Below are 84617 nucleotides of genomic sequence, written 5' to 3' on the forward strand. Positions count from 1 at the left end.
AGACACTCAGCTCGCCCAACTCATCGAGGCACATCAACACCGCCCCGACGCCGCCCACGCTCTGACTCGCGAGCAAGGCAGGCAGTTGTACCTGCTGCCCATGGCGGGGAGCGGATTCGTCATTCTGGTGCGCATAGGGACTCCGCTCGAGAGCAGGCTGCTGACGGCACTCGCGCCCATTCTCGCGCGCCTGGACACAGCTTGTCGGGCCTGCCTGGAGTTCGAGCGTACAGAGCAGTTGCGCGCGCACGCCGAGGAGGCACGCCTCGCCGCCGAGGCGGCCAACCGGGCCAAGAGCGAGTTCCTCGCGGTCATGAGCCACGAGATTCGCACCCCGCTCAACGGCATCCTCGGGATGGCGCAGCTGCTCGAACTGAGCCCGCTCGCCGCGGGCCAGCGCGAGTGCGTGAGCACCATCCAGCAAAGTGGCACAACCTTGCTGAGCCTGATCAACGACATCCTCGATTTCGCCAAGATCGAGGCTGGCCGGCTCGAACTCGAGGCGCGCCACTTCGCACTGCGCGACGAGATCGACGCCCTGCTCGGCCTGATACGACCCCTCGCCCAAGGCAAAGGCCTGGCGCTGACGCTGCACTATGACAACCAGCTGCCGCCGAACGTCATCGGCGACAGCACCCGTCTGCGCCAGGTGCTCTGGAACCTGCTCGGCAATGCAATCAAGTTCACCGCTCACGGCCAGGTCGCACTCGAGGTGCGCCAACTGTCGTGCGACGCACAGTGCACACAGGTGCATTTCGTGGTCCGCGATACAGGCATCGGCATCTCGCCCGAGCAGAGCCAGCACCTGTTCAAGGCCTTCTCCCAGGCCGACAGCTCGACAACCCGACAGTACGGGGGGACCGGCCTTGGCCTGGCAATCAGCGCCAGCCTGGTCGAAGCGATGGGGGGTGCGATCAAGCTCGAAAGCGAACCCGGCAAGGGTGCGTGCTTCGACTTCGCGCTCGAGCTGCGGGTATCTGATACACCCGCCAGCCCCCAAGTTTCGGGCAAACCCTCGGCAGCCCGGCTGGCATTGGAGCGCAGCACCCAGTCGAAGCTGAAGGTCCTGATCGCCGAGGACAATGCGATCAACCGCTTGCTCGCCATCCGCCTGCTACAGCAGGGCGGCCATACCCTGGAGACGGCCGAAAACGGCCGCATTGCCGTCGACAAGGCGCAGCAGGGCGACTTCGACCTGATCCTGATGGACATGCAGATGCCCGAACTCGACGGCGTGGACGCGACACGGGCCATCCGCACGCTACCCCTCAGACGCCAGCCTCACATCGTCGCGATGACCGCCAACGCCTACGACGCCGACCGCAAACGCTGCCTCGAAGCCGGTATGAACGACTTCATCGCCAAGCCCTTCAGTGCCGAACAGCTATTCCTCGCCCTCGACAAGGTGCCGCGCAATTGAGCGCAGCGCCGCAGGCAGCGTCAAATACCTTGCGGCAGCTGTTGCAGTACGCCGAATCTTGCGTATAATCGCGGTCTCTTGATCGACGGAAACGCCGATCTGCCGCAAGGCACCGGGGGTATAGCTCAGTTGGTAGAGCAGTTGACTCTTAATCAATTGGTCCTAGGTTCGAGTCCTAGTGCCCCCACCAACAAATTCAAGCAAAAAGGCCAGTTCTCGCGAGCTGGCCTTTTTGCTTTTGGTCTTGCAGATCAAGACCCAACTCCTGACTGGTCAAAGCCCTATTTCGTGCGACTGACCTGGGTGTGCCAACCGTTCAGACGCCGCCCCTCCCGCGTCAGGACGGTCGACTCGCCATTGACCGTGACCACGATGCGGCCGTCCTTTTCCTCGGTGTAGGTACCGGCGGCGGTATGTCCGGGTTCATGCACGAACACCCGGGTGCGATCAACAAACTCGAAACGGTGCGCCTTGTCACCTGTTTCATAGACCCGGCCTCGCATCGCCCCTGCCTCGGCCTTATCGACCGCCGCAAGGATCTCTGCCCGACGTTTCCTGGCCCCTTCCTCGAACCGAGGCTTGAACGGCGCTGCGCTCGCTGGCCAAGCCGCAATCGATCTCAAGGCGGCGTCGACCGAATCGAGCGCGGCATCGGTCGCGGGCAAGGCGCCCAGTTTCGTCGTCATGTCACTGAACAGCGCATCGGCAACCACCTGGCGGCGCGCCTGAGCCGCATCATGGACACGCGCGGCCTGCGCCTGGGGCAGCTGTCGCAGCAGGTTGCCGTCCGCAGCCTGATCGATCTGCGCAAAGGCATCGAAGTCCCGGGACGATTCACCGATCTGCGCCACCAGCACATCCGCGATCTCGGTCGCGATGTGCGCCCGCCGTTCGGTCACGGCGCGCAGCAGGCTCTCCGTTGCCTCCTTCCCCAGCGCCGGCGCGTAGTCACGCGGCAGCGCCTGCGCCATGCGGTCCAGTAACCCCAGGCCTGGCAGGCTGACCGGCACCGCTCGCACTTCCGTAAGCAGGGCCTCGACCACCCCATCACGCATGGCAAGCGCCGTCCGCGCTGCAGGCTCTGCCACCCGCGTCGCGATCTCGGCTTCCGGCAGGTCCCGCAGCGCGGCAATCAATTCACGCGCAGCATTCGACGCCGCGGGCGCCAAGCCGTTGGCGGCCGCCGGCAGGCGTGCATACCCTTGCGCCGTTGCGGCCTGCTCGAGCGCGGAGTGAAAGCTCAGCAAGGGCAAGGAAGGCGGCGCACTCTGCAGCGCGTTCATCGCTGTGCCGGCCCTGCCCCGAGCATCGGCCAAGGCCTTGGAGAAGTTGGCGACGCGACTGACCAAGGCGCTCTGCATCGCGTTGTAGGCGCCGGACAACTCGCGATCCTTGGTTGCCTGGCGACAGGCCAGCACCACCTCCCGAACGCTCATGGCATCCGCTTCGGTCCAGGACAGCATCGGCTTGCCGAACAGCGCCTCCGTCTCCTGCGATACGAAGAGCCTGGGCAGGCGGTGACGACTGCCCAAGGCATTCGGCTGCCATTCGTCATTGCGATCGAAGCCGGCAGCCCAAGGCGCAACGGCCTCGCAGTCCGGCCTCGCGACCTGAGCCTGGGCACTTGCGGCCATCCCCATTGCACCGACAAGCACGGCAGCCACCCCCAGCATCCTGCGAACATGCCCGGTCCGGGGGCGCATCATGTAGCTCACGGATATGGCAGTCACTTCTGGTCTCCTGCTGATCGACGCACGTCGCACCAAACCGGTCAGTCCGTGAACTTACCCAGCCCCTTGAAAACCTCCCCCAGGCGGATGCATGAAGGCAACTTCATTCATCCACAGTGCAATTCGCGCACAGTGTCGCTAATACACATCAGACTCAATATAGACAGCTCTTCGATACCTTGCCCAGGAAACTGAAGGCCCACCACAGGCTCCCGCCTGGGCTCCCCGAAAGCAAAAAAGCCAGTCCAAGAGGAACTGGCTTTTTCTTCATTGGGCCCACATCCGGGCCCGTCCATGCAGACCCTGCGCTGCTTACGCCGCGCTCTTGAACAAGGACACCGTAGCACTGGTGGTCTTGCTCACGGCATCGACCGCAACAGCGGCAGCCTGGTCGGCATTGGCCTGGGCGACCTCGGAGACCTGCTTGACCACCTCGCTCGCGCCCTCGTAGGCCGACGAGGCGTTGGCGACTGCAGTCTTGAGGACCTTGACCGCCAACTCGGAACCGGGCGCTGCGCGATTGAGCGTTTCGAGCGTGACGATGACGCCCTGCAGCCATTGCGACATGCCGGCCTCGACGAGCTTGAAGAGCTCGACCTGTGCCAGGCTGGCAATGCCACTGGCGCTTTTGCCGTAGTCAAAGCCGCGCTTGAGCGCGGGGGTGATGCTGCCGACCTGGATGGCGAGCAGGTCGCGCGGCTCGCGCGCGGCACAGATCGACTGCTGGAGCACGATGGTGTCGTCGAGCGCCGCGCGCGCGGTGTTGAGATTGAGCGCGGTCAGGTGTTCGACCATCGACAGCAGGCTGCCGCTGGCCAGGGCGACATCGTTGACACGCCCCTCGGCGACGGCACGGGCGGAGGCGAGCATTTTCTCGGGCGAAGCGTTCATGGTGTTCTCCTGACGGATAGGTGACACCGTGGGTTGAATCGGTGTGGCTTTATGTTGCACTGCAACATAATAAATCGCAAGTGTTTTCTTGCACGGCTTGCGCGCCCTGACGCCCTCTGCGCTGGCGCTCAGGCCTCGCTGCTGCGGGCAACGCTGGCCGTCACCACCTCGATGCGGGACGCTGCCGCATCCTCGCCGGGCCAGCGCGACCAATCGGGGTCGGGCAGGGCCTCGAACACCTTGCGCAGGTTCGCACCCCACTCCTTGTGGATCATGTCGAAATAGGGATTGTCCCAATCCACGTTCAGATGACGGGCGACGCGCAACTCGTCGCGGCGATAGATGAGGAGGTCGAGCGGCAGGCCCACCGACAGGTTGGAGCGGATCGTCGAATCCATCGAGATCAGCGCGCACTTGGCGGCCTCGTCGAGCGAGGTCCGGGCGCTCACCACGCGATCGATGATCGGCTTGCCGTACTTCGACTCGCCGATCTGGAAATAGGGCGTATCGACCGAGGCCTCGATGAAGTTACCCGCGGCATAGATGTTGAACAGGCGCGGCGGCTCGTCGCCGATCTGGCCGCACAGGATGAAGCTGGCATTGAAGTCCACGCCGAACTGCTTGAGCGCCTCGGCGTCCTGGCGATAGACGCCGCGGATGGTCTCGCCGACCAGGCGGGCGCACTCGAACAGGGTGGGCGCGTTCCACAGGCTGTCGCGGTCCTGCACCGCGGCATGTTCGCGCAGGATGTTGATCACCGCCTGAGTGATGGCGAGATTGCCCGCGCTCATCAGCACCAGCACGCGATCGCCGGCGCGTTCGAACACGGTCATCTTGCGGAAGGTATTGATGTGGTCCACACCCGCGTTGGTACGCGAATCGGACAGGCAGACCAGGCCTTCGTCGAGGCACATGGCGACACAGTAGGTCATCGGTTCATCCCGATTGGGTCATTGATCGAAGGAGCCGCCGCGCGGGCGGCTGCGCTCAGGCGGCGACAGGAACGAGAAAGTTATCGCCGATGCTGTCGCCGAGGCGGTTGATGCGCACCAGGAAGCGCTCCAGCCAGGCATGCAGCCCGGTGGCGAAGATATCGTCCATGCGCCCGTAGTGCAGTGTGGCATGAAGCTCGCCGGCCTGCCGGGCGGCCTCGGCCGAGTGCAGGTTGGCGATCTCGCCGAGGATGTCGTTGATCTCGTCGAGACAGGCATGCAGCGAGCGCGGCATGGCGGCGTTGAGGATCAGCAGCTCGGCGACCTTGTGCGGCGTGATGACGTCGCGGTACACGTGGCGGTAGGTCTCGAACGCGGACACCGAACGCAGCAGCGCGCCCCACTGGTAGAAGTCGGTTGAGCTGCCCAGCCCTTCGGCCCTGGGCAACAGGCTGTGGTACTTCACGTCGAGCAGGCGGGCGGTGTTGTCGGCGCGCTCGAGGAAGGTGCCCAGGCGCACGAACTTGAAGGCGTCATCGTGCAGCATGGTGCCGAAGGTCACCCCGCGCAGCAGGTGGGAGCGAAACTTCACCCACTCGAAGAACTCGCCCAGATCGGTGGCCTGCAGCTTCTCCGGCGTCATGTCGCGGATCTCGAGCCAGGTGGCGTTGGTGGTCTCCCACATCTCCGCCGTCAGCGTGCCGCGCACGGCGTGGGCATTCTCGCGCGCCGCACGCAGGCAGTTCCATACGCTCGACGGGTTGTCGCGGTCGAGCACGACGAACTCGATCACGTCGCGCGGCGTCAGCGGCCGGCCGGTGCGGGCGAAGGCGTCCGACAACTCGCTGATGGCCAGGATGGCCGACCAGCCATCGGTGTCGCAGCCATTGGTGCCCGGCAGCAGCGACATGCGGTAGGACACGTCCAGCATGCGCACCGTGTTCTCGGCACGCTCGGTATAGCGGGCCATCCAGTAGAGGTGGTCGGCGGTTCTGCTCAGCATGATCGTTCTCCGTGATGCGCGCGGCGTGAAGGCTTCAATTGACGACCCAGGTGTCCTTGGTACCCCCGCCCTGCGAGGAATTGACCACCAGCGAGCCCGCCTTGAGGGCCACGCGGGTCAGCCCGCCGGGGACCATGCGGATCTCCTTTCCGCCCGACAGCACGAAGGGGCGCAGGTCGATGTGGCGAGGGGCGATGCCCGCATCGACGAAGGTGGGACAGGTCGATAGCGACAGGGTGGGCTGGGCGATGTACTTCTCGGGCGCGGCCAGAATGCGGGCGCGGAACTCCTCGATCTCCGCGCGCGTTGCCGCCGGCCCGACCAGCATGCCGTAGCCGCCGGCGCCATGGACCTCCTTGACCACCAGCTCGGACAGGTGGGCAAGCGTGTAGGCCAGGTCCTCGGGCTCGCGCAGCATGTAGGTCGGCACGTTGTTGAGGATGGGCTCCTCACCGAGGTAGAAGCGCACCATCTCCGGCACATACGGGTAGATCGACTTGTCGTCGGCCACGCCGGTGCCGACGGCATTGGCAAGGGTCACTCGCCCGGCGCGGTAGGCCGACATCAGGCCGGGCACGCCGAGCATGGAATCGGGGCGGAACACCTCGGGGTCGAGGAAGTCGTCGTCGAGCCGGCGGTAGATCACATCCACCCGCCGCGGCCCCTGGGTGGTACGCATGAATACGGTGTCGTCCTTGACGAACAGGTCCTGGCCCTCGACCAGTTCCACCCCCATTTGCTGGGCGAGGAAGCTGTGCTCGAAATAAGCGCTGTTGAAGGCACCCGGCGTCAGCAGCACGGCCGTGGGGTCGAGCACACCCGCGGGCGCCACCGCGCGCAGGGTCTCGAGCAACAGATCGGGGTAGTGCTCGACCGGCTGCACGTTGTAGCGCGAGAACAGGTCGGGGAAGAGCCGCATCATCATCTTGCGGTTCTCGAGCAGGTAGCTCACCCCCGAGGGCACGCGCAGGTTGTCCTCGAGCACGTAGTACTCGCCCTTGCCGTCCGCCCCCGCTGCACGCACCAGGTCGATGCCGGCGATCATCGCGTACAGCCCTCCGGGCACTTCCACCCCCTTCATCTCGGGGCGGAACTGGGCATTGTTGAGCACCTGCTCGGCCGGCAAGCGGCCCGCGCGCAGGATTTCCTGGCTATGGTAGATGTCGGCGAGGAAGGCATTGAGTGCGCGCACGCGCTGGCGCAGGCCGGTCTCGAGGGCGCTCCACTCGTCGCCGGGGATGATGCGCGGCAACAGATCGAAGGGGATCAGCCGCTCCTTGCCACCGCCCTCGCCATAGACGTTGAAGGTGATGCCGACACGGTGAAAGGCGATGTCGGCTTCCTTGCGCTTGCGCGCAATGTTCTCGCGTGGCATCTGCTCCAGCCAATCGGCGTACGGGCCGTAATGCGCCCGCACCGTACCGTCGGCAGCATGCATTTCGTCAAAAGGTCTGGCGGCTGTCATTGTGCTGTCTGCGCTCATGATTGGACTCCCTTGAGCGAGCATTCAGCATGAAGCGTGCCATGCACTCCAGGCGCGCAGTTGCGCGCTCTGCGGGCTCACGAGCGGGAGTGCACCGGCTTGGTGCGCACCAGGATGCGCTGAGCGTGCATCAATTTGGTGCGCACACACCCTCATCGGTCGGTGTCACCGTCACCGCAACCTCGACACTGTGCCCCCCCCCGCCCAGGATCACCCCCCGCAGCGGCGCCACGTCGCCATAGTCGCGCCCCCAGGCCAGGGTGATGTGATCCGCACCCGGCTGCAGGTCATTGGTCGGGTCGACCTCGATCCAGCCCAGGCCGGGACACCACACGGCCACCCAGGCATGCGAGGCGTCGGCGCCCACCAGTCGCGGCTGCCCCGGCGGCGGCTGGGTCAGCAGGTAGCCCGAGACATAGCGCGCCGCCAGGCCGAGCGCCCGCAGGCAGGCGATCATCAGATGGGAGAAGTCCTGGCATACCCCGCGCCGCTTGGCGAAGACCTCTGCCACCGGCGTGGCCACGCTGGTGGCAGAGGCGTCGAAGCGGAAATCGGCATGGATGCGCGCGCACAAGGCCAGCAGCGCGTCCACCAGCGCGCGCCCCGGCGTGAAGCAGCGCGTCGCATAGCCTGCATAGGCAGCAGCCTCGTCGCCCAGCGCCACATAGGGCGAAGCGAAGCGATACTGCCCGGCGTCGCGCGCCTCGGGCTGGAGGGGTGCATGGCCGGACAGCCCATCGCGAAGGTGGTCGCGTGCGTCCTCCCAGCTCGGTCCGCTGCCCGCGGCCGGCCAGTCGCGAACGCCGACGCGGACGCGGCTGTGAGCCCGCACAAGCAGCCGGTCGTGCGGCGTGTCGAGCGCGAAACGCGTTACCGGATTGCCGAAGAAATCGACGGCAGCGCTGCGCTGGGCGGGGGCGGGAGACAGCTCCAGCGTGTGCGCCAGGCAGCGCTGGTAGGTGAGCTCGCGTGGATGCAGGTGGGCAATGTGCTGCGACAGCGTGACCAGACTGTCGTAGCGGTAGATGGTGTCGTGGCGGATCTCGAACTCGGGCATCGCAGGCCACCGCTTCAGGACGAGGCCGTCGCCCGGCTACGGGCGTCGAGATGGGTGAAATAGCGGTGCGACAGCGCATCCGCCAGACGATTGCCACATGCCCAGGTCTGGGAGAGGAAGTCGTGCAGGTCGGCACAGCGCGCGTGTTCGGCAGCGCCGCCCGCGGCACGCCCGGCCGCGTCGACGATCAGGCAATCGCACAGCGACAAGGCCTGCAGCGTTTCCAGCTGCTGCGTCAGCGGCTCGGCCAGCACATCGCCCTCGGGCAGCAGGCGCAGGTGCTCGACCAGCGACTCGAGCTGGTAGCGCAACGCACGCGGGTTGTCCGCATCGAGCATCACCAGTTCGGCCACCGGCAGCGGCGCCAGCCCGCGCGCATGGCGGCTGCGGTAGCGCAAGTCGCCGTCGGTCACCGCGAGCAGCGCCTGCAGGGCCTCGGCACTGGGTGCCGTCAGCAGCGCCGACAAGGCGGCGGCCAGAAACTGCAGGCGCTCGATACGCCGGCCGATCGACAGGAAGCGCCAGCCGGCGTCGCGCGGCATGCTCTCGATGACGAAGCCCGACAGCGTCACCAGCGACAGCAGCGACTCATCCAGGCGATGCAGCGCGTCACCCAGGGCGAGCGCCTGCACGGGCGCGGCAGCAAAGTCCGACAGACGGTTGTAGATGCGCCAGCTGTCGGGCGAGAGCCGGTCGCGCACCTGCGCCGCCAGTCCCAGCACAACGCGCAGGTTGGCCACCACGCTGCCGCTGCAGTCCGGGTCGAAGAGCGCGCCTGCGAGCGTCCCCGCAGCAATCGGCACGGGTGCGCGCGCCGCACCGGCCTCGACCGGCGCCTCGGCAGGCAGGATCGCCAGCCGGCGGCACAGCCCCAGCAGCGCGGCCAGCGCCGGGTCGGCCGCCGCCGCGGCCTGCGAGACGCGCTCCGGCCGACCACCCTGCAGCACAGGCGCCGCAGCCGCGCCGCCCGCGAGTCCGCCCAGGCGGGCCAGGGTCTCGCGGCCGAGGCGCGCAGCGGCATCGGCCCGCTCGCTGTAGCGCCCGAGCCAGAAGAAGTTCTCCGCCACCCGGCTCGACAGCCCCAGCCTGCGCAGCCCGCCCGGAGGGGGCGCAAGCTGGCCGGGCACGATGTGCTGCGGTGGCCGCTCCACCGCGGTCGGGCTCAGCACCCAGGCGTCCTTGCTGCTGCCGCCCTGCTGCATGGACACGATACGCATGTCGGAGCCCGAAGCCACGCGCGTCAGCCCGCCGGGCAGCACCCGGAAGCCGTCGGCCCCGGCCGCCACGAAGACGCGCAAGGCCACGTTGCGGGCCACCATGCTGCAGCCCGGGAAGTCCGCCGAACGCCGTCCGTCGGCGCTGCGCTCGCCGGGCGCCTCGCCATCGACCGCAAGCACCGGGGCCTGCGAGATGTTCACCATCTCCTGGGCGACGAAGTCGAAGGGGCGGGCGGCAATGCGGGCGGCCAGCGCCGCCAGCTCGGCTTCCGGCAAGTCGCGGCAGAACACCGGTCCCGCGCCCAGCTTCGGGTAGGCCGGCTTCACCACCAGCTCACGCAGATGCTGCAGGGCGTAGTCGCGTGCTGCGGGCTCGCCGCACCACCAGGTCGCCACCGAAGGCATGCGCAGCTTCTGCCCCAGCATCGCCTCGCACAGGTGCGGCAGATAGCCGAGCAGGGCGCCGGTCTCGAGGATGCCGCTGCCGAGCGCATTGGCCACCGTCACCTTGCCCGCACGCACCGCGGCCACCAGCCCGGCAACCCCCAGTGCCGAATCTTCGCGCAGCTCGAGCGGATCGCACCAGATGTCGTCCACCCGGCGCAGGATCACGTGCACCCGCTGCAGGCCGTCGAGCGTGCGCAGGAAGACGGCCTCGTCGCGCACGGTCAGGTCCTGGCCCTCGACGAGCGGGAAACCCATCTCGCGCGCCAGGAAGGCGTGCTCGAAGTAGGTCTCGTTGTAGGGGCCGGGCGTCAACACGACGATGAGGGGATCCTCGTCATCTCCCAGAGCACCAGCCGGCGCCAGCGCCGCCAGGTTGTCGCGGAAGCGCTCGAAGAAGGGCACCAGCGGCTGCACCCCGGTCGCGCGGTAGAGCTCGGGCAGGGCACGCGCCAGCACGCTGCGGTTCTCCAGCGCGTAGCCGGCCCCGGACGGCGCCTGGGTGCGGTCGGCCACCACCCACCAACGCCCGTCAGGCGAGCGCGCAAGGTCGGCGGCGTACAGGTGCAGGAACAGGTCGCCCGGCTGCTTCGCCCCCACCAGCGGACGCAGAAAGCCACTGTGGCCGTAGATCAGCGCCGGCGGGATCAGCCCTTCCTGCAGCAGGCGCTGCTCGCCGTAGAGGTCGGCGAGAATGTGGTTGAACAAGGTGGCACGCTGGATGACGGCAGCCTCGATCTGCGCCCACTCCGAGGCCGGCAGCATGAAGGGCAGCAGATCCAGCTCCCACGGGCGCTGGAAGCCACGCGGATCGGCATAGACGTTGTAGGTGATGCCGTTCTCATGGACCTGGCGGCGCAAGGCGGCACGGCGCGCCGACAGCTCCTCGGGCGGCATCGCCGCCACGCCGTGGAAGAAGTCGCGCCAATGCGGCCGCACCACCACCACGCTGCCGATGCGCTGGCACAACTCGTCGTAGCGGTCGGGCCGTGCCGTGTAGCCGGCGAGCAGTTCGGGCGGGCGCTGTAGCTGGACCTGCATGGACGCGCTCAGCCGCCCCTGCGGCGCAGATCAAGGGTGAAGGGGAAGTCGGCGTTGCTCTGCGCAGGCACGGGCTCGATCGCCCCCGGGGTGTGCCCCGTGGTGGTGAAGCGCGCCAGCCGCCGGCCTTCGGCCTCGTAGGGGTTGACCGGGTAGGTCTCGTGGTTGCGCCCGCCCGGGTGCGCGACGTGATAGACGCAGCCCCCCATCGAGCGCCGCATCCAGCCATCGACCAGGTCGAACACCAGCGGCGCATGCACGCCGATGGTCGGGTGCAGGCAGGACGGCGGCTGCCACGCCCGGTAGCGCACGCCGGCGACGAACTCGCCGACCACACCGGTGGGCTTCAGCGGCACGGCGCGGCCGTTGCAGGTGAGCACATGGCGATCGTCATTGAGGCCGGACACCTTCACCTGCACACGCTCCACCGAAGAATCGACATAGCGCACGGTACCACCGGGCGCGCCCTCCTCGCCCATCACATGCCAGGGCTCGAGCGCCATGCGCAACTCGACATGCACACCACGCGCGGCGAACTCGCCGTACTTGGGGAAGCGGAACTCGAAGTGCGGCGCGAACCAGTCGAACTCGATCGGGTAGCCGAACTCGCGCAGCTCGGTGACGACGTCACGGAAGTCCTCCGCCACCCAGTGCGGCAGCAGGAAGCGGTCGTGCAGTTCGGTGCCCCAGCGCCGCAGCCGGCCGGGCGCATAGGGCTGCTGCCAGAAGCGTGCGATCAGCGCGCGCAGCAGCAACTGCTGGGCGAGGCTCATGCGCGCGTGCGGCGGCATCTCGAAGGCGCGCAATTCCAGCAGGCCGAGGCGGCCGGTGGCAGTGTCCGGGCTGTAGAGCTTGTCGATGCAGAACTCGGCGCGATGGGTGTTGCCGCTGGCATCGATCAGCAGGTTGCGCAGCAGACGGTCGATGAGCCAGGGCGGTACCGCCGCGCCGGGTGCGGGGAACTGCTGGAAAGCCACCTCCAGCTCGTGCACCGAGTCGTGGCGAGCCTCGTCCACCCGCGGCGCTTGCGAGGTGGGGCCGATGAACAAGCCGGAGAACAGGTAAGACAGACTGGGGTGGTTGTGCCAGTAGCTCACCAGGCTGCGCAGCAGGTCGGGCCGGCGCAGGAAAGGCGAATCGGCCGGCGTGGCGCCGCCGAGCACGAAGTGGTTTCCACCGCCGGTGCCGGTGTGGCGGCCGTCGAGCATGAACTTCTCGGTCGACAGGCGCGACTGGTGGGCCTCCTCGTAGAGCGTGGTGGTGCGCTCCACGAGCTCGTCCCAGCTCGCCGCGGGGTGGATGTTGACCTCGATCACGCCCGGGTCGGGGGTGATGCGGAAGTTCGCCAGGCGCGGGTCTGCGGGCGGCTCGTAGCCCTCGAGCACCACCGGCAGCTCGAACTCGGCCGCGGTGTCCTCAATGGCGGTGACGATCTCGAGGTAGTCCTCCAGCGCCACCGTAGGCGGCATGAACAGGTAGAGCAGGCCGCCACGCGGTTCGGCACACAGCGCGCTGCGTGTGATCCAGGCGGCGGATTCGTGCGGGTTCGGGCGACGGGCGGGATCGATGCGTTCGTCACGCGTCGCCAGCTCGGCCTCGGCTGCGCCGGGCAGCGGCATGGCAGCCCCGCCGTGCGCGCCCTCGGCCTCATGAAAGCCGGCATGCTCGACGCGGCCGGGCGTCCAGCCGCCACCGTGGGCAGTGAAGCCAAGGCCGCTGTCGGCGCCGATGGTGGCGCTGGCCGCACCGCCGGACGGGCGCAACTGCTGGCGCAGTTCGGCATGGGCGGGCAGCACCGGGAAGGCCTGGTTGGGGTCGGCGGCGTGAACCCACGGGTAGTCGCCCTTGGCCGCCCACGGCTGCGAATCCAGCGGCAGGCGGTAGCCGATCGGCGAGTCGCCGGGAACCAGGTACAGACGCTCGGCACGCAGGAACCACGGCCCGCTCTGCCAGCGCGGACTGCGCCCCGCGATGCCGATGTGCTGGCGCACGATCGGCAGCACATGGCCGATGACCTGCTTGAGCCCCTGGTCGAAGACCTTGGCCAGGCGCGCGCGCTCGAGCGGATCATCCATGCGCGCGTCGTGCGGATCGACATTGGCCGGCAGCCGGCGCTCGCGCCACAGGTAGTACCAGGCGTCCTCGAAGGCCGGCATCATCCATTGCGCATCCACGCCCAGGCGCTCGCCGACGCGAGCGAGGAAGCGCGCCGCCATGGCCTCGTCCACCGCGGTGCCGGAGAGTTCGCGCGCAAACAGCGCCGGGTTGCGCCAGATCGGTTCGCCGTCACGGCGCCAGTAGCAGTTCAGCGACCAGCGCGGCAGCTGCTCGCCGGGGTACCACTTGCCCTGGCCGAAATGCAGCAGGCCTTGCGGCGCGTAGTGGTCCTTGAGGCGGAACATCAGGTTCTCGGCCAGCGTGCGCTTGCTCGGCTTGCTCGTGTCGCGCTGCTGCGGATCGAGCGCATCACTGTTCCAGGCCGCGCCGTCGCGGTCGTCGAGCGACACGAAGGTGGGCTCGCCGCCCTGGGTGAGGCGCACGTCGTTGACGTTCAGGTCGCCGTCGATGCGCTGTCCCAGGACCTCGATTGCCGCCCACTGTTCGTCGGTGTAGGGCTTGGTGACGCGTGGCGCCTCCCACACGCGCTCGACCCGCATGTGGTGTTCGAACTCGCACTCGCACTCGTCGGTGAAGCCCGTGATCGGCGCAGCGGACGAAGGCTCTGGGGTGCACGCCACCGGGATGTGGCCCTCGCCGGCAAACAGCCCCGATGTCGGGTCGAGCCCGACCCAGCCCGCACCGGGCAGGTACACCTCGCACCAGGCGTGCAGGTCGGTGAAATCGACCTCGGTGCCCGAAGGACCGTCGAGCGATTTCACATCGGGCGTGAGCTGGATCAGGTAGCCGGACACGAAGCGCGCCGCCAGCCCGAGGTGGCGCAGCAGCTGCACCAGCAGCCAGGCCGAGTCACGGCACGAGCCGCTGGCCAGGGTGAGCGTCTCTTCCGGCGTCTGCACGCCGGGCTCGAGGCGCACCAGGTAGCGGATGTCCTGCTGCAGGCGCTGGTTGAGAGCGACCAGGAAGTCGACGCTGGCCCGGGGCGTGCGCGGTATCGCGGCCAGATAGTCGTCGAACCTCGGGCCCAGCGCATCCGCCGGCGCATGCAGGCGGTAGGGCGCCAGCTCCACGCCAAGCCCCTCGTCGTAGGCGAATGGGATCTTTTCCGCTTCAGGCTCGAGAAAGAAGTCGAAGGGGTTGATGACCGACATCTCGGCCACCAGGTCCACCTCGATGCGCAACTCGGTCGTCTTCTCCGGGAACACCAGTCGCGCCAGGTAGTTCGACTGCGGGTCCTGCTGCCAGTTGATGAAGTGCTCGGCCGGCTCGACCTTGAGCGAGTAGGCATGGATCGGCGTCCGGCAATGCGGCGCCGGGCGCAGGCGCACGACCTGTGGCGACAGGGCCACGGGACGGTCGTAGCGGTAGTGGGTGACGTGGTTCAGTTTGACGTGGATGGACACGGAGCCCTCGCGGCGTGCAGGTGGTCGATACAAGCTCGACAGCAAGATTCGTGCAACCGACAAACCAGCCGCAGCACAAGGCATCGCCAGCAGCAGGGGGCGGTTTTTCGCGGACTGGCGCACCACGCCCGCCCGCACGCGCACCAGCTTGGTGCCTGGCACCATCGCGCGGCGCCAACGGCGAGCCTTGCATCGTCCGAGCGCCCTGCGCCGATGCAGCAAGTCGTGTCATTGCCCGGCAACCCTCACCTACCCTGCCTTGTCCACCCTCCGTTGCCGTTACACTCGTGGGCTCGTCTGCCCTCTAACGATGCCCGCCAGCACATCATCATCCCTGCCGCGCGCCCTGGCGCTCGCCTACGCCCTGCTCGTCGCCTATGCCTGCCTGCATCCGCTGACCGGATGGCGCGACAGCGGGCTGCCGGCGTTCGACTGGTTGTGGGCGCCATGGCCGCGCTACTTCATCGTCGAGGACTTCCTGTTCAACATCCTCGGCTACCTGCCGCTCGGCTTCCTGTTCGCCGCCGCGCTGCCGCAAGGCTGGGGCATGGCGCGCACGCTGGCGGTGGCAACGGTACTCGCAGGCCTGCTCAGCTTCGGCCTGGAGGCGGCGCAGAACTACCTGCCCACCCGCGTCGCCAGCAACCTCGACCTGGGCGGCAACATCGCGGGCGCCCTGGTGGGCGCAATGCTTGGCGCACGCTGGGGCGGCGCCTTGTTCGGCCCGCAAGGCCGGCTGCAACGCTGGCGGGCGCAATACGTCATCGGCGGACGCAGCGGCGAGGCCGGGCTGGTGCTGCTGGGCCTGTGGCTGCTCGGCCAACTCACCGCCAACGACTTGCTGTTCTCCAGTGGAGACCTGCGCAGCCTGCTCGGCATCCCTGCCCCCCTGCCCTTCAGTCCGGAACGCTTCATCGCCTTCGACACCGCGCTCACCGCCAGCGCACTGCTCGCCGTGGGCCTGTTCGCGCGCTGCATGACACGCAGCGCCAACCCGGCCCCCGTGCTGCTGGTGCTCGGCCTGGGCGTGCTCGCCAAGACGCTAGCCACGTGGACCTTCTTCGAACCCGCCGCGCCGCTGGCCTGGCTCACCCCCGGCGCCGAACGCGGCATGATGATCGGCGCTGCCCTGCTGCTGCCCTGCCTGCTGCTGCCGCGCTATGCACAGCACGCGCTGGCCGGCGCCGGCCTGTTGCTGGCCACCGCGCTGGTCAACCTGATCCCGGAGAACCCTTACCTGCCCTACAACCAGCAGCTCACCAGCTACAGCAACTTCCTCAACTTCCACGGCCTCACCCAGCTGGTCGACAGCCTGTGGCCCTACCTGGCACTGGCCTATCTGTCCGCGCTCGGGCTGTGGCGCGGCGAACGCCTCGCCAGCCCGGCACACCCGCGCCGGCGCCACCTATAATGGCCGCCAGCGCAGCGCCCCCGCCGCTGCCCCGCCCAAGAGAGATGGCATGAGCTACTTCAAACACCACGTTTTCTTCTGCTGCAACCAGCGTCCGGCAGGTGAGTCCTGTTGCAACGACCATCGCGCCAGCGAGTTGCAGACCTACGCCAAGGAACGCACCGCAGCGCTCGGCCTCAAGGGCCAGGGCAGCGTGCGCGTCAACAAGGCGGGTTGCCTGGGACGCTGCGACGACGGCCCGGTGATCGTCGTGTACCCGGACAACGTCTGGTACACCTACGTCGACAAGGAAGACATCGACGAGATCATCGACAGCCACCTGCGCGAAGGCCGCATCGTCGACCACCTGCGCCTGCCCGAGGGCGCGGCATGAGCCGGCCGCTGCCCACCGAGCCCGCCCTGCTGCGCGGCCCCGCCGGCCACATCGAAGCACTCATCGACGCCCCCGAGGCGGTCAAGGGCATCGCCCTGGTATGCCACCCGCACCCGCTCTTTGGCGGCGCCAACACCAACAAGGTGGCGCACACCCTGGCGCGCGCCTACCGCGACCTCGGCTACGCCGTGATCCGCCCCAACTTCCGCGGTGTGGGCAAGAGCGAGGGCACGCACGACCATGGCGAGGGCGAGACCGAGGACATGCTGGCGGTGATCAGCTGGGCCGAGTCGCGCTGGGGGGCGAAGCCGCTGGCGCTGGGCGGCTTCTCTTTTGGCGGCTACGTGCAGGTACGCGTCGCCAAGCGCCTGGCCGACGGCATCGCACCGCCGCGCCAGCTCGTCCTCGTCGGCATGGCCGCGGGCGACACCACCGGCAGCGGACGCAGCTACGACACCCCCGCGCTGCCCAAGAATATCCCCGCCCTGGTCATCCACGGCGAGCACGACGAAACCGTGGCGCTGGCCAACGTGCTCGACTGGGCGCGACCGCAGGAGCAGCCCATCGTGGTCGTCCCGGGGGCGGACCACTTCTTCCACGGCAAGCTGCATCTCATCCGCGAGCTGATCGCACGCAACGTCGATCCCGCCTGAGCGGCGCACCGCCAGGCAGGGCGCGCGCCCTGCCGCCGGGCGTTCGCCCACAAGCTCTCCGGTTTCCCTAATGTCGGCGGCCTGCAGCGTGGCGTATCGTGCTCTTCACCCCTAGGGAGACACGCCGCCATGAAACTGCTCGCCTCGCTCACCAGCCCCTACGCCCGCAAGATCCGCATCATCCTCGCCGAAAAGGCACTGCCTTTCGAGCTGGTGGTGGATTCGCCCTGGGAGGTCAACACCCGCATCCCCACGCTCAACCCGCTGGGCAAGGTGCCGGTGCTGATCACCGCCACCGGAGAAACCTTCTTCGACTCCCCGGTCATCGCCGGCTACCTGGAAACCCTCGCCGCGCCGCCTGCCCTGCTGCCGGCCGACGCGCTCGACGCCGTGCGCGTGCGCCAGACCGAGGCCCTCGCCGACGGCGTAACCGACGCCGCGGTCGCCGCCTTGCTCGAATCGCGCCGCCCCGACGGCGAGCGCAGCGCACGCGAGATCGAACGCCAGAAAGACAAGATCGACCGCGGCCTGGCCGAGCTCGAGCGCCGCCTCGACGACCGCCACTGGTTCAACGGCAGCGCCATGCAGCTCGGCGACATCGCCGTGGGTGTCGCCCTCGCCTACCTCGACCTACGCTTTCCCGACCTCGACTGGCGCAGCCGCCACCCCGGGCTGGTCCCCTTCGCCGACCGCCTGTTTGCGCGGCCCAGCTTCGCCAACACCCAGCCGCCGGCGGGGTGACGCAGGCAGGCACGGACAGAGGGCGCAACCGGGGACAGGGGGCGTGCGGGTGTAGCTGTAGGTCAGGGCTTCCATCGTGGGCAGCAGCGCGATCGCATCGTGAGCACGGCGGATACGCTGTACCGGCAGTTCGACAACGACGCCTGGCGACGGCTGCAAACCAGGCCCGACCTTGGCCGGCGAGTCGCGCACCTTCGTACTCGCCCAGACTCCGCAAGCCCGTACGGCAGCGGACGACACGCTGGCGCGGGCGGCAGACAAGGTCGGCTTGGCCGTGCAGCGGGCGGGGTGAGCAGATGAAAGACCTGATCCCCAGTTTTCACACAGGCTTTCAGGGTTCGGGCACCCATGCCAGACGCGCCGAGCCGCACGCCCCTTTGTCACATGTTGACAGCCCGCCTCGGGGTGTTTGTCACATTCCGCCCTGTATTCGTGTCACATCGGCGGCAGTGCGTCACGAAAACCAGGGTTTTCTGGGCTGGCACGGGGGTTGCTAAAGAGTACGCAAGCGGACTTACCGTGGTTTCCCTCTCAAGGAGCACTGACATGAAAAAGGCACAACAAGGTTTCACCCTGATCGAACTGATGATCGTGGTGGCGATCATTGGTATTTTGGCCGCAGTGGCGCTGCCGGCGTATCAGGATTACGTGAAGAAGTCGTCTGACAATTCGTGCCTTGCAGAGGCAAACGCCTACGTCAAGTCACGCGCTGCGGCAGTGACTGCCGGCATGACCCTCAATGCTCCTGTGTGGAAAGCATGCGAGAGCCCCGGTGGCACACTAACACCGGCGACGGTCGCAGACCTGACTGGCAACTTGACCGCCAAAGGCGCGAAAGGTAACACCGACGTCACCATCACGTGTGACTGGACAACCACCTCCTGCGCACTTGGTAGCTAAGCCCAAGGCTGTGGATGCGTAACATCACGCGCCTGATTAAGCGCAGTGAAAGAAAGCCGCCGAGATGCAAACTCGGCGGCTTTTTTCTAGATTCAACCCACCTTCAAGCATGTGCTTTACTTGAAAAAACGGCAATTGAAGATCCAGAGAAATCGACCAAGCGACGAAAGCATAAATGCACATTGGATCATCTAAATTAAATAGCGCCGTGACGATCGAGAATTCAGCATTGTCGATCGCTCTCGCACTGGCGCTCAATGCCGGATTTCTGATAGCTGCAAACTTGACCGGCACGGATCGCGCATGGATCAACCTAGATTATGCGATCGCAGTCGTCCTCATCGCCTTTGGTTTGCCAAGCCTTGGCTTGACTCTGGCCGCGCTGTTTCTCTTGACTGACGCATTGGTTCTGCTCGGCCAGCTTTACCCGTTTCCTAGGCTCTCCGATCTTCTCTATCTACTGAAATTCACGGCGCTGGCATCAACAGATCACCTTCTGCTCATGATGGCAGTCATGGTGATATTCGCCGGCAAGCTGGTGACTCTCTCCATCGCAGGAAAACGCATCACACCGTTGACCGCTCTGATTACGCTGAACATTCTTGCAGCATCAGCGTGGCTGTTAATGAGCACTAGCGGCGATGGCGACCGCATGGCGACCTATAGGAAACTGGAAGCCCCGGCGATTGCGAGTCAAACATCCACCCTCATCTCAATGCGATCGTCCGCCTTCCTGGATCAACTGAACGGCGACGGCAGTGCGCTGAACCCAGGGCCCGATGGAGCATCACAGCCGTGGTTCAATCAACTGGGCAACGAGGACCGACTGCTGCTTATCGTTGTTGAATCCTGGGGCTCGACGAATAGCCCCAGAGTCAACGAGGCTCTATTAGCGCCGCTAATCTCGCTATCAGAGGGGAAGTATCAAAGCGGGGAAATGCTTTTCCATGGGTTCACTATCGCGGGCGAGTTGCGAGAACTGTGCAAACTTACCCTTCTGCACTTTGATCTTCGTAAGACACAGGTCGGCTTTGAGAACTGCCTACCAAACAAGCTTCAAGACGCAGGCTACACCACGGGTGCAATGCACGGTGCAACCAGCCTCATGTACGACAGGCGGCATTGGTACCCTCGAGTTGGCTTTCAGGAAACGACGTTTTTCGAAGACCGGATCTGGCCGCGTCGCTGCTACTCGTTCCCCGGCGCATGCGACCTTGACATGCTGCCCGTCCTGGAGGATTTCTTCAGTAAACCTGGCAAGCGCTTCATGTACTGGCTCACCTTGAACACGCATGCCCCTTATGACCTTCGGGATCTCCGCGGCCCCGCCGCCGACTGCACTGCACTGAACCTCCCGGAAGAAACGGAAACTTGCAGGCTGATACGCCTGCAGGCTGACTTTTTCGCCGGGCTCGCAGAACAACTGAGGCATGAGTCGCTAAGGGACGTTGATGTAATCATCGTTGGTGACCACGCACCCAACATGCTCAATCTGAAGGAGCGCGAGGAGAATTTCCGCTCGGGCTCAGTTCCGTGGGTACGCTTCAAGACGCCGGCACAGTGATTCCAGGCAAGACCAGGACCTCGGTCCATTTAGAGGCATGGATACGGTCACGATGAAGCTATTCGACCAACGCAGTCAAGCGCCTGGAGATATGCGCACGACAGAGCTTCTACTATTGTTCGCATGCTTTTTTGGCCTTGGACTGTTCAACTCCAGTACGATCCAGGAAAACAACATCACTATTGCAACCCTGCAGATCACCTTCTCGACAGCATCAATCTACTATCTTCGCGGCAGCCTATCCAGACTTGCCTCCTATGCATCGGTGGCCGCACTCACAGCACTGTCGTTGATCATCTCGAACGGGCTCGCGCAATACGACGCGATAGAGACGTCGGACTGGAGCCGCGTGATCGGTGCATGCGCCCACATGGCATTTGGCGCGTTCTGTGCGGCCTGGTTCATGTCGAGAAGATGGGCAATCAACTGTTTTGTAAACGCGATTCTTGCAGCGACAATCTTCTACCTCGTGGCCCTGGCCGTGCGCTGGATATCGACCGAGGATCCGTATGCGTACCCATGGTTTCATGCTCCCCCGTTGTTCAATCACATACGCCATGCCGGGTATTTCCTCTGCGTCGGCGTCATCGTCTCAAGCTGGGGGGCGCTCCAGTATCGAGGCGTGCAAGGAAGATTGGCTTTAGCTGCATACGTAGTCGCGCTTTCGATACTCCTTTGGAGTGGCGGTCGCGGTGCCTTCCTTGCCGCGCTTGTGGGACTTTTTGCGCTGTCTCTGCACTTTTCTCCGAGACGGCACGCAAGAGGGTGGGGCACGCTGCTCGTCGGCACAGTGCTCGCGCTGGCACTATCCGCGCACTTTGACATCGGCCAGCGGTCGATGGGCTGGCTGGGAGCTTTCGAGCGCTCTGCGACAGCGGCGTCCCTTGATCAGCTCAGTACCAGTCGACTCACGATCTGGTCTCATTTGCTGCCTTATATTGCCGAGCGCCCACTCTTGGGCTGGGGTGGCGAAGGCTTCCTCGCCGTCTGGACCAAGGGAGGAGCCGTGCAGGCGCACAACGGCCTCCTGCAACTATTGATTGAGTGGGGAGCAATCGGCGCACTGTTGGTTCTGTTGTCTCTCGGATGGCTCACTACCAAGGGGCTGCGCATGTATTGCGCTCAGCTCGGACATGGCAAGATGCCGGCTGAACTCGTACTTGGCGTTGCGCTGACAATGGGTCTATGGGCGCTTTCAATCGTGGATGGCGTCTTCTACCATGGCACACCAATGGCCTTCATGATGGCAGGCTTCGGCATGATATTCGCGGCGATTGAACGCTCCGAGAGCGTTGGCGAGTAGTCGGGCGAAAGAGCTCGGACCCTTCATTTACTCCTTCGTGCATCAGATGCTGCAGCGTAACCTGCATCGCCTGCACGGACGGCACGCTGCGGTCATGATCCAGCGCTGCGCACCACTTCCAGCGCGAATCCGTGCGTACCGCGAGTTCGTCGTGGCGTCGAGCGGTGACAACTCCAGATCCAGCCCACCTTCCTTCAGCAGGTCCGAAAAGCATCAGCCGCAGAATGCGCTGTGCCCCGCACCAGGCGGACAGGCCCAAGACTGAGGCGGACAAACCCGCCGCTCAGCCCACCGGCGCGTACAGCGGGTAGAGAACCTCCTCCTCGCGCTTGATGCGGTCGGCCAGCACTTTGCCGACGACGTCGAACTCGGCCACGAAGGCTTCGGCGAGCGCCGGGCTGCTGCCGATCTGCGCGTATCGCGCAAGGAATGCGACCACGCTTCGGCCGATCTCATCCATGTCGTGACGGAACTCGCGAATCAGGGCATGGCTGACCGGGTCATTGGCGAGCGCATGTTCGAGATAGACGTAGAGCCGGACGTTCTCCACCAGCAGGTGATCGTGCAGATCGGCCCGGAACCGGTCCAGCAAGGCCTCCGCCTCTTTCAACCGCCCTGCGCGCGCGGCGCTGCGGATCGCGCCAAAGCGATCGAACAGGCTGCGGTGGTCGCGTACGAGGCGGTCGATCAGTTCCGGGCTGTAGCGGATCGACGTCCCTGGCGCGCACCCTCCGGCCTGTGCCGCCGCCGACAGATCCTCACGCCCTGCCGGCGCGGCCGCTGCCGACCGCGCCTGACGCTTGCCAAACAGCCAATCGAGAAAAAACATGAGCATCTCCGCAACAAGCATCCGATTCCGATCGCCCTGAGGCGGACGCAACGTAATACAAATGCATGACCAGCGTCTTTGCTGAAGATCAAGTATCGAGGGGCACTTTCGCCCCCTTGCCATGGTCCATCGAGCGTTGCCACTCCCCGGCACTCACCCGCACTCACCCGTCTACGCTGACCACCCATGAGACCACTCCTGCTGATCCTGGCGCTGTTCGCCCCTCTGCTGCCGACGACTGCTCATGCCGATGCCGCCACGGACGAAGACGCACTGTGGGCGGCGCTGCGTACGGGCGGGCACGTCGCGCTGATGCGCCATGCGCTGGCCCCCGGCACTGGCGACCCGGCGGGCTTCCGTGTGAATGACTGCAGCACGCAGCGCAACCTGTCGGCGGCGGGCCACACCCAGGCGCGGGCGATCGGCGAGCGCTTCCGCGCCAACGGCATCGCAGCGGCGACCGTGTTCTCGAGCCAATGGTGCAGGGCCCTGGATACGGCGCGTGGGCTGGCGCTGGGCGAGGTCACGCCAGACGCCGCGCTCAACTCCTTCTTTGCCGACCGCGGCGAGGAGGCTGCGCACACCCGTGCCGCCCGCGCGCTCATCGCCGCACAGGCGAGCGCAGACAAGCCGCTGGTGCTGGTGACGCATCAGGTAAACATCACCACGCTGTCGGGGGTGTTCCCGGCCTCGGGCGAAATCATCGTGATGCGGGTGGAAGGGGATGCGCTGAGCCTGGCCGGGCGAATCCGGACAGCGCCTTGAGACAAGGCGATTGCAACCCGCCCGGTCGCCCTCAAGAGCTCGCGGCTGGCGGCGCGCCCTGCGGGAACGCAACGCCAGGGCATGATCGGCGGCGTATTAGGAAGGGGCCGGGCGATTCGCCCTGCAGGCTTGATCCTGCGCAGGTCGCCCGCGCACATTTTCTGGAACAATGCCGGCGTTCTCCTTGCTGACCAACGTCGATGACTGCAAGCCCACCCCTGCCGCCGGGTGACGATGCGCGCGTACTGCTCGTCCTCACCAACCTGCCCGACCATGGCGCGGCAGCCGCGCTGGCTGCGGAACTGGTCGAAGCCCGCCTGGCCGCGTGCGCGAACATTCTCGCGCCCTGCACCTCGGTGTATCGCTGGCAGGGCGCACTCGAGACCGCGAACGAGGTGCCGGTGCTGCTCAAGACCACAGCCGCACGCTACGCAGCGCTGGAGGCAGCCATCCGCGCCCGTCACCCCTACGAACTTCCCGAGATCGTGGCGGTCCCTGTGGAGCAAGGCCTGGACGCCTACCTCGGCTGGGTCGCCACCGAAACCGCCCTTCCGGATACGTGACGGGCGAATCGTGGTGAATCGTGTCCCGGGCCCGAGCTCAAGCACCACCGTCGGGCGCTGCTGCCCACCGCCTGCCTCGAGCACGAACTCGATCACAGCCTGCCCCGAGATTATTCCCTGACGCCCCACTCATGCCTTCCACCACACGCTCATCGCTCAGCCTGCGCCGCCTGCTCTGGCTCCTGACCCTGGTCGCGAGCCTGTTCGCGCTCGCCCCCGCCGCCCAGGCCAACCCGATCGCTCCCGAGAAGGCCTTTGTGCCGCGGGCACAGGCGCTCGACGGGCAGACGGTGGAAGTGGTGTTCACCATCGCCAAGGACTACTACCTCTACGGCGACAAGTTCCGCTTCGAGGCCGAGCCCGAAGGCATCAGCTTCGGCCCGGTGGACAAGCCTGCAGGCAAGTGGAAGAAGGACGACTTCTTCGGCAACGTCGAGACCCATCGCGGCGAGCTCCGCCTGCTGTTGCCGGTGCAGGTGCCGGAGGGCGTGCGCCGCTTCGAGCTCTTCGCCACCAGCCAGGGCTGCTGGGATGGCGGCATCTGCTACCCGCCGACCACGCAGCAGGTGTCGATCGACCTCGATGCGCCCCCGATCCAGCCCAGCGGCGGCTTCCTGGACAAGCTGCGCAGCGGCGGCTTCGGCAACCAGACCGCACAGCCGGGTGCCGAAGCCGCCGCCAGCGGTGCCGTCTCCAGCGACGAGACCGGCGACATCGCACGCATGCTGTCGGGCGCCAGCGTGCCGCTGATCCTGCTCAGCTTCTTCGGCTTCGGCCTGCTGCTCGCCTTCACCCCGTGCACCTTTCCGATGATCCCCATCCTGTCGGGCATCATCGTCGGCCAGGGCCACACGGTGTCGCACATGCGCGCCTTCGTGCTGTCGCTGGCCTACGTGCTGGGCATGGCGGTCACCTATGCGCTGGCGGGCGTCGCCGCGGGCCTGTCGGGCACCATGCTGAGCGCCGCGCTGCAGAACGTGTGGGTGCTGTCGGTGTTCGCGCTCGTCTTCGTGCTGCTGTCGCTGTCGATGTTCGGCTTCTACGAGCTGCAACTGCCCTCGGCGCTGCAGAGCAAGCTCGCCGACACCGCCAGCCACAACAAGGGCGGCAGCCTGGGCGGGGTGACGGTGATGGGCGTGCTGTCGGCGCTCATCGTCGGCCCGTGCGTGGCCGCGCCGCTGGCCGGCGCCCTGCTCTACATCGCGCAAACTGGCGACGCCGTGCTGGGCGGCTGGGCACTGTTCGTGATGGCACTCGGCATGGGCGCGCCGCTGCTGGCGGTGGGGGTGGCCTCGCGCAGCCTGCTGCCCAAGGTCGGACCGTGGATGGAAGGCGTCAAGAAGGCTTTCGGCGTGATGCTGCTGGCAGTGGCGCTGTGGATGATCACGCCGGTGATCCCCGCGCTGGCGATGATGCTGGGCTGGGCGGCGCTGCTGCTGTTCTCAGGCATCTTCCTGCACGCCATCGACCCGCTGCCGCACAACGCAAAGGGCTGGCAGCGCTTCTGGAAGGGCGTGGGCGTGGTGCTGCTGCTGTCCGGCGCGGCGATCCTGGTGGGTGCGCTCGCCGGCTCGCGCGACCCGCTGCAGCCGCTGTCGGTGCTGCGCGCGCAGGCTGCGGCACCGGTCAATGTGCCGCAGTTCGAGAAGGTGAACTCCATCGCCGAACTCGACGCCCGCCTGGCCGCCGCCGACCGCCCGGTGATGCTCGACTTCTATGCCGACTGGTGCGTGTCGTGCAAGGAGATGGAGCGCTTCACCTTCAGCGACGCGGGCGTCGCCGAACGCATGGGCCGCATGCTGCTGCTCAAGGCCGACGTCACCGCCAATACCGACGAACACAAGGCGCTGCTCAAGCGCTTCGGCCTCTTCGGCCCGCCGGGCATCATCTTCTTCGACGCCGCCGGCCAGGAGCGCGAGGGCATGCGCGTGGTGGGCTTCATGAAGGCCGAGCCGTTCGCGACCGTGCTGGATCGGGCGCTCTGAGCGAGGGCGGGATTTTTCCCCTACAATCCCGCCTTTCCCCTTTCGGTTCAAACCTTTCATGTTCTCCGGCATCGTCGCGGCCGTCGGCCGCATCGAACACATCGAGCCGCTCGCGGACGGCATTCGCCTCAGCGTCGACACCAACGGCCTGGACCTGGCTGACGTCATCGTCGGCGACAGCATCGCCCACAGCGGGGTGTGCCTGACCGTAGTCGAGATGAACGGCGCCCTGTGCAAGTACGACGTCTCGCGCGAGACGCTGAACTGCACGGTGGGCCTGGACGCCGTCGGCAACGAGGTCAATCTGGAAAAGGCGCTGCGCCTGGCCGACCGCCTCGGCGGCCACCTGGTCACCGGCCATGTGGACGGCGTGGGCGAGGTGGTGAAGTTCGCCCCCATCGGCGAGAGCCACGAACTGGTGATCCGCGCCCCGGCGGCGATCGCCGGCTACATCGCCAGGAAGGGCTCGATCACGGTCAATGGCGTCAGCCTCACCGTCAATCGTGTCGAAGGCCGCGACTTCTGGATCAACCTGATCCCGCACACGGTGGCGATGACCAACCTCAAGCACCTCGCGCCGGGCAGCCGCGTGAACCTCGAGATCGACCTCATCGCCCGCTACGTCGAGCGCATGCTCGAGTGGAAGCGGGAAGAAGCGGCGCAGGGCTGAAAGCCCTCCCGCCCCGCCCCATGCCACACGGCAAGGCCCGCAAGAACGCACACAAAGGACACAGCATGAGCGCACTCGCGCCGATTACCGAGATCATCGCCGACATCAAGGCCGGCAAGATGGTCATCCTGGTGGACGAAGAAGACCGCGAGAACGAGGGCGACCTCGTGATGGCGGCCGAGTTCGTCACCCCCGAGGCGATCAACTTCATGGCCAAGTTCGGCCGTGGCCTGATCTGCCTGACGCTCACCGACGAGCGCTGCCGCCAGCTCGGCCTGCAGCAGATGGTGCGCGACAACCGCACCCCGCACGGCACTGCGTTTACCGTGTCGATCGAGGCCGCCACCGGCGTCACCACCGGCATCTCGGCTCACGACCGTGCCCGCACCGTGCAGGTGGCGGTGGGCCGCCACGCCAGGCCGGAAGACATCGTCACCCCCGGCCACATCTTCCCGCTCACCGCGCAGAAGGGCGGCGTGCTGATCCGCGCCGGCCACACCGAGGCCGGCTGCGACCTCGCTCAACTCGCCGGCCTGGAGCCCGCCTCGGTAATCTGCGAGATCCTCAAGGACGACGGCACCATGGCGCGCCTGCCCGACCTCATCGAGTTCGGCAAGGCGCACGGGCTCAAGATCGGCGCCATCCGCGACCTCATCGAGTACCGCGCCGCCACCGAGCACCTGGTGGAAAAGGTGATCGACAAGGAAGTGGACACGCCGCACGGCCGCTTCCGCCTGTCCGCCTTCGAGGACAAGACCTCGGGCGACGTGCACTTCGCGCTGTCGCGCGGCGACATCACGCCCGAACGCGAGACCCTGGTGCGGGTGCACGAGCCGATCTCGGTGGTCGATTTTCTCGACCCCGCAAGCGGCCGCCACAGCTTCCCGGTCAATGACGCGCTCGCAAGCCTGGCGGCGGCGGAGGCCGGCGTCATCGTCATGCTCTACCGCCCGCAGTCGGGCCGCGAGTTGCTCGCCAGCCTGGACAACGCCCAGGACCGCGCGCCGGTGAAGTGGGACGCACGCCTGTTCGGCGTCGGCGCCCAGATCCTGCGCGCGCTCAACGTCGGCAAGATGCGCCTGCTCGCCAGCCCGCGCAAGATCCCCAGCATGACCGGCTTCGGGCTGGAGATCACCGGCTTCGTCGACAAGAACTGATCGAATTACAGGGAACAGCATGCAACGCAACCAACCCGAAAACGCCCGCCAGGGCACCCGCTACGACGGCATCGACGAGATCGACCCCAATTTCGACGGCACGGGCGTGCGCGTCGGCATCGTCATGGCGCGCTTCAACCTCGACATCTGCGAGGGCCTGCTGTCGGCGTGCACCGACGAGCTGCTGCGCCTCGGCGTCGCCAAGGGCGACGTCCGCATCGTCACCGTGCCCGGCGCACTCGAGATCCCGCTGGTGCTGCAGACCATGGCCAGGAGTGGCAAGTACGACTCCCTGGTGGCGCTCGGCGCGGTGATCCGCGGCGAGACCTACCACTTCGAGCTGGTGTCGAACGAAATGGGCGCGGGCGTGACCCGCGTCGGCCTGGACACCGGCCTGCCGATCGCCAATGGCGTGCTGACGACCGAAGACGACGACCAGGCCATCGCGCGCATGCGCGAGAAGGGTGCGGACTGCGCCCGCGCGGCGGTCGAAATGGCCAATCTGCTGAAGGTGGTGCGATGAGCGAGATCGACAACGGCGGCCCCGCCGCAGAGGGTACGGGCGCAGGCGCAGGCAACCCGACGAGCAAGATGGCGCGCCGCCGCGCGCGCGAGATGGCCCTGCAGGGCGTGTACCAGTGGCTGCTGTCGGGCAACTCCAGCGCCACCGTGCAGCGCCACCTCGAATCCGAGAGCGAAAGCCTGGACCGCACCGATCGCGAACTCTTCGTCACGCTGTTGCGCGGCGCAATCGGTGACGCCGATGAGCTGCGCGGCTGCTTCGAGCCGTTGCTGTCGCGCCCGCTCGCCGAACTGTCGCCGATCGAGCACGCCATCCTGCTGCTCGGCACCTACGAGTTGCGCCACAACATCGACACCCCTTATCGGGTGGCGATCAACGAATCGATCGAGCTCGCCAAGGGCTACGGCGGCACGGACGGCCACAAGTTCGTCAACGGCGTGATGGACAAGCTCGCCGCACGCCTGCGCCCGGAAGAGGTCGAGGCCGCACGCGCCGCCAAGCGCTGAGACAAGGCCGGGACGCCGCATCCACGCGGATGCGTACAAGATCGAGGCGCCGCCCTGGCAACAGGTGCGGCGCTTTTTTTGCACGGGCGCGTTGCGCTCGCCTATTGGCTGGTGCGCAAGGTGCCGCGTACCAGGCGGGCGTGGGTATAGTCGGTGTGCGTACCCACACCGGTCGCGCCGCTGCCGAAGGCCACGCCCCAGGACGCGTAGCCATAGCGGTCGTGCGGCGTCGATGTCCAGAAGTTGCCCGCGGGCGTGTCTGGGAAGGCTGCGGTGAGCAAGGTGGGCTTGCTGTAGTCGCCCGCACAGCTGCCACCATAGCCTTCTGCGTTCACCGCGTTGCGCCTGCCGGTGCTGCAATACACCAGGGTGAGCAGCTCGGGCTGGGTCGGCAGACGCCAGTCGGCGTGGCCGGCAAACTCGAAGCCCTCGGCCGCACGCAGCGCATGCGTCCAGCTGAAGAGCTTGGCCTCGCCCAGACAGCGCCCCTCGCTCCAGCTCTGGCCCAGGCTGCACTGCATCCAGGTGAGGCCCGTTTCGGTATCGGTCACGGTGCCATCGCCGGCGATCTGATAGCGTGCCAGCAAGGCCTGCTCGCGCACCTGCTGCGCCTCCAGCGCCGCCTGGCGCGCGGCCTCCTGCTCGGGGCTCAGCACCGCGGCAGGCGGCGCCTCGCTTGCAGGCGGCTTGAATTCGCAGCCGCCGAGCATGCCAGCGGCAAGCACGCACAAGGCAAGACGGGACAGCGGAAAGGGTTGCGGCACGGTGTTGCGCAAGGGCATCGTTGCTCCAGCTCGGGTTCTCGGGTCAAGACGCGCCAACTTGGCTGACGCGCACTGCAGGCAGTCAATCGCGCGAGGCGCGCATCACGACGTCGTCACCGGCATACAGCAGCAGCCAGCCCTGCTCATCCACACCGAAACGGGTGACGCGTCCGATCGCTGCATGGAAGCGCGTCTCCTCGTCCATGACGGCAGGCGGGCAGGCCATCCTGGTGCCGGCAAACGGCCCCAGGCGCAGGCCCTCGCCCGACAGCACGTAGGCGCCAGTGTAGCGGTTGCAGGCCGCCAGCCCGGCAACGCGGCCATCCTCGGCAAAGTCCAGGGTGACACGCTGCGGGTCGCCGGTGCTGCGGCCGTCGATATCGAGCACACGCCAGGTGCCACCCACCAGCAGGCTTGCCGGCTCGCCACCGCAGCCGCGCAGCACACGGTCCTGCCAGCGCACCTCGACGGTGTTGGGGTGCGGCATCGCACTCATGCTGTCAACGCAGACGCGGTCGAACACCAGCACCCCCAGTTCGCCGCCCGCCGACATCGCCTGGTAGCTGCGCGCACCGGCGGCATCGATGACCAGCGGGCCGGGAGCGAACACGTGGGTCGCGCCATGATCCATGCGCAAGTCAAGGCCTGCCTCGATCACATCCAGCCGCCAGCCCGGTTCATTGCCGACAGCACGGAACAAGGGCTTGTCGGCAATGAGCCGGCATTCGGGCTGAGCCACGCCCGCGAGTTCGAGCATCGCCGCATCGCCCTTGCTCCAGAAGCTGGTGGTTTCGTCATCGACCGCGACCAGCTTGGCGCCCGAAGCAGTACGCACCGGACGCAGGGTGAAGTTGCGCTGACCGGTACTGAGCGTGCTCAGTTCGCCGAAACTGCGCACGCTCACCGCCAGTTCGCCACAGCGGTAGTGCAGGGGCGGCTGGGGGTCGAGTTCGAGGACGGCCGCGGCACGCCCTTCATCCGGCGCACCATTGCCCGCGGGCGTCCCGCCGAACAGCGCACAACCACCAAGCAGGGATGCCGTCAGCGCAAGCTGAAGATAAGTTCGGACCATGGGATAAACTCCGGTCTATGAGGCGCGCGCAGGCTCGAAACCGCTCACGGCCACAGGATCACCAACCGCAACGGCTCGCACGCGCCAGCGCGTCGCTTGCCGTGAAACCCGCCGACTTTAGCATGACCGGGCATCGCCACCACCATGCATGAACTCTCGCTCGCCGAAGGCATTCGTGACATCGTCGAAGAGACGGCCACCATGGAAGCTGCGACACGGGTGCGTCGCATCGTGCTCGAGATCGGCGCACTGGCGGCGGTAGACGCCGACGCCCTTCGCTTCTGCCTCGATGAGGTGCTGAGCGACTCGATTGCCGAGGGCGCCGAGGTCGATGTCATCGATATTCCCGGCCGGGGCCGCTGCCGGCAGTGCGGCACGCTGGCGCCGATCGACGAGCGCCACACGCCCTGCCCCAGCTGCGGCGCGTACGGGCTTGAGGTGCTAGAAGGGGACCGCATGCGGGTGCAGGCGGTCGAGCTCGAGTAGGACGGCGCAAGAGACGGAACGAACAGCGGGAGGCAGATCATGTGTGGCGTCTGCGGATGCGGTGGCAGCGAGGCGCGTATCGGGTCGGTATTCGGCGGTGACCGCAACAAGCGCGTGCAACGGGCGGACACCGGGACTACGCAGGCCTGGCGAGCGATCGATACTCGGCGGCCGGCCGCCTCGCCGGCGGGCCTCGACCACGAAAGCACCGATCGCGCCTCGGTCGCCAGGCTGCAGCGCGTCGAGCGCGACATCCTGGGCAAGAACGCGCGCATTGCAGCGGCCAACCGCAGCTGGTTGGCCGAACGCCGCATCCTTGCCCTCAACCTGATGTCCAGCCCGGGCTCGGGCAAGACCTCCCTGCTGGTGCGTGCGCTCGAGACGCTTGGCGGGCGCCTGCCGGCAGCGGTGATCGAAGGCGACCAGCAGACCGAGTTCGACGCCGAGCGCATCCGTGCCACCGGCGTACCCGCACTGCAGATCAACACCGGCAAGGGCTGCCACCTCGACGCCGACATGGTGGCACGCGCCCTGCCCCGCCTGCCGCTCGCCGAGCGCGGGCTGCTGCTGATCGAGAACGTCGGCAACCTCGTTTGCCCGGCAGCCTTCGACCTCGGCGAGGCGCACAAGGTGGTGATCCTGTCGGTGACCGAAGGCGAGGACAAGCCGCTCAAGTACCCGGACATGTTCGCCGCGGCCGACCTCATGCTGCTCAACAAGGCCGACCTGCTGCCCTACCTGAGCTTCGACGTCGAGCGCGCGATCGAATACGCCCGTCGTGTCAATCCGCAGCTCGAGGTGATCCTGACTTCCGCCACCCGGGGCGACGGCATCGACGCCTGGCTGGCGTGGATCGAGCGTGAGCGGGCCTCGGCATGAGGCCGCCCCGGCGCGCGCAGCGACCAGACGAGGCGCATCGGCAGGGCCGGACGGCGCTCGCGCACACGGGCGACGCCACGCTGCAATCGCTGCGCTGCACTGGCGACGGCGCCGCGCTCGCAGGCCCGATCCTGGCATTGGGTGCCTGGTTCAACAACACGCCCTGCCTGCTCGAGCGCGAGCGCGCGTTGTTCAGCCCCAACCTCGGCGATCTGGACACGCCCGATGCCTGCCGCCGCGTCGAGCCCGCGGTCGCCGCCCTGCTCGCCGCCACGCCCGTGCCGCCGCTCGTCGTGGCCCACGATCTGCACCCCGACTTCCACTCCACCCGCGTCGCGCTCGCCACCGCCCACCGCCTGGGCGTGCCGGCGCTCGCCGTGCAGCACCACCACGCCCACATCGGCGCCGTGCTCGCCGAGCATGGCCGCTTCGACACGCGCCCCGTACTGGGCCTGGCTGTCGACGGCGTCGGCCTGGGCAGCGACGGCGAGGCCTGGGGCGGCGAACTGCTGCGTGTGCGCGGAGCACGTTGCGAGCGCATCGGCCACCTGCGTCCACTGCGCCTGCCCGGCGGCGACCGTGCCGCACGCGAACCCTGGCGCATGGCCTCGGCGCTGCTCTATGCCTGCGGCCGTGGCAGCGAGATCGCCCACCGCTTCTCGCACCAGCCGGCAGCGGCGTTGCTGGCCCAAGTGCTGTCACGCCCGACGCTGAGTCCGCCCACCACTAGCCTTGGCCGCCATTTCGACGCCGCCGCCGGGCTGCTGGGCGTGTGCGAAGTCATGCACACCGATGCAGAGGCCGCAGTCGCGCTCGAGAGCCTTGCCCGCGCGTACGGCGAGCTGCCCGCACTGGCTGACGGCTGGCGCATCTCACCCGACCTGGAGCTGGACCTCCACCCGCTGCTGCTGCAGCTGGCCGACGAGGCCGATGCCGCGCGCGGCGCCGCTCGCTTCCACGTCACCCTGGCCGCGGCGCTGACCGACTGGATCGAGCACGCGCTCGCACTGGAGCACTGCGACACCGTCGTGCTGGGCGGCGGTTGCATGCACAATCGCTTGCTGTCGGCCATGCTCGACACCGCTCTGAGCACACGCGGACTTACTGTGCTCGGTGCGCGCCGACTGTCGCCCGGCGATGCCGGCATCGCGCTCGGACAAGCCTGGGTGGCCCGGCATCGACTCACCCACAAGGAAACCTGAACATGTGCCTCGCCATCCCCGCGCGGGTCGTCGAACTGGTCGCCGGCGGCAACTGCCGCGTCGAACTCGGCGGCATCCGCAAGGAAATCTCGCTGGCATTGGTGGATGACGTGGCGGTCGGCGACTACGTGATCGTGCACGTCGGCTACGCGCTCAACCGCCTCGACCCGGAGGAAGCCGCGCAAACACTCGCGCTGCTCGCCGCTGCCGGACAGCTACCCGAGGCAGACAAGGAGCCGGAGACCGCAAGGAGCACGCACCGCACGCCGCAGGGCGGTCAGCCATGAGCACTACCGGCATGAGATACGTCGACGAGTTTCGCAACCCGCAGCTGGCGGCCGGACTGGCGCGTGCGATCGCGCACGCCGCCCGCCCCGGGCGCAACTACGCTTTCATGGAATTCTGCGGCGGCCACACCCATGCAATCTCGCGCTATGGCATCACCGACCTGCTGCCGGCCAATGTGCACATGATCCACGGTCCTGGCTGCCCCGTGTGCGTGCTGCCGATCGGCCGTATCGACATGGCGATCGGACTGGCGCTGGCACGCCCCGACGTGATCCTGTGCAGTTACGGCGACTGCCTGCGCGTGCCGGCCTCGGCCGGACTGTCGCTGCACAAGGCACGGGCACGGGGCGCGGACGTGCGCATGGTGTACTCGGCCGCGGATGCACTCTCCCTGGCGCAGCGCGAACCGCGGCGCGAAGTGGTGTTCTTCGCCATCGGCTTCGAGACCACCACGCCCCCGACCGCAGTGGTGATCGAACAGGCCCGCGCCCTTGGGGTCGACAACTTCAGCGTCATCTGCAACCACGTGCTGACGCCGCCAGCAATAGACGCCCTGCTGAGCGCGGCCGCGACAGGCCGGGACGACGCCCCGCACCTGGACGGCATCCTCGGTCCCGCGCATGTATCCACCGTGATCGGCCGTGCGCCCTACGACTTTGTCGCAGAGCACCATCACACGCCGGTCGTGATCGCCGGCTTCGAGCCACTCGACGTCATGCAGGCCATCCTGATGCTGCTACGCCAGGTCAATGAAGGGCGCGTGGCGGTCGAGAACGAATTCACCCGCGCGGTCAGCCTTACGGGCAACCGCAAGGCGCAAGCGCTGGTCGAGGGTGTGTTCGAAAGCCGCGAAGCCTTTGCCTGGCGCGGACTCGGCAGCCTGCCGCATTCGGCGCTGCGCATCCGCCCCGCCTTCGCGCGCTGGGACGCGGAGCTCAAGTTCGCCCTCGAGGACCGCCCGGTACCCGACCACAAGGCCTGTGAGTGCGCAGCTATCCTGCGTGGCGCTAAGCGCCCGAGCGACTGCGCTCTGTTCGCCACCGTCTGCACGCCGCAAACCCCGCTCGGCGCCTGCATGGTCTCTGCCGAGGGCGCCTGCGCCGCGCACTTCAGCTATGGCCGCTTCCGCGACCGGGAGCGAGCCGCCACGACTGGAACACAGCCATGAGCACACCCGATCCGGCCTATCGCCGGCCCATCGACCTCAAGCACGGCCGCGTCGACCTCGCCTTCGGCGCGGGCGGCCAGGCCATGGCCCAGCTCATAGCCGAACTGTTCGCACGCGCCTTCGCCAACGACTACCTTGCACGCGGTGACGACGCTGCAGTACTGCCTGCCCTCACCGCGGGCGAGCGCCTGGTACTGGCGACCGACGCCCATGTGGTCAGCCCGCTGTTCTTCCCCGGCGGCGACATCGGCAGCCTGTCGGTACACGGCACGATCAACGACCTCGCGGTGATGGGTGCGCGGCCGCTCTACCTGGCGGCGAGCTTCATCCTAGAAGAGGGCTTCGCGCTCGCCGAGCTCGCACGCATTGTCGACTCGATGGCGACGGCGGCGCGAGCTGCAGGCGTGGCGGTGGTAACCGGCGATACCAAGGTCGTCGAGCGCGGCAAGGGCGACGGCATCTTCATCACCACCACCGGGGTCGGAGCACTGCCCGCAGGGCGCGATCCGGGCGGCGCGCGGGCGCAGCCCGGCGATGCAATCCTGGTGTCAGGCACCCTTGGCGATCATGGCATGGCAATCATGGCGCAGCGCGAAGCGCTGGCCTTCGAGTCCGAAATCCGCTCGGACAGCGCCGCACTGCATGACTTGGTCGAAACGCTTTACGCTGCGACCGACGCAAGCGCCATCCACGTGCTGCGCGACCCCACCCGCGGCGGGCTGGCGAGCACGCTCAACGAGATTGCCGCGCAGTCGGGTGTCGGCATGCTGGTCGACGAGGCGAGCATCCCCGTGTCGCCGGCGGTGCAGTCCGCCTGCGAGCTGCTCGGGCTCGACCCGCTCAATCTTGCCAACGAGGGCAAGCTGGTGCTGATCTGCGCACCCCACGCCACTGCCTCGCTGCTGGCGGCGATGCGCGCCCATCCCCTCGGTGGTGAGGCAGCCTGCATCGGCGAGGTGTGCATCGATCCACAAGGTTTCGTGCAGCTGCGTACCTGCCTGGGCGGACGGCGCATGCTGGACTGGCTGGCGGGCGAACCACTGCCGCGGATCTGCTGATACCGTCGGCCGCCACCGCGATCGGCGTCATCGTGCATTGGGCCGACCGGCGCCCAGCCGTCCCTGCAGACCATCCGCATCGGCGGCGAAGCGCTCCACCAGCCAGTCGGCCATCACGGCGACACGCGCCAGCGGACGCGCATCGGGATGAATCAGCATCCACAGCTCCCGGCTCAGGATCGGCGCCGGACCGGACAGGCGCACCAGGCCGGGGTGGCGGTCAGCCACGAAGCACGGCAGCAGACCATGGCCGATACCGTCAGCGACGGCCTGCAGCAAGGCGCGCACGTCATTGGTACGCAGCCGGATGCGACCGCTGCCGAGCATGGCCTGCAGGCGCCGCATCTCAGGCGTGTGATCGAGATCCTCGCCGTAGGCCACCCAATCGCCGGCACTGACTGCCAGATCGCCGCGCGCTGCACCGTAGAGCGCGAAGCCCATGTCCGCCAGCTTGCGCATGAGAAAGTCACCGCTCGCCGGACGAGCCAGGCGGATGGCAATGTCGGCCTCGCGCCGCGCAACGTTGAGGTTGTCGTTGCTGGCCACCAGATCGACCCGGACCTCGCCGTGGCGGGCATAGAAATCCGCCAGCCGCGGCACCAGCCAGTCGGCGATCAGCGCACTCACTGCGGTGACGCGAAGCACGCCGCCGACCTTGCCCGCATCGGCCTCGGCCAGGCGGCCGATTCCCGCCACATCCTCCTCGATCCGGCCCGCTCTCTCGAGCACCCGGTTACCGACTGCGGTAGGCCGCCACAGGCCTTCGTCACGCTCGAACAGCGGCGTCCCCAGGCTCTGCTCGAGCGCGCGCAGGCGGCGGGCAACGGTGGTCTGATCCACGCCGAGCTGGCGCGCCGTGGCGGCCAGCGTACCCTCCCTGCCGAGGGTGACGAGAAAGCGCAGATCGTCCCAGTTCATGCCCGACACCCCCTGCAAAAATGCCGCAGTGTAAGGCAGGAATGTACATTTACGCAGACGTCACGCCGCGGGTAGCCTGATTGGATTGTTCCTCGACCACACAAGGAGACTGTCGATGAGTACCGCTTCCACCACCCTGCGCGCGCTTTCGGGGCTGCCGGCAACACCGGCCCGTCTGTCGGAGTCGGCACTGGTCATCGTCGATGCCCAGAACACCTACCGCAACGGCGTGATGCAACTCCAGGGGGTAGAGCCGGCGCTGGACGAGTGCGCGCGGCTGCTGGCGCGTGCGCGTGCGCTGAAGATCCCGGTCGTGCACATCCAGCACGACGCCGGTCCGGGCTCGCCCTACGACCCGAGCGCCGAGTGCGGCGCAATCGCCGATAAGGTCGCGCCGGCTGCCGGCGAGGCGGTGGTGGTCAAGAACTACCCGAACGCCTTCGTCGGCACCGACCTCGATGCGCGCCTGAAAGCCGCTGGCGTCAACAACCTGGTGATCACGGGCTTCATGACGCACATGTGCATCAACTCCACCGCGCGCGGTGCCTTCAACCTCGGCTATGCAGTGACCGTACCCGCCGCAGCCACTGCAACCCGGGCGCTACCCGCAGCCGACGGCAGCGTGGTCGAGGCGGCAAGCCTGCAGTCCGCTGCGCTCGCCGCGCTCGCCGACCTGTTCGCCGTTGTGGTGGCGGACAGTTCGGCGATTCCCGACTGAGCGTCCTTACGCTCAGCCGCGCGAGCGGCGGTCGCCGTGGCTGCGCTCGCTGCGCGAGGGGTGGCCGTCGCGGCTAAAGCCGCCACCGCTGCGGCGTGCGTCACCACCCGGACGGCCGAAGCCACCGCCGCTGCCGAAGCGGCGACCACCGTTGCCAGCCGGACGCGGGCCAGCAGGCTTGCGCGGCGACGGCTCCATGCCGGGAATGGTGTGCACCGCAAGGCGGTCGCCCGTGAAGCGCTCGATGGCACGGATGAGGCCGGTTTCGCGCGGCCCGGAGAGCGTGATCGCCACGCCATCGCGCCCCGCACGGCCGGTGCGGCCGATGCGGTGCACGTAGTCTTCGGCCTGGCGCGGCGGGTCGAAGTTGATGACGTGGCTGATGCCGGCAACGTCGATGCCGCGCGCGGCGACGTCGGTCGCCACCAGCACGCCGATGCGGCCCTGGCGCAGGCGGTCGAGGGTGCGGTTACGCTGGGTCTGGTGCATGTCGCCATGCAACGCAGCGGCGGCAATGCCTTTTTCCTGCAACGACAGCGACAGCTCGTCGGCGCTCCTCTTGGTCGCGGTGAAGACCACGGCCTGGTTGAGGCCCTCTGCACCGAGCAGCGCCTCGAGCAGGCGGTTCTTGTGACCAAGGTCATCGGCGAACATCAGGCGCTGCTCGATCTGACCACGGTCCTGCTGTGCGACCTCGATCTCGATGCGCTGCGGATTGCGCGTCATGCGTTCGGCCATGCTGCCGACCACGCCGTCGAGCGTAGCCGAGAACAGCAGGGTCTGGCGCTTGGAAGACGTCGCGGCGACGATGGCGTCGATGTCCTCGGCGAAGCCCATGTCCAGCATGCGGTCGGCCTCATCGAGAATCAGCACCTCGACGTCCGACAGCTTGACCTTGCGCCGGTTGAGGTGGTCGAGCAGACGGCCGGGGGTGGCGACGACCACGTCGCACTGACGCTGTAGTTGCTTGAGCTGGGCGAACATCGGCGCGCCGCCGACCAGGCAGGCGGTGTTGAGCCAGCGCAGCGCCTTGCCGTAGGTCTGCACGGCCTTCTCCACCTGCAGCGCAAGCTCGCGGGTGGGGGTGAGCACGAGCACGCGCGGACCGCTGCCCGGAGCCGGGCGGCGATCGATGATCTTGTGCAGCGCGGGCAGCGTGAAGGCCGCGGTCTTGCCGCTACCGGTGTGGCTGGACACCAGCAGATCGTGGCCGGCGATAGCTGCGGGAATGGCCTGCATCTGCACCGGCGTAGGGGTGGTGTAGCCGGTCTGCTCGACGGCCTTGAGGAGTTCTGCGGCAAGGCCGAGGGTCTGGAACGTCATCTGATACTTCCTGTTCATTGCGTGCCGGCCTCTTGAAGGCAAGAAGGACGGCGGGTCCGGGCCCATTGAGTGGGCCGCGAGGACATCGCGCCACAGCCTGCCGGGCTATGCCGAGGCAGGATGCGGAGTCGCTGGTATGGCGAACGCGATGGGCGTGGCCGGTCAAACCGAAAATGTCGGAAAGACCGCGCATCGGCACCAACCGGTTGTCACGAGCCAGACGATCGGAAGAACGAATGAAATCGGCGGGAGGTCGGGGGCGATGGGGCTGTGGTTACAGTCCCTCGGGCCATGGAGTGGAGATTACCTGATCCCCTGTCCGTCGCGAATTGCGGCGGTGGCCCTGCTGCTGCATTGCACAACGACGCGGAGTATAACCGCCAATCGCTCGACTGTCTCTAGAAATCTTTGAAACAAAAGAAAAAGGCTGGGGAGGCACTGTCGCGCCTGCCCAGCCTGCGGGGGCTTGCGCCCCGGAATACGGCTGCTGCTTACTTGTTGACCGCGGCCTTGAGGGTGGCGCCGGCAGTGAACTTGGGCACGCTCGACGCGGCGATCTCGATGGTGGCGCCGGTCTGCGGGTTGCGGCCGGTACGGGCGGCACGCTCGGAAACCTCGAAGGAACCGAAACCGGTGAAGGCAACCTTCTCGCCCTTGCCCAGCTGCTCGGCGATGATGTCGAGCACGGCGGACAGTGCACGGTCGGCTTGCGCGCGGGAAACATCCAGACGGTCGGCCAGGGCCTCGACGAATTCACCTTTGTTCATGCTTTTCCTCGATTGGTGTGAGTGTGATGTGGGATATCGCGATCTACGCCGCGGATTCTAGCACCGCCGCGGATTCTGGCGCATCCGGAGCGTGCAGGATGGATGCAGGTTCCTGCGGCCTCATCTCCGCGCCTGAGCCGATCACGCATGCCGCAGTGCACAATACAGCTGCCGTCCCGGGGCCAGTCGCGCTATGCTTGCAACTGAAGTCACAACAGAAAGACACCAAGCATGGAACAGCAGGACGCTGGCGACAGCGACGTCATCCACATCCGCGCGTTGCGCAATGCGAAGGGGCAGATTACCCGGGTTGCGGTGTCGCTGCCCCCGTGCGCGTGGATGGGGGCCACTGTCCTGGGGCTCACGCCCGAGCACGCCGCACAGCGCCTGCTCGACGAAGCCAGCCACAGCCCCCGAGCCCATGCCTGCGCCCTCAGCATGGCCTGTGCGGCCGCCCAAGGCAGGCCCGAGCCCGACGTGGACAGCCGCCTCGCCATCGAGCGCACTCTGGCCGCGGAGGCGGCCGACGCCCACCTGCGCCGGCTGCTGATCGAATGGCCCCCCTTGCTCGATTTCGAGCCGCGCCACAGCCGCTTCGCGGAGTTCCATCGCCGCCTGACGCTCGACCCGCATACCGACGGCCCGGCGGCGTTCGCACTGGGCGGCGAACTGCTCGACCTTGTCGCACGCGAAATGCTGGCCGGCTTCTTCAACCAGATCCGCATGCCGCATGGCATCGGCGAATTCCTCGAGCGCCTGCAGGCCGGCGGCAGCCTGGGCGCGGTGCTCAGCGAGCTGATTGCCCTCGGCCCATCGGGCGCACCAGTTCCCAAGCCCGTGCCCATGCTGGGTACGCTGAGCGCGGCGGCATGGGTGGGGACGGTCGGCGCGTGGCCCGATGCCAGCTTCGTGCGCCAGCCGGAGTACGCCGGCGAGCCTGCGGAGACCGGCCCGCTCGCGCGCCACGCCGCATCCGCGCTGGTGCGCGTCTTGCTGGAACGCGGCCATCGCGTATCGGCCCGCCTGTTCGCCAAGGCGATCGACGTCGGCGACTGCGCGAGCCGCATGCGCTACCCACTCGATGAAGAGGTCGCACCGCTGGCGGATGCCACTCAGGTCGCCCCGGGTGTCGGCATGGCGCGGGTGGACACCGCGCGTGGCGTGCTGCTGTGCTGGGTAAGACTCGAGGAAGATCGGATTGCCGAGTGCGCGATCGTTCCTGCCGGCGCGTGGAACTTCCACCCGGATGGCGCATTCTGCCGCGAGGCGACCTGCCCGAGCGCCGGCAACGAGGATCACGACGCAGCCCTGCTGCGCCTGTCCCTGCTCGCGCTGGCCTTCGACCCCTCGCTACCTCACCGCGTCGAACTCATTGACGAGCGCCGCCCACGCAAGGGCAGCCCGGCGCGCTGAAGCGCGTCCGCGCGCTTCAGCGCGCTTCAGTCCGCGAGGCGACGGTAGGCACCGCCGAAGTACACCAGCGGCTTGCGCTCCTCGCGGTCGAAGCTGAGCACCTCGCTGATGAAGACGAGATGGTCGCCGCCCTCGTAACGCTGAGTGTTGCGGCATTCGAAGCGCGCGCAGCACCCCTTGAGCAAGGGGACGCCGCCAACGCCGGTCTCGAAGTCGAGGCCGGCGAACTTGTCGTCAAGGCGGCTGGCGAAACGCTGCGAGAGTTCGACCTGGTCCTCGGCAAGAACGTTGATCGCGTAGTATTCGCAAGCCTCGAAAAGCCCACGACTTGGCAGGTCGTTCGACAGGCTCCACACGATCAGCGGCGGGTCGAGCGACACCGAATTGAAAGAATTGACGGTCAGTCCGATCGGCTCACCCGCCGGGGTACGCGTCGTCACCACGGTAATGCCGGTGGCGAACATGCCGAGCGCGTTGCGGAAGCGGCGCGGGAAGTCGACGCCGGAAAATTGCTGTTGGGTCATGGGAGAAGGTTGGCACGGTCGGCCCGCGCTCTGCTGCATTGCGAAAGAAGCGCGGATTATCGCTGCGCCGGCCGACAACGTCGACACCGCAACTGCCCCGATGCGAGAAAAACACACGGAAAAACCGCTACATGAGTGAATTTGCCACCCGCCTCACTGCCTGGCAGCGCGAGCACGGCCGCCATGACCTGCCCTGGCAGGGCGGCACCGACCCCTACCGGATCTGGCTGTCCGAGATCATGCTGCAACAGACCCAGGTTGAAACGGTGATCCCCTACTACCAGCGCTTCCTGGTCCGCTTCCCCGACGTCGCGGCGCTGGCCGCCGCCCCGGTCGAGGACGTGATGACGCTGTGGAGCGGGCTCGGCTACTACGCACGGGCGCGCAACCTGCATCGTGCGGCGCAGCGCATCATGAGCGATCACGGCGGGCGCTTCCCCACCACCGCAGCCGAGATCTCCACCCTGCCCGGGGTCGGCCGCTCCACTGCGGCGGCGATCGCGGCTTTCGCCTTCGGCGAACGCGGTGCGATCCTCGACGGCAACGTCAAGCGCGTGCTGAGCCGTATCTTCGGCGTGGACGGCTTCCCCGGGGAGAAGGCGGTCGAAAACCGGCTGTGGACGCTCGCGGAATCACTGCTGCCCGAGCGCGACATCGGCCGCTACATCCAGGCCCAGATGGATCTGGGCGCGACCCTGTGCACGCGCGCACGACCGGCCTGTGTGCGCTGCCCGTTCCAGGACGACTGCGTCGCTTATCGCGATGGTCGCATCGCCGAACTACCGACTCCACGCCCGCGCAAGACCGTACCACGGCGCAGCGCACGCTACGCGGTCGTGGTGCGCGACGCTTGTGTCCTGCTCGAACGCCGTCCGCCGGCGGGGATCTGGGGTGGGTTGCTGGCCTTGCCGGAAATTCCCGAGCACAGCACGGACGTCCTCGCCTGGGCGTACGAGCGCTTTGGCCTGCGCTGCACCCCGGGTGACGGGCTGGCGCCGCTCAGCCACGCCTTCACCCATTTCGTACTCGAGCTCCAGCCCGTGGTGCTGCACGCCGAGCCCGCAGCGCCCCCCACCATGGCCGGCGAGGCCGGCACGATGAGCTGGCAGGCGCTTGGCGAGCTCGATGCTGCAGCATTGCCGACGCCGGTAAGGCGCATCCTCGACGCACTGACGGCGCCGGATCTGTTCGCGAACTGATCGCAGCGCCGCATCAGCGGCACCCGCTCCCGTTCAGGCAAGGTTTGGCAGCAATCCGTGCTCACGCAGGAACTGCTGCAGGATTTCCAGGCGACTGAGCGGGTCGTCGAGTTCGAGCAGCTTCTGCTTGGCCAGCAGCGGGATGGGCAGCAACTCGGTGTAGCGCGCGCCCACCCAGCCTGCATCTTCGAAATGGTGAGGCGGCGGCAGGCGCTCGCCCAGTTCGGCGACGACCGTACGCAGCAAGGGCAGCATGTCGGCCTGGGCATCGGGCACCGGCTGCGCGGGAGGCTCCTCGAGCCAGCGCACACTGGCCACAAGCAGGCCGTCGCGCTCCACCTCGTGATCCTCGATGCGAAAGCGCGCACCACCGCGCGCAAGCAGGTTGAGCACCCCGGCCTGCGCCATGTCCCACTGCTCGATGCGCGCCTCCGTTCCCACCGGATGCGGCACCGCCGCCTCGCCCACCTCCTCACCGGCTGCGATGAGGCAGACGCCAAAGCTGGTGCTTTCACGCATGCAGCGCGTGACCATGTCCATGTAACGCGGCTCGAACACGCGCAAGGGCAGCACGCCGCCGGGCAAGAGTACGGTCTTGAGCGGGAACAGCGGCAGCCGGACGGGCTCGTTCATGTTGCGCCTCCTTGCGGGCCGGCCCTGATGGCAACCCGGGTCGTGATTCAGCCCTGGTCAGCCCCGCCATCATGGTGCTGCAGGCGATCCTCTCCCCAGCGCGCCATCAATGCATGCGGCACGCCGAGCTGATCGAGGATGCGCGCAACGACGAAATCAACCAGGTCCTGAACAGTCTGCGGATGATGGTAGAAGCCGGGGTTGGGGGGCAGGATGCAGACGCCGATGCGGGCGAGCTTGAGCATGTTTTCGAGATGAATCGCCGAGTACGGCGTTTCACGCGGCACCAGCACCAGCTTGCGGCCTTCCTTGATGACGACGTCGGCAGCACGCTCGATCAGGTTCTGGCTGAGCCCCCCCGCGACCGCGGCCAGCGTGGCCATCGTGCACGGGCACACGACCATGGCATCGGGCGGATTGGACCCGGACGCTGGCGGCGCGAACCATTCTTCGCGGCCAAACACCCGCAAGGCGCCGGACTCGGCACCAAACCGGGCGCACAACTCGGCCTCGACCTCGGCCGCGCGCGCCGGCAGGCTCCAACCCATCTCCTGGCGGGCGACGATCTGCGCCACCTGCGAATACAGCAACCACACACGGCAGCCGGCCTGCAGCAGGCACTCGACCAGGCGCAGGCCATAGGGCATGCCGGAAGCGCCGGTAAAGGCGACGGTGATCGTGCGGGGCGTATTCATCGATACTGGCGGGAGTGAGCGGACGCCCCCAAGCGTACCTCATTCGCACGTCAGCGTGGCGCGTGCGAACTTCCGCAGGAGCGGCGCAAGCCGCGAGCTTTTTGGACATCGACCAGGCCACGTCGCCTTCAACCCCTCGCGGCTGACGCCGCTCCTACCGGGGCGATCGGCCCCGACAGGCTGCCGTAGGAGCGGCGCAAGCCGCGAGCTTTTCGGATATCGACCAGGCCACGTCGCCTTCAACCCCTCGCGGCTGACGCCGCTCCTACCGGGGCGATCGGCCCCGACAGGCTGCCGTAGGAGCGGCGCAAGCCGCGAGCTTCCTGGATATCGACCAGGCCACGTCGCCTTCAACCCTCACCGCTGGCACCGCTTACTCCAGGTAATCGCTGATCAGCACCCAGCGCCCGTCGCGGATCTGCGCCAGGCGGCCGTGACGATTGCCGAGATGGTCCTCGGGCGTGAAGCGGTAACTCGGGCTGCCGAAATAGTCGCGGGAAAACTGCATGCGCTCGAGGGTGCGCGCAAAGGCCTCCTGCGTCAGCTCGGGGCCGGTGGCCTCGGCGGTGCGCACGAAGAGGTCGGCCAGGGTGTAGCCCATCACGCTCCATACATTGGGTTCGGCCTTGAAGCGCGCGCGGTAGCGCTCGACCCAGGCGGCGAGCTGGCTGTTGGCGCCTTCGACATAGGGATGGGGCAGCACCGACACGCCATACAGGCCCTCGACCGCCGCACCGCCCAGTTCGTGAGTCTGCGCCGAGTAGCCCGAGGCCGTCACCAGCATGTCCACCTCCCAACCGATCTTGCGCGCTTCGGCCATTGCCGCCACCGTCTCGCGCACCACGGTGGCGAGAACGACGAGATCACAGCGTGCGGCACGCAAGCGTGCAATCTGGCTCGACAGATCGGTGGCGCCGCGCTTGTAGCTGGTGCGCTCGACCAGTTCGCGGTCGAGCCGGGCGAGCGCGGCCTCGACCCCCTTCATCACTTCCAGGCCGTAGTCGTCGTCCTGATAGAGAAGGCAGGTGCGCGCATAGCCGCGCTGCTCGACCATGTGGCGGGTGGCCGCCTCCATGTAGTCGAAGTAGGGCGCGAAGTTCTGGAACTTGAGCGGGTGCAGCGGTTCGTAGGTGGCGCGGTGGGGCGAGAACGGGAACAGGTGCAGGCGGCCGGCATCGACGATGATCGGCATGGTCGCCATCACTACCGGCGTGCCCATGTTGGCGATGAAGGCAAAGGCCTGGTCGCGCTGCACCAGCTTGCGCGCGGCAAGCACGGCGCGTTTGGGATCGTAGCCCGCATCCTCCACGACCAGGCGGATCTGGCGGCCATGGACGCCACCGCCGGCATTGACCTCGTCGAAGCGCATCAGCATGCCGTCGCGCACGGGCACGCCGAGCATCGCGATCGGACCGGAGAGGTCCGAAACAGTGCCGACGACGATCTCCTTGGCATTCACACCGGGCGCTGCCGATACCGGCGCGCTGAGGGCAAGGCAGGACAGTGCGGCGAGCGCGAAGGAACGCAGGGTCTTCAAGATGCGGGTCTCCGGTGGGTGGCCAGGCCGTGCCGCCACGCCAACACTGCGGGCGGCGAACAGGCCATGTTCGACTGCGCCGATTCTCTGGCGATGCAGAACGGGCGTCAATTGCGGCATCTACTCGAGTTTACGGCCTGGCGCCCGCAATGCCGGACGGACGCAGCAGGACCACGGCCACGATCACCGCCCCGAACAGCACCAGCTCCAGGCCGGCGGCCCGCGCCCAGTCTCCGGGCAGGTGGTCGCGCAGCACGGCGATCAGCTGCGGGATGGCGACGATGACCAAGGCCCCCCAGAGTGCCCCGCCAAGACGGCGGGCGCCGCCGATGAAGGCCAGCATCAGGAGTTCGAATGAGAACACCAGGCCGAACTGCTCCGGGCTGATGAAACCGATCCAGTGCGCATAGAGGGCGCCCGCCAGGCCCGACAGTGCCCCGCCAACGACGAAGGCCTGCATCTTGGCCGCGGCCGGCGACACGCCGCAGGCTGCAGCGGCCACCTCGTCGTCGCGTACCGCGCGCCAGGCACGGCCATGGCGCGAATCCACCAGGCGCGCGCACAGCAGCAGCGCAGCGGCCAGCGCCCCCAGGCTCACCAGCGCCTGCGCCAGGGTGGCGTCTGCGCGCCAGCCGAACACCGAGAAGCCCGCAACCGCCATGCCGGCCGCGCCCTGTGTCACCGAATCCCAGCGCGCCAGCACCTCCTCCACGATGAGGGCGAAGGCCAGCGTGCTCATGCCGAAGTACAGTCCGCCGAGCCGGCGCGCGGGCAAGCTGGCGAGCGCACCACCGAGCGCACCGGCGGCAATGGCAAGAGGCATGGCCAGCAGCGGCGCCAGGCCACGCCCGACCAGCACTGCCTGAACATAGGCGCCAAGCGCAACCAAAGCCGCCTGCCCGAGTGCGATCTGCCCCGCCTGACCAACGACGATGACCACGCCCAGCCCGGCGATCGCATAGGTGATGACGAGGGTCGCTTTGCCCAGGGCGTAGTCCGCCCCCATGGCAGGCACTGCCAGGGCGAGGATCAGCGCCCACGGCCACAGATGGCGCCAGGCCGTGCGCAGGCCGCTCACCGGCCGCCCCCGCGGCGCAGCCCTGCCCCCAGGCCATTGGGAAACAGCAGCAGCGCGCTCATCAGCAACGCGTAGGGGACAACATCCTTCGCCCCTTCGGGCAGCAGAAGGCCGGCCACGGCCTCGGCGACGCCAAGGAAGATGCCCGCGAGCAAGGCCCCGGGCAGGCTGGTGAGCCCGCCCAGCACCGCCGCGGGGAACGCCTTCAAGGCAATCAGGCCCATGTTGAGGTGGATGAAGGTGACCGGCGCAAGCAGCAGCCCGGCCACCGCCGCCAGCGCGGCACCCAGCGACCACGCCAGCGTGTGCATGCGTGCGACCGGCACCCCCATGAGAGCGGCGACACGCGCATCCTCGGAGCAGGCGCGCAGCGCAAGGCCGGCACGGGTATAGCGGAAGAAGGCAGCGAGCGCCGCCGCAAGCACCACGGTGGCGGCCACCACCCATACATGGCTTGCAGCGAGCACCAGGGGGCCGATGGCGTAGGTATCGGCGGCGAAAGGCAGGCGGTGTACCTCCTGCGCCGCCGCCGGCAGCGAGGCCACGCTGCCGCGCAGCATCATACCCAGGCCAAAAGTCAGCAGCACCGCCACCAGGTGCGGCTGACCAATCGCACGACGCAACACGGCACGCTCGAGCCCGGCACCGAGCACGCCGACGAACGCCACCGCCAGCGCCGCGGCCAGCCACAGCGGCCATCCGGCCCCCAGATGCAGGCCAAGTGCGGCAAAGGCCCCGACCATGAGCAGATCGCCCTGCATGAAGCTCACCGTTTCGGTGGCCTTGTAGATCAGGACGAAGGACAACGCGACCAGGCCGTATACACAGCCGATCGCGATGCCGCTGGTGAGGACCTGGATGAAGGCGAGCATGATGGGGGCGAAGCATAGCCGATCAACGACTCGCGACGCCCCGTCGCACACAAGCACCCGGACCCCGAAAGGCTCGCGGCGGGGGGCTTTGCTGTAGGAGCGGCGCCAGCCGCGAGCTTTTCGGGGCTTGCGACACGCCCCGTCGCCTTCAAACCCTCGCGGCTGGCGCCGCTCCTGCGGGGTGAGCCTAGAGCTCGACCAGCTGGCTCAGCCCAGGAACTGGTCGTACACACCTTGGCGCCACAGCAAGATGGCGATCGCGATGACCAGCAACAGGAACATCCAGGTTCCCCAGGGGCGCTGTTTCTCGGCGTAGGGGTCGGACAGCGAGCGCGCGGCCCCAGGCGGCAGCGCAGCGACCCCGGTCAGCGCGGCACCGAAGGGGATGTTGATGCGCGCACGCGTGTTGACCGCCCAACCGTTGGCGTCGAGCAGCGGTCCGAGGTTGCGCTGGCGCAGCTTCAGCCAGGCCATCAGCATCGACGGCCCGGAGATCAGCAATACGATGCCGACCACGACCAGAGGCATCTGCCACGCCGGCAGCGACAGAAAGCCCGACACCACGGCGGCCAGCGCGGTCCCCAGCGCACCGAGGGCGAGGCCGATGGCGGCGAAGATACCGGCGAACTTGGCGATGTCGAAGGCCTGGGCCGGTGCAGCCGGGGCGGCCGCTGGCGCCTCGACCTTCGCGCCGGCATCGGCGACGCCGGCTGCAGCGCGCTCCTCGACCGCCTTGTCGCGCGAGGCGGCGAACTTCTGGATCTGTTCACCGATCATGCGTGCAACACGCTTGTAAGGCGACCAGAAGGCCTGGCGCACGCTGATCGGTGCCTCGACCACCTGGACCACGCTGGCGTTCCAGTCGCGCCCCTGGCGGTCGTAGAACACGCCGTTGCGGCCAGGCACCATCATCTCGTCGGCATCGCCGCCGGTCATCGCCGCCACAATGGTCATCGGCGCCTCGCCCTGGCGGGCGCAGTTGCAATACACCAGGTAGGTGCCCGACAGCGGCGCCAGTGCACTGTGCCGCCCCATGTCGGCCACGCGCAGGCACAGGTCGCAGCTGCGCTGGTCGAGGTAAAGCGTGCCGGCCTGGAAGATGGCCTTGGCTTGCGCGCCATAGAAGTCGCTGAGAGTGACGAAGTTGCGCAGCAGCGTGACCAGGTCGCGCTGGTAGCGGACAAGGCGCTCGAGCGCATCGACCTGAGCAGCGGCGGTCTCAGCCCTCAGGTCCTGCTCGATCAGGGCGAGCAGGTCGGCCTGTACGCTGCCGCCGAGCAGCGCACGCAGTTCGTCAACCGGGATCGCCACCACCGGACTCGCCGGCTGCGCCGCCTGCCAATCGCGCCAGGCCGCGAAGCGGGCGGCGAGGTCCTGCCATTCGGCCTGCGACAGCGCATCGCGATCACCCAGAATCGGCGCGACCACCTGCTCACGCAGCGCCGCGATGCGCGCCTCCCAGGCCGGATTCAAGCCCGCGGCGAGCGGCAGCGCACGTCCTGGCTCGACACGGGCAAGCGGCAGGGCCGCCACACCGTCGCTGCCTGCAGCCAGCACCTGCTCGGCAAGGCCCTGGTATACGCTGTCCGCGGGGTTCAGCGCGTCCGCCGCACGCGCGTCGAAAGCGGCCAGGCGGCAGCGCGTGAAGAAGTCCCCCACCTTGTCGGCGACCGCATCGAAAACGGCAGCAGCAGCGGCCGTCCCCGCGCCCAGCGGCAGGATCCGCGCCGGGTCGGCCTCGGCCAGCGCCTGCCAGTCGGACACCGCCTGCGCGGCGGCAAAGAAGGTCTCGACCTTGCCCGCATCAACGCCAGGGGTGCCGCTGCGGTCATCGACTGCGCCGAAGCAGTCGATGATGTGCCCGATTGCTTTCACGACCCCGGCATCGGTGGTGAGTCCGGCCGGCACCACGCCGTCACCATTGAAATGGTCGGGCGCGAACAGCCGGGTGGTGTCGGCGAGGTCCTCGACCGAGATCGACTCGGCATCGGATTTATCGACGTAGGCGAGCACCTTGCGTGCGGTGGCGAGCAGGCGAGCACCCTCGGGGTGCTCGCCATCGATCGCCGCCAGCGGCAAGGCAGCGGGAGCGCGAAACAGAACCTCGGGTTCCTTGAGCACCGCACATACCCAGCGCACCGCGGCAACGATCTCGGGCGCGCGGATGCGCCCGTCGCCATCGGCATCGAGCAATTGCAGCGTGCGGGTGTCGAACTCCAGCCCTGAGGTCGGGCACGCGAGCACCGACCACAGCTTCTGATCGAGCTCGCCGAGGTGGCGCAGGTCGTCCGCGGTCTCGATGCGGACCTGGTCGAAGCCGCCGGACCGGAAGAAACGCCACTGGTAGGGCTTCTTGTTGTCGCCTTGAGTGCTCATCGAATGCTCCCTGAAATGTTCTTGTTTCCAGCCCTTGCGCAGGACTGGACTTCACGCGGGGATATTGCGCCGGAATGCAGGCGAGAACAATCGCGCGCGGGAGCGATCCGCAACGCCGGCGGCATCAGCCCGCCCGTAGCGGGCAGCCGCTCAGCCGTAGGCGCCGACGAAGGGGTTGTTGTCGCGCTCCTCGCCAAAGGTCGAGGTCGGGCCATGGCCGGGGATGAAGGTGATGTCGTCGCCGAGCGGGAAGAGCTTGTCGCGGATCGAACGGATCAGCGTCTGGTGGTCGCCACGCGGGAAGTCGGTGCGCCCGATCGAGCCCGCGAACAAGACATCGCCGACGATCGCCAGGCGCGCGCCCTCATGCACGAACACGACATGGCCCGGCGTGTGCCCCGGGGCATGGATGACCTTGAAGGACTCCTCGCCGACCGTCACCGTGTCGCCGTCCTCGAGCCAGCGCTCGGGCTCGAAGGTCTCGACATCGGGGAAGCCGAACATCTTGCTCTGCTGCGGCATGCCCTCGATCCAGAAGCGGTCCTCGGCCTGCGGGCCTTCGACCGGCACACCAAGCTTGCGCGCCAGCTGCGCGGTGCCGCCAGCATGGTCGATATGACCATGGGTGATGAGGATCTTCTCGACGCTCACGCCGAGCTTGGCGACGGCCGCCAGGATGCGGTCGATGTCGCCCCCCGGATCAACGACCGCGGCCTTTTTCGTCTTCTCGCACCACAGGATGCTGCAGTTCTGCTGGAAGGGGGTGACGGGGACGATGGTGGCCTGGATCATTGGCGGTGGGCTCCTGTTTGCGTGTTCGTCCGCCAGTTTAGCCGATGAAAGGCTCGCGGCTCGCGTCGCTCCTACAGCACCCCGCGCACGCCTCCCGCCCCCCTGTGTGAGCGGCGCCAGCCGCGCGCCTTGTCTGTCATGCCGCGGGGCCCGTGGGCCCCGCGGACACGGCAAGGATCAGATCACGCCCTGGGCCAGCATGGCCTCGGCGACCTTGACGAAGCCGGCGACGTTGGCGCCGTCGGCATAGCTCACGGTACCGTCCTCGCGCTTGCCATACTTCAGGCAGGCGGCGTGGATGCCAAGCATGATCTCCTTCAGGCGGGCGTCGACCTCTTCACGGGTCCACGACATGCGCATCGCGTTCTGGCTCATCTCCAGGCCCGAAGTGGCCACGCCGCCGGCGTTGGAGGCCTTGCCCGGCGCGTAGAGCACGCCGTTGTGTTCGAAGATCTTCACCGCCTCGATGGTGCTCGGCATGTTGGCGCCCTCGGCCACGGCGATCACGCCGTTCTTGACCAGGGTGGCGGCGTCGTTGGCATCGAGCTCGTTCTGGGTCGCGCACGGCAGGGCGACATCGACCGGCACATGCCACGGCCGCACACCCGGCTCGAAGCGGGCGCCGACACGCTCGGCGTACTCCGCCACGCGGCCGTAGTAGTGGTTCTTGATCTCCATGAGGAGGGCGAGCTTCTCGGGGGTGAAGCCTTCCTCGTCGATCACCGTGCCGCTGGAGTCGGAGCAGGTGATGGGCTTGGCGCCGAGTTCCATCAGCTTCTCGATGGCGTACTGGGCAACGTTGCCCGAACCCGACACCGACACGCGCATGCCGCGGATGTCACGGCCAGCGTGCTCAAGCATGGCGTTGGCGAAATACACCGTGCCGTAGCCGGTCGATTCCGGACGGATCAGCGAGCCGCCAAAGGACAGGCCCTTGCCGGTAAACACGCAGGCGGCGTTGTTCGACAGCTTCTTCATCATGCCGGCCATGAAGCCGACCTCACGGCCGCCCACGCCGATGTCGCCCGCCGGCACATCGGTGTCGGGGCCGACGTGGCGATACAGCTCGCTGATGAAGGCCTGGCAGAAGCGCATCACCTCGCCCGGGCTGCGGCCCTTGGGGTCGAAGTCGGAGCCGCCCTTGCCGCCGCCCATCGGCAGCGTGGTGAGCGCGTTCTTGAAGGTCTGCTCGAAGGCGAGGAACTTCAGGATCGACAGGTTCACCGACGGGTGGAAGCGCAGACCGCCCTTGTAGGGGCCGATGGCCGAGTTGTGCTGGATGCGGTAGCCGCGATTGACCTGCACGTCGCCACGATCATCCACCCACGACACGCGGAACATGATCACGCGCTCGGGTTCGATCAGGCGATCGAGGAGGGAGTGCTCGGCGTAGCGCTTGTTGGCGGAAATGAAGGGCCACAGGCTCTCCATGACCTCGCTGACCGCCTGCAGAAACTCGGGCTGGCCAGGGTTGCGCTGTTCGACGTAAGCCAGGAACTCCTCGAGGGACTGATATTTCATGATCGTGAACCCGTTGTTGATTAAGAAGTGGACACACACGCGCGCAGGCGATGACCTCGGTTTTACCCGAGGACATCGCCTGCAATCCCCATAATTGTGCATGAAGATCCCCAATCGTGTGCATGACATGGGTCAAAAAAACGTCATCCATGCCATTTGCACAAGAATGCACCACAAGAATGCGGACGCTCATCAGCCTGCAGCGGGCGCGTTTGCGCACCTTGCTTGCCCGCATGAGGCCAAGGCCGGTACGCTCGGCCTCCCCTACTGCCCACTTCCAGGCTCATCATGGCCCGTATCCGCATCGAACTGCCCGCACAGTTCTCCTTCGCAACCGAGGTCCCGCTGTTGATCTCGCACATCAACTACGGCAACCACCTCGACAACGCGCAACTGCTCGGCGTGGTATCCGAGGCGCGCGTGCGCTTCCTGAAGTCCATGGGCTATGCAGAGATGAACGTCGAGGGCTGCGGCATCATCGTCGCCGACGCGGCGGTCCAGTACCGCTCCGAAGCCTTCCACGGCGAACTCATGCGCATCGAGCTCGCGGCGACGGACTTCCACATTCACGGTTGCGATCTGGTATGGAAGATGTCCGAGGCGTCCACCGGGCGCGAAGTCGCGCGCGGGAAGACCGGCATCGTATTCTTCGATTACGAGGCACGCTCCAAGGCCGCCGTGCCGGAAGGCTTCAGGCGCCGCTTCCCGGCGGCCTGAGCCGGCATTGACCGTCATCCTGACCGCAGGCCTCGTCATGCTCGATCATTCCGACCCGTCCCGCCGCTCTCCATCGCCTTGCGGCCACCATGTCGCCGTGATCGGCGGCGGCCCGGCCGGGCTTATGGCTGCGGAGACGCTTGCCGGCGCCGGCCTGGCCGTGACCGTGTACGACGCCATGCCTTCGGTCGGGCGCAAGTTCCTGCTCGCGGGGCGCGGCGGGCTCAACCTCACCCATAGCGAGGCCGCCGCACCGTTCCTGTCGCGTTACGGCACGGCAAGTGCTGCGCTGTCGCCCATGCTGGCGGCCTTCGACGCCCAGGCCTTGCGCGCATGGGCCCACGGCCTGGGCGTGGACACCTTCGTCGGCACCTCGGGGCGGGTGTTCCCGACCGAGATGAAAGCCGCCCCGCTACTTCGTGCCTGGCTCGCACGCCTGCGCGCATCCGGCGTGCAGTTTGCGATGCGCCAACGCTGGCTTGGCTGGGCCACGCCCGTCACCGCCGCGAGCGGGGCGCCAAGCGCGCCACCGTGCGCGCACAGCCTGCGCTTCTCGACGCCGGCGGGCGAGCGCATCATCGCAGCCGATGCCGTGGTGCTCGCCCTTGGCGGCGGCAGCTGGGCGAAGCTGGGCTCAGATGGCGCCTGGGTGCCCCTGCTGCGTGCTGCAGGTGTCGACGTCGCTGCGCTGCGGCCCGCCAATTGCGGCTTCGATGTCACCACGCCCGGCACGCAAGCGCGCGGCGGCTGGAGCCCCCATTTCCTCGACCGCTTCCGCGGCCAGCCACTCAAGTCGGTGGTCGCCCGCTTTACCGACGCCAGCGGCCACACGCATGAACGCGCCGGCGAATGCCTGGTCTCCGCCACAGGCATCGAAGGCGGGCTGATCTACGCCTTGTCGGCGCCGCTGCGCGATACCATCGCGGCGCTCGGCGAGGTCACCGTCGCCCTCGACCTTGCGCCGGGACGCAGTCAGGAGCGCCTCACTGCCGAGCTCGCCCGCCCGCGCGGCAGCCGCTCGCTGGCCAGCCATCTGCAGAGCCAGGCTGGCATCAAGGGCATCAAGGCCAGCCTGCTGCGCGAATGCCTGCCCAAGGCGGTTTTCGACGACCCTGTCCGCCTGGCTGCGGCCATCAAGGCCCTGCCGCTGCGCCTGGTCGCCCCGCGCCCGCTCGACGAGGCCATCAGCAGCGCCGGGGGCGTACGTTTCGAGGCTGTCGACGACAGGTTGATGCTGAAGACGCACCCTGGCGTGTTCGTTGCCGGCGAGATGCTCGACTGGGAGGCGCCCACCGGCGGCTATCTGCTCACCGCCTGCTTCGCCACCGGCGTGGCGGCGGCGCGGGGTGTCGCCCATTGGCTGGAAGCCCGCTCCGCCCCCGACGGACACCCTTCGCGCTAGCATGCGCACGCCTGCGCCGGTGCTGCCCCCGGCATCCGGCGCACGCTCGCTCCCCCACCCTGGATCACCCGACCGAGCCATGAACCTGCACCCCTTCCTCATTGCAATCGAAGTCGGCGGCACCATCGCCTTCGCCATGTCCGGCCTCATCGAGGCCACGCGCAAGCGCATGGACATCGTCGGCGTATTTTCGGTCGCCTTCGTCAGTGCCTTTGGCGGCGGTACCGTGCGCGACATCCTGCTCGACCGCCGGCCATTCTTCTGGATCCAGAACCAGGAATACCTCTGGCTGGTACTGGCGATGGTGCTGACCACCCCGCTCTGGCTCAAGACCTTGCGCCACAAGCTCGGCGGTCACGTGATGGAATTTGCCGACGCCTGCGGCCTGGGCCTGTTCGCGATCTCCGGGGCCACCATCGCGCTCGCAGCCGACATGCCGGTACTGGTGGCGATGATGATGGGCGTGGTGACCGCGATCTTCGGCGGCGTCTCGCGCGACGTGCTGTGCAACGAGGTACCCAAGGTGTACAGCGATCATCGCCCCTACGCGATGTGCGCCCTGTTCGGCTGCGGCGTCTTCATCGTCCTCGACGCGATCGGCCTGCCCTTGCCCATCTCCACCCTCTCCGGCATCGCCGCTGCGACCGGCACGCGCCTGATCGCAGTCGCGCTCGACATCCGCCTGCCCGCCTGGCCAAAGCCCGGGGAGTGAGTCCGGGGGCCGTCGCCACCGTCGCCTACATCGCCTGGATGAAGGCCTCCATGGCCGCGATGGTTCGATCGCGCATGTCGTTCAACCTCGCCAGGCCGGCATGCGCCTCATCCTTGCGATCGCCGCGGTGCAAGCGCAACAGCTCGACGGCAAGCGCGTGGATCTCGAGGTGAAGCTGGTCGAGCTCGCTCAACCGATCACTGCCCAGTGCGTAGGGATCAGCAATCACGCCGTCGAGCCAGCGGCCGAAGGCACATTCATGAGGGTCGAGCGCTGGCGGCGCTGCGCGCTCGCCGGCAAGGCACTCGGCGATGGCCATGATCCAGCCGCGGTGCTCGACCGTGGCATACAGCAAGGGCATTGCCTCAGCCCCAAGCCGGCGCTGGCGGGTCCACCGCAGCGGCGGACGCCAGCCCGCAGCCCAGCCCGGCAGCGCTGATGGCGGCATCGGCCGCGCAATGCCATAGCCTTGGGCGCATTCGCACCCCAGCCGCAGCAGCAGTTCGCCCTGCGCCTCGGTCTCCACGCCCTCGGCAACGGCACGGCGGCGAAAGGCACGCGCAAGGCCCAGCACGCCATCGAGGATGGCAAGATCGTCGGCGTCGTGCAGCATGTCGCGTACGAAGCTGCGGTCGATCTTGAGCTCGGCGGCCGGCAAGCGCTTCAGATAGCTCAGGGAGGAGTAGCCGGTACCGAAGTCGTCGAGCGAAAAGCTGACCCCCATGCGCGTGCACGTGGCCATCGTCTCGGCGACCCGGTTCATGTCGGCCAGCGCACTGCTCTCGAGCACCTCGAGCTGCAGCTGGTCGGGCGCAACTTCCGGGTGCAAGGACAGCAACAGGTAGAGGCGCTCGGCGAAATCGGCCCTTTGCAAGTGATTGGCCGAGATGTTGACGCTGACGGGCACGCGCAAGCCCTCGGCCTGCCACGCGGCGATCTGACTCAAGGCCGAGTCGATGACCCATTCGCCAAGCTGGACGCCGAGCTCATGGCGCTCGATCGCAGGCAGGAAGCGATCGGGCGGAAGCAAGCCCTGCTCCGGGTGTTGCCAACGGACCAGCGCCTCGGCACCGATCAGCTCGCCGCTGTGCATGTTGACCTTGGGCTGGTAGTGCAGCGCGAACTCGTCCCGCAGCAGGCCCTGGCGGATGCGCTCGACGCTTTCGTGATGGCTGCGCAGGTCATAGTCCTGGTCGCTGTCGAAGAGGTGGTAGCGATCCTTGCCGGCAAGCTTGGCCTGGTACATCGCCTGGTCGGCCTGGCGCAGCAACTGGTCGGCCTCGACATCCTCGCGCTGCGGGTAGAGCGTGATCCCGATACTGCCCGACACCTTCAGCAGCTGGCCATTCACCTCGACAGGCTCGGCAGCCGTAGCCAGCAGCCGCCGCACCAGCGGCCGGCAGCTTTCGGCATCGGGCAGATCGCTGAGCACGGCGACGAACTCATCGCCCCCCAGGCGAGCAAGCGTGTCGCAGTCCCGCATGGTCTTGCGCATTCTCAATGCAAGTGCCATCAGCAGCTTGTCGCCCACGTCATGCCCGAGGGTGTCGTTGACCGCCTTGAAGCCATCGAGATCGATGTACACGACCGCCAGGCGCTGACCACTACGCGTTGCGCGCGCCATGGCCTGATGGAGGCGGTCCGCAAACAGGACGCGGTTGGGCAGCGCAGTGAGGGCGTCGTAATGTGCAATATGCTCAAGCTGGCGTTCGTGCTCCTTCTGCACCGTAATGTCCGAGAACAGACCGACAAAATGCCGGATCGCGCCGCGTGCGTCGCGCACCGCGCTGATGGTGAGCAATTCGGCGAACAACTCTCCGCTCTTGCGCCGGTTCCACACCTCGCCGTACCAGTGCCCCTTGTCGTGCAGGCTTTTCCACATCGCCGCATGGAAGGCCTGGTCATGGCGATCGGACTTGAGCAGGCTGGGGTTGCGCCCGAGCACTTCCTCTCGCGCGTAGCCGGTGATGCGCGTGAACGCCTCGTTGACCTCGACAATGTTTCCCTGGGCGTCCGTCACGATGATGCCTTCCCGGGCGTGCGCAAACACGGCCGCTGCCAGGCGGGCATCGGCGTCGCGCTGGTGGCGCAGCCGCGCATAGCGGATCGCTCGCCGCAACACCTCGCTGTCGCCCCCCTTGGGGAGATAGTCATCGGCACCGAAAGCAATCGCCAGACAGGTCACGGCCGGATCGTCCACACCGCTCAACACGATGATCGGCGCCTCGGTCAGCGCTCGGCAGCGCTCGACCGTGCCGGCTCCGCAGGAGTCCGGCAGACTCAGGTCGAGCAATACCACGTCGGGCTGGGCTCCAGCCTCCGCAAACAGGGCCTCGGCCGCACGCATGGAATCGGCAACGCGGATGTCGAAATGCTCATGCAACGCATCCCGCAACTGCCAGCGGATGAGTTCGACGTCACCCGCATCATCCTCGATCAGCATGATCTGGGCCGGGGCAAGAGCGGAAGCGGGCATTCAGGGGCTCCGTGGACAACGCGCGTTCCCAGGCCGGGCTGGCCTGCGCACAGGGAGGCGTAACATGTTAATCCAGTATTCACCGATGCCGCGGCCCCTGCCGCGAACTCAGCCACAGTTCGACGGCCCAATCGATACGGCGCACTCGGCTAGAATGCCGGCGTCCAAGACCACAGGCCCGGCTCCACTCCATACTCATGCCCACTTCACGCCGCCCCGAGCTGCTCGCCCCCGCCGGCACCCTCGACATGATGCGCACCGCCTTCGCCTACGGCGCGGACGCCGTGTACGCCGGTCAGCCGCGCTATTCGCTGCGCGTGCGCAACAACAGCTTCGGCCAGCTTGAAACCCTGGCAGCCGGCATCGACGAGGCCCACGCTGCAGGCAAGCTGTTCTATCTGGTGGCCAACATCTACCCGCACAACGCCAAGCTGCGCACCTTCGAGGACGACATGGCGCCGGTCATCGCGATGAAGCCCGACGCGCTCATCATGGCCGACCCCGGGCTGATCATGATGGTGCGCGAACGCTGGCCCGAGGTGGACGTCCACCTCTCGGTGCAGGCCAACACCACCAACTACGCGTCCGTACGCTTCTGGCAGTCGGTGGGGGTCAAGCGCATCATCCTCTCGCGCGAGCTGTCGCTCGACGAAGTCGCCGAGATCCGCGACACCTGTCCGGACATGGAGCTCGAGGTCTTCGTTCATGGTGCGCTGTGCATCGCCTATTCCGGGCGCTGCCTGCTGTCGGGCTACTTCAACCACCGCGACCCCAACCAGGGCACTTGCACCAACTCCTGCCGCTGGGACTACAAGGTGCACGAGGCCGGTGAAGACGGCGCCGGCGACGTCCAGGCCCGCGGCAGTGCACCGATCGGCACCCCGAAGGACGCCGGCGCGGTCGGCACCGCCACCCGCAGCCGGCTCGACACCACCACCGGCCTTGCGCTCGGCGGCGGCCCGCGCCACATCGGTGGCAGCAAGGTGTGGCTGCTGGAAGAAGGCACCCGCCCCGGCGAGCTGATGCCGATCGAAGAGGACGAGCACGGCACCTACATCCTCAACTCGAAGGATCTGCGCGCCATCGAGCACGTCCAGCGCCTGGTGGACATTGGCGTCGATTCGCTCAAGATCGAGGGCCGCACCAAGAGCCCCTACTACGTCGCCCGCGCCGCCCAGGGCTACCGCCGCGCGATCGAGGACGCCGTCGCCGGCCGCCCCTTCGACCCCCGCCTGCTCGGCGAGCTCGAGGGCCTGGCCAGCCGCGGCTACACCGACGGCTTCTACCAGCGCCACGCCACCCCCGAGCACCAGAACTACCTGCGCGGCCATTCGGAATCCGGGCGCAGCCTGCTGGTGGGCGAGATGGTGGGCTGGGATGCCGGGCGTGGCCTGGCAGAAGTCGAAGTCAAGAACGGCTTCGGCGTCGGCGACCGGCTGGAGTTCGTGCAGCCGGGCAGCAATCTCGAGTTGCGCCTCGACCGGCTACTGGCCGCCGACGGCAGCGCACTCGACCGCGTTCCCGGCAGCGGCCGCCGCGTGTGGTTGCCATTGCCACCCGCTGCCGACCCTGCCCAGCCCTGCTTCATCGCCCGCTTCCTGTGAGTGCCTCAATGATCCTCGACATCGACCTCGTCTCCGACTTCGTCTGCCCCTGGTGCTACCTCGGCAAGGTGCGTCTCGACCGCGCCCTGGCGGAGCTGAAGGCCGCACGCCCCGACCTCGAAGCGCGCGTTAACTGGCTGCCCTTCTTCCTCAACCCCGACACCCCGGCCGCAGGCGAACCCTATCGCGCCTTCCTCGAGGCCAAGTTCGGCGGCCCGATCAAGGCCGAGGCGGTGCTCGACACCGTGCGCGCGGCAGCCGCGGAGGACGGCCTGAGCTACGCCTTCGAGCGCATCCAGACCCGCCCCAACACCTTGCAGGCGCACCGCCTGATGTACCGCGCCCAGGCCCAGGGCCAGAAGCCCGAGCGCATCCAGAGCCTGGCCCAGGCGCTGTTCGCCGCGCACTTCCAGGAGGGCCGAGACATCGGCGACAAGGACACCCTCGCCGACATCGCCGCGGCCTGCGGCGACCGCCGGGAAGCCGTGCGCGAATGGCTGGACGGCCGCGGCAGCATCGACGCCGTCGAGCGCATGGCCGCCGGCGTGCGCCGCCAGGGTATCGAGGGCGTGCCGTTCTTCATCCTCAACCGCAAGCTGGCGGTGTCGGGCGCCCAATCGGCCGCCGTGCTGGGTGCGGCCATCCTGCAATCACTGGAAACCGGCAAGCCCTCCTGACGCCGGGAACGCGAGCGTGCGGCAGCGCGTCTGAAGCGATGGACACCCCCGCCGCAACCGACCACCACCCCGGCCCCTCATGAGCACCCACACCCTGCAGCTTGCCGACGCCGACCTGGAGGCCCTCGCCCACGCGCGCGGCCTGCTGGAAAACCCCAGTCTGGTCGCGCGCCTGAGCAGCTTCGTCGGCAGTCCGCTGGAGCAAGGCATGGCGCGCCTGCCCGCGAGCTGGCGGGCAAAGGTCGGCGGGCTGGCCCATGAAGCCCTGCTGCGCGCGATGAGTACGGCCGCGCGTACGCTCGAACCCGAGCCTCGTCCGGCCTCGCCGCGCCTGCACAAGCTGCTCGGCTCGGTCAGCGGCGCCGGCGGCGGTGCCTTCGGCCTGGCCGGGCTGACGGTCGAGATCCCGCTGTCCACGGTCCTGATCATGCGCGCCATCCTCGACATCGCGCGCGCGGAAGGCGAGCACATCGACAGGCCGCCTACGCGCCTGGCCGCCCTCGAGGTGTTCGCCCTCGGCGGCACCCAGCGCAGCGACGACGCCACCGAATCCGGCTACTACGCGGTACGCGCAGCGCTCGCCACCACGGTCAGCGAGGCCGCACGCCACCTGGCGCAGAAGGGGCTGAGTGCCGAAGGCGCGCCCGCCCTCGTGCGGCTGATCACCATGGTGGCGGCACGCTACAAGGTGCAGGTCACGCAGAAGGCGGCCGGCATGCTGGTGCCCGGCATCGGTGCGGCCGCCGGAGCGACGATCAACCTGATGTTCATGAACCACTTCCAGGACGTCAGCCGCGGCCACTTCACGGTACGCCGGCTGGAGCGCCACTATGGCGCCGAGGCCGTGCGCACGGCCTGGGAGGCACTTGCCGACTCCCCGCGCCCGCACTGAACGGGCGCGCCGTCCTCAGCTGCCGCTGCAGCAGACCGCGACGAACTCGTCCCACGGCAAGGGCCGGCTGAAGTGGAAACCCTGCGCCAGGTCGCAACCCTGGGCGTGCAGCACCATCAGGTGTGCCTGCGTCTCCACGCCTTCGGCCACCACACGCAGCCCCAGGCTGTGGCCGAGCGACACGATCGCCGACACCAGCGCTGCATCCCGCGGATTGCGATCGATACCGCGCACGAACAGGCGGTCGATCTTGAGCTCGTCGATCGGGAAACGCTTCAGGTAGGCGAGCGAAGAGTAACCGGTACCAAAATCGTCGATCGCCAGCCCGACACCGAGCGCGCGCAGCTGATCGAGACGGGCGATCGCGCGCTCCGAGCCCTCCATCAGCATGCTCTCGGTCAGCTCCAGCGTCAGGCACTCGGGCGGCATGCCGGTCTCGGCCAGCACACTGCCGACCATGGCCACGAAACCCTCGTCACGGAACTGGCGCGCGGAGATGTTCACCATCATGCGCAGCGGTGGCCGGCCGGCCTCGCGCCAGTTGCGGTGATGCTCGCAGGCGCAGCGCAGCACCCATTCGCCGATCGGTACGATGAGTCCGGTCTCCTCGGCCAGCGGGATGAAGTCAGCTGGCGACACCAGGCCAAGGTCCGGGTGGTTCCAGCGCAGCAAGGCCTCGACGGCCTCGAGCCCGCCCCCGCCGATGCGCACCAGCGGCTGGTAATGAAGCTGCAGCTCGTTGCGCGGCAAGGCGCGGTGCAGCGCGGTCTCCATGGCCAGGTGTTCGAGCGAGCGGGCATTCATGGCTGGCTCGTAGAGCTGGAAGCTGTTGCGGCCCTCGTCCTTCGCCCGATACATGGCCACATCCGCGTTCTTGATCAGCGTGTCGGCATCGAGCGAGTCGTCGGGGTAGATGCTGATGCCCAGGCTGGTGGTGACGACCAGCTCGTGCTCGTCAATGAGCACGGGCCGGCGCAATGCAGCCACCAGGCGGCGCGCAGTCATTGCCGCCTCGTCGGGGCCGGCCAGATTGTTGAGGATGACGAGGAACTCGTCCCCGCCCATGCGTGCGACGGTGTCGTCCTCGCGCAGACAGGCACGCAGCCGGCTGGCGATCTCGACCAGCAAGCGGTCGCCGATGCCGTGGCCGAGGCTGTCGTTGATGCGCTTGAAGCGGTCGAGGTCGACGAACATCACCGCGAGGCGGCTGCGCATGCGCGCGGCATGGGCGAGCTCCACCTGCAGGCGGTCCTCCAGCAGGCGGCGATTGGGCAAGCCGGTGAGCGGATCGTAGTAGGCGAGGTCGCGGATGCGGGCCTCGTTCTCCTTGAGCCGGCTGATGTCGGTAAACAACGCCGCATAGTGGGTCAGCGCACCGTCCTCGTCGTGGATCGCGGTGATGTGGAGCAACTGCGGCGACACCTCGCCGGATTTGCGCCGGTTCCACACCTCGCCCTGCCACTTCCCGGACTCGAGCAGCTCTTCCCACATGCGCTGGTAGAACGCCGGGCTCTGGCGACCTGAATTGAGCAGCGAGGGGTTGCGCCCGATCACCTCCTCCGGCGCGTATCCGGTCAGGCGGGTGAAGGCAGGATTGACCGACACGATACGGACATCCGCATCGGTCACCATGACCCCTTCGAGCGAGTTCTCGATGACCTTCTCGGCGAGATAGAGATTGCGCCTCGATGTATGGAGGGCGGCATCGCGCTCGTGCAGCGCATGTTGCAGCTCATGCACGTAGGCGAGCTCCATGCCGCTCAGGATGTCCTTGAAGCTGATCAGGTCGCACAACTCGCCGTCGGCCCCGATCACGCCGACATGGCGGATATGGCGCTCGGCCAGCAGCGCGCGCACCCTGTACAGGCTGTCCTGCTCGGTGCAGGCGATCAGCGGGCGGCTGGCAAAATCGCCCACCTCACCACAAGCCACGCGCTGGGCCACGAGGCGGGTGATGTCGCGTTCGGTCAGGATGCCGTAGCGGCCCGACGCAGAGGCCTCGGCCTCGTGGCCGAAGTCGACCACGACGGCGTCTGCGCCGCTTTCCCGCATGCGCGCGGTGGCCTCGGGCAGACGGGCAGCGGCAGGCATGGCATGCAGGCCGCCCTTGACCAGCGAGTCCACCTTGCGCAACTTCAGGTAATGCTCGATGCCCTGGTTGAGCACCACGTCCGATTGCGACACAACGCCCATGCGGCGACCATCGTCGTCGACGACCAGGTAATGGCGCACATGCTCCTCGCGAAAGCGGACAGTGAGGTCGTGCAGGCGGAACGACGCCGGCACGGTACGCAGCGGCGCGCTCATCACCTCGCGCAGCGGCCGAGTGAAGGCGGCCGGATCGCTCATATCCACCGCGAGCGCGTCGCGCTCGGTCCAGATACCGACCGCCTCGCCCCCCTCGACCACGATGACCGAGCTCACCCGACGCTCGCTCATGAGCGCCGCAGCCTCGTGCACAGGCCGTTCGGGGCCGCATTCGAGCACGACGGGCGAGACGATCTCGCCGATGCAGACATCGTCGCCAAGGGCGATCGAGAGGATTTCTTCGCACAAGGCGCCAGGAGTTCGCGGCAGGTTCATGGATTGCGGTCGGTGCGCGGGACCAAGGCCCGTGCCCTATGTCTTTGGTCGTAAGCGCGCGATTGTCTCATCAACACCACGCCTTTGCCCGACGACCCTGTCACGCAGGTGCAACGATTGCCACCGCCGCGCCCCACCCGCCAACGGTCACCGTGCGGTAACACGGCGGGCCCAAGCTGGGTCGCATGCTCAAGGTACTGATGGTGTCCGACGTCTATTTTCCGCGCGTAAACGGGGTATCGACCTCGATCGCGAGCTTTCGCCGCGCGCTTTCCGCACAAGGCGTCGATGTCCGCCTCGTCGTCCCGCGCTATGGCCGCGAGGCCGATGAAGAGGGCGTCATCCGCATTCCCGGCTGGCGCCTGCCGCTCGACCCGGAGGACCGCCTCGTCGCACGTCGCGCCATGTACGAGGCCGTCCGACGCGAAGCGCGCGACTGCGACCTCGTGCATGTGCAGACGCCCTTCGTTGCCCACTATGCCGGCCTTGCCGCCGCCCGGGCCTGCGGCCGGCCGGTGCTGCTCACTTACCACACGCTGTTCGAGGAGTACCTCCAGCACTACATCCCCTTCCTGCCTGCGGCCGCGCTGCGCGGGCTGGCGCGACGGATATCGCGCCAGCAGTGCGACGCCGTCGACCAGGTGATCGTGCCGTCCACAGCCATGCGTACGCGCCTTGCCGACTACGGCGTGCGCACGCCGATGGAGGTCCTGCCCACCGGCATCCCGGTCGCCGACTTCGCCCGCGGAGACGGCGCGCACTTCCGCCGCATCTACGACATCCCGGAGGCCGCGCAGATGGCCTTGTTCATCGGTCGCGTCGCGCACGAGAAGAACATCGGCTTTCTGCTCGATGTCGCCGCAAGGCTGCGCAGCCAGCGTCCCGGCTTCGTGCTCGTGATCGCCGGCGAGGGTCCGGCCACGCGTAGCCTGCAGCGTCGGGCCACGCAACTCGGCCTGGGCGCGGCCGTACGCTTCGTCGGTTACCTCGAGCGCCGCAAGCGCCTGCCGGACTGCTATGCCGCAGCCGATGTCTTCGTCTTCGCCTCGCGCACCGAAACTCAGGGACTGGTCCTGCTCGAGGCCATGGCCGCAGGCCTGCCGGTCGTTGCGCTGGCCGCCATGGGGACCACCGACATCCTCGCCCCCGAACGCGGCGCCCGCATCGCTCCCGACTCGCCCGCCGGTTTCGCGGCAGTGGTCGAGGATGTGCTCGCCAACGGCCGCCTGCGCAAGCAACTCGCCGCCGAGGCGCCCGCCTACGCCGCCGAATGGGCGGACACGCTGATGGCTGCACGCCTCACCGCGCTCTACCGCCGCTTGCTCGAAGGCGGCGGCGATTGCTCCCCGGTAGGAGCGGCGCAAGCCGCGAGGGGTTGAAGGCGGCCGCATCCTGATCCGGCCCGCAACAGCTCGCGACTGGCGTCGCTCCTACAGCGAGGGCAAGCCGCGGCGATTGCTCCCCGGTAGGAGCGGCGCCAGCCGCGAGGGGTTGAAGGCGACACGGCTGGACTCCTGCCCTAAAAGGCTCGTGACGCCTCATGTCGAACTTGCCGACGACGCCGGCAGCGGACAAGATGCGGCGAACACCGTCCCCAATTTCCGGAGCCGCCGATGCAGACCACCACCCTCACCATCACAGGCATGCGCGACGAGCACTGCCTGCGCCTCGTCACCAATGCCATCCAGGACCTGCCCGGAATCGGCTACCTCGAGATCTCGCTCGAAACCGGTGCAGCAACCATCGAGCACGGCACCTTCGTGTCCGCGGCCGACATCTACCAGGCCATCGAAGACGCCGGCTTCGGCGCACGCTGACGGCGTTTCCGCACGGCCGGGGCTAATGGCCGCTCGCAGGCACGGAACCCCGGACGGCCTGCGCCGCTCACACCTGCCCGCCCCCACGCACCCGGTCCTCGTCCGCTGTGAACGCCCTCCTCCGAGCCCACCCCGGCGGCCTCGCCTTCGTCGATATCGAGACCACCGGTGGTCCCGCACAGCACGACTCGATCACCGAAGTCGGCATCGTCCAGGTCGACGAGGACGGCGTGCGCGAGTGGTCGACGCTGGTGCGCCCTGCGTCACGCATCCCCGACTACATCCGGCGCCTGACCGGCATCGACGACGACATGGTGGCGAGCGCGCCTCGCTTTTCCGAGATCGCGGACGAGGTCTTCGACCGCCTCGACGGCCGCCTCTTCATTGCCCACAACGCACGCTTCGACCACGGCCACCTGCGCGCCGCCTTTCGCCGCGCCGGGCTCGACATCCGTCCGCAGGTGCTGTGCACCGTCAAGCTGTCGCGCCGGCTGTTTCCCGACCACCGCCGCCACGGCCTCGACCACCTCATCGAGCGCCACGGCCTGATGGTGGCCGACCGCCACCGCGCGCTCGGCGACGCCCAGCTGCTGTGGCAGTTCTGGCAGAAGATCCACGACCGCTTCCCAGCCGGCCACATCGAAGCGGCCGTGCGCGAGCTGATCGGCCACCCCAGCCTGCCGCCCCACCTCGACCCGGAGCAGATCGCCGGCCTGCCTGACTCGCCCGGCGTTTACCTGTTCTATGGCGAGCGCGCCGCCGGCGCGGCAGATGGGCACTTGCCGCTCTACATCGGCAAGAGCACGCGGCTGCGCAGCCGCGTGCTGTCGCACTTCGCCGCCGACCACAGCAGCGACCGCGAACTCAGCCTCAGCCAGCAGGTGCGCCACGTCGAATGGATCGCAACCGCGGGCGAGATCGGCGCGCTGCTCGAGGAGGCCCGCCTCGTCAAGCAGCTGCAGCCCACCCACAACCGCCAGCTGCGGCGCAACCGCGAGCTGTGCACCTGGCGCCTCGCCACCGACATCGTCGGCGACTGGCGGCTGGAACTGGTGCACGCCGCCGACCTCGACTTCGGCCGCCGCGACGACCTCTACGGCTTCTTCCGCAATCGCCGCGAGGCCACCAACCGGCTGCGCGCGCTCGCCCGCGACCACGCCCTGTGCCCGCCCCTGCTCGGCCTCGACAGGCACCCCCAGGGCGCGCGCTGCTTCGACTTCCAGTTGAAGCGCTGCCACGGCGCCTGCCACGGCAGCGAATCGCCCCAGGCCCACGCCCAACGCCTGATCGACGCCCTGCATGCGCTGAAGGTCGAGCACTGGGCCTGGCCTGGCCCGATCGGCCTGCGCGAAGGCGAGGCCACCCACGTCATCGACGGCTGGCGCTGGCTCGGCACCGCCACCGACGAGGCCAGCCTTGCCAGGCTGCTTGAGGCCGGCCGCCCTGCATTCGATCTCGACATCTACAAGATCCTGGTCAAGGCAGTGAAGCGGTTGTCGGTGGTGAAACTGTGAGCGACGCACCGCAGCGGGTTGCCGCGTAAACGGGGCGAAAAGCTCGCGACTTGCTTCGCTCCTACAAGACCCCTGCCCAACTCTGCGACAATCCTGCCCAAGGCGCCCACACCGAGGCGCGCACCTCACCCCAAGAAGCCCGATGGAACAACAGACCACCTACGACCGGATCGGCGGCGAGCCCACCGTTGCCCGCCTGTGCGACCGCTTCTACGGCCTGATGGCCGAAACCCCGCAGTTCGCCGAACTGCGCGCCATGCACCCCCAGGACCTGCAAGGCTCGCGCGACAAGCTCTTCATGTTCCTGTCCGGCTGGCTGGGCGGGCCCGACCTGTTCGTGCAGAACTTCGGCCACCCGCGCCTGCGCGCCCGCCACATGCCGTTCGCCATCGGCACCCGGGAGCGTGACCAGTGGGTCGCCTGCATGCTGCTGGCAATGGAAGAAGTCGGCATCGAAGAAGGCGTCCGCGAGCGCCTGCTGCAGAACTTCTTCAACACCGCCGATTTCATGCGCAACCAGCCGGGCTGAACCGAATTGCACACACCGTCCCCCTCGCATGCCGACGCCGTGCGCGGCCTGCTCGCCGCGCTCGCCGTGGTGGTGTTCTGGTCCGGCTTCAACATCGTGTCGCGCTTCGGCGCCACCGCGAGCTTCACGCCCTTCGACATTGCCGCGCTGCGCTTCGGCGTGTCCGGCGCAATCGCGCTGCCGCTCTACCTGCGCTTCGTGCCGCGCAGGGACTGGCCACGCCACATGGTGCTGGCGGCAGTAGGCGGGCTGGGCTACGGCCTGCTGGTGTACTCCGGCTTCGCGTTCGCGCCGAGCGCGCACGCCGGGGTGTTCGTCAATGGCGGCATCCCGTTCTGGACCATCGTCATCATGGCGGTGATGTCGGGCTTTCGCATCGCACGCCCCACCGTGATCGCGCTCGCACTGTCGACCTGCGGCCTGCTTCTGATCGGCTTCGAGAGCCTGCTCGCACCCACGCACGGACGCGAATGGGTCGGCGACCTGCTCTTTCTCAGCGCCGCGCTGTGCTGGGCGGTATTCGGGCTGCTGATGCGGCGCTGGCAGATCAAGCCCCAGCTCGGCATCCTCGGCATCGCCAGCTTTTCCGCGCTGGCCTACCTGCCGGTCTATCTGCTCTGGCTGCCGGCCAACATCGCCGCGGCAAGCTGGGGCGAGATCGCGCTGCAAGGGGTCTACCAGGGCATCGTCGCCTCCATGCTTGCCGCGGGCTTCTACAGCTATGCGGTGCAGAAGGTGGGCGCGAGCGAAGCCTCGATGATGCTGGCACTGGTACCCGCCTTCACCGCGATCGGTGCTTTCTTCATCCTGGGCGAGGCGCTCGGCCTCAGCACCATCATCGGCATCGCGGTGGTATCGGTCGGCGCCCTGCTCGGTGCCCTGCCTCCGGCAGCGCTCGCCCGCCTGCGCGCGCTCCGTTCACGCTGAACGGCCGGCGTGCCGGTGCGCGCCGAGCCAGCGCGCCCGGTAGTCGCCATCCGCGTCGTAACGCGCCGCCTGCCCGTCAGGGTCGAAACGCCGTCCGCCGCGCGGATCGGTGCCGCGGCCGGCGATGTACAACCAGTTGCCCTGGTTGCTGTACGTGTCGTAATCGACCAGTTGGGCCTCGAACCATGCCGCCCCGGCACGCCAGTCGCAGCCAAGATCGTGGATCAGGTAGCTGGCAACGACCTGGCGCATGCGGTTGGACAGCCAGCCGGTGGCTGCAAGCTCCCGCATGCCGGCATCGACGAAGGCCTGCCCTGTGCGCCCTGCGCACCAGGCCTCGAAGGCCGCCGGATCATGCGCAGGCGGCGAAGCGCCGTCGCCGAGCCCGCGCGCCCGGTACAGGCGTCGCCCGTGCTGCAGATGCAGGAACCGGAAGTAGTCCCGCCACAGCAGCTCGAACCACAGCCAGTAGCTGCCGTCGCTCGCCCCCTGCTCGGCCTCGTGACGGCGCAGCGCGGCGAAGACCACACGCGGCGACAAAGCCCCCTGTGCCAGCCAGGGCGAGAACTTGCTCGAGAAGTCGACGCCGCTCAGCCCGTTGCGCGTCACCTTGTAATGCCGGGGCCTTGCGCTTGCGAAGTAGCTCGCCAGATGCGCGAGCGCCGCCCGCTCACCGCCCGCGAATTCCGGTCGCCACCACGGGAAGGCAGCCTCGCCGCAGCCTTCGTAGCCCCGCTCCGGCCGGAGCGCCTGGCAAGGGCCACCCCCCACCTGGACCATGCCGGGCAGCTGATCGAGCGACGGACAGGGCGGCAGCGCGGCGAGCGGCGCCAGTGGGGCCGCCGGTAACACGCCCGCCATCTCAACCGCCCGCCGAAAATCCGTGAACACCTTCGGCAGTGCCTCGACCTCGAACGGCAGCAGCCCGGGATCGAGCATGGTGGACTGCCACACCGCCTGCACCTGCAGCCCTGCCGCGCGCAACGACGCCAGCTCGTCCACCTCCTCCGGCGCGGCGATCGCCTCGCATGCCACCCTGTCCGTGCCCAACGCACGGGCCAGCGCCGGCAGGACATCGGCCGCTGCGCCACGCACCTGAAGCAGGCGACTGCCACGCGCACGCAAGGCCGCATCCAGATCGGTAAGCGCGGCATCGAGGAACGTGCGCCGATGCGCACCCCTGCGCGTGAAACCCCAGCGCGTGGGCGTATCGGCCGCAGGGTCGTGGCAATACACCGGCAGCAAGCGCGCGGCCGACGCGCTGGCCGCGGCCAGCGCCAGGTTGTCGCCAACACGGAGGTCGGTGCGGAACCAGTAGATCACGCCATCCCCCCGGGCTTGCGGGCGCGCCGGCAGCGCTCCGAGCAGTAGCGCACTTCGGCCCACACCTTCTCCCACTTCTTTCTCCAAGCGAACGGCCTCCCACAGACCGCGCACAGTCTTGTCGGCAGGTCGGCCTTACGTCGCATCGCCATCGTCAAGCCGCCTCAGAACCCCAGGTCCAGCTGCACAGCGGCAGCCGTCGAGCCGGCCGCCTCGCGCCGCCGCGCCTGTGGTCGCCTGCGCGAGCCGTGGCGGTCGACGATCGCCGCCTTCGCCGCGCGTATCTCAGGCTGAGCGCGCAAGGCGTGCACGCGAGCCTTGGCGGCCCGGGTGGCAGCCTCGAGCTCAACCACGGGCAGGACGATTTCCTCACCCACCCGCAATCCGCAGCGCGCCTGCACCGACGCCGGCATGCGCCAAGGCTCGAACAGCCAGCTATCGGGCACCCGACGCAGGGCCGGCAGCCAGCGGCGCACGAACACGCCCTGCGGGTCATGATCGCGTGCCTGCTTGATCGGGTTGTAGACACGGGTAGTGTTGATCCCGGTGGTACCCGACTGCATCTGCAGCTGGCTCCAGTGGATGCCCGGCTCGTAGTCGATGAAGGCCCGCGCAAGCCATAGCCCGACCTCGCGCCAGTGCAGCCACAGCGGATAGGCCGCCACCGACACCAGCATCGCGCGCATGCGGAAGTTGAGCCACCCCGTCTCGCGCAGCATCGCCACGCAGGCGTCCACCAGCGGCCAACCCGTACGCCCGGCCACCAGCGCGGCGAAATGCGCCGGATTCCACTCGCCCTCACGCAGCCCGTCATAGCCACGGTGCAGGTTGCGGAATTCCAGCGCCGGCTCGCTCTCGAGCTTCTGGATGAAGTGGCAATGCCAGTAGAGGCGGCTGAGGAAGGCCGACAACCCGGCGCGGCGGCGGTCGCCCTCGGCCAGCACGGCGACGCGCACGCGGGTGGCCTGCACCACCTCGCGCAGGCTCAGGCAGCCCCAGGCCAGGTAGGGCGACAGCCTTGAACAGGCACTCGGCGCCTTCAGCGGCGACGAAATGCCGCCACGGTACTGCCCGCTGCGCTGGTCGAGAAAGTCATTGAGCACGTCGAGCGCGGCGCGCCGCCCGCCGCGCTGGCGCCGCGGGGGCTCGAAGACATCGAGACCGAGCGCCGCTGCCTCCGGCGCGCGCGCGCCGGGCTGCAACAGCGCCGATGGCGTGACGAAGACGAGGGCTGCGGGCAGCACCGCCTGCGGCGCCGCCACATGCGCCTCCCAGGCAGCCTGCCAGCGGTCGCGGTCATCGAGCCTGCGCACGACGCCAAACTGTGGCAGCTCATGCCAGCGCACCCCGCGCGCCCGACACCAGCGCGCCACCGCGCGATCACGCGCATAGCTCGCCCCGTTGCCGGTCTCCTCGTGCGCGTACAGCTCGGTGAATGGGGCGGCCGCGTGCAGGCGGTCGAGTACCTCCACGGCCTCACCCACCAGCAGGTGCAGGCGTCCTCCCAGGCGGCGCAGCCCGGCATGCAGCTCGCGCGCCGCTTCGAGCATGAACTCGTAATGCTGGCGTGCGGCGTCGGGCTGGGCCCACAGCGAAGGCTCGACGATCAGCACGCACAGCACCGGCCCGCGCCGCGCCGCCGCGGCGAGCGCCGCGTGATCGGCCAGGCGCAGGTCACGCTTGAACCAGACCAGGCCGTAGCTCATCACGCACGTTCGCCAGCACGCGCCCGGCAAGCGCATGGCCGCTGAGCCAGGCCCCCTCGACACGGCCGCCATTGAGCCAGTCGCCGCACAGGCCGAGGCCGGCCCCCGCATGCCAGGCGCAGCCGCCGTCCACCGCCGACGCGGTGATCGCATAGCGCCACCGATGCGCCGCCCAAGCCAGCGGTGCGCCGCCGCCAAGCTCGCAGAATGCGGCGATGAGCGCAGCGGCCACGTGGTCGGGGCTGTCTTCCAGATGCGCCTCGCTCCACTCGGCGCTCGCATGCAGAATCCAGGTCTCGGCGCCCTCGCGCCCCGGCTTGCTGGTGTCACGCGCGATCCAGCGCAGGGGCCCGCAATTGACAAAGGCGGCATCGAAGTCGAGCGCGAGCGGCGTCTCGAAGCGCAACATCAGCGCCCAGCACGCCTGCATGCGCGCACCTCCGGCAAGCTCGGCCAGCGCGGGCAGGACAGGCTGCAGCAGGGGCAGGGCCTGCGGCGCAGGCACGGCAAGCAGCACACCGTCGAAGGCCTCGGCGAGCACGCCGCGCTCGGCAGTGGCCAGTTCCCAGCCATGTTCGTAGCACTGCAGGGCAGTCACCGTGGTCTGCACGCGCAGGTCCAGCCCATCAGCAAGCAGGCGCGCCGGCGCGGTCATGCGTGGCGTGCCGACGTAGCGCGCCTCGGCACCGACGCTATCGCGCCGCTGATCGTCATCGAACACCACCAGCCGCGGCTCCCAGCGCGCCGCCGCGCCTGCAGCCTGCCAGCGGCCGAGCTCGGCCTGGAACGCCGGGTCGCGCGCAGTGAAGTACTGCGCGCCATGGTCGCAGGCCCAACCTTCGCCGCGGCGCGTGCTCATGCGCCCGCCGGGTCCCCGGCTCTTGTCGAACAACGTGACGCGCACACCCGCAGCGGCAAGCGCGCGGGCGCAGCACAAGCCGGCGATTCCGGCGCTAACGACGGCGTAGTGGAGAGGCGGGTTCATGGGAGCCTCCGTGGTGAAGGGAAGTTGGGCAGCGCTTCGGCGCGGCCGAGTCAGCAAGCCGAAATATACTCTCTTTGTCCTGGACAAAACAGAATTCAGTTACTAGCATCAGCCTCATAAACGCATTTCTATAGCTGATAAGCACGTACACCCAAGAAATCGTCCTGGACAGTTAACGCACAGTGACGATCATTCGAGTCCACTCGAGCAGTCTCCGAAAACCCTTGGCGGCCCCTGACCCGATGAACATCGCCTCTACCAACCCCATGCCCGGCGACAGTCCGAAGCTGCCCGGCACCGCCCGCTGGCTAGGCTATGGCGGCCTGATCCCCTTCCTCGTGCTCGCGCCCGCCAGCCTGCTCGATGCCCATCATGGCCTGGCCTGGAGTGACGCGCTGTACGCCTACGGCGCGGTGATCCTCAGCTTCGTGTGTGCGCTGCACTGGGGCTTCGCGATGAGCCTGCCCGGCCTCACCGACAGTCGACGGGTGCGCACCATGCTGTGGAGCGTCGTACCCTCGCTGATCGCCTGGCCAGCGCTGCTGCTGGTGCCGATGGAGGCTGCCGCCTTGCTCGTGAGCGGCTTTGTGCTGCATTACCTGCAGGACCGCCGCCTCGCCCGCCATGCCGCACTGCCGGCGTGGTACCTGCCGCTGCGCCTGCAGCTCACCGTCGTGGCTTGCCTGAGCCTGGTGGCCGGCGCCTTCATCCCGCTACCGTGATGTGCTTCAGATCCACCCTCTGACCGGGAGGCAATACGCATGAACACGATGGCCCGCGCCACTGCAGTACCAGGTGGCCGCCTCGCCCGGCTCGCGCGCCTGGGTTCGCTCGCCACCGGCGTCGCCGGCGGCATGATTGCCGAGGGCGCACGCCAGCTGGCGGCAGGCAAGCGGCCGACGGTGGGCGACCTGGTACTGACCCCCGCCAACGCCCGCCGCGTGGCCGATCAGCTCGCGCAGTTGCGCGGCGCGGCGATGAAGGTCGGCCAGCTGATGTCGATGGATGCCGGCAACCTGCTGCCGCCCGAGCTTGCCGCGATCCTCGCCCGCCTGCGCGAGGACGCGCGCACAATGCCGATGAGCCAGGTCGTGCAGGTGCTGGAAACGCACTGGGGCCAGGGCTGGGAGCAGGGTTTCGAGCGCTTTTCGTTCACGCCGTGCGCCGCAGCGTCGATCGGCCAGGTGCATCGCGCCCGCACGCACGACGGTCAGGAACTGGCGATCAAGCTGCAGTATCCGGGCGTGCGTCGCAGCATCGACAGCGACGTGGACAACGTCGCCACGCTGCTGCGCGTCTCGGGCCTGCTGCCGCGCGCACTGGACCTTGCCCCGCTGCTCGAGGAAGCCAAGCGCCAGCTCCACGAGGAAGCCGATTACCTGCGCGAAGCAGGCAATCTGCAACGCTTCGCAGGCCTGCTCGGTGCCGAGGCCGATTTCGTGCTGCCCGCGCCGGTGCCCGCGCTGACGCGCAGCGACATTCTCGCCATGCAGTGGGTTGAAGGCGTCGCCGTGGAATCGCTCGACAGCGCCGCGCAGCCGGTGCGCGACCGCATCGCCGGCCTGCTCATCGGCCTGTTGTTTCGCGAGCTGTTCGAGTTCGGCCTGGTCCAGACCGACCCGAATTTTGCCAACTACCGCTACGACGCCGCCAGCGGCCGGATCGTGCTGCTCGACTTCGGCGCCACCCGCGCCTATTCGATGACGGTCGTCGACGCCTACCGCCGCCTGATGAGCGGCGCAATCCGCAACGACCCTGCAACGATGAGCGCGGCCGCGCAGGAGATCGGCTACTTTCAGGAACACCTGCACGCCAGCCAGCGCGATGCCGTAATCGCACTCTTCGCCGAGGCCTGCGAGCCACTTCGCCATGACGGAGCCTACGACTTCGGCGCCAGCGACCTCGCCCGCCGCATCCGCGACGCCGGCCTGCGCCTGAGCATGGAGCGCGACTTCTGGCACACGCCGCCTGCCGACGCCCTGTTCCTGCACCGCAAGCTGGGCGGGCTCTACCTGCTCGCCGCGCGGCTCGGCGCGCGGGTACCGGTGGGCAGGCTGGCGGCTCCCTACCTCGAGCGCCCGCCCGGTACTCGGCCAGCCTAGGCCCCGTCAGGCCGCGGGACGGGCATCAGGCCCGCGACAGGAAGGCTTCCAGCGCAGCCGCCACCTGTTCGGGCTGGTCGTGCTGCAGGTTGTGGCCGGCATCGGCAATGGTGACGACACGGTGGTCGGCAAAGCAGTCGAGCCGGCGGCGCAACTCGGCAGCGTCGTCGCCAAAGCGCTCGGTCACGTAACCCTGCTCGGCAAGCACCATCAGGGTCGGGGCGGTGACCTGGCGCCAGCAGGCCATCACATCCTCGATACGGTAGACGAAGGGCGAAGGCACCTTGTGCCAGGGGTCGCAGGCCATCTCCACCCGCCCATCGCCCGCCATGCGACCGACGTGCGCAGCAAGGAATGCCGCCTTGTCCGGCGCCAGGCGCGGGTTGACCGCGCACAGCCGACGCACGAACGCGGCATGGTCGGCGTGCGTCGGCAAGCGCGGCGGCCTGGCCTGGGCGTCGAGCCATTTGTCCAGCAACACTGGCGCCTCCGCCTCGGGCGGCGGCTTCAGACCGAGGAAGTCCATCATCACCAACTGCGCCACCCGCCCCGGACGCAGCCCGGCATATACCCCTGCAACGGCCGCGCCCATGCTGTGTCCGACCAGGCGCGCCGGCTGCCCCTGCGCGTAATGATCGAGCAGGGCGTCGAGGTCGGCGTAGTAGTCGGGAAACCAGTAGCCATGGCCAAGCCAGGTGCTGCCGCCAAAGCCTCGCCAGTCGGGCGCAATGACCTGCCAGTCCTGGCGCAATGCATCGACCACGAACTGGAAGGTGGGCGATGAATCCATCCAGCCATGCAACAGGAACAGCTGCGGCGCCTGCGCGCGCCCCCAGCGGCGCACGTTGTACTCGAGGCCGCGGATCGTGATGCGTTCGGTGGTGGAGGGTTTGAGGACGCTGTAGTGCATGCGGGAAGATCTCTTTTCCGGGACAATCACCCTTTCATTCTAGCGATCGAATTCAAGCCCGGACTCATCCGCTTCGCTTGCGCCCGCCCACCGCTCCGCCCTCCCGCATGATCACTCCCGCCGCGCTGCGCCAGCGCTTTCTCGCCGAGCCGCTGACCCTGCGCAACGAACGCCGCGACTTCGGCGACTGGCATCGCGGCCGGCCGCACTACCTGCTGTGGGCGATCGACGTGGACCTGCCTGCGGTGCGCTCGCGGATCACCGCCGCACAGCGCGCACTCGACGGCCTGCTGCTCGACGGCTACCGACGCCAGCCGCACATCACGCTTGCCTTGTGCGGTTTTCCGGCGCGCACCGCCAGGCCAGCAGTGGATGAATTCGACCGCCACTGGCTGCAGGCACGCATCGACGCGCTCGCGGCAGCGCGGATCACGCCCTTTACGGTCGCCATCGGAGCGCTGGAGAGCTTTTCATCGGCCCCTTTCCTGCATGTCGATGGCGCCGATGGTCCGCTCGGCGCACTGCGCGCCTGCCTGCATGCGGACACGCCCCACCCGCAGGGCGAATACGTGCCGCACGTGACCGTAGGCCTGTACGCCGACGCTTACCCGACGCACTCCGTGGCACAGCGTTTCGACGTCTGCGCGCCCGTGGTACCGCTGCGCTGCACGATCGAGCGCATCAGCCTGATGGGCTACGTCGCCGCCGAGATTGGCGGCGCCCTGTTCACCCTGGCCGAGTGGGACCTCGCCGCACACCGCCTGCAGTGGCGAAGCCGCTTGGCCGCAGCCGAACTCTTCCGCTGTCGTGAGCCCGTGCGCGCGAACCGCGACACGGCGCCGGCATCGGACCTCCCCATGGAGATGCCATGAGCCCATCTGCCCAGGGACCGGCAGCGCTCACGGACGCGCCCAAGCGCCCCGCCTCGCCCTTCGCGCTCTTCGTCGCGTTCAGCCTGCTCGCGCTGCAGGGTTTCGGCGGCGTGCTCGCGGTCGCCCAGCGCGAGCTGGTCGACCGCCGCGGCTGGCTGAGCCGCGAAGCGTTCATCGAGCTGTATTCGATCGCACAGATGCTGCCCGGACCCAACGTGGTCAACCTGTCGCTGATGATCGGCGACCGCTACTTCGGCTGGCGCGGCGCACTTGCGGCAATCACCGGCATGCTGCTCGCCCCCTTCCTGATCGTGATCGCGCTCGCAGCGAGCCATGAACGCCTGGCCGAGTTTCCCGCGGTGGCGGGCGCGCTGCGCGGCATGGGTGCGGTGGCAGCAGGACTGATCCTGGCGATGGCGGTGAAGATGCTCGGCACGCTGCGCGGCAACCTGCTCGGGCCCTGGTTGTGTGCGCTGCTCGGGCTGGGCACGCTGATTGCGATCGCGGCATTCCGCCTGCCCCTGGCATGGATCGTGATCGGCCTGGGCGTGCTCGGCTGGGGGCTTGCGCGCTGGCGGATCGCCATCCTCGACGCGCGGGCGGCACGCCCGGAGGACGCATCTTGAATACGCTGCCCGCGGGCGAGCTGCTCGAACTCTTCCTGCACTTCCTGACCCTGTCGCTGCTGTCGATCGGCGGCGCGATGTCGACGGCGCCGGAGATGCATCGCTACTTCGTCACCGAGCGCGGCTGGCTTGGCGACGCCGACTTCACCACCGCAGTCGCACTCGCCCAGGCCGCGCCCGGCCCCAACGTGCTGTTCGTGCCGGTGCTCGGCTTCCAGGCTGCGGGCCTGCCCGGTGCCGCGGCGGCGCTGGTGGGCATCCTGCTGCCGTCCACGCTGCTTTCGCTCGGCGTCAGCCGCTGGGGCGCGAGCCGGCGCGACACGGCCCTGGTGCGCGCCTTCACCGCCGGCCTGGCCCCCATCACCGTCGGCCTGGTGTTCGCCACCGGCTGGCTGCTCGCGCTGCCCTTCGTCGGCGACCCGGCGCACCGCAACGGCACGCTGGTACTGATCGCGCTCACCGCGCTGGTGACGCTGAGAACGAAACTGGCGCCGATCTGGATGATCGCCGCGGGCGCAGTCCTGGGCGCAGCGGGACTGGCCTGACTCCCTTGCTGGCAGGCCCCCCGCTCATGCCTGCACATAGGCGCGGATGCCGGCGGCGATGAACTCCACCGCCAGTGCCGCAAGCACCAGGCCCATCAGGCGGGTCATGATGTTGAGTCCGGTACGCCCGGCAAGACGGCTGATCGGGCCGGCGAGGCTGAAGGCGAACCAGACCACGGAGCCCATCACCAGGCCGGCCCCCAGCAGCATCAGCACCGTACTGGTGCCCTGGTCGGCGTAGATGATGACCGTGCTGACCGTCCCAGGGCCGGTGAGCAGCGGAATGGTCAGCGGCACCACGGCAATGTTGGCGCGCTCCGCAGCCTCGTCGGTCTCCTCGGGCGTCGTGCGGCTGGGGGCGGGCTGGGCGTTGAACATCGAAATGGCGACGATGAACAGCAGCACGCCACCACCGACCTGGAGCGAAGCCACCGTGATGCCGAAGCCGGCCAGCAGGTACTTTCCGCACAAGGCGGTAACCGCGATCACGACGAAACTCGCCAGCGCTGCAGTACGTGCGGTTCGGCGACGCTCGAGCGCCGACTGGCCCTGGGTCAGGCCGATGAAGGCCGGAATCGCGCCAAAGGGGTTGATGAGCGCGGCCAGCGTGATGAAGATCTTCGCAAATTCCATTCGATGCACTCCAAACGGCCAATGGGGAATGCCCCCGCATGGTCCCGCGTCCGGCAGACTACGATGCCGGCGCGGTCGGCGGCAAATTCCGCAGGCGCCGCCAGTGCTCGAGGCGCGCAAACCCGCTTGCGGCTGACTCAGCCTGTCCCGCCGCGCTATCCTCGCCGCCTTCTTGCGGCCTTCTTGCGGCAGCGAGCGCGGCCACGCCGAAGCCGGCGCACATCGACCAGCCCGCACGGAGTGCCTGCGGCACGGAGACCTACTTATGGAACTGAAATGGCTGGAAGACTTCATCAGCCTGGCCGAAACGGGCAGCTTCTCGCGCTCGGCAGAGCAGCGTCATGTGTCGCAGCCGGCGTTCTCGCGCCGCATCCGTGCCCTGGAGGCGTGGCTGGGGGCGCCGCTGGTGGACCGCAGTGCGTATCCAACCCAGCTCACCGCGGCTGGAGAGGCCTTCAAAGGCCCGGCTGCGGACCTCATCAGCCGGCTGCATGCGGCCCGCGCACTTGCGCGCGGCATGCAGCCGGTAGCGGGCAATGCCCTCGTGTTCGCCGTGCCGCACACCCTGGCCTTCGCCTTCTTTCCCGCCTGGCTGGGGCAGCTCAAGCAGGCCTTCGGCGAACAGCCCACGCGCCTGATGGCAGGCAACGTCCATGACGTGGTCACCACCCTGGTCGAAGGCGGGTGCGACCTGCTGCTGTGCTACCACCATCCCGCCTATCCCGTATGGCTGGATCCCGCGCGCTTCGAGGGCCTCAGGCTCGCCACCGAGACGGTGCGGCCCTATCTGCCACGGGGGCTCGTCGGCAACGGGCGCTGGCGGCTGCCGGGCACACCGGAGACGCCCATCCCCTTCCTGCGCTATGGCCCCAACACCTATCTGCGCAGGATGGTCGACACCATCCTCGATCGCGCCGGTCAGCCGGCGCACCTGGCGCTGCACTACGAGTCCGACATGGCCGAGAGCCTGAAGGCGATGTTGCTTGCCGGACACGGCCTGGCCTTCCTGCCCGCCAGTGCAGTGACGCGCGAGCTCGAACGCGGCGAACTGAGCGTTGCCGGCGATGCCCGATGGACGCTCGAAATGGAAGTGCGGCTCTATCGCGACCGTGCCAACACGCGCCCCGAGCTGCTGCGACTGTGGGCGCATCTGACGGCCGATGTGGCGGCGGCGGACGGCGCGCGCTGACGCTGCGGCCTCGTCCTGCGGGTGCGCTTGCGCAGTTTATGCGCGAAACGCATGACCCGATGAAGCAACGGTATCCGCGACCAGGCGACCCCGCCGGAGAATGCGCGCTTTCCACGCGAGGAGACCCCGCACATGAGCACGCAACCCGCCCGTCCCGCCAGCTTCGACAAGCTGGGCGGTCTGTCCTACCTCAATCCGGCTGCGCCCGAACCGTGGTCGAGCTTCGTCGAGCAGATCGAGCGCGTACGCCCCTATCTCGGCTCGCTCGAGCGCTGGATCGAGACCCTCAAGCACCCCAAGCGCACGCTGATCGTCGACGTGCCCATCGAGCGCGATGACGGCACCGTCGCCCACTACGAGGGTTACCGTGTGCAGCACAGCCTGTCGCGCGGACCGGGCAAGGGCGGGGTGCGCTTCCATCCCGACGTCACGCTCAACGAGGTGATGGCACTCGCCGGCTGGATGACGATCAAGAACGCCGCGGTCGGCCTGCCCTTCGGCGGCGCCAAGGGCGGCATCCGCGTCGACCCGGCAAGCGTGAGCAAGGGCGAACTGCAGCGCATCACCCGCCGCTACACCTCCGAGATCGGCGTCATCATCGGCCCGAACAAGGACATTCCGGCACCCGATGTGGGCACCAACGCAATGACCATGGCGGTGATGATGGACACGTACTCGATGAACCGCGGCGGCACCGCCACCGGCGTGGTCACGGGCAAGCCGATCGCGCTCGGCGGCAGCCTGGGCCGCCAGGAAGCCACCGGCCGCGGCGTGTTCATCACCGCCCGCGAGGCCGGCCGCAGCATCGGCCTGCCGATCGAGGGTGCGCGCGTGGTGGTGCAGGGTTTCGGCAACGTCGGCGGCATTGCCGCACGCCTGTTCCACGAGGCCGGTGCGCGCGTGATCGCGGTCGCCGACCATACCGCCACCCTGGTCAACGAGGGGGGCATCGACGTCCCCGCAGCGCTCGCGCACACGGCGGCGAACGGCGGCCTCGCAGGCTTTGCCGGTGCCGCGGCGATCGACATCGAAGACTTCTGGCAACTCGGCTGCGAGTTCCTCGTGCCGGCCGCGCTCGAAGGCCAGATCACCCCGCAGCGCGCCGAGCGCATCCGCGCCCGTGTCGTCGTCGAAGGCGCCAACGGCCCCACCACGCCCGCGGCCGACGACGTGCTGCGAGCGCGCAACGTGCTGGTGGTGCCCGACGTGATCGCCAACGCCGGCGGCGTGACGGTGTCGTACTTCGAATGGGTGCAGGACTTCTCGAGCTTCTTCTGGAGCGAGGAGGAGATCAACGAGCGCCTCGAGCGCATCATGATCAACGCCTTCAACGCCATCTCGCATGTGGCGACCGAGAAGCAGGTGCCGCTGCGCACCGCGGCCTTCATCATCGCCTGCAGCCGGGTGCTCGAAGCGCGCGCCGAGCGCGGCCTGTACCCCTGAGCGCGGCGCCCGGTCGAAACCAGGCGCTAGGCCGGCCCGCCGGCCTGCGCATCCGCACCGAGGCGGAACAGCAACGCGTACAGTGCCGGCACGAACAGCAGGGTGATCGCGGTACCCACCGCGACACCGCCGATCAGCACATACGCGAGCGGCCCCCAGAAGGTGTCCAGCGTCAGCGGGATGAAGGCGAAGGCCGCCGCAATCGCGGTCAGCACCACCGGGCGGGCACGCTGCACTGCAGCCTCGACCACGCCGTCGAAGGGGCCCATGCCGGCCTCGAAGTTGTCCGCGACCTGCTGGGTCAGGATGAGGGTGTTGCGCATCAGGATGCCGGCGAGGCCCGTCAGCCCGAGCAGGGCGACGAAGCCGAAGGGCTGGTCGAACAGCAGCAGCGCGATCACCGCACCGACGAGGCCGAGCGGCGCGGTCGCCAGCACCACGAAGGTGCCGGTGAATGAGCGCATCTGCAGCATGATGAAGATCAGCATGCAGGCCACCATGAGCGGCTGCAGCGCCTGGATGGAGGCGTCGGCCTTGCCCGACTGCTCGACCGCACCCGAGATCATGATGCTGTAGCCGGGTGGCAGCTGGCTGCGCACGCCCGCAAGCGAAGCCCACACCGCCGCGGTGACGTCGTTGGGCTGGGCACCCTGCACATCGGCCTGCACCAGCAGTTCGGGCTCACGGTTGTAGCGTTTGATCACCGGCTCCTCGAAGCGCACCTCGAGGCGGCCGAGCTGGCTTGCCGGCAGCTTGCGCCCGTCAGGGGTAAGGATCTCGAGCATGGACAGGCTCTCCGCATTGAGCCGTGCGCCGCCGCTGGCACCGCGCGCGATCACGTCCACCGTGCGGATATCCTGGCGTACCTGGGCGATGCGCGTGCCCTCGAGGTGGAACTGCAGCTGCTGGGCCACGTCCTGCGGCGTGAGCCCGAGCAGACGCAGGCGCTCGACGTCCATCGCCAGATGCAGCACCGGCGCGCGCTCATCCCACTCGAGGTGCGGATCGACGATGTGCGGGTTGGCCGCCATCACCTCGCGCACCTGATGCGCGATGCGGCGCAGCTCGAGCTGATCCGGCCCCAGCACGCGGTAAGCCACCGGCCATACCACCGGCGGCCCGTAGAGCAGACTCGACACTCGCACCCGGGCCTCGGGAAACTCGCCCTCATCGACGTGGCGCTGCAGCTCGGCGATCAGCGCATCGCGCGCCGCCACGCCCTCGGTGACCACGAGCAGCTTGGCAAACGCGGGGTCGGGCGGCTCGGGGTTGGCGGACAGGAAAAAGCGCGGCACACCGGCGCCCACGTAGGCCAAGCTCGAGCGGATGCCGTCCTGGGTGGCGAGGATGGCCTCCAGCCTGCGCACGGTTGCATCCGAGGCCGCAATGCTGCTGCCCTGGGGCAGATAGACGCTGAGCAGCACCTCGGGGCGATCCGAGCTCGGGAAGAACTGCTTCTGCACCACCGTCGCCATGCCCAGCACCGCCAGCACGAGCAGGCCCAGGGTGCCGAAGACCACGGTCTTGCGCCAATGCACGCAGCCGGTGATGAGGCGGCGCAGGCGGCGGAACATTGGCGTCTGGTACACGCTCTCGTGGCTGTGGACGTTCTCCGGCGCCACCGTCGGCAGCATCTTGACGCCGAGGTAGGGCGCGAACACCACCGCCACCAGCCAGGACACCAGCAGCGAGATCGCCAGCACCCAGAAGATGTTGCCGGTGTATTCACCGACCGCCGAGCGCGCAAAGCCGATGGGCAGGAAGCCGGCCACCGTCACCAGGGTGCCGAACAGCATCGGCGCAGCCGTCACCGTCCACGCGTGCGCCGCGGCGCGGATGCGGTCCCAGCCCTCCTCCATCTTCACCAGCATCATCTCGACCGCGATGATGGCGTCGTCCACCAGCAGGCCGAGGCCGATGATCAGCGCCCCCAGGGTGATGCGGTCGAGGTTGATGCCCATCAGCTTCATGAGCAGGAAGGTGATGCCCAGGGTCACCGGCACCGCGATGCCGACCACCAGCCCGGCACGCCAGCCGATGGCCAGCATGCTCACGCCCACCACCACGACCACCGCCACCAGGAACTTGAGCTGGAAAAGCTCGACCGCGGCCGAGATCGCCTCGGCCTGGTTGGTCAGCACCTCGAGCGTGATGCCCAGCGGCAGGCGTTCGCGCTCGGCGTCGACGAAGTGGTCCAGGCGCTCGCCCAGCACCAGGCCGTTCTCGCCCTTGTTCATGACCACGCCGAGCAGCACCGCATCCTCGCCGCGCGAGCGCACCAGCTGTGCGGGGGGTTCCTCGTAGCCACGGTGGACATGGGCGATATCGCCCAGGCGCAGCACGCGGTCGGCAACCCGGATCGGCACCGCGGCGAGTTGCGCGGTATCGGAAAGGTCCGCATCCAGGCGCAGGTACAGGCGCGGACCCTCGGTCTCGAGGCGGCCGGCAGGCAACAGGCGATTGCCGGCATTGATGGCGTCGAACACCGCCTGCGGCGCGATACCGAGGTTGGCCAGGCGCGCGTTGTCGAACTCCACGTACACGCGCTCGGGACGCTCGCCCAGCACCAGCACCTTGTGCACGCCGTCGACGCGTTGCATGCGGTCGCGGATGGCCTCGGCCTCGCGCACCAGTTCGCGCATCGGCAGGCCGGGCGCGGTCAGCGCGATGAGCTTGAAATAGACGTCGGCGAAATCCTCGTTGACGATCGGCCCGATCACTCCGGCCGGCAGGCTGCCGGCCTCGTCCTGCATGCGCCGGCGCACGTCGTACTTGAGCTGCGGCACCTCGCCCGGCTTGGTGTATTCATGGAACTCGATCTGCATGTTGGCCGAACCGGGGCGGATGGTGGTGATGATGCGGTACACATGCTCCACCTCCTGGATGCGCTTCTCCAGGCGGTCGACCACCTGCTCCTGCATCTCCTCGGGGGTCGCGCCCGGCCACACCGCATTGACCACCATCACCCGCATCGTGAATGCAGGGTCCTCGGCCCGCCCCAGCGACAGGAAGGCATAGACGCCACCGAGCACTGCCAGCAGCAGGAAGAAAAAGGTGATCGAGCGCTCGCGCACGGCGAGCGCAGACAGGTTGGGGAAGCTCATCGCCCAAGCTCCCGCACCGCCATGTCCTCGACCAGCAGGTGGGTGCCGAGCGCGACGACCCGGTCGCCGGCCGCGAGCGGCCCGCGTACGCGAGCGGCCTCGCCATCGGTCCCCACCACGGTCACCGCCACAGCCTCGACGCGCCCATCGCGCAACCGCCACACCCGCGGCCCCTGGCCACGATCGTTGAGCGCACCGAGCGGGACGACGAACTCGCCCTCGGCCTCAGCCAGCGGGGCATCGAAGCGCGCACGCAGCACCGCACCGAGCACCAGCGCATCAGGCGGGCCCAGCACGGTATAGCGCGCACGCAGCGTGCGCCCCTGACGATCGACCGCGCCCGCCGTCTCACGCAAGCGCAAGGCCAGCGTCACGTCCTCGCCCAGCGTCGCTTCGCCGTCCTGCGGCGGCTGCGCGCCCTCGGGGAAGTACACCTCGAGCTCGCGCTCGCCCGCCTGTGCCAGCATCGCCACCGCCTGACCTGGGGCCACCACCTGTCCAGGCTCGCCGGTGACGTCGATCAGCACGCCGTCGGCCGGCGCAAGCAGCCGTCCATAGCCGAGCGCGTTGCGCGCCTGGGCAAGGCGCGCCGCGGCGGCATCGCGCCGTGTCTGCGCCTCGCGGCGCGCCAGTTCGAAGCGCTCCAGCGCCTGCGCGCTGGTAAAGCTCTGCTCCTGCAGCTGACGGTTGCGGGCGAGATCGGCAACCGCGGTCGCCAGAGCCGCATCCGCGGCGGCGAGGTCGGCTTCGGCGGCACGCGCACCTTGCTCCAGGTCGCGCTTGTCGAGCTCGAACAGCACCTGCCCGGCCGCGACCTGCTGACCTGCGTCAACCCGGCGCTCGGCGATCCGCCCCCCGACCTGGAAGGCGAGCGGCGTCTCCACCCGTGCCCGCACCGTACCCGACAGCCCGAGCTGGCCCTCGGTGCTCGCCGTCACGGCCACGGTCTTCACGAACGGCGGCGCCTTGTCCTGCACCGGGGGCACACTGCGCTCGCAGCCCGACAGGACGAACGCACCCAGGATCAGCGGGAGCACGAACAGGCGCATGGGGGACTTCCGTTCAGATGAGTTCAGCATGGGGGGCGAATCGCACGGCATCGATGAGGACGCCGAGATCATGCCACACCCCATTCGCGCCCATGCAGGGTTCCGAACGGAGACGTACGGAAGCTGAACGTGGCGGCTCGGCGTTCCGGCATGTGATGGCCGAGCACGCGTGCGCCGCTTACATCCCCTGGTAGATCGGTCCTTCGCCGCCCTGCGGCACGACCCAGTTGATGTTCTGGGTCGGGTCCTTGATGTCGCAGGTCTTGCAGTGCACACAGTTCTGGGCGTTGATCTGCAGGCGCGGCCCAGCCTCCT

At 68.0% G+C, this 84617-nt stretch carries 75 protein-coding genes, 1 tRNA gene and 1 pseudogene (1 of these 77 only partly in view); 43 read left to right on the forward strand and 34 right to left on the reverse strand.

The genetic code is table 11. The features are described 5' to 3' along the window. Together P7F68_RS13115 and P7F68_RS13120 are read left to right on the forward strand one after the other, a co-directional pair. Positions 1 to 1420, forward strand: the 3' portion of a protein-coding gene (locus tag P7F68_RS13115; protein WP_277833742.1) for an ATP-binding protein. 224 nt of this gene lie to the left of the window's left edge; only the last 1420 of its 1644 coding nucleotides appear in the window; the start codon falls outside the window, past its left edge; the stop codon is at positions 1418 to 1420. Between the two features lie 114 nt (positions 1421 to 1534). Continuing rightward, positions 1535 to 1610, forward strand: a tRNA-Lys gene (locus P7F68_RS13120). A 91-nt stretch (positions 1611 to 1701) separates the two neighbouring features. On the opposite strand, the gene P7F68_RS13125 is transcribed toward P7F68_RS13120, so the two are convergent. The 8 genes from P7F68_RS13125 to P7F68_RS13160 all read right to left on the reverse strand — a co-directional run bounded on the left by P7F68_RS13125 (position 1702) and on the right by P7F68_RS13160 (position 14739). Next, complete coding sequence (locus P7F68_RS13125; RefSeq protein ID WP_277833744.1) at positions 1702 to 3150, reverse strand: serine/threonine-protein kinase; 1449 nt, start codon at positions 3148 to 3150, stop codon at positions 1702 to 1704. Positions 3151 to 3462: 312 nt separating this feature from the next. Continuing rightward, entirely contained in the window at positions 3463 to 4041 is a 579-nt protein-coding gene (gene phaP, locus P7F68_RS13130) for a TIGR01841 family phasin (protein WP_004248804.1), read from the reverse strand. Between the two features lie 128 nt (positions 4042 to 4169). Then, on the reverse strand, positions 4170 to 4973 hold the full coding sequence (locus tag P7F68_RS13135) for a proteasome-type protease (protein ID WP_002933516.1): 804 nt from the start codon (positions 4971 to 4973) through the stop codon (positions 4170 to 4172). 55 nt (positions 4974 to 5028) lie between these two features. Beyond that, the gene (locus tag P7F68_RS13140) at positions 5029 to 5976 is read right to left on the reverse strand and encodes an alpha-E domain-containing protein (RefSeq protein ID WP_002933514.1); all 948 of its coding nucleotides are present in this window, start codon (positions 5974 to 5976) and stop codon (positions 5029 to 5031) included. Between the two features lie 34 nt (positions 5977 to 6010). Continuing rightward, the gene (locus P7F68_RS13145) at positions 6011 to 7441 is read right to left on the reverse strand and encodes a circularly permuted type 2 ATP-grasp protein (protein ID WP_277833859.1); all 1431 of its coding nucleotides are present in this window, start codon (positions 7439 to 7441) and stop codon (positions 6011 to 6013) included. A 148-nt stretch (positions 7442 to 7589) separates the two neighbouring features. Further along, complete coding sequence (locus P7F68_RS13150; protein ID WP_277833748.1) at positions 7590 to 8516, reverse strand: transglutaminase family protein; 927 nt, start codon at positions 8514 to 8516, stop codon at positions 7590 to 7592. Between the two features lie 14 nt (positions 8517 to 8530). After that, entirely contained in the window at positions 8531 to 11218 is a 2688-nt protein-coding gene (locus P7F68_RS13155; protein ID WP_277833750.1) for a circularly permuted type 2 ATP-grasp protein, read from the reverse strand. A gap of 8 nt (positions 11219 to 11226) precedes the next feature. Continuing rightward, positions 11227 to 14739 (reverse strand): transglutaminase family protein, encoded by a 3513-nt coding sequence (locus tag P7F68_RS13160; protein WP_277833752.1) that lies wholly within the window; start codon positions 14737 to 14739, stop codon positions 11227 to 11229. 310 nt (positions 14740 to 15049) lie between these two features. Between P7F68_RS13160 and P7F68_RS13165 the strand changes: the two genes are divergently transcribed. The 7 genes from P7F68_RS13165 to P7F68_RS13195 all read left to right on the forward strand — a co-directional run bounded on the left by P7F68_RS13165 (position 15050) and on the right by P7F68_RS13195 (position 21684). Then, positions 15050 to 16150 (forward strand): VanZ family protein, encoded by a 1101-nt coding sequence (locus P7F68_RS13165; RefSeq protein ID WP_277833754.1) that lies wholly within the window; start codon positions 15050 to 15052, stop codon positions 16148 to 16150. A gap of 49 nt (positions 16151 to 16199) precedes the next feature. Further along, on the forward strand, positions 16200 to 16523 hold the full coding sequence (locus P7F68_RS13170) for a (2Fe-2S) ferredoxin domain-containing protein (protein WP_277833757.1): 324 nt from the start codon (positions 16200 to 16202) through the stop codon (positions 16521 to 16523). Continuing rightward, positions 16520 to 17176 carry an alpha/beta hydrolase gene (locus tag P7F68_RS13175; protein WP_277833759.1) on the forward strand — a complete coding sequence of 219 codons (657 nt, stop codon included), beginning with the start codon at positions 16520 to 16522 and terminating at the stop codon, positions 17174 to 17176. Before P7F68_RS13170 ends, P7F68_RS13175 begins: the two co-directional genes overlap by 4 nt. A gap of 129 nt (positions 17177 to 17305) precedes the next feature. Next, complete coding sequence (locus P7F68_RS13180; RefSeq protein ID WP_002931858.1) at positions 17306 to 17917, forward strand: glutathione S-transferase; 612 nt, start codon at positions 17306 to 17308, stop codon at positions 17915 to 17917. 546 nt (positions 17918 to 18463) lie between these two features. Further along, the gene (locus tag P7F68_RS13185) at positions 18464 to 18817 is read left to right on the forward strand and encodes a pilin (protein WP_277833764.1); all 354 of its coding nucleotides are present in this window, start codon (positions 18464 to 18466) and stop codon (positions 18815 to 18817) included. A gap of 175 nt (positions 18818 to 18992) precedes the next feature. Beyond that, complete coding sequence (locus tag P7F68_RS13190) at positions 18993 to 20381, forward strand: sulfatase-like hydrolase/transferase (RefSeq protein WP_277833766.1); 1389 nt, start codon at positions 18993 to 18995, stop codon at positions 20379 to 20381. A gap of 52 nt (positions 20382 to 20433) precedes the next feature. Beyond that, positions 20434 to 21684, forward strand: coding sequence for an O-antigen ligase family protein (locus tag P7F68_RS13195; protein WP_277833768.1), 1251 nt, complete (start codon positions 20434 to 20436; stop codon positions 21682 to 21684). A gap of 283 nt (positions 21685 to 21967) precedes the next feature. On the opposite strand, the gene P7F68_RS13200 is transcribed toward P7F68_RS13195, so the two are convergent. Further along, the gene (locus P7F68_RS13200) at positions 21968 to 22513 is read right to left on the reverse strand and encodes a hemerythrin domain-containing protein (protein WP_277833770.1); all 546 of its coding nucleotides are present in this window, start codon (positions 22511 to 22513) and stop codon (positions 21968 to 21970) included. Positions 22514 to 22699: 186 nt separating this feature from the next. Between P7F68_RS13200 and P7F68_RS13205 the strand changes: the two genes are divergently transcribed. The 7 genes from P7F68_RS13205 to nusB all read left to right on the forward strand — a co-directional run bounded on the left by P7F68_RS13205 (position 22700) and on the right by nusB (position 28682). After that, the gene (locus tag P7F68_RS13205) at positions 22700 to 23278 is read left to right on the forward strand and encodes a histidine phosphatase family protein (RefSeq protein ID WP_277833772.1); all 579 of its coding nucleotides are present in this window, start codon (positions 22700 to 22702) and stop codon (positions 23276 to 23278) included. A 200-nt stretch (positions 23279 to 23478) separates the two neighbouring features. Beyond that, positions 23479 to 23841 carry a divalent-cation tolerance protein CutA gene (gene cutA / locus P7F68_RS13210; RefSeq protein WP_002931843.1) on the forward strand — a complete coding sequence of 121 codons (363 nt, stop codon included), beginning with the start codon at positions 23479 to 23481 and terminating at the stop codon, positions 23839 to 23841. Positions 23842 to 23972: 131 nt separating this feature from the next. Beyond that, entirely contained in the window at positions 23973 to 25826 is a 1854-nt protein-coding gene (gene dsbD, locus P7F68_RS13215; RefSeq protein WP_277833775.1) for a protein-disulfide reductase DsbD, read from the forward strand. A gap of 58 nt (positions 25827 to 25884) precedes the next feature. Then, positions 25885 to 26496, forward strand: coding sequence for a riboflavin synthase (locus P7F68_RS13220; RefSeq protein ID WP_002940176.1), 612 nt, complete (start codon positions 25885 to 25887; stop codon positions 26494 to 26496). Positions 26497 to 26561: 65 nt separating this feature from the next. After that, positions 26562 to 27653, forward strand: a complete 1092-nt coding sequence (gene ribBA, locus P7F68_RS13225) for a bifunctional 3,4-dihydroxy-2-butanone-4-phosphate synthase/GTP cyclohydrolase II (RefSeq protein ID WP_002931830.1) — start codon at positions 26562 to 26564, stop codon at positions 27651 to 27653. A 19-nt stretch (positions 27654 to 27672) separates the two neighbouring features. Then, positions 27673 to 28176 (forward strand): 6,7-dimethyl-8-ribityllumazine synthase, encoded by a 504-nt coding sequence (gene ribH, locus P7F68_RS13230; RefSeq protein ID WP_277833781.1) that lies wholly within the window; start codon positions 27673 to 27675, stop codon positions 28174 to 28176. Then, positions 28173 to 28682, forward strand: coding sequence for a transcription antitermination factor NusB (gene nusB / locus P7F68_RS13235; protein WP_002931826.1), 510 nt, complete (start codon positions 28173 to 28175; stop codon positions 28680 to 28682). Before ribH ends, nusB begins: the two co-directional genes overlap by 4 nt. A gap of 101 nt (positions 28683 to 28783) precedes the next feature. Here nusB and P7F68_RS13240 read toward each other — a convergent pair whose 3' ends face one another. Together P7F68_RS13240 and P7F68_RS13245 are read right to left on the reverse strand one after the other, a co-directional pair. Further along, the gene (locus P7F68_RS13240) at positions 28784 to 29464 is read right to left on the reverse strand and encodes an Lcl C-terminal domain-containing protein (protein ID WP_277833784.1); all 681 of its coding nucleotides are present in this window, start codon (positions 29462 to 29464) and stop codon (positions 28784 to 28786) included. A 64-nt stretch (positions 29465 to 29528) separates the two neighbouring features. Next, positions 29529 to 30518, reverse strand: coding sequence for an META domain-containing protein (locus P7F68_RS13245; RefSeq protein ID WP_277833786.1), 990 nt, complete (start codon positions 30516 to 30518; stop codon positions 29529 to 29531). Between the two features lie 144 nt (positions 30519 to 30662). Here P7F68_RS13245 and P7F68_RS13250 point away from each other — a divergent pair, with 144 nt between their 5' ends. Genes P7F68_RS13250 through hypE form a run of 6 tightly spaced genes read left to right on the forward strand, consistent with a single transcriptional unit; the run spans position 30663 to position 35599 of the window. Continuing rightward, positions 30663 to 31004, forward strand: coding sequence for a hydrogenase maturation nickel metallochaperone HypA/HybF (locus P7F68_RS13250; protein ID WP_277833789.1), 342 nt, complete (start codon positions 30663 to 30665; stop codon positions 31002 to 31004). Between the two features lie 39 nt (positions 31005 to 31043). Next, positions 31044 to 31883 (forward strand): hydrogenase nickel incorporation protein HypB, encoded by an 840-nt coding sequence (gene hypB / locus P7F68_RS13255; RefSeq protein ID WP_277833792.1) that lies wholly within the window; start codon positions 31044 to 31046, stop codon positions 31881 to 31883. After that, on the forward strand, positions 31880 to 33085 hold the full coding sequence (locus tag P7F68_RS13260) for a Kae1-like domain-containing protein (RefSeq protein ID WP_277833795.1): 1206 nt from the start codon (positions 31880 to 31882) through the stop codon (positions 33083 to 33085). Before hypB ends, P7F68_RS13260 begins: the two co-directional genes overlap by 4 nt. Before the next feature lie 2 nt (positions 33086 to 33087). Beyond that, positions 33088 to 33372, forward strand: coding sequence for a HypC/HybG/HupF family hydrogenase formation chaperone (locus P7F68_RS13265; RefSeq protein WP_002940194.1), 285 nt, complete (start codon positions 33088 to 33090; stop codon positions 33370 to 33372). Between the two features lie 11 nt (positions 33373 to 33383). Then, a complete protein-coding gene (gene hypD, locus P7F68_RS13270; RefSeq protein WP_277833798.1) occupies positions 33384 to 34541 on the forward strand; it encodes a hydrogenase formation protein HypD in 1158 nt (385 codons plus the stop codon). Beyond that, positions 34538 to 35599, forward strand: coding sequence for a hydrogenase expression/formation protein HypE (gene hypE, locus P7F68_RS13275; RefSeq protein WP_002940203.1), 1062 nt, complete (start codon positions 34538 to 34540; stop codon positions 35597 to 35599). The genes hypD and hypE overlap by 4 nt, the downstream gene beginning before the upstream one ends. Before the next feature lie 27 nt (positions 35600 to 35626). Here the strand turns inward: hypE and P7F68_RS13280 are convergent, their stop codons facing one another. After that, the gene (locus P7F68_RS13280; protein ID WP_277833801.1) at positions 35627 to 36517 is read right to left on the reverse strand and encodes a LysR family transcriptional regulator; all 891 of its coding nucleotides are present in this window, start codon (positions 36515 to 36517) and stop codon (positions 35627 to 35629) included. Between the two features lie 115 nt (positions 36518 to 36632). On the opposite strand from P7F68_RS13280, the gene P7F68_RS13285 reads away from it, so the two are divergent. After that, positions 36633 to 37235: a cysteine hydrolase family protein gene (locus tag P7F68_RS13285; protein ID WP_277833803.1), complete on the forward strand. Its 603-nt coding sequence runs from the start codon at positions 36633 to 36635 to the stop codon at positions 37233 to 37235. A gap of 12 nt (positions 37236 to 37247) precedes the next feature. Here P7F68_RS13285 and P7F68_RS13290 read toward each other — a convergent pair whose 3' ends face one another. Both P7F68_RS13290 and P7F68_RS13295 read right to left on the reverse strand, forming a co-directional pair. Then, positions 37248 to 38558: a DEAD/DEAH box helicase gene (locus P7F68_RS13290; protein WP_002931806.1), complete on the reverse strand. Its 1311-nt coding sequence runs from the start codon at positions 38556 to 38558 to the stop codon at positions 37248 to 37250. A 491-nt stretch (positions 38559 to 39049) separates the two neighbouring features. Continuing rightward, positions 39050 to 39328: pseudogene (locus P7F68_RS13295) on the reverse strand (HU family DNA-binding protein); the annotation flags it as partial. Positions 39329 to 39556: 228 nt separating this feature from the next. Here P7F68_RS13295 and P7F68_RS13300 point away from each other — a divergent pair. After that, complete coding sequence (locus P7F68_RS13300; protein WP_277833805.1) at positions 39557 to 40738, forward strand: hypothetical protein; 1182 nt, start codon at positions 39557 to 39559, stop codon at positions 40736 to 40738. A 26-nt stretch (positions 40739 to 40764) separates the two neighbouring features. Here P7F68_RS13300 and P7F68_RS13305 read toward each other — a convergent pair whose 3' ends face one another. Then, positions 40765 to 41262, reverse strand: a complete 498-nt coding sequence (locus P7F68_RS13305; protein WP_002931796.1) for a flavin reductase family protein — start codon at positions 41260 to 41262, stop codon at positions 40765 to 40767. Positions 41263 to 41393: 131 nt separating this feature from the next. Between P7F68_RS13305 and mutY the strand changes: the two genes are divergently transcribed. Further along, a complete protein-coding gene (mutY, locus tag P7F68_RS13310) occupies positions 41394 to 42461 on the forward strand; it encodes an A/G-specific adenine glycosylase (protein WP_002940214.1) in 1068 nt (355 codons plus the stop codon). A gap of 33 nt (positions 42462 to 42494) precedes the next feature. On the opposite strand, the gene P7F68_RS13315 is transcribed toward mutY, so the two are convergent. The 8 genes from P7F68_RS13315 to gdhA form a co-directional block, all read right to left on the reverse strand. Continuing rightward, complete coding sequence (locus P7F68_RS13315; RefSeq protein ID WP_002940215.1) at positions 42495 to 43094, reverse strand: LON peptidase substrate-binding domain-containing protein; 600 nt, start codon at positions 43092 to 43094, stop codon at positions 42495 to 42497. Between the two features lie 47 nt (positions 43095 to 43141). Next, positions 43142 to 43789, reverse strand: a complete 648-nt coding sequence (locus P7F68_RS13320) for a flavin prenyltransferase UbiX (protein WP_002931792.1) — start codon at positions 43787 to 43789, stop codon at positions 43142 to 43144. A 373-nt stretch (positions 43790 to 44162) separates the two neighbouring features. Continuing rightward, positions 44163 to 45326 (reverse strand): ABC transporter substrate-binding protein, encoded by a 1164-nt coding sequence (locus tag P7F68_RS13325; protein WP_277833812.1) that lies wholly within the window; start codon positions 45324 to 45326, stop codon positions 44163 to 44165. Positions 45327 to 45456: 130 nt separating this feature from the next. After that, complete coding sequence (locus P7F68_RS13330) at positions 45457 to 46404, reverse strand: branched-chain amino acid ABC transporter permease (protein ID WP_002940221.1); 948 nt, start codon at positions 46402 to 46404, stop codon at positions 45457 to 45459. Beyond that, on the reverse strand, positions 46401 to 47276 hold the full coding sequence (locus P7F68_RS13335; RefSeq protein ID WP_277833814.1) for a branched-chain amino acid ABC transporter permease: 876 nt from the start codon (positions 47274 to 47276) through the stop codon (positions 46401 to 46403). The genes P7F68_RS13330 and P7F68_RS13335 overlap by 4 nt, the downstream gene beginning before the upstream one ends. A gap of 207 nt (positions 47277 to 47483) precedes the next feature. Next, positions 47484 to 49652, reverse strand: coding sequence for a hypothetical protein (locus P7F68_RS13340; protein ID WP_277833816.1), 2169 nt, complete (start codon positions 49650 to 49652; stop codon positions 47484 to 47486). Positions 49653 to 49802: 150 nt separating this feature from the next. Then, positions 49803 to 50444, reverse strand: a complete 642-nt coding sequence (locus P7F68_RS13345) for an MBL fold metallo-hydrolase (RefSeq protein WP_277833818.1) — start codon at positions 50442 to 50444, stop codon at positions 49803 to 49805. Positions 50445 to 50621: 177 nt separating this feature from the next. Beyond that, positions 50622 to 51965 (reverse strand): NADP-specific glutamate dehydrogenase, encoded by a 1344-nt coding sequence (gdhA, locus tag P7F68_RS13350; protein WP_002924997.1) that lies wholly within the window; start codon positions 51963 to 51965, stop codon positions 50622 to 50624. Between the two features lie 288 nt (positions 51966 to 52253). Here gdhA and P7F68_RS13355 point away from each other — a divergent pair, with 288 nt between their 5' ends. The 3 genes from P7F68_RS13355 to P7F68_RS13365 all read left to right on the forward strand — a co-directional run bounded on the left by P7F68_RS13355 (position 52254) and on the right by P7F68_RS13365 (position 54796). Beyond that, positions 52254 to 52682, forward strand: coding sequence for an acyl-CoA thioesterase (locus P7F68_RS13355; RefSeq protein WP_002940235.1), 429 nt, complete (start codon positions 52254 to 52256; stop codon positions 52680 to 52682). A 7-nt stretch (positions 52683 to 52689) separates the two neighbouring features. Then, positions 52690 to 54084 carry a TIGR03862 family flavoprotein gene (locus P7F68_RS13360; RefSeq protein ID WP_277833823.1) on the forward strand — a complete coding sequence of 465 codons (1395 nt, stop codon included), beginning with the start codon at positions 52690 to 52692 and terminating at the stop codon, positions 54082 to 54084. A 79-nt stretch (positions 54085 to 54163) separates the two neighbouring features. After that, positions 54164 to 54796, forward strand: coding sequence for a trimeric intracellular cation channel family protein (locus P7F68_RS13365; RefSeq protein WP_277833825.1), 633 nt, complete (start codon positions 54164 to 54166; stop codon positions 54794 to 54796). 25 nt (positions 54797 to 54821) lie between these two features. Here the strand turns inward: P7F68_RS13365 and P7F68_RS13370 are convergent, their stop codons facing one another. Beyond that, positions 54822 to 57272, reverse strand: a complete 2451-nt coding sequence (locus tag P7F68_RS13370; protein WP_002940239.1) for an EAL domain-containing protein — start codon at positions 57270 to 57272, stop codon at positions 54822 to 54824. A gap of 197 nt (positions 57273 to 57469) precedes the next feature. Here P7F68_RS13370 and trhP point away from each other — a divergent pair, with 197 nt between their 5' ends. From trhP to P7F68_RS13385, 3 genes are all read left to right on the forward strand, one after another. Further along, the gene (gene trhP / locus P7F68_RS13375) at positions 57470 to 58876 is read left to right on the forward strand and encodes a prephenate-dependent tRNA uridine(34) hydroxylase TrhP (protein WP_002925004.1); all 1407 of its coding nucleotides are present in this window, start codon (positions 57470 to 57472) and stop codon (positions 58874 to 58876) included. Positions 58877 to 58884: 8 nt separating this feature from the next. Beyond that, the gene (locus P7F68_RS13380) at positions 58885 to 59553 is read left to right on the forward strand and encodes a DsbA family oxidoreductase (protein WP_002925006.1); all 669 of its coding nucleotides are present in this window, start codon (positions 58885 to 58887) and stop codon (positions 59551 to 59553) included. 79 nt (positions 59554 to 59632) lie between these two features. Continuing rightward, entirely contained in the window at positions 59633 to 60445 is an 813-nt protein-coding gene (locus P7F68_RS13385) for an EcsC family protein (RefSeq protein ID WP_002940246.1), read from the forward strand. A gap of 15 nt (positions 60446 to 60460) precedes the next feature. Here the strand turns inward: P7F68_RS13385 and P7F68_RS13390 are convergent, their stop codons facing one another. Then, a complete protein-coding gene (locus P7F68_RS13390; RefSeq protein WP_277833830.1) occupies positions 60461 to 63028 on the reverse strand; it encodes an EAL domain-containing protein in 2568 nt (855 codons plus the stop codon). A gap of 185 nt (positions 63029 to 63213) precedes the next feature. Here P7F68_RS13390 and P7F68_RS13395 point away from each other — a divergent pair, with 185 nt between their 5' ends. The 5 genes from P7F68_RS13395 to P7F68_RS13415 all read left to right on the forward strand — a co-directional run bounded on the left by P7F68_RS13395 (position 63214) and on the right by P7F68_RS13415 (position 67815). Then, positions 63214 to 64407, forward strand: coding sequence for a glycosyltransferase (locus P7F68_RS13395; RefSeq protein ID WP_277833832.1), 1194 nt, complete (start codon positions 63214 to 63216; stop codon positions 64405 to 64407). A gap of 234 nt (positions 64408 to 64641) precedes the next feature. Further along, entirely contained in the window at positions 64642 to 64845 is a 204-nt protein-coding gene (locus P7F68_RS13400; RefSeq protein ID WP_002925013.1) for a heavy-metal-associated domain-containing protein, read from the forward strand. 107 nt (positions 64846 to 64952) lie between these two features. Beyond that, positions 64953 to 66359, forward strand: a complete 1407-nt coding sequence (locus P7F68_RS13405) for a 3'-5' exonuclease family protein (RefSeq protein WP_277833835.1) — start codon at positions 64953 to 64955, stop codon at positions 66357 to 66359. Between the two features lie 142 nt (positions 66360 to 66501). After that, the gene (locus P7F68_RS13410) at positions 66502 to 66888 is read left to right on the forward strand and encodes a group II truncated hemoglobin (protein ID WP_002925016.1); all 387 of its coding nucleotides are present in this window, start codon (positions 66502 to 66504) and stop codon (positions 66886 to 66888) included. Between the two features lie 6 nt (positions 66889 to 66894). After that, positions 66895 to 67815, forward strand: a complete 921-nt coding sequence (locus tag P7F68_RS13415) for a DMT family transporter (protein WP_198291871.1) — start codon at positions 66895 to 66897, stop codon at positions 67813 to 67815. Here the strand turns inward: P7F68_RS13415 and P7F68_RS13420 are convergent. From P7F68_RS13420 to P7F68_RS13435, 4 genes are read right to left on the reverse strand one after another with little or no spacing between them, the layout of a single operon-like run. Further along, entirely contained in the window at positions 67807 to 69201 is a 1395-nt protein-coding gene (locus tag P7F68_RS13420; RefSeq protein ID WP_002940263.1) for a DASH family cryptochrome, read from the reverse strand. The two genes, P7F68_RS13415 and P7F68_RS13420, sit on opposite strands and share 9 nt — an antisense overlap. After that, complete coding sequence (locus P7F68_RS13425; protein ID WP_083491447.1) at positions 69135 to 69290, reverse strand: DUF2256 domain-containing protein; 156 nt, start codon at positions 69288 to 69290, stop codon at positions 69135 to 69137. The genes P7F68_RS13420 and P7F68_RS13425 overlap by 67 nt, the downstream gene beginning before the upstream one ends. Before the next feature lie 12 nt (positions 69291 to 69302). Continuing rightward, the gene (locus tag P7F68_RS13430) at positions 69303 to 70844 is read right to left on the reverse strand and encodes a cryptochrome/deoxyribodipyrimidine photo-lyase family protein (protein WP_002940267.1); all 1542 of its coding nucleotides are present in this window, start codon (positions 70842 to 70844) and stop codon (positions 69303 to 69305) included. After that, the gene (locus tag P7F68_RS13435; RefSeq protein ID WP_277833840.1) at positions 70813 to 71829 is read right to left on the reverse strand and encodes an NAD(P)/FAD-dependent oxidoreductase; all 1017 of its coding nucleotides are present in this window, start codon (positions 71827 to 71829) and stop codon (positions 70813 to 70815) included. Before P7F68_RS13435 ends, P7F68_RS13430 begins: the two co-directional genes overlap by 32 nt. Positions 71830 to 72071: 242 nt before the next feature. Between P7F68_RS13435 and P7F68_RS13440 the strand changes: the two genes are divergently transcribed. After that, positions 72072 to 72551 carry a DUF3429 domain-containing protein gene (locus P7F68_RS13440; protein ID WP_002925024.1) on the forward strand — a complete coding sequence of 160 codons (480 nt, stop codon included), beginning with the start codon at positions 72072 to 72074 and terminating at the stop codon, positions 72549 to 72551. Positions 72552 to 72590: 39 nt separating this feature from the next. Beyond that, the gene (locus P7F68_RS13445; protein ID WP_277833842.1) at positions 72591 to 73931 is read left to right on the forward strand and encodes an ABC1 kinase family protein; all 1341 of its coding nucleotides are present in this window, start codon (positions 72591 to 72593) and stop codon (positions 73929 to 73931) included. A 25-nt stretch (positions 73932 to 73956) separates the two neighbouring features. On the opposite strand, the gene P7F68_RS13450 is transcribed toward P7F68_RS13445, so the two are convergent. Continuing rightward, complete coding sequence (locus P7F68_RS13450; RefSeq protein WP_277833844.1) at positions 73957 to 74841, reverse strand: alpha/beta fold hydrolase; 885 nt, start codon at positions 74839 to 74841, stop codon at positions 73957 to 73959. 107 nt (positions 74842 to 74948) lie between these two features. Here P7F68_RS13450 and P7F68_RS13455 point away from each other — a divergent pair, with 107 nt between their 5' ends. Genes P7F68_RS13455 through P7F68_RS13465 form a run of 3 tightly spaced genes read left to right on the forward strand, consistent with a single transcriptional unit; the run spans position 74949 to position 76884 of the window. Further along, positions 74949 to 75713 (forward strand): 2'-5' RNA ligase family protein, encoded by a 765-nt coding sequence (locus P7F68_RS13455; protein WP_002940271.1) that lies wholly within the window; start codon positions 74949 to 74951, stop codon positions 75711 to 75713. Then, on the forward strand, positions 75710 to 76339 hold the full coding sequence (locus P7F68_RS13460; RefSeq protein ID WP_002940274.1) for a chromate transporter: 630 nt from the start codon (positions 75710 to 75712) through the stop codon (positions 76337 to 76339). The genes P7F68_RS13455 and P7F68_RS13460 overlap by 4 nt, the downstream gene beginning before the upstream one ends. Further along, positions 76336 to 76884: a chromate transporter gene (locus P7F68_RS13465; RefSeq protein WP_002940278.1), complete on the forward strand. Its 549-nt coding sequence runs from the start codon at positions 76336 to 76338 to the stop codon at positions 76882 to 76884. The genes P7F68_RS13460 and P7F68_RS13465 overlap by 4 nt, the downstream gene beginning before the upstream one ends. A 24-nt stretch (positions 76885 to 76908) precedes the next feature. On the opposite strand, the gene P7F68_RS13470 is transcribed toward P7F68_RS13465, so the two are convergent. Then, complete coding sequence (locus P7F68_RS13470) at positions 76909 to 77517, reverse strand: MarC family protein (RefSeq protein WP_002925045.1); 609 nt, start codon at positions 77515 to 77517, stop codon at positions 76909 to 76911. Positions 77518 to 77782: 265 nt separating this feature from the next. On the opposite strand from P7F68_RS13470, the gene P7F68_RS13475 reads away from it, so the two are divergent. Together P7F68_RS13475 and P7F68_RS13480 are read left to right on the forward strand one after the other, a co-directional pair. Beyond that, positions 77783 to 78706: a LysR family transcriptional regulator gene (locus P7F68_RS13475; RefSeq protein ID WP_002925047.1), complete on the forward strand. Its 924-nt coding sequence runs from the start codon at positions 77783 to 77785 to the stop codon at positions 78704 to 78706. Between the two features lie 132 nt (positions 78707 to 78838). Next, positions 78839 to 80149: a Glu/Leu/Phe/Val family dehydrogenase gene (locus P7F68_RS13480; RefSeq protein ID WP_002925049.1), complete on the forward strand. Its 1311-nt coding sequence runs from the start codon at positions 78839 to 78841 to the stop codon at positions 80147 to 80149. 26 nt (positions 80150 to 80175) lie between these two features. On the opposite strand, the gene P7F68_RS13485 is transcribed toward P7F68_RS13480, so the two are convergent. The 3 genes from P7F68_RS13485 to P7F68_RS13495 form a co-directional block, all read right to left on the reverse strand. Then, positions 80176 to 83253 carry an efflux RND transporter permease subunit gene (locus tag P7F68_RS13485; protein ID WP_277833854.1) on the reverse strand — a complete coding sequence of 1026 codons (3078 nt, stop codon included), beginning with the start codon at positions 83251 to 83253 and terminating at the stop codon, positions 80176 to 80178. Beyond that, entirely contained in the window at positions 83250 to 84302 is a 1053-nt protein-coding gene (locus P7F68_RS13490) for an efflux RND transporter periplasmic adaptor subunit (RefSeq protein WP_002925051.1), read from the reverse strand. The genes P7F68_RS13485 and P7F68_RS13490 overlap by 4 nt, the downstream gene beginning before the upstream one ends. A 178-nt stretch (positions 84303 to 84480) precedes the next feature. After that, positions 84481 to 84617, reverse strand: a 137-nt coding sequence (locus P7F68_RS13495) for a 4Fe-4S dicluster domain-containing protein (protein ID WP_277833863.1), incomplete at its 5' end; no start/stop codon positions are given.

The organism is Thauera mechernichensis (assembly GCF_029588855.1).
GTDB lineage: Bacteria > Pseudomonadota > Gammaproteobacteria > Burkholderiales > Rhodocyclaceae > Thauera > Thauera mechernichensis.

Bases quoted from the DNA above. Each gene is read 5' to 3' on its own strand.
- P7F68_RS13345 (WP_277833818.1), bottom strand. From the start codon at position 50,444: ATGATCCAGGCCACCATCGTCCCCGTCACCCCCTTCCAGCAGAACTGC.
- P7F68_RS13305 (WP_002931796.1), bottom strand. From the start codon at position 41,262: ATGACCCAACAGCAATTTTCCGGCGTCGACTTCCCGCGCCGCTTCCGC.
- cutA (WP_002931843.1), top strand. From the start codon at position 23,479: ATGACTGCAAGCCCACCCCTGCCGCCGGGTGACGATGCGCGCGTACTG.
- trhP (WP_002925004.1), top strand. From the start codon at position 57,470: ATGCCCACTTCACGCCGCCCCGAGCTGCTCGCCCCCGCCGGCACCCTC.
- mutY (WP_002940214.1), top strand. From the start codon at position 41,394: ATGAGTGAATTTGCCACCCGCCTCACTGCCTGGCAGCGCGAGCACGGC.
- P7F68_RS13300 (WP_277833805.1), top strand. From the start codon at position 39,557: ATGGAACAGCAGGACGCTGGCGACAGCGACGTCATCCACATCCGCGCG.
- ribH (WP_277833781.1), top strand. From the start codon at position 27,673: ATGCAACGCAACCAACCCGAAAACGCCCGCCAGGGCACCCGCTACGAC.
- phaP (WP_004248804.1), bottom strand. From the start codon at position 4,041: ATGAACGCTTCGCCCGAGAAAATGCTCGCCTCCGCCCGTGCCGTCGCC.
- P7F68_RS13185 (WP_277833764.1), top strand. From the start codon at position 18,464: ATGAAAAAGGCACAACAAGGTTTCACCCTGATCGAACTGATGATCGTG.
- P7F68_RS13145 (WP_277833859.1), bottom strand. From the start codon at position 7,441: ATGACAGCCGCCAGACCTTTTGACGAAATGCATGCTGCCGACGGTACG.
- P7F68_RS13290 (WP_002931806.1), bottom strand. From the start codon at position 38,558: ATGACGTTCCAGACCCTCGGCCTTGCCGCAGAACTCCTCAAGGCCGTC.
- P7F68_RS13250 (WP_277833789.1), top strand. From the start codon at position 30,663: ATGCATGAACTCTCGCTCGCCGAAGGCATTCGTGACATCGTCGAAGAG.
- P7F68_RS13285 (WP_277833803.1), top strand. From the start codon at position 36,633: ATGAGTACCGCTTCCACCACCCTGCGCGCGCTTTCGGGGCTGCCGGCA.
- P7F68_RS13180 (WP_002931858.1), top strand. From the start codon at position 17,306: ATGAAACTGCTCGCCTCGCTCACCAGCCCCTACGCCCGCAAGATCCGC.
- P7F68_RS13485 (WP_277833854.1), bottom strand. From the start codon at position 83,253: ATGAGCTTCCCCAACCTGTCTGCGCTCGCCGTGCGCGAGCGCTCGATC.
- hypB (WP_277833792.1), top strand. From the start codon at position 31,044: ATGTGTGGCGTCTGCGGATGCGGTGGCAGCGAGGCGCGTATCGGGTCG.
- P7F68_RS13320 (WP_002931792.1), bottom strand. From the start codon at position 43,789: ATGAATACGCCCCGCACGATCACCGTCGCCTTTACCGGCGCTTCCGGC.
- P7F68_RS13140 (WP_002933514.1), bottom strand. From the start codon at position 5,976: ATGCTGAGCAGAACCGCCGACCACCTCTACTGGATGGCCCGCTATACC.
- P7F68_RS13385 (WP_002940246.1), top strand. From the start codon at position 59,633: ATGAGCACCCACACCCTGCAGCTTGCCGACGCCGACCTGGAGGCCCTC.
- P7F68_RS13425 (WP_083491447.1), bottom strand. From the start codon at position 69,290: ATGGCGATGCGACGTAAGGCCGACCTGCCGACAAGACTGTGCGCGGTC.
- P7F68_RS13455 (WP_002940271.1), top strand. From the start codon at position 74,949: ATGATCACTCCCGCCGCGCTGCGCCAGCGCTTTCTCGCCGAGCCGCTG.
- P7F68_RS13490 (WP_002925051.1), bottom strand. From the start codon at position 84,302: ATGCGCCTGTTCGTGCTCCCGCTGATCCTGGGTGCGTTCGTCCTGTCG.
- P7F68_RS13450 (WP_277833844.1), bottom strand. From the start codon at position 74,841: ATGCACTACAGCGTCCTCAAACCCTCCACCACCGAACGCATCACGATC.
- P7F68_RS13170 (WP_277833757.1), top strand. From the start codon at position 16,200: ATGAGCTACTTCAAACACCACGTTTTCTTCTGCTGCAACCAGCGTCCG.
- P7F68_RS13380 (WP_002925006.1), top strand. From the start codon at position 58,885: ATGATCCTCGACATCGACCTCGTCTCCGACTTCGTCTGCCCCTGGTGC.
- P7F68_RS13475 (WP_002925047.1), top strand. From the start codon at position 77,783: ATGGAACTGAAATGGCTGGAAGACTTCATCAGCCTGGCCGAAACGGGC.
- P7F68_RS13200 (WP_277833770.1), bottom strand. From the start codon at position 22,513: ATGTTTTTTCTCGATTGGCTGTTTGGCAAGCGTCAGGCGCGGTCGGCA.
- P7F68_RS13365 (WP_277833825.1), top strand. From the start codon at position 54,164: ATGAACCTGCACCCCTTCCTCATTGCAATCGAAGTCGGCGGCACCATC.
- P7F68_RS13435 (WP_277833840.1), bottom strand. From the start codon at position 71,829: ATGAACCCGCCTCTCCACTACGCCGTCGTTAGCGCCGGAATCGCCGGC.
- P7F68_RS13245 (WP_277833786.1), bottom strand. From the start codon at position 30,518: ATGGTCCGAACTTATCTTCAGCTTGCGCTGACGGCATCCCTGCTTGGT.
- P7F68_RS13175 (WP_277833759.1), top strand. From the start codon at position 16,520: ATGAGCCGGCCGCTGCCCACCGAGCCCGCCCTGCTGCGCGGCCCCGCC.
- P7F68_RS13240 (WP_277833784.1), bottom strand. From the start codon at position 29,464: ATGCCCTTGCGCAACACCGTGCCGCAACCCTTTCCGCTGTCCCGTCTT.
- P7F68_RS13150 (WP_277833748.1), bottom strand. From the start codon at position 8,516: ATGCCCGAGTTCGAGATCCGCCACGACACCATCTACCGCTACGACAGT.
- P7F68_RS13220 (WP_002940176.1), top strand. From the start codon at position 25,885: ATGTTCTCCGGCATCGTCGCGGCCGTCGGCCGCATCGAACACATCGAG.
- ribBA (WP_002931830.1), top strand. From the start codon at position 26,562: ATGAGCGCACTCGCGCCGATTACCGAGATCATCGCCGACATCAAGGCC.
- P7F68_RS13470 (WP_002925045.1), bottom strand. From the start codon at position 77,517: ATGGAATTTGCGAAGATCTTCATCACGCTGGCCGCGCTCATCAACCCC.
- P7F68_RS13165 (WP_277833754.1), top strand. From the start codon at position 15,050: ATGCCCGCCAGCACATCATCATCCCTGCCGCGCGCCCTGGCGCTCGCC.
- gdhA (WP_002924997.1), bottom strand. From the start codon at position 51,965: ATGAAATATCAGTCCCTCGAGGAGTTCCTGGCTTACGTCGAACAGCGC.
- P7F68_RS13430 (WP_002940267.1), bottom strand. From the start codon at position 70,844: ATGAGCTACGGCCTGGTCTGGTTCAAGCGTGACCTGCGCCTGGCCGAT.
- P7F68_RS13445 (WP_277833842.1), top strand. From the start codon at position 72,591: ATGAACACGATGGCCCGCGCCACTGCAGTACCAGGTGGCCGCCTCGCC.
- P7F68_RS13260 (WP_277833795.1), top strand. From the start codon at position 31,880: ATGAGGCCGCCCCGGCGCGCGCAGCGACCAGACGAGGCGCATCGGCAG.
- hypE (WP_002940203.1), top strand. From the start codon at position 34,538: ATGAGCACACCCGATCCGGCCTATCGCCGGCCCATCGACCTCAAGCAC.
- P7F68_RS13400 (WP_002925013.1), top strand. From the start codon at position 64,642: ATGCAGACCACCACCCTCACCATCACAGGCATGCGCGACGAGCACTGC.
- P7F68_RS13280 (WP_277833801.1), bottom strand. From the start codon at position 36,517: ATGAACTGGGACGATCTGCGCTTTCTCGTCACCCTCGGCAGGGAGGGT.
- P7F68_RS13335 (WP_277833814.1), bottom strand. From the start codon at position 47,276: ATGCTCGCCTTCATCCAGGTCCTCACCAGCGGCATCGCGATCGGCTGT.
- P7F68_RS13440 (WP_002925024.1), top strand. From the start codon at position 72,072: ATGAACATCGCCTCTACCAACCCCATGCCCGGCGACAGTCCGAAGCTG.
- P7F68_RS13265 (WP_002940194.1), top strand. From the start codon at position 33,088: ATGTGCCTCGCCATCCCCGCGCGGGTCGTCGAACTGGTCGCCGGCGGC.
- hypD (WP_277833798.1), top strand. From the start codon at position 33,384: ATGAGATACGTCGACGAGTTTCGCAACCCGCAGCTGGCGGCCGGACTG.
- P7F68_RS13205 (WP_277833772.1), top strand. From the start codon at position 22,700: ATGAGACCACTCCTGCTGATCCTGGCGCTGTTCGCCCCTCTGCTGCCG.
- P7F68_RS13135 (WP_002933516.1), bottom strand. From the start codon at position 4,973: ATGACCTACTGTGTCGCCATGTGCCTCGACGAAGGCCTGGTCTGCCTG.
- P7F68_RS13190 (WP_277833766.1), top strand. From the start codon at position 18,993: ATGCACATTGGATCATCTAAATTAAATAGCGCCGTGACGATCGAGAAT.
- P7F68_RS13480 (WP_002925049.1), top strand. From the start codon at position 78,839: ATGAGCACGCAACCCGCCCGTCCCGCCAGCTTCGACAAGCTGGGCGGT.
- P7F68_RS13460 (WP_002940274.1), top strand. From the start codon at position 75,710: ATGAGCCCATCTGCCCAGGGACCGGCAGCGCTCACGGACGCGCCCAAG.
- P7F68_RS13195 (WP_277833768.1), top strand. From the start codon at position 20,434: ATGAAGCTATTCGACCAACGCAGTCAAGCGCCTGGAGATATGCGCACG.
- P7F68_RS13155 (WP_277833750.1), bottom strand. From the start codon at position 11,218: ATGCAGGTCCAGCTACAGCGCCCGCCCGAACTGCTCGCCGGCTACACG.
- P7F68_RS13390 (WP_277833830.1), bottom strand. From the start codon at position 63,028: ATGAACCTGCCGCGAACTCCTGGCGCCTTGTGCGAAGAAATCCTCTCG.
- P7F68_RS13315 (WP_002940215.1), bottom strand. From the start codon at position 43,094: ATGAACGAGCCCGTCCGGCTGCCGCTGTTCCCGCTCAAGACCGTACTC.
- P7F68_RS13355 (WP_002940235.1), top strand. From the start codon at position 52,254: ATGGCCCGTATCCGCATCGAACTGCCCGCACAGTTCTCCTTCGCAACC.
- nusB (WP_002931826.1), top strand. From the start codon at position 28,173: ATGAGCGAGATCGACAACGGCGGCCCCGCCGCAGAGGGTACGGGCGCA.
- P7F68_RS13370 (WP_002940239.1), bottom strand. From the start codon at position 57,272: ATGCCCGCTTCCGCTCTTGCCCCGGCCCAGATCATGCTGATCGAGGAT.
- P7F68_RS13395 (WP_277833832.1), top strand. From the start codon at position 63,214: ATGCTCAAGGTACTGATGGTGTCCGACGTCTATTTTCCGCGCGTAAAC.
- P7F68_RS13410 (WP_002925016.1), top strand. From the start codon at position 66,502: ATGGAACAACAGACCACCTACGACCGGATCGGCGGCGAGCCCACCGTT.
- P7F68_RS13340 (WP_277833816.1), bottom strand. From the start codon at position 49,652: ATGAGCACTCAAGGCGACAACAAGAAGCCCTACCAGTGGCGTTTCTTC.
- dsbD (WP_277833775.1), top strand. From the start codon at position 23,973: ATGCCTTCCACCACACGCTCATCGCTCAGCCTGCGCCGCCTGCTCTGG.